Below are 115343 nucleotides of genomic sequence, written 5' to 3'. Positions count from 1 at the left end.
TCGAACCGGAACAGATCAGACCGCGGCTATTTCTTTGATTGATCCACTTGTATTCTTATTTGTTTGTGTCTTTACAGGTTTGAGTGATGCTTCGAGCGTGATGATTGGCAATCAGTTAGGTGGAAAAATGTACAAAAAAGCTTTGTTTTATGCCAAACAATTCATCCGATTGACCACTATTCTTTCTATTGTTATCAGCGGAATCATTCTTCTATTTTCACCTATGATCCTGCAATTTTACAATATCACTAATCACGTAGAAGAACTCGTAAACCAAGTATTGCTGGCTTATATTGTTCTGTTGCCTTTTAAAAATTTAAATTATGTCAATAATGTTGGGATCCTGCGTGTTGGTGGAGATACGACTTTCGTTATGTGGTTAGATACTCTATCCGTTTGGTTATGGGGAATCCCAATGGCTTTCCTTGCGGTATATCTTGGATGGCCGCTTTGGAGCATCTTTTTCGTGGCTAATTCACATGAAATTATTCGTGCTATTATCGGTGTACGGCGCACCTTACGTGAGGACTGGTTAAAAACCCTTATTGCTTGATAGAAAAATTGTTTCACATAAGGAGGAAAATAATGCAGACAAAAGAAGTTTTAAAAAATCAACTTTTAGCAAAAGTGTTGCCTTTCTGGTTATCCCAGCAAGATAATACGAATGGTGGATTTTACGGCAAATTATCCATTGATTTGGAGTCCGACCCGCTTGCTCCTAAAGGTGGGGTCATGATGTCCCGATTCTTATGGACGTTTTCTCATTCTTATAATGCATTAAAAGATCAAGAGTACAAACTCGCTGCAGATCATGCTTACCATTTTATAACAGAAGCCTTATGGGATAATGAATACGGCGGCATTTATTGGCTTGTTGATGCCGAAGGTAAGCCTCTTAACCCTATCAAACATGTCTATGCCCAATCCTTTGCGATCTACGGTCTGAGCGAGTATGCGAAAATTGATCCAACTTCTGATGCACTAGAATATGCGAAAAAACTATATAACCTTATTGAAGAGAATGCTTACAATCCAAGCACTCTTGGTTATGAAGAAGAGTTTGATCAAAAATGGAAGCAAAAATCGCTATCACAAGTTGCTTCTCAAAATCCTAAAGTGAAGTATACAACAAATACACATTTGCATTTACTGGAAGCTTATACAAACCTTTACACAATATGGCCAAATGAAGCATTACTGAAAAAAATCCAACATCTGTTAACGTTGTTCATTACACACATCTTTCATCCTGCTGGTTACTGCCAACAAGAATTTGATCAAAACTGGACTTCAATCATTTCTGGAGTTTCTTATGGGCATGATATCGAAACTGCTTGGTTATTGGATGAAACTTTAGACTGCTGTAAAGTAGATGAAGATTTAGATAAAACGGTACGCAAGATGACATCTGAACTTGCTGCTTATTGCTACGAAAAGGGTTTAGATGAAAATGGTTGGATGGTCAATCATGCCGATGGTCCTCGTCTCGATAAAACAAAAGTTTGGTGGGTAGAAGCAGAAGCTGTTATTGGTTTTTACCATGCCTTTCAACAATCCGGGAATAGCAACTACCGAAATACTGCATTAAATTTAGTTCAATTGATTCAGCAAAAATTTGTAGATCACCGTCCTGGAAGTGAATGGTATTCTCGTTTGGACGAAGACAATCAACTATTGTCGGTACTTCGTAAAAATGGAACTACAGAAGAAAACATATCCGATTCATGGAAAGGACCTTATCATACGGTTCGTTTTTATGTAGAAATGATCAAACGTCTGGAGGAAAAATAGAATGAAAATGAAAGATTTGGAAAACTATTCTGGCAGAGGCATCAAACCAGCTGATTTTGATGCTTTTTGGGAAGATGGATTACGTGAAATGGAATCTCTTCCACTTGATTACATACTAGATCCGGTAGATATCCCTTCGCAAGTTGCCAACTTTTATCATCTGACATTCAAAGGCGTTGGTGGAGCTACTATTCATTGTCAGCTCATTACGCCAAAAGAAACAGCCGGCAGAAACTTTAAAGGTCTACTTCAATTTCATGGCTACCACACAGATTCAGGTGATTTCCAAGATAAAATTGGATGGGCAGCTGAAGGTTTTGTTGTCTTAGCAATGGATGCTCGCGGACAAGGCGGACTGTCTGAAGACCGTACGCAAACAAGCGGAGGTGTTATGAAAGGACTGATCATTCGCGGCATGGAAGAAGGAAAAAATAATCTTTATTTTAGACAAGTTTTCTTAGATACAGCTCATGTAGCTCGAATCTTAAAATCAATGGATTTTGTAAATGAAAATCGTATCTATGCTCAAGGAGCTTCTCAAGGCGGCGGACTGACCATTGCTTGTGCAGGCCTTGTTCCTGATCTTTACCGTATCTATGTCTCTTATCCTTTTCTTTCTGATTACCGAAAAGCGTATTCTCTTGGTGCTCAAACATCTGCTTTTGAAGAAATTCCATATTGGTTCCAATTCCGCGATCCGCTTCATAAACGTGAAAAGGAAATCTTCGATACATTAGAATATATTGATATCCAGCATTTTGCTCCTCGTATAAAAGCAGAAGTGTGTTGGGCTGTTGGGATGCAAGACACCATCGTCCCACCGATTACTCAAATGGCAACTTACAACAACATTACAACTAAAAAGAACTTAATTATTTTGCCAGAATATGGTCATGAATATTTGCCAAAAGTCAGCGATGACATGCGCAGTTATTTTATCGATTAAATAGACGAGAGTGGGACAAAAAGTGTTTAGACCCGAATCACTGGAACGAATAAGCGCAGTATGGTCATCGACCATCGAATAGAAGCACTGTAGGCTAACGCCTAAGTGTATCATGTCTGTACATAGCTGAAGCTACTACAGCCATGACAAAGTGGACGTCGGGTCTGTTTTTTGGAGCACGTTTTAGAATAAACATTCGTAGGAAGAGGCTGGGATTTTTGTCCCAGCCTCCTTCCTACTACTTCTTTAACTTTAGTTTGTTTAGAGATATTGTCTGACTAGAAACGTTATAAAACAACTTGATTTCCGCCATTTTTTTGAGCTGCCACTAATTTTTGAGCTGTTCTTTGAATCAATTCACTGATTGTTTCATCTGGATGATAAGTAGAAACTCCTGCACTAACACTTATGTGTCTAGACACTTCGAATACAGTTTCTAGAACAGTTTGTTTGATTATTTCAGCCAATATGCCAGCTTCTTCTTTTTCTGTATTTTCTAGTACGATTACAAATACAGAATCTCTATATCTTCCAGCCACGTATCTATCTTGAATAGAAGATCTGATCACTTGTCCCGTTACTTTCAATACTTCCTCACTCAACATTATTCCAAAATCGTCTTCAATTTTAGCATAGTTGTCTACGCTTAAAACAATAATCGACATTGGCTGTTCTTGCTTTTTAGCTCGATTCGAGTGTTTTACCAACTCTACTATGATAGCTGATCGTGTATAAAGGGAAGTCAGTGCATCTCTCTTCATTTGAGTTGCTAAAGTCTTATTTTTCACCACTAATTGTTCTCTTTCAAGTTCCTCTTGTGTTATATCAAATACAATCCCGGTAAGAAATAACGGTCTTCCATTTTCATCTCTTTCCGTTACTTTTCCTCGGTCTTGATAAACTTTCCAAGAACCATCTTTAGCTTGGATACGGTACTTCACTTCCCACACAGGTATTTCCCCTTTTAAGTGATCCATCATCAATTGCATCACTCCATCTTTATCGTCAGGATGGACTTTGTCTGTGAAGAATTCATATGGAACTTTCTCAGGCAGATCCTCTTTCATATACCCTATTGCTTCTGCTTTTAAAGGATTGAACGTTACTTCGTTTGTAGTAAAATCCCAGAACCACTGCCCTAAGTTTCCTGTCCATCCAAATTCCAGGCGTTCTGATTTTTGAAAAGTCAGTAATAATTCTTTATTCAATCGATCTAATGATTGCACCTTTAAAAGTAGTTCTTCTTTTGTTAATTCTTCGTATTCTTTATGTTCTTTCATGATATCCCTCCTTTTACACTCTTTTTGAGTTTAAAACTATGTCAAATTAAGTGTACTTTATTTTTGAGAACGGTTCAATGCTTATAAAAATATATGAAAAATTAGAGACCTTGCATTACCTGCATGATGTCTAATCGTTGCCGTATCGGAAATTATTCACTTATTTTTTGCGAAAAAAAATAGTCACCTACTTTTCATCAATAGATTAATGGCTTGCTGGATACTTTCTTCTTCAGAAGTACCTTCTTTTATATTTTCTTGGACACATTCGACTAGGTTCTCCGCTACGATTAAACTGATTGCACGATCAAGACTAGAACGAACAGCTGATAACTGTGTCACGATAGCTGTACAATCTTTTTCTTCTTCGATCATCTTCAATACCCCATGCAGCTGTCCATCTGAGCGTTTTAAACGATTTACGATTTTTGCATTGTATTCCATTATACAGTATCTCCTCTCCACGCAGAAATGCCGCCCATTACGTTTGTTACGTTGTATCCCTCTTTTGCTAATAATTGACAAGCTCTGGCAGAACGTACTCCTGAATGACACATAACATAATAGTCTTGTTCTTTATCTAATGTTTTTTTCGCATATTCTAAATCGCTTAAAGGTACATGAATAGCACCGTCTACATGTTTTGTTTGCCATTCATCTTGTTCGCGTACATCCACTAAAGAAACTTTCTCTCTTTTCCATTTTTGTTCAAACTCTGGCATTGATATCGAATTATACATTATTTTTCCACCTTTTCTGGTCTGACTGTTGAATAAAGAGCAAATGCTCCATCCAAATTTTTAACCTTATATCCTTTTTGTTTCAAAATCCGTTCAGCAATGTAGCTGCGTAACCCACTGTGACAACTCACAATGATTGGTTGGTGTTTAGGCACTTCTGACAAACGTTCTCGTAACTGATCAAGAGGAATATTCATCGCTCCTTTTAAGCGACCATTATTAACTAGTTCATTTTCATTACGCACATCTAATAATAAATAACCTTCTTCTTGCCTTGCTTCTAATTCATGCCATTGAATCGAATCGCTTACTCCTTCAATAATGTTCAAAGCAGCATATCCAGCCATATTCACAGGATCTTTTGCTGATCCATACGGAGGAGCATAAGTGAATTCTAATTCTGGTAACTCGTGAACACTCATCCCTGCTTTGATAGCTGTTGCGATAATATCAATGCGTTTATCTACCCCATCTTCTCCAACAGCTTGTGCACCATAAATTTTCCCGTTTAAAGGATTAAACAGTAGTTTCAGTAAGATCGTACCGGCATTTGGATAATAACCTGCATGACTTTTCCCTTGGATATGGACGATTTCATACTTTTCATTTGCCTGTTTTAACTGTCTTTCATTTAATCCAGTTGAGGCTGCTGTTTGATTAAATACGCGAACAATTGCAGTACCGATACTACCTTTATTTTTTCGAGGCAACCCACTAATCACATCAGCAACTTGTCTTCCCTGACGATTAGCTGGAGAAGCTAGAGCGATCATTGTATCTTCTCCATTGATTTGTTGTTTTACTACAATAGCATCTCCGACAGCATAGATATCTTTTTGACTTGTTTCATACTGTTCGTTTACTAGTATACCACCACTCAAACCGGTTTCGATACCCGCAGTTAAGGCCAAGCTCGTTTCAGGTTTTACACCAACAGACATCAATGTGATATCACTTTCTAAGCGTTCGCCATTATCAAGCACAATCACTTTTCCTTCTTCTTCAAACGATTCAGCTGCTGCTCCTGTATGCAACTCAATGCCATTTGCATTTAATTCTTTCGTGATATAAACAGCCATTTCTTCATCTAAAGGCGGCAAAACTTGTGGTGCTTTCTCAATAATAGTAACATCCAATCCACGATGAACTAAACTTTCCGCCATTTCTAAACCAATAAACCCTGCTCCAATAATAACGGCTTTTTTAGGGTTCTCTTCTTCAATAAATGCTGTGATGGCATCTACATCTGGAACAGAACGCAACGTGAAAATATTTTTCGCTTCTTCTAGACCTTTAGCTGATGGAATAAACGGCTTAGCTCCAGGGGAAAGAATCAATTTGTCATAAGATAACTTATATTCTCCTTCTATTGTTCGAACTGCTACTTCTTTTTGTTTAGTGTCTATCGCTACTGCTTCACTATAAGGACGTATATCTAGTTCGAAACGTGCTTGTAGAGCTTCTGGTGTTTGTACCAACAAATCGTTTCTTTCTTCAATTTCTCCAGCCACATAATATGGCAGACCGCAGTTAGCAAATGAAACATATGGCCCTTTTTCCAATACAATAATTTCAGCCGACTCATTTAAACGCCTTAATCGAGTTGCCGCAGACATTCCACCTGCTACTCCTCCTACAATAACAACTTTCATTATATTCTTCCTCCTTTTCTAGCCCCAGACCAAGACATCATGCCTCCGCGAACATTCACCACGTCGTGTCCTTGTTTCTTTAAAAATTTCACGGCTTTTTTACTTCGCATACCAGATTGACAAATGACATAGACTTTACCCTTTGGGGTATAATCTGCGATTGTACCTAATGGTATATTTTTAGCTCCAGGTATATGTCCCTCTATAAATTCCTGTGTTTCTCGTACATCAATGATTTGTGGTTTTTTGGTTACTTTCTTTTCCAATTCATCGGTTGAAATGGATGGTACTGGTTTAAAAAACATGTTTTGCCTCCTAATTTAATATTTTTTTATACATCCTGTTCACTACACTCTATTGAACATACCCCTACGCGTATATTAATATACCCCATGCGGTATATTTTGTAAAACTATTTTTTTCGATAATGAACGGTTTTCTCTATAATTTGAAAAAAGTCAATCTTTCTCGCTCCCTACCTTTCCTATATACTATTAGAAGTTGTTACTACATTTATGTAACTGCAGATACACAAGTTTAAGTATCATTAATACGCTTAAAGGAGATTTTTACATGTTAGATAAATTAAAACAGTTGATAGAAAACGAAGATCCTAAAAAACCCTATACCGATAGTGAACTTTCTTCTCTATTACATACTTCAAGAGAAAATATAACAAAATACCGACTAGAAGAAAGAATCCCAGAGTCTAGAGAGCGCAGAAAAAAATTGTTAGATTTTGAGATCATTAATCTTTTAACAGATAATCCTAAAATATCTGAACGAAAGTTAACAGAGTCCTTAAATAAACTTGGTTTTGAGATAGCTCGCTCATCTGTCAGCAAGTATAAAAAAGAAATTGAAAGTACAATTAGCGTCCCTACACTATCTAAAAAAGAAGATGAAAATGACCCTTTCTGTGACCTGATTGGAGCAACGGGCAGTTTAAAAACTCAGATTAATCAAGCTAAAGCTTCAATCCTCTATCCTCCAAAAGGACTCCATACGCTCATCACTGGTCCGTCTGGTTCTGGAAAAAGTTTTATCGCAAAAAAAATGTATGAATATGCTATGACTACTACAAATTTCAGCAAAGATGTCCCATTTGAAATTTTCAACTGTGCCGACTATGCTGACAATCCACAATTCTTACTTTCACAACTTTTCGGATATGTAAAAGGTGCATTTACGGGAGCAACTGAAGATAAAAAAGGCTTAGTAGAAATCTGTGATGGTGGAATTTTATTCTTAGATGAGATTCACAGATTGCCTCCTGAAGGCCAAGAGATTCTCTTTTATTTATTAGACCAAAATCTGTATAGAAGGCTCGGAGAAACTGAACTAACAAGAACAAGTAAGCTATTGTTAGTTGGAGCAACAACTGAAGATCCTACAGAAACGCTACTATTAACTTTTAGAAGAAGAATTCCAATCGCTATTGAGATGCCCAGTTATCATGCACGATCAGTGAGTGAAAAATTTCAATTCATAAAAATATTTTTTGAAAATGAAAGTAAACGAGTAAACAAGCCATTTAAAATTAAACGGGATGTTATAAAATCTCTTTTGTCTTATTCATGTATGGGAAATATAGGTCAACTGAAAAGCGATATCCAAGGCGCATCAGCAAAAGGGTTTCTTAATTCTGCGATTGATGAAAAAGATACCGTTTTAATTACTTTTCAAGAGCTATCTAAGTCAATTATCAATGAAATCATTGAAAAGGAACATTTTAACGATGACGTTTTTTCATTTAGTATGGATGATTTATTTGTCGATGGGCGCAATAGTCAAAATACTGTTCCTCCTTCCGTATCTGTTTCAACAGATACCATCTATGATTATATCGAGTATACTTATCGATCAATGAAACAAGATGGTTTATCACAAGAACAGATCAGTGCCACATTAAGTGAACAAATTGATAATGAAATGAAACGTCTTTCAAAAGCTATTAATAATCGAAAAATGAATTATGAAATGTTAGAAAATATTATAGGTTTAAAAGCTTTGAGCGTAACTAAAAAAAGTTTTGAACTAGCTAATAAGCACTTAAAAAATTTAGATAGTAGTTTATTTTTCCCGCTTTCTATTCATTTAAATTCAGCTATTAATCGTTTCCTTTCAAATAAAGAAACCATTAACCCAAATCTTGACATTATTAAACAAGATTACAAAGATGAATTTGAAGTTGCTACTCTGATTAAAAACCTGATTGATTATGAATATGATGTAAACCTAGCTGAAGACGAAATTGGGTTTATTGCGTTATATCTAAAAAACTTTAGAGGCTTTATACAACAAGAGAGTACGAAAATTGGAGTCGTTGTTCTTTCTCATGGGCATGTTGCTAAAGGTATGGCTGAGGTTGCCAATAAATTATTAGGTGTTAATCATGCAATAGGATTAGAAATGGACCTGACTGATTCACCAAACCTTATGCTGGAAAAAACTATTCCTGTCGTAAAAAATGCCAATCAAGGAAAAGGTGTCCTGATTTTAGCAGATATGGGGTCTTTAATTTTATTTGGCGACATTATTACTGCACAAACCAATATACCGGTCAGAGTTATTGGCCGAGTGGATACCTTAATGGTTATTGAATCTATACGTCGCTCGTTATTACCAGAAGACACTTTAGACAATATTGCTGATGAAATTGATACTAAACAATTTTTGACCGGAAGCACTTTTATTTCTCCCATTAAAAAGAAAAAAGTTGTAGTGACGTTATGTTTAACTGGAGAAGGCGCAGCTAAAGTATTAAAAAACTATATCGAAACGTCTATTTATAATTTTCCAGAAAACATAGAAATTATTCCAATTGGTTTTTTCTCTAAAGAGAATACATCTAGCAAGCTAAATAAAATTGCTCACTCTAATGAAATAGTTGCAATTATAGGTACAGTAAATCCCAATTATAAAACCATTCCCTTTATATCTGCAGAAGAACTTTTTAATAATAGTAATCAGTTGCTTTCATTTCTAGAAAATAGCACGAGTATCCAAAAAGAAAATAACCTCAAACATTTTCTTGATAAAGATCTGATTACTATTGAACAAGATTTCATTATGAAGAATACCGTTCTTGATAATATGACTACTAAATTAATAGAAAGACAAAAAGTAACTAGTGAATATACATTGAGTGTTTATAAAAGAGAAACAATGGGAAATACATTTTTAGAGGGTGGGATAGCTATCCCACATGGTGAAAGTCAATACGTAACAAAACCAACCATTTCAATCACAAAATTGGCCAATCCAGTATTATGGGAAAATAATCAATATGTGGACTTGATTTTCCTTCTTGCTTTAACAGAAGACAATTCAAAAGAAATTGAAGATTTATATACTATTCTTTATAAGGAAAGCGTATTAGATTCACTAAAATCTGCTGATTCAGTAGAACAAATCTATACGATTTTAACTGACATAACATTATAATCCAAAAAGTTGGCACGCCACTTGCTATATAGTTAGTATAGAGGAGGTGAAAAAATGTCAAACTTAAATTTCCCAAAAATTACTGTTATTTTACGAGGTTATAACTACGAGCAAGTTAACGCTGTTATGAGTGTTCTAAATGACTCAGATAAAAAATATGCAGTTGAGATCACCTTAAATTCACCGGATGTTTTTACAACGATCACTAAGATTTCTAAAAGTTATGGAAATAAATTTTTAATTGGTGCAGGAACAGTACTGAATTTTGAAAGTGCACAACAAGCTATTGATGCTGGTGCTCAATTTATCCTATCTCCTATAAAACTAGAAAAAGAAGTTTTGGATTTTTGTAAGCAAAAGAATGTGTTAACTGTTCCTGCAGCAATGACACCTTCAGAAGTTTATGAACTACAATCTAATGGTGCAGATATTGTAAAAGTTTTCCCAGCAAAAACTGTGGGTTCTAAATTTTTCAATGACATTCAAGCTCCATTAGGAAAACTTTCTTTAATGGCCGTTGGAGGTGTTTCATCTACTAACGTAAATGAATTTTTAGATAACGGTGCTAGTTACGTTGGAATTGCATCTGGAATTTTTGAAAAACAAGACATAGAAAATCAAAATATCGATGGACTAAAAGAAGCATTAGCTTCCTTTGAAAACATTGTTTATTAAGACAAACAAAGGTAGGCGGGGTACTTATGGAATTGATTCTCAAAGAAAAATTAATTTTTACAGATTTGAAATTTGAAACAAAAGAAGAAGCACTTAATTTTTTATCAGAAAAGCTTTTAGAACAAGGTTACGTAATACCTGAATATCAACAAGCTATTCTTGATAGAGAGAAAATTTATCCCACAGGGATACCCGCTCTGGGAGTTAGTATTGCTATCCCACATGCTGACAATAACTTAGTGAACGAAACTACGATGGCTATTGGACTATTAAAAGATCCAGTTGTCTTCTATTCAATGGAAAATGTTGAAACTGAACTAGATGTTCAAATCATTATGATGCTAGCTATCAAAGAGCCTCATGGGCAAATTGAAATGCTGCAAAAAGTAGTATCGATTATTCAAGATGAAAATTTAACAAAACAGTTATTACAAGAAACGGATAAAAACGATGTTTTAACGATGTTAGAACCTTACTTACGTTAAAAATGATAAAAAAAATAGGAGGAATTTATTATGAAAAGAGTATTAGTAGCTTGTGGAAACGGAATTGCAACATCAACTGTAGTTGCTTCAAAAATTAGAGATTATGCAAAAAAAGAAGGCGTTAACATTACAACTGAACAATGTAAATTGATGGAAGTTCCTGGAAAAGGAGATAACTATGACTTAGTTGTCACAACAGGTCAATTTGGAGGACAAGTTAATACACCAGTAATTGGAGGTTTATCTTTACTAACGGGTATTGGTCAAGAAAATACTCTTAAAGAAATTATTGAGCACTTAAAATAATACTTTGGTTATGGAGGAAAAATTATGTGGGATACAATAATGTCTGGTTTTAATTGGTTAATTGCTGCTGGACCGACAGTTATGTTACCAGTTATTATCACAATCATCGGATTAGTATTTGGACTCAAATTTACAAAAGCCTTTAAATCAGGTTTGACTTTAGGTATTGGATTTGCAGGTATTAGATTAATTTTGGACTTTATGGCTTCAAACATTGGACCTGCTGCTCAAGCAATGGTTAAAAATATTGGTATTAATCTAGACGTATTGGACGTTGGTTGGGGTTCTATTGCTGCTATTACTTGGTCATCTCCAATCATTGTATTTTTAGTTTTTGCTATTTTCCTAGTAAATATCATTATGTTACTAACTAAAACTACAAATACATTAGATGTAGATATTTGGAATTACCATCATATGGCTATTGTAGGTATAATGGTTCATTTTGTAACCGGAAACATTTTCCTAGGTATAGGCGCAACTATTGTTATGGCTGTTACAACGTTCAAGATTGCTGACTGGTCTCAACCTTTAATTGAAAAATTCTTTGGTATTCCAGGTGTATCTTTACCAACTGTTTCAGCAACTTCTTCGCTACTGATAGCTTGGCCTTTAAATTGGCTGCTAGATAGAATTCCTGGTTTAAATAAAGTGAAAATCACACTAAAGGATGTTCAAAAGTATCTAGGTTTCTTTGGAGATCAAATGATTTTAGGTTTAATTTTAGGGATTGCAATTGGATTATTAGGTGGCTATGATGTTACTTCTGCGTTACAACTTGGTGTTAATATGTCTGCAGTACTTGTTATTATACCAAAAATGACTTCACTATTTGTTGAAGGTTTAATGCCTATTTCAGAAGCTGCTCAAACTTGGTCTCAAAAAAAATTCAAGAACAGACAATTATTTATTGGTTTAGATGCAGCTATTGTTGTTGGTAACCAAGAAGTCATTACTACTTCTTTAATCTTGATTCCTTTAACAATTATTTTAGCTCTTGTTTTACCTGGTAACAGAATGTTGCCTTTTGCAGATTTAGCCGTTATTCCGTTTAGAGTTGCTTTAGTTGTAGCTCTTACTCGTGGAAACTTCATTAAAAATATTATTATTGGATTAGCAACTACTTCTGTTATCCTATATGCTGGTTCACTTACAGGTCCTATGCTTACAGAACTAGCTTCATCTGTTGGAATTGAAGTTGCTGTTGCCGGTGCTGCATTATTCATCTCTTCTTTTGCAGCCACAAGTTTGACACATAGTTTCTTAGTATTCTTAGCATTTACTACTGGACCACTTTACATCACTCTACCAGCAGTTCTTATTGTTATCGCTGCTTCTTGGTACTACTTTGAAGTTATCAAACCACGTAAAGCAACTACTGAAACAGATATAACAGAAAATCAAACCACCTAACCCTTTTAGGATATGTGCGTATGATTTGCAACGACTAAAAACTATGGAGGATAAGTATGAAAATTACAGACATTAAAGTATACAAAATTAAACCACGTTGGATTTTTATAAAAATCAGTACCGATGAAGGTATTGATGGATGGGGAGAAATGATTTCAGGTACTAAAACAGAAACAGTTGTAGCAGGAGCCTATGAAATGGGCAAACGAATCATTGGACGTAATCCATTTGAAATCGAACGTATATGGCAAGAGTTACATCGTTCTTTCTTTAGAGGTGGCCCAATAAATGGTACTATTGTTTCAGGAATTGAAATGGCTTTATGGGATATTAAAGGTAAATATTTTGATGTTCCAGTTTATGAATTGTTAGGCGGCGCTGCTCGCGATAATATCAAAGTTTATTCATGGATTGGCGGAGATAGACCAGATGAAGTATTAACTGAAGCAATGGATAGATACGATCGAGGATTTAGAGCCGTAAAAATGAACGCAACTCAGGAACTCCACTATATTGATTCATTTAAGGAAGTACAAAAAGTCGTAGATAGAGTTGCATCTATTCGCGAAAAGTTAGGCTTTGACATGGAAATTGCTGTTGATTTTCATGGAAGAGTCCATAAGCCAATGGCTAAAGTTTTAGCTAAAGAGCTTGAACCTCTAAAACCTATGTTCTTAGAAGAAGTTGTTCTTCCAGAAAACGAAGAAGCTTTTTCTGAAATAGCTCAACATATTTCTACACCATTAGCAACCGGAGAAAGATTATATACAAGATGGGCTTTCAAAAATATTTTTAAACAAGGAAGCATAGATATTATTCAACCTGATGTTGCGTTAGTTGGTGGTATTCTAGAAACAAAAAAAATTGCAGCTATGGCTGAAGCGTACGATGTCGCTGTTGCCCCTCATGCTCCATATGGACCAATTGCTTTAGCAGCAACGCTGCAAGTTGACGCTTGTACCCCAAATGTCTTCATTCAAGAACAAAGCTTAGGTATTCATTATAATAAAGGATTTGATTTACTAGACTTTGTTCACAATAAAGATATTTTCCAATATAAAGATGGATTTGTAAACCTTCCTACTAAGCCAGGTTTAGGATTAGAGTTAAATGAAGAATTGATTGAAGATATTTCTCAAGAAGGCTTGATATGGACAAATCCTCAATGGAAAAATTATGATGGTACTATAGCAGAATGGTAAACATATCTTTCTAAATTAACAAAAGTTTTTTAATAATATAATGTCTCTTTTTAAATAAAGGAATAGGACCATTTTCTAGTTAGAAAATGGTCCTATTCCTTTATTTATTCTCATTTCGGTTCCGAAAACAACATAAAACAACAAAAAAATTGTTTTATGTTGTTTAAATATATTTTAATGTTACAATGAGTTATAAATATAACGTATTTATCCCCATTAAGGAGGTTACATGATTGAATCAAACAAAAAGGCAAGAACTCATTAATGATTTGTTAAAAGTAAATGGTGAAGTCAGTTCAAAAGAACTCGCTGATGAATTAAGTGTCTCTATGATGACGATTAATCGGGACTTAAAAGAACTGACTAAATGGGAAGATGACATACAGTTAGTTCATGGAGGAGCCATTTACAGAGGTGAAAATTCTTTTGAAAATCCTATCTCTATTAAAGAAGAAGTCAGTGTCCAAGAGAAAAAAATGATTGCTAAATTTTGCAGAACATTGGTTAAACCAGGCAGTTCTGTTTTTATTGAGACAGGTACAACTACATTAGCTGTAGCAAGAGAAATTTTTACTATTAAAAATTGTCAGTTTTATACCAATTCTTTATTGGTTATGAATGCTTTGTCAAAATATGAAGATATTCAGTTACATTGTGTCCCAGGAAAATATCGTGATCTTTCAAAAGGTTTCTTAGGATTAGAGACTGCTGAATTTGTCCAACATTTTAATTTTGACGTTGCTTTTATTGGAGCTGAAGGCATCAACCTTGAATCAGGCGTTTCTCTGCCAAATGAAGAAGATGCCTTTACTAAAAAAGCGATTCTAAAACAATCTAAAAAAACGATCCTTGTTGCTGATCATAAAAAATTTGATTTGTCTTATTTGTATAAAGTTGGGAACATCACTGACTTTGACATGATCGTCACTGATTTGCCAAGTGATGAAGAGACTTTTAAGAAATTAAGTACTGTGACTACTATAAAATCTGTTAGAAATGAGGATAAGAATGATGAAAATTAACTTAACAACTGTAGATTTGCCTACTATTCACCGCAACCCAGAATCTGTTGTATTGACTGATGAGACAATGGCTGCTAGAAAAGAGCGGTTTTTAGAACAACTGCAGATCCATTCTATCGATACAGCTATTATTTATGCCGACCGCGAACACGGCGCTAACTTTGAATATTTCACAGGCTTTATTCCACGATTTGAAGAAGCCTGTTTAGTGATCCACGCGACTGGTGAAAGTCATTTATTATTAGGAAATGAAAATGTGAAAATGGCTGCGCATTCTAGGATCAAAGCAAATCCAGTTCATGTTCCTTTCTTTTCTCTTCCAAATCAACCTATGGCCGGTGAAAAAACACTAGACCATTACTTTAAAGAAAGCAATATTTCTCCTGATGCAAAAATTGGTGTCATTGGTTGGAAACTCTTCACTTCAAGTCAGTACAACAATAGAGATTTATTCGATCTTCCGTTTTATGTCATTGATAGTTTGCTAAACTATGTTTCCAATAGAGATCAATTACAAAACTTCACGTTTTCTTTAATTTCTCCAAAAGTTGGATTACGTACAACCTATAACGCAAATGAGATTGCTCACTATGAATACGGCGCTTCATTAGCAGGAATTGCAATGTTTAATGCCCTTCAAGAAATTTCAGTTGGAAAAGGTGAAAAAGAAATTGGTGCTTTGCTGGCACAAGACGGTCAGCCAAACTCGGTTACAACCATCAGTGCTGCAGGACAAAGATTTACAAATGCGATTCTTTACCCAAGAGATAAAAATATCACTTTAAAAGATAATTACTCTTTAACTGTGGGTTACAAAGGCGGTTTGAGTAGCCGTGCTGGATTTGTCATCTCTTCTGAGGACCAATTACCAGAGAATCAAAAAGATTATTTAGAAAGAGTTGGAAAACCTTACTTCAACGCTTATTCGACTTGGTTAGAAACTCTTTCTATCGGCATTTCTGGAGACGAATTTTATGCGAAAATCCAAGAAGCCTTTCCTTCTGAGTTTTATGGCTGGACATTGAATCCAGGTCATTACACTGCAGATGAAGAATGGATGTCTTCTCCATTCTATGAAGGTTCAGAAGCCGTCATTCAAAGCGGACAATTGCTGCAAATCGATATGATTCCAAGTGTTCCTGGTTATACCGGTGCAAGTTGTGAAGAACCAATAGCAATTGCTGACGAAGCTTTAAGAAATGAACTAAGCCAACAATATCCTGAAGTTTGGGAACGCATTGAAGCTAGAAAAAATTACATCAAAGAGGTTATTGGAATCAAACTTTCAAATGATATTTTGCCATTAAGCGACACAGTGGCCTTTTACACTCCGTTTTTCTTAAATAAAACACTGGCTTATACAAAAGAAGGCTAATATTCCATTAGAAAGCCGTGTTTTCTTTGAATAATTGGCGTTACTTAGAATCTTTTTGCTATACTAGAATAAAAAGTGAGGTGTTTTACCATGGAAGCTGTGGAATTTGATTTTGTTGTAAAAGATAGTTTAAAGGCTCTCGCATTGTATGAAGAAATCTTTCCTGTCGTGCGTGTAGAAGTAACTGATTTTGATCCTGGCGTAAATGAAGTAGTATTTAGTATTTTTGAAACCCGTTTTCATATGCTGGATGAAAATCCTGAGTATTATCTAGTAGCTCCTAAAGAAGGTCATCCGCAATCTTTTTGGTTTAATATTGTTGTAAATGATATTGAAAAGACCTATCAATCCGCTATGGAAAATGGCTGTACTGAAATTCAAGGCATTACCAGAATGGATGACTTTGGTATTTCGAATGCCCAATTTTTAGATCCTTTTGGGTATGTATGGATGTTGCATGAGATTCATAAAGAAGTTAGTTTTGAAGAAAGAATGGATATCTTAAAAGAAGATTTTGACTAAATATTATTATTGGCCAAAAAAGGAGAACTGCAAGTGATGCAGTTCTCCTTTTTGCATTCTATTATCCTATTATTTTGAAAATAAGAAATGCTACCGCATATATCTTTACTTAATGCGATTCTTGGTTCCTTCATTCATTTTAAAAATACCTAATCTTCCTAACGCTAGTATGCTTATAGTTTACCATACTATTTTTTTTCGGTTTCATATTAAACTGTGCTAACGTTAATCTGCATCCAGATTAAGAATTGTATAGTTTCTACAATTCACCTCCAAAAAAAGATATAATCACTTGTTATTTTGGCAGAATCGCACTCTAATTGTAAAAAATAATTTAAATTATACGAGCTGTTTTTTTGATTCCCTTCACTAATAATCTCTTATCCTAGAAGGAAAATTTAATGCATATTTTTTCTATTCAATTAGTACTATTAAATAGTTGTTTTGATAATAGATAACTCGTACTATAGTGGTGTATTATACTATTTAGGAGGGATATTTTATGTGCACAGGTTTAGCTTACACGAATGACACATTCTATTTTGGAAGAAATCTCGATTTGGAATATTCTTTAAATAATAAAGTTGTCGTTACACCTAGAAACTTCCCCTTTAAACTACGCAAAGAAGAAGAGCTCTCTTCACACTATTCGATAATTGGCATGGCTATGGTAGTAGATAATTACCCTTTATACTTTGATGCAGTTAATGAAAAAGGCCTTGGAATGGGCGGATTAAACTTTGATGGTTTTGCAGTCTACCATGATGAGCAAAAAGGAAAAAAAAACATTACCCCTTTTGAATTTATCCCTTACTTATTAGGCAAATGTGCTACTGTCCAAGAAGCTAAAACGTTATTAAAAGATATTAATCTAATCAATATTTCTTTTAGCGAAAAATTACAGTTATCGCCATTGCATTGGTTAATATCAGATAAAGATAGCTCAATTGTTGTCGAATCAACTTCTGAAGGATTACAAGTATATGACAACCAATTTGGTGTATTAACCAATAATCCCTCTTTTCCATATCATAAATACAATATGAGCAATTACTTGAATCTTACAGCCAATATCCCAGAAAATCGTTTAAGTTCTAAGGTTGATTTAGCTGTTTACAGTCGAGGTATGGGGGCTATTGGTCTTCCTGGCGATCTTTCTTCTCCATCAAGATTTGTTCGTGCAGCATATGCTCGTTTAAATTCTGTGGCAGATAAAACGGAACAGGCGAATGTTTCTCAATTTTTCCACATTTTAGATTTTGTTGCACAACCAAGAGGTGGCGCTATGGCACCAGAAGGAATTCATGAAATCACTCAATATTCTTCTTGTGTAAGCGTTGAAGAACAGACTTATTATTATAAAACTTATGAAAATAGTCAAATATGTGCTGTATCTATGAAAAATCTGCCTTTAGATAGCACTGACTTATTTGTTTATGAATTAGAAAAAGAACAGGCGATCCATTACACTAACTAAAATTCCACTTAAAATAAAAGCATCAAAGGAACTGGAATAATTCACAGTTTCTTTGATGCTTTTTATTACTAAGCCTCTAATCGCAACACTTTTTTTGTTAGCGTTAAAACTACTAATACACCTATAAAAAAGAGGATACCAGAAATTGCTAAAATCACTTCAACTCCACCTACCGTAACTAAATTGCTTAGTATGCTACACAGAACTACAGCTGAAACAATGGCTAAAGCCAGTGAATTCCTCCACCAGCCAATTGCTAGAGCGATCAAGCTGATGCTAACAACTAACATGATAGAAACAATCATGAGCGGCAACTGATTTACAATAGTGGTAAAAGATAACGTATCCTTTACTAAAGAAAAAACAGATTCTGACACAAAGAATAAGCTATTGGTTAATAATAATCCAATAAAAACTCCGACACCACAAAACAATTCACAGAAAACGATCTTTGCCCAGAAGACTTTCTTTCTAGAAACAGGATAACTTAGCGTTAAAGGAATATAATTGTCGTTATAAGATTCCATAATGACTTTTCCTAACATAGCTGTATTCATACATGCAAATCCAGTTACATTTATAATGAAAGAAATGACATACAAAAATGCATAGGTTCCCATTTCTGGATCAGTTGCTAAAATATTTGGATCAATTTGAGGCGCATAGGCTAATAGATCGATCAAAGCTAAAGCGGCCAAAGGAATTAGGACGCTTGCAAGCAGATAAGGGGTTAATGCAATTTTTTTCATTTCCAATCCGATAAGTTTCATTTTAATATTCCCCTTCCATTTTGCTGATTAAGAAGTCTTCTAATCCATCTTGGTGTGTTGCAACCAAGTCAAGCTTTCGCTCATCTAAAACAAGTTCTCCATCAAAAATCACACCAATTCGAGTAGCGGCAGATTTCACTTCTGTTAAAATGTGGCTCGACATGATAATCGTTTTGCCAAGCAAAGAAAGTTCTTCAATCAGTTCACGAAATTGTTTGATGCCTCTAGGGTCAAGGCCATTTAGTGGTTCATCTATGATTATCAACTCAGGGTCATGAACGAGACACCTTGCCAAAACAAGTCTTTGGCGCATACCTAATGAGTATTCTTTGACAGGTCGATCATTATCTACTGCCAATCCGACAACTTTAAGCCACTCGGGGATATGTTCTTTAGAAGATCCCATATAGTCACAGTGAATTTTCAAATTTTCCACGGCACTTAAATGTTCATAAAAGACCGGCTCATTAATGTTCGATCCTATTTTAATTTTTACTTTTTCTAGATCCTTGTCTTCATTTAGAATAGTGATAGAGCCATTTGATGCTCTTGATAATCCTGTTAGAATTTTAAATAGTGTTGATTTTCCAGCACCATTTCTTCCAAGCAACACATAGACTTCTCCTTTTTGAATGGTCAAACTAAAATTCTTCAAAACTTCTTTTTTCCCATAATTCTTTTCCAAATGATGAACAGCAACAATAGTTGTCATTTTTATCTTCCTTTCATACTCCAATATAGTATATTCAAAAGATAGATACCACCGGTATGTATCTTTGTAAAAAAATAGCTTTTTTAATCGCTATTTTTTTTTTAAAACAGTAAACAATGTAAAAGCATCTTGAACAATTTCATCTGTTAATAAAGGAACTCCTAATCCATTAAACATTTGTTGAATGAACAAAATTTTCCGGCGCAATTCCTCTTCTGACAAAAGACTCAGTTGAAATCCGATCCATAAATTAATCGTTAGCATAAGCAATTCCGTAATCTCTTCTGGATAATCTGTTTGAATTGACCCATCCATGACTCCTTCATCAACTATTTTTTTCATTTCTGGAACCAGTTCTTGGAAGACTTGTAAATATTGTTCTCCTAATATTCTAGGACTCCTCAAAGCAACAGCAACAGCATAACCGATTGATTGTCTTCGATAAGATTTGAAAGAATCCTTTAAAATATTTTGTAGTTTTTCTAATCCATTTCTTCCCCTGAGTTGTTCGAGAACAGGTTGTTCATCAGCTTCATCCATTATCGTTTCTAAAATAGCAAATTTTGATTTAAAGTGGTGATAAATGACCCCTTTTGTCATATTTCCTAATCCATCAACGATATCTTGAATAGAAGTTCCATCATAACCCTTTTCTAAAAATAATTTTTCCGCCACATCCAATATTTTCTTTCTTGTTTCTTCAGGGTATTTATTTCTTGCCAACTATCTCACCTCACATAAATACCAGTGGTATGTATCTTGTATAATACATACCACTGGTATTTATGTCAAATGGTTTAGATTGTTAATTTACAATTTCTTACTTTTTAAGATATAAAAAGAATTGCAACAAGAATAAAACAATGATTTAATCGAAATAACCTTGTAAAAGACCATCAAACGCTATAGTATGGACTTTAAGACACGAAATAGAAAGAGGCAACAACATTATGACTATTACCCAAACAGAACCAGCTAATATTGAGGAATTAAAAACAAAAGCAAATACAAAAGACAATTGGAAAATCAGACTCGAAGCCGTTACTGAATTAGCAAACTATGACTGTCAAAAATCAAGATATATCTTAACAAAACTTGCATCAAATGACCGCGTTTTCGCAGTAAAAGAAGCTGCTTTCAACGCTGCACAAGCGATGGGAATCACAAAAAAAGGCTTGCCTTTAGAATTAAAACGAAAAGATATTAGATACAGCAGCAAAGACTTTGCTAAAGTTTTTAATCGCGTTAAACGTGATACACAAATGGCAGAATTTGATTTGGCTGTTTTCAAAAAACAATTCCAAATCGTCAGCCCTGAAATGTATGATGTTATGCAATACGAAGAACAAGAAAATTTCGATTTATGGATCACGTCTTCTTATGCAAATTTACGTTAGATCTTGTTGGTTAATAACAAAAAGATCTAATTGAACTCAGTAAAAAGTCATCTGCCTATGTTTAATGGCAGATGACTTTTTTTATTTTCAACATTAACCGATCCAACCTGCTATCAAAACCATTACAATGAACCTATTCAAAATACCTTTGATGAGACTGCAAATATAGATAAAAGAACTTATTACGAAAATGGTCTTGAATAGAATTTATATTGCATTACCATCTCATTATTTCATAAGAATTTGTAACCAGTTGTCATTAGTGAGATAATAAGGTACTATGTCCGGCTTTCTCGCACATAATAATCATTATAGGAGGTTAGGAAATATGATACACGAACCACTTAAAACTATTGGATTTGTCAACAGTCACAAAGTTGGTGAAAAACGAATTGCTTTACTTCCTAGAGACATTATAGGGATACAACATCGAGAAGCTTTATTTTTTGAAGAAGGTTATGGAAGCGATTTAAACATTTCTGATACTGAATATGCTGCTTTAGGTTGTCAGGTTGTTCCTAGAGACGTTGCTTTAGAGCAAGATATCATTTGTGATCCTAAAATTGGAGACTCTACTTTTATCAAAAACCTTCATCCAGGACAAACTTTATTTGGATGGGGTCATGCTGTCCAAAGCAAAGAAACCACTGATACACTGATTGCAAATCAACTTTCTGCTTATGCTTGGGAAGATATGTATGAAGACAATCGACATTCTTATTGGCGCAATAATGAATTAGCTGGAGAAGCTGCTGTCATGCATGCTTATCAACTAAACGGAGTTATGCCTTATGATACAAAAGTTGCTATTTTAGGACGCGGCAACACAGCACGCGGTGCCCAACGTATTTTAATCGGATTAGGTGCAGAAGTTAGAGTCTATAACCGCAATCAAGAGAAACTATTCCAAAAAGAAATGACTGAATTTGATGTGATCGTCAATGCGATCTTATGGGATACTTCCCGTACCGATCACCTGATCTACCAAACAGATTTAAAACGGTTTAAACCCGGTACACTGCTGATTGACGTTAGTTGTGATGAAAATGGTGCCATCGAAACGACTATTCCTACTACTTTAGAAGATCCAACCTATGAAATCAACGGCGTTATCCATTACGCAGTCGATCATACACCAACTATTTTTTACCGTTCGACTTCAAGTGCCATTTCTAGAGAAACCGTTAAATATATTGATGACTTAGTTGAAAGTCGCCCCAACGCTATTTTAGAAAACGCTTTAATTTTTGAGCACGGACAAGTTATAGATGAACGAATCAATCAATTTCAGCATAGGTCTACAGATGATTCGTCAATAGAAACTAACGAATCAGATCGGACTTCAATGACTTAAGCAACAAAAAGACTTTCATAAAGATTTTACCTTCTAAAACTTGAAAATTTTAAGATAAGCGATGAGTAAACTGAATTTATTTTCACTTACTCATCGTTTTATTTCTTTTAGAGATAATTCCCCAAAATCTATTCGTTTGACATACTTGCTGTAACTTTTTCATCGACACGCAGGAACGGTAAGTATATAAATACACTTGCTGCAATAATCAATACTTGTAATAGTGCTGCCCGCCAATCCCCACCAGTTGCTAAGAATCCAGAAATTACTGGTGGTGTAGTCCATGGAATTTGAACAACAACATGATTGATCCATCCGGCTGCTGTAGCAAAATAAGCAATAGTTAATGAGAAAATAGGAGCTAGTACAAATGGAATAATTAAACTGATATTAAAAACAATTGGAAGTCCAAAGATAATTGGCTCACTAATATTAAAAATTGCAGGCGCAACAGATAGTTTGGCAAAATCTTTATAGTCTTTACGACGGCTAAATATAAAGATTGCAATTAATAATGCAATAGTATTTCCTGACCCGCCCATAACGGCAAAAGTATCTTTGAACGCCATATTGATGATATGTGGAATTTCTTCTTTATTTGCATATGCAGCCATATTTTCTAGCATATTTTGAATCAAGAACGGATCAAGAAGAGGACCTGAGATAACTGCTTGATGAATACCAAAGCCAAAGAATAAATTTGCCACAGAAGTGATTAACAGGAACCCTGGTAATGCTGTAGTGATTTTACTCAATGGACCCGTGATAATCGTTGTAATTAAAGCATTTACATCCATATTAAATAACTGATTGATCGCAAAAGAAATAATTGCAAATGAGGTAACGGTTATAATAATTGGAATTAAAACATTAAACGACTTTAAAACTGCCGGAGGAATATTCCCTGATAGCTTAATTTGTAATTTTTCGTTATTTGCCTGAATAATTCATAGAATTTCTGAAACTCTATTAAAAGCCTATTAACGCGCGGTTCTTCTTTTCTTTTTCCGCACCCTTTGGGTGTACAAAAAGAACCCCAATCTGCTATGGTTAAAGTGACTAAACTAAACCATGAAAGGGGTTCTCTCAATGGCTACATTACAGGAAAAACACGTAAAATTCAACTCTAAAATGGTGGTGTCAAACACCGGTGGTAATCTTTCGTCGGATGCCGGTCTCATCTTGGTGAAGGAATTCATGGATTCGCTTGGATTTTATTCGTTCGCGAAGCAATTCCTCCACTTCAAAGAGGACCGTATTTATTGGACCCATGACAACATCTCCCTGCTCGAACAGCTGCTCTTCCAGTTGATTGCCGGATATTCCGCGGATTCGTCCGCCAATCTCTTGAAGGAAGATCCCATTTTTCGGTTGGTTTTGGATAAGGAAGCCATTGCCTCCCAGGCCTCGCTATCCCGCTTCTGGGACCGGATCAGCGAGGAGAACATTGCACAGTTCCAGGAACTGAACCAAGCTATGCTGGACAAGGTCCGCATAGAACGGAATAATACCCAAATGATCATCGATTTAGATTCCACACATTCGGATACGTTCGGGAACCAAGAAAAGACTGATTACAATGCCCATTATGGCACACAGGGCTATCATCCGTTGGTGGCCTTCGATGGCCTCACAGGAGACTTTCTGAAAGCAGAACTTCGTTCTGGCAATGTGTATACGTCAAAAGGTGTAAAAGATTTTCTGGCACCGATGCTCACACATTACCGTCAAGTCCTTCCCAGCACTGATATTTTGGTCCGGGGAGACAGCTGCTTTGCGACGCCCGAGGTCTATGAATTATTCAGGTGAAAGATTGTTTAATCTATTTTTTAAACACGTTTTTATTATTCTTATATCAAAAAAAGCCTCTCAACTTTGTTGGAGACCTTTTTGATAAATAATTTATTTTTATTCTTTAACAATTCCAAATTCGTGTACTTTTTCAACTGCGCGTTCTTCTCCTTCTACCAATTCCCCAAAAATTTGATAAATTTCTACGGTAAGTTCATTTCCATTCACGTTGTATACGGCAAAGTTTTGTACAGTGGAATCACGATTATTTGAATGAGAGTTGGCAAATACACCATCTTTTTGAGGCTGTCCACCGAAAGCAAAGAGATTGTTGTAATAATCTAAATCTTCTTGTGTCATCCAGCTCAGATCAGGCCTTACTTCATGAACGTGTTCCAATGACTTGCCGTAGAGATCATCATAGGCTTTCGTTCCACCTGTATTCGGCAAGACGAACACTGTTCCAGAAGGATTTTTGTAATATTCAACATTATCTTCGCCAAGGACTACTTCTGCTTGATCAATGGTTGCATTGGAGAAGTTTTCTTCCGTTGGCGTAAAGTTTAACGATTTTGTTCTAGAGATAACATGGTCATGACCTTGCAAAGCAAGATCTACATCCAGCTCATCAATCATCTGCATAAATTCTTCTCTCACTTTTTGAACATCTTCATCTTGAAGAGAATGATACGATTTCGAATACAAAGGTTTATGGTAGGTTAAAACGACCCATTGAGCGCCATTTTCACGAGCTTGTTTGATATCCTCTTCAATCCAAGCTAATTGTTCTGTCCCAATTGCTTTTCCTTCAAGATTGTCTTCAGATTCTTTATTATCATTTGTGTTCGCGACGACCACGTGTACTCCGTTGTAATCAAGTGAGTAGTACGATCCACCATCGACTTTCTCATCGGTCACTGGAACATTGATGTGTTCATTGAACTTCTCAGTTAATTGCGAATCACCATAATTCAAAGCATATTCATCGTGATTTCCAGGCGCAACCACTAAAGGTTGTTGCAACCATGATTCTTCTGATTGAGAAAAGATATCGACCCATTCATCTTCCACTTCAGCTGTTTCAACTACGTCACCAGTGTGTAGCACGAAATCAGCATCTGCGACTTCCAAAGCTTGTTTGATTGTATCTGCACCATATGCTGCTTCATTGAATACATGTTCATTCCAATACGCATTTTGAGTATCCGTGTATTGGACGAACGTAAACTCATCTCCAACTTCACCCGATGTGTTGAAGGTTCCAATCTCACTCTTTTCACCAGAATCACTGCCCACTTGGTAGTAATATGTAGTGTTGGGTTCTAAATCGGTGGCTAATGCTTTGTAGGAATATTCTGTTACATCAACTAAATCCAATGATCCAACTGCATCTCCGCTGGTCCATTCTGGTCCACTGACGTTTTCGTCCGTGTAGTAACCATTGATAATCGGTTCGCCATCTTCCCCTTCCACTGGATCACCTTCATCATCTTTTTCTAAATCTGCATAGATGTAATATCCATCTTCTGTTCTTTCCGCATACTGATTCGTAACTTCAGCTACTTCAGGATCAAAGATTAATGGATCGCTTAAATCTTCTGAAATACTTACCCATACTTTTGCATCGTCAAACTTATCAGTCGTATACCAATTGAATCCCATTTGTGTTTGGGTATCCCCATTCAATGTGGTGATGATTCGATTAGGTGCACTATTTGCTTCAACTTCAGCTACCTCTGGCTTACTTTCGACTATCTCTACCTCGTTGCTTGAAGAACTAACCATTGAAGAAGAATCAATCGTACTGGATGCGGCATTGGATTGGCAACCAGCTAATACAAACGGTGCTAATAATGCTACAGCAGCAATACTTGGAACAGAAAACCTTTTCATCTTTCTTTTTAAATACAAATCTTTTCCTCCCAAATAAAATAGATTTATAGGCTTCCATCAGTTAAAACCTATACTCCTACTCTATAGGATGAATATTTATTGTTGGTCAATATTAAGTAAAATTCTAGTAAAAAAAGTAAATTAAGAGTCTTATTATTTCTTTAATTTTTACTTCCATTCCTTTTAATTGATCTTTTAATGTTTTACCTTGAGCTAACTTCTTATCATCTGTAGTTTTAGTGATTTCATCATTAATCTATAATCCTGAAAAATCATGATTGATGATCTCAAGTAATTTAAAAGCTTCGTCCTTAAACTCAAATTTTAGAATGCAACAATTTCCTAAACGATCTTTTTGGTCCACTTCACTAGTATGTGCCCAATACCTCATAAACTGTCTGCAAGCTGCCCCATGAGATACAACTAATACTGTTTGTTTTTCTTCTTCTTCTATTATTTTGTACAGCGTCTTAGCAACTCTTTCTCTAAATTGCAACTCTCCTTCTCCACCATAAGGTACAAAAAAATCTCCATAAGGCAAAGGCGGATTTAAGTATTCATGTTCTGCTTCAAACACTCCAAAATTCCATTCCTTTAGCCCCTTAATTCTTTTATAATCCTTATTCGTTACAAGCTCCAATGTGTCACAAGCACGTTCAGAAGTTGAGGAATAGGCACTTTCAATGCTTATATTATTTTCAGTGAAGTATTGGCCTGCTATGATGGCTTGATTTTTCCCCTTATCTGTCAGCGGTGAATCGCACCAGCCTTGTATTTTCTTTTGTTGATTAAAAAAAGTTTCGCCATGTCTCATTAAATACACTGTTTTTGTCATCCTATTCCCTCCATTTTTCATGATTTATTTCAACTGATTTTAGACTACCACATTCACTAGAAGTATTGATTGATCTCTTATAAAATATCAGTGTTATTGCCCTCTATTCTGGCAATAACACCGATATCAAAAATAATAGCTTTTATTTTTGTTGCCTATCCAATAAAAAAGGAATTGCTCTTATAAAGGGCAATCCTTTTTTAGTATTAGGTTATTTTCTTAAGCCTTTAGTGTTTAAAGGAACTAAATATTGCGCAACTTTTCCCATTTTACCTACTAGGACTAGATTCTGAATTGAACATCTTTCTTAGTTGGTAATTAGCAAAAAAAGCACAATTGTCTAACGATTCAAAACCTTTTCAATTTCGGCTAATTCTGAAGGAGAAAAATCAAGGTTATCTAATGCTTTGACATTATCTTCGATTTGGCTTACCTTGCTGGCTCCAATCAATACACTTGTGACTTTTCCATCTCTTAAAATCCATGAAACAGCCATTTCAGCTAACGTTTGGCCTCGGCGTTTCGCGATTTCATTTAGTGTTCTTGATTGCTCTATGGTAGCATTTACTTTTTCTTCATTCAAGAATTGACTTGTTGTCCGACCAGCTCTCGAATCTTTTGGAATACCATTCAGGTAACGGTCTGTCAACATACCTTGCGCTAAGGGACTAAACGCAATAGTTCCTAATTGGTTTTCTTGTAAAACATCTTGTAGTCCATCTTCTATCCAACGGTTATACATACTGTAAGAAGGTTGATGAATAATGAAAGGCGTTTTTAATTCTTTAAATATTTTTGAAATTTCAGCTGTTTGTTCGGCAGAGTAATTAGAGATTCCAATATACAAAGCTTTACCTTGGCGAACCATTAAGTCCAATGCATGTGCTGTTTCTTCAAAAGGTGTATCCGGATCTGGACGATGAGAGTAAAAGATATCAACATAATCTAATCCAAGACGCTTCAAACTTTGGTCAATACTAGCAGTCAAATATTTTTTAGAACCAAATTCACCATATGGGCCTGGCCACATATCATAACCGGCCTTGCTTGAAATAATCAATTCATCACGGTAAGGAAGGAAATCTTTCTTTAAAATACGTCTAAAGTTTTCTTCGGCACTTCCCGCTGGAGGGCCGTAGTTATTGGCTAAGTCAAAATGGGTAATTCCTAAATCGAATGCACGATGAACCATTTTACGGCTGTTTTCAAATAGATCTACATCACCGAAATTATGCCACATTCCTAAAGACAATGCTGGCAATTTTAATCCACTGTTCCCCACACGATTGTAAATCATATTGTTGTAACGATCCTCTGCTGCTTGATACATTCAACCACTCCAGTTCTTTGGTATATTTCTTCCACTTCCCATTATAACGCTTTCAAACAAAGGGAACAATCTATTGTAAGAGTTTCCAATATAATTTGATTCAGGACCTTTATTTTTAAATTTCCACTTCTGTCAAGCTCTACATCGACATTAGATCAACTACAATATAGGAATCTACAAATCCTATCACTTTTTTTTAAGAGGGTGATAGGGTTTATCTTTTTTTTATAAAAAAACTTCCTTAATCACTACATATTGTGTTATCATATTTTCGTAAGCACAACATGTAGATTTCATGTATGTGAAATACAGAACAAAATTTAATAACCAGAAGGAGACTTTTAATGGCAAATAAAATAAACATTATTTACATCAGTTTAAACGGCAATACGAAATACTTTGTTGAGTGTTTAAGCGAATACATAGAAGCAACTAAGGACATAGTTGTAAAATCGCTGAATATTAAAGATCTAAAAGGAGAAACTTTTCCAGTGGATGAACCCTTTGTCAGTTTCTTGCCGACTTATTTAAATGGTGGAAATGGAATCCATACAGGAGATAAGGAAGTATTAACCACTAGACTAGGAGATTTTATAGCATCTAACGATAACTTTAAACTCTGTTACGGAATTATTGGAAGTGGAAATCGGAATTTCAATAATCAATTCTGCCTAAGTGCTAAACAATATACAGAAAGATTTGGGTTTCCATTAATCGATATCTTTGAATTACGTGGGACGCAGTCAGATGTAAAACGAATTGCCAACTTAATCATTAATCACCAAGAAGAGTTTCTTAACGAACTTTAGAAAAACTTAGGAGTGAATAACTTTGCCAAATCAAACAACTACTATCAAAAGTGCTAAAACTTACTTTTACCTTAATAACTTGGTTAATATTCCAGTCAATGGTGAAATTCCTTTACAAAAGGATCAGGAAGCATTAAAAGCTTACTTTAAAGAAGAAATCATTCCCAATACCTTAACATTTCCTTCATTAGAAGAAAAATTGGCATTCTTGGTGGATAACAATTACATTGACTTAGACGTCTTAAACCTTTATAAGCAGGGTGAAAGTAATGACTATGATTTTGCATTTATTAAAAAAATATTCAAACAAATTTATGCTGCTAACTTTAAGTTCAAAAGTTTTATGGGTGCTTATAAATTCTACTCACAGTATGCATTAAAAACAAATGATCATTCGAAATACTTAGAACAATTTGAAGATCGTATTGCTTTTAATGCTTTATACCTAGGCAATGGGGACAGAACATTAGCTGTCCAACTTGCTGAGGAACTTATCTCTCAACGCTATCAACCAGCTACTCCTACTTTTCTAAATGCCGGGAAAAAGAAACGCGGGGAAATGATTTCTTGTTTCTTAATTGATGTTGCTGATTCAATGCTTTCTATTGGCCGAGGAGTAAACTCTGCTTTGCAACTTTCTCGAATTGGTGGTGGAGTTGGAGTTAACCTATCAAATATCCGATCAGCTGGCGATCCAATTAAAGATATCGCCAATGCTTCTTCTGGTGTCCTTCCAGTAATGAAGCTGCTAGAAGATGCATTTAGTTATAGTAACCAACTTGGGCAACGTAATGGCGCAGGCGTAGTCTATTTGAATGTTTTCCATCCAGAAATCTTAGGCTTTTTGTCAACTAAGAAAGAAAATGCAGATGAGAAAATACGAGTTAAAACACTCTCTTTAGGGTTAGTCGTTCCTGATAAGTATTATGAATTAATAAAAACAAATAAACCGATGTATCTATTTAGCCCCTACAGTGTAGAAAAAGAATATGATATTCCGTTCTCATACATAGACTTGTCTGCTGAATATGACAATATGGTTGCGAATTTGAACATCAAAAAAACTCAAATCAATGCTCGTGAATTGGAGCAAGAGATTTCGCGTTTGCAACAAGAATCCGGCTATCCGTATATTTTAAATATTGATACAGCCAATAACACAAATCCTGTTGTCGGAAAAATTATTATGAGTAACTTATGTTCAGAGATTCTCCAACCGCAAGAACCTTCTACACTCAATGCTGACTTATCTTATGAACAAACAGGCACAGATATTAGTTGTAACTTGGGTTCGAGCAATATGATGAATATGCTGCAATCTCCTAATTTTGCTAAATCCGTTCATTTGGCAGTTCGTGCGTTAACAACTGTCACAGATTCAAGCAATGTGCTAGAAGTACCTACTGTTAGCAAAGGCAACTCTATGTACCACACAATTGGTTTAGGTGCTATGGGATTGCATACCGCTTTAGCCTTGCAACAGATTGAATATGGTTCAGAAGAATCGATTGAATTCACTGAAGCTTATTTCTTAGCTTTAAATTATCATTCTTTGGCAGCAAGTAACGAAATAGCTCAAGAACGAGGAGAAACTTTTTTCGGATTTGAGAAATCCAAATATGCTGATGGCACATACTTCAAACCCTACCTAGAAAGTGAATTCACAATAGCAAATGAAAAAGTAAAGGACATCTTTACTAACGTCCAATTGCCAACAGTTGCAGATTGGAAAGACCTAAAAGAAAAAATTTCTAAGCACGGTTTGTATCACCGTAACCGTTTAGCCGTTGCGCCCAATGGTTCTATTTCATATGTAAATGAAACGAGCGCCTCCCTACATCCGATTACTCAACTTATTGAGAATCGCCAAGAGAAAAAAGTAGGCTCGATTTTTTATCCAGCACCTTTCCTTTCAAATGAAACTCTTCCATATTACAAATCAGCTTATGACTATGATCAGCGTAAAATTATTGATATTTATGCCGCTGCTCAAAAACATATTGATCAAGGTATGAGCTTAACTTTATTTATGCGCTCAACTCTTCCTGAAGGTTTATACGAATGGAAAACAGGCGCTTCCTCAAAACTGACAACTAGAGACTTGAACCGTCTGAGAAACTACGCTTGGACGAAAGGAATAAAATCACTTTACTATATCAGAACTTATACCGAAGATGACGAATTTACAATGGCAAATACTTGTGAATCCTGCATGATTTAATAGGAGGGAAATTATGTCTTACTTACATTACAAAGCAATCAACTGGAATGAAATCGAAGATCATTTAGATCATTCAACTTGGGAGAAATTAACGTCATTATTTTGGTTAGATACTCGAATCCCTGTTACAAATGAAAAATCACAGTGGGAAGATCTTCCAGAAAATGAAAGAGAAGCATTCATGAAATCGTTGGCTGGGCTAGCTTCAGCAGCTACGTTCCAATCAGAGAAAGGTTACCTAGTAATTAATGAAGGAAAACACACTCAGCAGGAAGCCGCTATCTACAATAATATTCAATTTATTGAATCAGTTCATGCTAAAGCCTATAACACAATTCTTATAGGATTTAATGAATCAACAGAAGTTGATGGTGTCTTAACTTGGGCTGATAACAATGCAGAACTTCAATACAGATTAGATCGTATTCTTGAAGTTTATAAAACAGGAAGTATACTTCAAAAACGAGCAGCAAACTTAATCTTGGAAGGAGTCCTAACCTATAGTGGTCTCTTTACTCCATTGCTTTACTGGACACAGAAGAAATTCACTAACGTTGCTGAGATTATTAAGTTGGTCCTCACGAATGAATCTTTACATTGCTTCTATATTAGTCACAAATTTCAACTAGGTTTTTCTGAATTATCACAGGAAGAACAAGCAGAATTGAGAGATTGGACTTTTGATTTGTTTGTTGATCTAGTAAAAAATGAATTAACTTATATAGAACACATTTACTATGGAACTGATTGGCTTGAGGAAGTTAAAGTCTTTGTTCATCAACAGGCTAATAAAGCACTTATAAGTTTGGGATTCGACCCTTTGTACCCTGAAACAGGTGCAAGTAATTCCCATATTGATTCCATCAACGTTATTTTAACTAAAGTAACTCATCATGAAGTCGGTAGACAATCAGGTATCAGCTTCCAATTTGATAAAGAAGATACCATGAATGAAGAAGACTATGACTTTTAACAAATAAATCCGGAATTTCATTTTAAGGAGGAAAAAATTATGACTTCAAAACATAAAGTAATCAATTGGAATAAAATTGAAGATGAGTTAGACGATTATGTTTGGGATAAGGCAACCTCACAATTCTGGCTAGATACTCGTGTTCCTATTTCAAACGACTTAGCAGACTGGCGAGAACTTTCATCTATTGAACAAGAAGTTATTAAAAAGGTCGTTGGAGGTCTAGCATTGCTAGATACATTACAATCTGAAAAAGGTGTTAACGCTATGCGGGAGGACGTTCGGACCCATAAAGAAGCTGCTATTCTTAATAATTTTTTGTTTATGGAATCCATACATGCGAAGAGTTATGGAACAATTCTAACTTCTTTGAACAGTATCAAAAGTATCAATGAGATCTATGATTGGATGAATAATGACGAACGGATGCAATACAAAGCAAAACGGATTAATGATATCTATCAAACTGGTAATGGTTTGCAAAAGAAGATTGCAAGTATCTTTTTAGAAGGTATTTTATACTACAGTAACTTCTTTGCCCCATTATGGTACCGCGGCAGTAATAAACTTGCTAATCTAGCTGAGCTTATTAAATTGATTATCCGTGATGAATCAGTACATGGTACTTACTTAGGGTATAAATTCCAATTAACTTACAATGAATTGCCTGAAGAAGAACAAAAGAAATTGCTAGATTGGATGTACCCGTTGTTGGAAGATCTGATGGAAAATGAACTAGCTTACACTGAAGAAATCTATAGTCCAATAGGTATAGCCGAAGATGTTAAGACATTTGTCCGTTACAACGCTAATAAATCATTACAAAATATGGGTTTCCCAGCTTATTATGATCATGCTGATTTAGATGATGTTAACCCGATTGTGATGAATGGTATTTCAATTGAAACATCAAACCATGACTTCTTCTCACAAGTTGGAGCAGGATATCTTATGGGCGATGCTGAATCAATGGTAGATGAAGACTACGATTTTTAATACAAAAAGAAGAACCGTGCTTGTAATAGACGGTTCTTCTTTATTTTTGCTCTAACTAGTTGCATCCATATTAAATTGTCTTGGTCATGATCAAATCAGTTTGCTCATCATCACCCATGAAGAACGAATGTGAACTAATATGAATAAACCCCTTCTTTTTATAAAAGGAAAGAGCACTTAGATTTTCTTCCCAAACACCTAACCAAATCACTTCTTTATTCTTTTCTTTTGCAAATTGTTCAGCTTTTTCTATCAAAACCGTTCCATACCCTTTTCTTTTACGGTTACTTCGAATGTAGATTCTTTCGATTTCTACAGCATTTTCAGCGATGTCTTCTGTTTGTGCATCACCTATGTTTAATTTTAAGTAACCGGCTATTTCTTCGTTATCTAGTAGAAAGAAAAAAGCAGAATTTTTGTTTGTGAGTTCTTTTTTGAGTTGTGTACTGTTATAGGCTTTTTCCAAATAATTTTTTAAGTCTTCCTCAGTGTTTTGATCCTTAAAGGTATCCGTAAACAGTTCTATGCTGATTTTTTGAAGTAATTCTAAATCTTCTAAGGTGCATTTTTTCAATTCCATAGTAATGATCTCCTTTAGTAATTTCGTCTATTCTCATTCGCTTCCTTTTAACGTTCTTAACAACTCTTATTATATGTTATTTTATTGCATTTAAGATAAAACGTCACTTTAACTGACCAATTGTTTTGCTATCCAATATGACGATTCATCAGAATTGTAAAAAATTATTGTTAAAAAGAAATCAAACTCTACTCTCTATAGGCAGATTATTTCATAAAAATACAAATAAGTGGTATGGTGCTTCTTGGAACAAATACTTATTATTGGGGGCCATTTTTTTGAAAATTATTGTCGTAGGAACATCACATGCTGGCTACGAAGCCATTCAAACATTATTGAAGGAGCAGCCAGATGCTGAATTGCATTTGTATGAACGCGGAGACACCGCATCATTCTTATCTTGTGGAATTCAAAGTTACTTAGAAGGCATTGCCGAATCTTTAGATAGTTTACATTATGCAACAGAGGGTTCGTATATCGAACAAAATGTAAATGTTCATATGAATAGTGACGTTGTTGGGATTAACCCAAAAGCTAAAACCATTACTGTTAAAACAACTGATGGAGAAACTGAAGAAAGCTATGATAAATTGATTCTTTCTCCTGGTGCAGCGCCTGTCAGAATTCCAATTCCTGGTGCTGACTTAGATAATATCTTCTATGTACGTGGCCGTAATTGGGCTGAAAAAGTTAAAACACGTATGGGCCAATCGAAAAAAGCGGTTGTTGTCGGTGGAGGTTACATCGGTATTGAAGTTGCTGAAGCATTTGCTAAAGTTGGAATTGAGACAACAGTTATTGATTCTTTAGACCGCGTATTGAATACGTACCTAGATAAAGAGTTTGTTGATGTATTGAACGAAAATATGGATCAAAACGGATTGACTGTTCGCACAAGCGAAATGGTTAAAGAAGTTGTTGGCGAAAACGGAACCGTTAAAAAAGTTGTAACGGATAAAGGTGAATACGAAGCAGACACTGTAATTATGGCTGTTGGTGTTCGTCCAAATACGAAATGGCTTCAAGGAATCGTTGAATTGAACCCCGACGGAACGGTCGTTATTGACGACTACCTAGAAACTTCTGAAAAAGATATTTTTGCAATGGGAGATGCTACAAAAATTCCATTTGCACCAAATCATGGTAAAAAACTAATTGCTTTAGCGTCTAATGCTCGTCGTCAAGGAGTCATTGCAGCTAAAAATATTTTAGAGAAAAAAGTAAAAATGCCTGAAGTATCTGGGACATCTGGTTTAACACTATTCGACTACAAGTTAGCTTCTACAGGAGTCAAAGATATCGATCAAGATTCCATTGATGCTGAAGTTGCTAGCACATTCGTAGTAGAAAATATCCGTCCTACTTTTATTGATGACGAAAAAGTTATGATGAAAATTCATTTTGAAAAAGACAGTCACCGTATTGTTGGTGCTCAGTTGATGTCAACCTATGACGTTACCGCCTCTATCAATGTGCTATCGGTAGCTATCTCTTCAGGTTGGACGTTAGAAAAATTAGCCTTTGCTGATTTCTTCTTCCAACCAGGATTCAACCGTCCTTGGAACTACCTAAATGTCCTTGCTCAAAAAGCTTTAGATGATAACTTTGATAGTGAAAAATTTTAGTACTTTTTCATACAAACGATAAATAAAAAAGTTGCTAAATTTAAAAAACTAATACAATAAAAAACAGCTTCACAGTAGGGAAAATTCCTATTGTGAAGCTGTTTTTATGCTTCTAAAGCTGAAGTTTTATACACGCTTTTCAGCTAGATGATGTCCCAGCTTCTTCGTACAATTTTAAATTTTATCTATTATTTAGAGTTTTTGTCGATGAATGCTACGAATGCATCTGCAACAGTTTGTAAGAATTCAATTGATCCTGGAACTACTTGTCCGTCTTCACCAATTGTTTTAGATGCATCAATATAAAGTTCTGGTTGAGCCATAACTGGGCTGTCACCGAATACTAGTGATTGACGAATTTGGTGGTTAGCTAATGCACCAGAAATACCTGCTGGAGATACTGAACCAACGAGAACTGGTTTTCCTGGCCATACACTTTCGCCCCATGGACGAGAACCAACATCAATAGCATTTTTCAATGAAGCTGGCATACCACGGTTGTATTCTGGAGTTATGAATACATATGCATCTTGTTCTTTCATTTCTTTACGGAAACGAGTGTAACTTTCTGGAGCATTTTCTTCTAAATCTTCATTGTAAACTGGTAAGTCGCCAATTTCAATAAATGTTACAGTATCATCAGCTGGGAATAACTCAGCTAATTTTTTTGCTACAATTTTATTTAAAGAATCTTTACGTAAACTTCCTACTAAAATCCCAATATTTTTTGACATGAATAATTACCTCCAAATGATTTATTTTATTTTTCCTTATAAATACATCCTACACCCTACACTTACTTTTTACAAGTAAAAAACTAAAATACTTTTACTTCTATATGAATTTCACATTTTTTACCTTATAGTCCCGGAATCGGCTCTACTAATAATGCCTGATGATAAGCATCGTAATAAGTGACTTGCTTCGTTACTAAATCACTTGTCCAAACTGGCACGCCAGCTGCTCCAGCTAGTTCACAAAATTTTTCAAAATCAAACTCTCCTGATTGTGCTCTTTTAACAGCCGATTTGATAGCTTTAGAGTCACTTTGATCAGAAACTACTTTTGGGACCCCATTCAATTTTAAGTCGACAGAATTATCCTCATCAAAATATCGATACGTCCCTTCAGCAACCAAATAATCGTATCGCTTCACACCTAATTTCTGTAGTTCGTGCATTAACTGAGCGAATTCGCCAGCATTCTTTTCTGCATTTATTACTTTTTCAATCTCTTGGTAATTTAGACTCATTTAAATCAGCTCCTTTTTATATTCGTTAGTATGTTAATCTTCATTTGTTTCTTTCAACTTAAGTTTAACCTTTGCTTGATAATCTGTGCCCCAGTCTTTCATTGCATCTAAAATGGGCTTTAAACTATCTCCTAATTCTGTCAATGTATATTCAACGCGTGGCGGGACTTCTGCAAAAATTTCGCGGTCAACTAACCCATCTTCTTCCATAGAACGCAAATGTGACGTCAATACTTTTGGTGAAACAGTACCAATCGATTTTCTTAATTCTCCAAACCGTTTAGTCCCATCTAGTAGTTCTCTTAATATCAACACTTTCCAACGATCGTTTATCACCAAAAGTGTCGTCTCTACTGGGCAAGCCGATAATTTATCTCGCATTAAAAACCTCGTCCTCTCGCAATAGTTACTTTTTTGTTACTAAGTAACTTAAAAGTACTTACTTTACATTAGTTACTTAGACTCCTATCATAGTGTTAGAACTTGAAAAAAACAAGCTTTTATAAACTAAATCTCACGAATAGAAAGGTTGATACAAGATGAACTATTTGTTAACAGGAGCAACTGGAGAATTAGGAACTTATGCCTTACATTACTTGAAAGAACAAGTTGATTTAACTGATATTGTGGCTCTGGCTAGAACAGAAGAAAAAGCTGCTAAACTTCGTGAACAAGGGATTGAAGTACGGATTGCTGACTTTAGTGACTATACTAGTTTAGTTAAAGCTTTCAACGGTGTCGATCGCATGCTCTTTGTTTCCTCACAACCAGGTGGAGTGGTTTCACGCGATGAACAACACAAAAATGTCGTCAATGCTGCTATAGAAACCGGTGTCTCATTTATCGCTTATACCAGTTTTCCTAAAGGCGCTACCTCAAACAGCCCTTTAGCCCAAGATCATATCCTCACTGAAAAATTAATTTCTGAATCTCACATTTCTCACACTTTTTTACGCAACAATTGGTATTTGGAAAATGAAGCAGACACGCTCAATGCAGCAGTAGCAGGCCATGCATTTACGTACTCTGCTGAAAACGGAAAAACGGGTTGGGCATTAAAACGTGAATTTGCTGAGGCTGCTATCAATGTGTTAACGGAAAAAGCAGCTGCACCAGAAATACTTGAATTATCAGGTACTCCAATTACTTATGCAGAACTAGCTGAAGCTCTTAAAACTGCTAGTGGTAAAGAATTTGAAGTTGTTGCAATGAATGATGAAGATTATCAAGCTGCATTAATCAGCAACGGTGTTCCTGAGGCAGCAGTAGGTTTCATTTTAATGATTCAAAATGATATTCGTAACGGTGAATTAAATGTAACATCGGAGGATTTTGAAAAAGCATTAGGTAAATCCTTAACTCCACTTGTTGATGCTTTAAAAGAATTTTTAAAAAAATAAATAGAAGTAGAATTTAATCGTTTGTTATAAAGAAATATGCCCTAAAAGTTAGATTTAGTACTCTAACTTTTAGGGCATATTTCATTTTAAGGCAACTTTTTCTTTTACTATTTATTTCTTAAGCTAACTATATATCTTCTGCAACGGATTCACTCAATACCATTCTCTTCGTTTATTGGCGGCTTGACTAAAGATTGTTTTCAGCTCTTTATCATCATTCTCTTCTAGCGTGTATTTCAAAGCATCCAATTCAACTTCGAAGTGTTCAATCGATTTCAACAAGGCTGTTCGGTTATTTAAAAATAATTCACTCCATAAATCAGCATTTATATCAGCGATCCTTGTGAGCTCTTGAAAACTATTTCCAGCAAACATCAGTGTTTCTTCTGAAGCTTGTGTACTATTTACGACCGCTACAGATAAAACATGTATCAATTGACTGACATATGCGATTTGTTCATCATGTTTTTCGGGAGAAACCCGTGTTACTTGATCAAATCCTACTTCTTTATAGAGCTTTTCAATGAGTTTTAGAGAAGCTTCTTTATTTGTAGGAATCGTAGTGATTAAAGCATTGGCTCCTATAAAACGCGTATGATCCGCACCAATGATTCCCTTTTTCTCACTGCCGCGCATGGGATGGGCAAAAACAAAATCAACTGTTGAAGGAAGAACTTTAGACATTTGTTTTATAATCGCTGTTTTAACGCCTGTTACATCTGTTAGAATGGCACCTTCTTTTAGGACACTTTTGTGCTGCTCGACAAATGGCGCAATTTGATTTGGATAAAGAGAAATTATAATGATATCCATCTCCGGTAAAATATCGCCGGCTTCCACAAACCCCTTTTGGATCATTCCCTGTTCTACAGCAATTCTTACTGTTGATTCGTTGATATCTATCCCATAAATATTTTTGTATCCAGCTGCTTGAAGGCCCATGGCAAAAGATCCGCCAATAACACCTAATCCAACAATCGCAATGTTCATGTTTTGCTCCTTTATTTTATGACTTCTTTTAATGCATGGATAGCTAACAAGTATCCCGTTGGTCCAAATCCTGAAATTTGTCCAATACAAGCTGGCGCTATAACAGATTCTTTACGAAAAGACTCGCGGGTATGAATAGCACTTAAATGTACTTCAACAGTCGGTACATCAACTGCTTTCAACGCATCATGGATAGCATAACTGTAATGGGTATACGCTGCAGGGTTGAGGACAATACCGTCTACTTTATCCAGATGTGCTTGTTGGATACGATCAATCAATTCCCCTTCAGAATTACTTTGAAAAAAAGAACAGTTTATCTTTTGTATTTCAGCGTATTCTTCTATCTTAGTTTCAATCTCTTCCAGTGTTTGAGTTCCATATACATCCGGTTCTCGAATACCTAAAAAATTTAAATTTGGCCCATTGATAATGACAATATTCATTTTATCTTCTCCTTTTATGCGTAATGGTTTCTGGAAGATGGGTCTTAATGTCATTTAATACATCTTCCAAAGTAGATTGATTTTCCACACTAAAATCAGCTGATGATTGATACAAATCAAAACGCTCTTCGTACAATTGGTATAGCTTATTCTTGCCTTCTTTTAATAAAGGGCGATGTGCAATTTCGATATCTTTGATAATGTGTTCAACAGGCCGATCGATAAAAATAACCCAGCCTGTTTTTCTTAATGCCTCAATGTTTTCTGGATTGAGAACGACTCCGCCACCACACGAAATAACAGCATACGTTTCTTTTGCAGCTAGCTCTGCACAAGCCTCGGTCTCTATTGCTCGAAAATACGCTTCACTCACTTCAAACAATTCTGGAATAGACTGATTCGTTAGTTGTTCAATAAAAAGATCCATATCTCTAAATGGCAAGTCTAATTGTTGACTTAGTAGTTTTCCAACACTACTTTTCCCGCTTCCTGTCATCCCAATCAATACAATATTTGTTTTCATAAGCTTTCACCGTGTCGTTTCTTCCATTCAGAGATCAACTCTTTTGTAACTTGCTCGTCAATCGAACACTTTTCCCAAATTTCAACTGCTCGAACGGCTTGTCCTACTAACATATCTAATCCGTTAGCCGTTTGCTTGTTGTTTTCACGTCCCAATTTTAAAAAAGTGGTTTCACTAGGGTTATAGATTAGGTCGATCAAATAATCAAATCGCTGAATAGAGGTCTCACTTAATGGAGTTTCATTGACATTAGGGTACATCCCGACTGGTGAAGTATTAATCAGAAAATCTCCCTTTAAAGATTGTGCATCTTCATAATTGGTATACTTCTTATTTTTTGTATCTTTAAATCGATCAGGATTCCGAGACACAATATAAATCATTTGAATACCGTGATCCATTAAATACGCTTCAACTGTTTTGGATGCTCCTCCTGATCCTAAAATAACGGCTATCTTTCCGTTTACATCCCAGTTTCTACGGCTCAAAACCAAACCAAAACCACTATAATCCGTGTTATGACCGATTAACTTCCCATTTACATTTTCAATTGTGTTTACTGCTCCCAATTTTTTTGCAAATGGACCGATTTCGTCTAAATAAGGTATAACGGCTTCTTTATAAGGAATCGTAACGTTTACCCCTTTGATAGATAACGTCCGAACGCCATCCATAGCTTGTTTCAACTGTGTTGGCGGAAATGCAAAGAGCTTATAGGCAGCGTCTAATCCTATTTTTTGATAAATCAACTTATGGAGGCTTGGAGAATGACTATGTACAAGCGATTCTCCGAATAATCCGTAAAAGTTCATGTGGCACCTCTTCCAATCCTTTGATAATGTTTTGAAGTATAGACAAAAGAAACTTAAAGTTCAATAAAAAAATTAACGAACAATTATTTCAATTGGCTCTAATTCGTTTGGCACCAGTTGTTCAGACTACTTTTATTATTATTTTCAGAAATTAGTTTTTAGTTTTTTGTTGACAATGAATTTTTTAATTGCTAGTATTGGACTCACAGTTGGGAAACAGCTGATAATGATCAATTGAGGAGAGACCACCATGAACTTACAATCACAACTTCAAACTGCAATGGACTCACAATTGAATAATTATTACTTTAGCTTCTTTATGAGAAAATCTATAGAGGCTAAAGACTTTTAAGCTGCTAACAACAGTTGCCCTATAGATTTTGAAAGAAATCGAAGGGGCAACGAACTAATCCGATATCATATTATTAGTGAACTTACCTAACGCTACATTCGATAATCTTTCAATAGACTATCGGGTGTGGCGTTTTTTCGTTTTTCAATAACTTTAGTGGAGGAAAATAGATGATCATTCATACGTTAGGACCAAGCAGCACGGATAGTTACACAGTCGCAGAATCTTTATTACAATCAGAAGACGATGGTATTGTAGGCTATCCATCTTTTGACAGCTTATTACACAATATTCATCAGTTAACCGAACAATACGTATTGTTTCCTGTAGCTTTTAAAAGTGCCCGAAAAGATTATGGGTGGAAAGAATTTAATTATGATTACTGGGATAAAGTTGAACTGGTAGACGTCTTCCAGCGAAAAACCAAGCCTATGGTTCTCATTAAAAATAGCATTTATGCAGAAAACCGAGCGATGATTCATCCAGCCACCACTATTTTTTTGAAAAAATATTTAATCAAAAAAAACGAAGATACAGTAATTGAATTTTCAGACAGTAAATTTAAAGCTTGGTCAGCCTTTTGTAAAAAAAATCTGAAGTATACGATTATTAGCGAGGATGTGTTTGAAAAAGAAAAGATGCCGGGTTACACAATTGAAGAACGTTATGAACCAGTAATGGTGTGGTGTTTGTACAAAATAAATTAAACAATACAGAGGAGAATGACTATGATAATCGTCTTAAAGCAAGGAATTAAAGCAAATGAGGTTAAAGAATTAGCTACTAAATTAGAATCTCAAGGAGTTGCCGTGAGTCATTTCACCGATATCAAGCGCGATTTTCTAGGTCTGATTGGCGATACTAGTGGAATCGATGAACGCCAAATGCAAGCAATTCCGGAAGTAGAGCAAGTTATTCGAGTAGAAGATCCTTACAAAAGAGCGAATAGAAAATTTCATCCTGATAATTCTATCATCAGAATTGGTGACGAAACAATCGGTGGCACTAAATTAGGGATCATCGCGGGACCTTGTTCTGTTGAAAGTGAAGAACAAATTGTGACTATTGCAAAACAACTTAAACAAGCTGGCGCGAACTTCTTACGCGGAGGTGCATTCAAGCCAAGAACTTCTCCATACAGTTTTCAAGGACTTGAATTAGAAGGATTGAAAATGCTTCAAGTTGCTAAAGCTGAAACAGGTATGCCCATCGTGACTGAATTGATGTCGACAAAATGGGTCGATCAATTTGTTGATTCGGTAGACATCATTCAAATTGGTGCACGCAACATGCAAAACTTTGATTTACTCAAAGAAGTTGGACGAACGAATACACCCGTTCTTTTAAAACGTGGTTTATCTGCAACCTACAAAGAATGGTTGATGTCAGCTGAGTACATCATGGCTGGAGGAAATGAAAATGTTATTTTATGCGAACGTGGCATTCGGACATTTGAAACAGAAACCCGCAATACACTAGATATCCAAGCCGTTCCTGTCATTAAAGAGCTTTCTCACTTGCCAATCATCATCGATCCGAGCCATGCTGGAGGAATGTCTTACTTGGTTGAAGCAGGTGCTAAATCAGGTATCGTTGCCGGAGCAGATGGCTTAATGATTGAGGTTCACAATGATCCAGCTAACGCTTGGAGCGATGGCGAACAATGTTTGACACCAGATGAATTCGCTAGATTGATGGAAAAAGCTCGAAAGCTAGCGGATTTCGAAGGTCGTTCAATTAATGAAGCAGCTACTATTTTAACAAAATAAACTGAAGGAGGATAAAATCGATGTCTGTCTTAACCGTTAAACTTCCATCACATGAAGTGAGTTATGAATTAAAGATTGAAAAAGGATTACTTGATCGCGTCAGTAATGAAGTCTCAAAAGTCTTTACTGGAGCCAAAATTGCCATTGTCACCGATGAAACCGTCTATGACCTTTACGCTAAGTCTATTATAAAAGATTTGGAAGCAGCGGATTATGAAGTGCAGTGCATTGTTTTGCCTCCTGGAGAACAGACTAAAACATTTGACACGCTACCTAATCTCTACAGTGCATTCGCTGAGTTCGGCTTAACACGTAGCGACTTAATCATTGCTCTAGGTGGTGGTGTGATAGGTGACATCTCTGGTTTTTCCGCTTCGTCTTACTTGAGGGGTATCTCTTATATCCAAATTCCCACAACACTGCTAGCCCAAGTGGATAGTAGCGTTGGAGGAAAAGTTGGCGTCGATTTACCTGAGGGCAAAAACTTAGTAGGTGCTTTTTATCACCCCCTACTCGTCTTGATCGATCCATTGGTTCTAGAGACGTTAACGGATTCTGCCTTTGCTGATGGAATGGCGGAAGTAATCAAATATAGCTGTATAAAAGATCTTAATTTATTTCATCGTCTGATGGAACTATCTTCTCGAAAAGAAGTCATGCAGCACATCGATTGGATCATCGAAACCTGTTGCACGATCAAACAAGTGATTGTGCAGGCAGATGAAAAAGATTTAGGTGAACGAATGGTGTTGAACTTTGGGCATACGTTAGGCCACGCTATTGAAGCGTATTACCAGTATGAAAAATATACCCATGGTCAAGGTGTGGCCATTGGCATGGTTGCTATCTCAAGAATTGCAGAATCCAAACAGCTGACAACAGTTGGAACCACTGATCGATTGATTACTGTTTTAAAACAGCATCGTTTGCCTATTGAACTAGAGGATTTTGAAGATTACCCTAAACTATTGCCTTATATCAAAAAAGATAAAAAAAATATTGCAGGCAGTTTATCCGTGATTGTTTTAACTGACATCGGACGCGCTACCGTACATCAAACATCTCTATCCTTTTTCGATTCTTTAGACACTGGAGGAACAGCATGACTAATCTAACCCTTACTCCTAATGCGTTAAATGGAACTGTTATTGTCCCGCCATCTAAAAGTATGGCGCATCGTGCAGTGATTTGCGCCAGTTTAGCAGCAGGTCGTAGTACGATCAAGAATATTCAACTATCTGATGATATCCTTGCAACTATCGAAGGTATGCGTTCGTTTGGAGCGATTATTTCTTACGATGATCAGACATTGACAATCGATGGCATCCGTAATGGAGCTGCTAAGGAAAGCCGCACAATCAATTGCAATGAGTCCGGCTCTACCTTGCGTTTTCTGATTCCTTTAGCGACACTGTTTACAGGAGAAACGCACTTTATCGGTCAAGGACATTTAGGCAAACGCCCGCTTGAACCTTATCAAGAATTATTCGACGCTCAGTCACTCCACTATAATCAAGCCACAACTGAAAACCTACAGTTGAGTGTCGCTGGACCTTTAACATCAGGTATCTATGAAATGCGTGGCGATATCAGTTCCCAGTTTATCACCGGTATGTTACTGACCTTGCCTTTACTTGCCGAAGACTCTATCCTAAAAATTACGACTCATTTAGAATCGAAAGGCTACATTGATTTAACCCTGTCTGTCTTGCAATCCTTTGGCATTGTGATTGAACAAGATGAGGATGGGCAAGAATATCGCATCAAAGGCCAGCAAGCTTATACCGCCCGTGATTACACAGTCGAAGGTGACTACTCACAAGCAGCCTTCTGGTTGAGTGCAAATGCATTAGGGAATGAGCTTTTGGTAAATGGTTTGGATTCAGATTCTTTACAAGGTGATCAAGCTATCGTCTCGATCTTAGCGACAGTGAACGGCGGGTCTAATGATAGTGAACGAATTATAGATGGAGCTCAAGTTCCCGATATTATTCCAGTAGTAGCTCTAGTCGCTGCGTTAAGCAAAGGAAAAACAAAAATTATCAATCTGGAACGTCTACGGATCAAAGAAAGTGATCGCTTAGTTGCTACACAAAAAGAGTTGACTGCTTTAGGCGCACAGATTGAGATTGTAGGAGATTCGCTTTTGATTGAAGGGGTTTCTGAACTATCAGGCGGTCAAGAAGTTTGGAGTCACAAGGATCATCGCATGGCTATGATGTTGGCCATCGCTTCAACGGTGTGTCAAGAACCAATACACATCAAAGACACAGATTGTGTTAAGAAGTCTTATCCCAACTTTTGGGAGACATTCCAACAACTAGGAGGAAAAATACATGAGTGGAATATGGGGTAAAAATTTACAACTCTCACTATTTGGAGAGTCACATGGTGTGGCGATTGGTATTACCATCAATGGCCTGCCTCCAGGTTTGGAAATAGATATGGAACAGGTTTTAGTTGAAATGGCACGCAGAGCGCCAGGGAAAAATGAATTGACGACACCAAGAAAAGAAAAGGATCATCCAGAAATTTTAAGCGGCTTTTTAGATGGGAAAACAACTGGTGCACCACTGACTGCCATTATTTGGAACACAAATACGCGCTCCAAAGACTACAGTGTGCTGAAAGATGTTATGCGCCCAGGACAAGCTGATTACCCCGGACGAGTGCGTTACAGTGGCCACAATGACCATCGTGGCAGCGGCCATTTTTCCGGGAGGATCACTGCTCCTCTCGTATTTGCAGGTGCTATTTGTCAGCAATGGCTGAAACAAAAAGGTGTAACAGTAGGGTCTCATATTCAATCGATTGGAACGATCGAAGATGAAACTTTTGATGAACAGAAAATAGTCACATTGGAACAAATCGAACAGTTCAAAGAAGAACAGCTTCCTTTGTTTAATGCTGAAAAAAAAGTGGAAATGACCGACTTGATTTTGGAAGCCAAAGAAGATGGGGATTCTGTAGGCGGCGTCGTTGAAACATTTGTCTTAGGATTAGATGCCGGGTATGGGAATCCATTTTTTGACTCAGTTGAATCTCAACTGGCTCACCTCGTATTTGCCGTGCCAGCCATTAAGGGCATTGAATTTGGAACAGGATTCGATATTACCAAAATGCGCGGTTCAGAAGCGAATGATGAATACTACTATGATGAACAAGGGCGCATCAAAACACGCTCCAACAATAATGGTGGAATCATTGGCGGGATTACTTATGGCATGCCCATCGTCTTCAGAGCTGCCGTTAAACCACCTGCTTCCATCAAAAAGAAGCAACAGACAATCAATATCCAAGAAGGAACAGAGACTGAATTAGAAGTTGAAGGACGTCACGATCCTTGTATCGTTCCACGGGTACTGCCGGTCTTAGAGGCGGTTACCGCTATCGGATTAATGGATTTGATGCTTGGAGGACAATCGAATGAATGAATTGGAACAGTACCGAAAAGACATTGATGAGATTGATCAGGAACTTACTCGCTTGTTTGAGTTACGGCTAAACACAGTTTTAAAAGTCGGTCGCTACAAAAAGCAACGCAACTTACCTGTATTGGATGCCAGCCGCGAGCAAGCTGTTATCGAAAAAAATATTAGCCGCTTAACAGATAAAACATTTGAACCGCAAGTAACGAAGCTTTTTCAATCTATAATGGATATCACGAAAGAAACTCAAACGGCTCTCTTAAAATCAGAACCGTAATTTATCGATTTATTGCACAAAATCGGGTTATTCATGAACAGTTGCGTTCATTGAATAACCTATTTTTTTATAGCTGATGTTGGGCTTTTTTCCTCCCAAAGATAACTTAATCCATTAAATTTATTCCTTCTAAATTCTCATACAACTGGAGATACTCATGGCATTTCATATTTCTGGGCACGCATATTTATCTTCCGAAAGAAATCATGGATTGGTGTGCTCTTCCCCAGTATTTTGCTGGGATAATTTCTGTCACGCGTTCTTCAATTTGTTTGGGCGTGGCATTTTCTGCTATAGAGTTTCATAATTTCATAAACAACGTGTTGAGCAGCTTCTTTTGTTAGCATAGACATTCTTTTCCTTCTTTCAATTTCCTCTAAGTGTAACCTGGCTTCAGTTATAACATTTTTGATCTGACTGGCACAATTTTAGTATATCTTATAACGAGCAAAAAAATCCCAGAAATAATTCTTTTTCCTTCTGGGATTTACTATTTTTCGAATCCGCAAATTATGCGTGATAAGCGTGATCTGTTTCAGATAGCATGTTGTATACCCCTGCATAGGTTCCACACACATCTCCAGGAATAGTATAGTTGGATGTTATTTTACGTAATTTCACAAATTCTTCCTCTAAATGTGGCTTACCGGTGGTACCTGCTTCTGTTGTCTTTTCCTTCATTGTATTAAATAAACTTCGTACTTCAAACGCTTCAGGATGGTTCTTACCGTGTGCACGCGTGATTGCTAGTGTAAATATATCCAATTTTTCAAAATAGTGCTCTGCTACTTCATTAAATGTTGCCATTAGTGAATTCCTTCTTTCTTGTGTAGGTTATTTTGCTTTATAACAGCAGTATAGTCCATATGTCACAATGGAAAATTGACCCACATCAAGTTTTGAAATCTTGACAAAATCAAAAAAAGTCAAAGAAACAAACTATTGTAAAGCTTACATTTTATTTCTTTGGCTTTTTATGAAGTAACACCATCACACAGATTGTTAGGTAATTAAAGTAAAATCGACACAATCAAATCATCAAATTTTCTACTATCGATATCTTTTCCTAAGCCAATTTTGATATTGCCTGCTCTCGTCCATAATTCAACTTTCGCATTGATATCAAAATTTCCTGCATTTTCGGTGGACTACATGTTGATTGAACTATAAGGTAAAGAATAAATCTCGATTTTCTTCCCACGTAATCCTTGTGCATCACGAACAATCAATCGTTTGTTCGATTTTCTATTTTCGTTTCTAAATAGTTTTTCTAATTTAATACACCACGAGGTATTGTATGTAAAGCTTATTTTTTTTAAATATAATAAAAGCTAGTAGCTACATTCAAGTCATTAATACTTGTTTTTCAACTGATAATTTGCTATATTTAGATTGTAATTATTATAATTAAATAACTATTACGAAATGGAGTGATTAGGATAATGAGTATTGATTTTAAAGATCATGGCAAAAAACCTTATGTTGTAAATATTGAAGATGCTACAGTGCAAAATGATAACTACCGTACAACGATATGGACAGGCGCTAAATTACAAGTAACCGTCATGACTATTCAACCAAACGATGATATTGGCCTAGAAGTTCATCATGGAATTGATCAATTTATTCGCATCGAAGAAGGCCAAGGGCTATGCCAAATGGGACCTTCTGAAGATAACTTAAATTTTGAACAAGTTGTTTCTGAAGATGAAGCAGTATTGGTTCCAGCAGATATGTGGCACAATATTAAAAATACTAGTGACAAACCACTAAAATTATATACCATTTATGCTGGTCCTGATCATGTTGAAGGTACTATACACCCAACTCATGAAGACGCAGAAAACGATCCTAATGAACACTAAAAAAAGCCTCGCTTTATAAAAAAAGACTGTTTTGAGTCCAAATATTTGAGCAACAGCTCTAAATATTGGACTCTCATTTTTTGTAATTTATTAAATATAGACTAAGGAGGAGAATATATTATGGAGACACCACTATTAAACACAACCCAACTAGGCTACGAATTAGATGGAAAAGCTATTTTAAAAGGAATAACGCTGTCTGTTGAAGAGGGAGAATTCTTAACGATTACAGGACCCTCAGGAAGTGGAAAAAGTACCTTATTAAAAATTATTGCTTCACTCTTGTCTCCAACTGAAGGAACCGTTTCTTATCAAAGTAAACCAATTGATGACTACGAACCTACTGATTATCGCAAAGAAGTATCCTACTGTTTCCAAACAGCAACGCTTTTTGGAGAAACTGTAAAAGATAATCTAATGTTCCCATTCGTTATCAGAGATCAGCCTTTTAATGAAAAAAAAGCCTTAGATGCTTTAAAAAAAGTTGGTTTAGGAGCAGAGTATTTAACTAAATCAGTCAACGCATTGTCTGGTGGGGAAAAGCAAAGGGTAGCATTGATTCGTAATGTTTTATTTATGCCTAAAGTCCTCTTACTAGATGAAGTAACCAGCGCGTTAGATCATGAAAACCAAGAAATTATTCGTAATTTAATTCGTAATCTCAATCACGAACAGGGTGTTACAATCTTGTGGGTCACCCATAATGCAGTAGAGATTCAAGCTTCAAATCGTATTATTCAATTAGTTAATGGCGAAATGGAGGAACCGAAATGAACTTAGCTATTAATAATTCATCCTTATTCTTTGCAACTGCCTTAGTTGGTATAGCACTTATTGTTGTTTATAAAGAAAAGTTAGGCTTAGGTAAAGATATTTTAATCGGTGTTGTTCGAGCCGTTATTCAACTATTTGCTGTTGGTTATTTATTGGGCTATGTCTTTAAATTAAATAATATTATTGTGACATTAGCACTTGTTTTAGTTATTATTTTTAATGCCTCTTTTAATGCGGGGAAGAAAAGCAATGGTATATCAAATGCATTTAAAATATCTTTTATTGCAATCTTAACAGCTACTAGTTTAACTTTGATTGTTTTACTATTATCAGGAGCTATTTTATTCATCCCTTCTCAGGTTATTCCAATATCAGGAATGATTGCCAGTAACTCAATGATTGCGATTGGAATTTGTTACCGTAATTTGAACTCGAAATTTAAAGACCAACGTCAACAAGTATTAGAAAAATTGGCCCTAGGGGCAAATTTAAAACAAGCTTCTATCTCTATAGTACGTGATAGTATTCGTGCAGGAATGCTCCCAACAATAGAATCTGCAAAGACAATCGGAATTGTTAGTTTACCCGGTATGATGTCAGGATTAATGTTTGCTGGCGTAAACCCTACGCATGCGATAAAGTACCAAATCATGGTTACCTTTATGTTGCTATCCACTACAAGTATTGCATCTGTAATTGCTAGTTACCTGGCTTATAAAGAATTTTATACAGCAAGGAAACAACTAAAAGATTAAAACCAATAAAAAGTGTGTGAGCCTATCGGAAATTCCAATAGGCTCACACGCTTTTATATTTTTTTAACGCAACAAACGTAATCCATTCAAAATAACTAAAATCGTTGATCCTTCATGGAAGACAACTCCTACCGGCAAATCTAAATAACCTAAAAGGTTTAAAATCATCAGCATGATGATCACACTGACCGAAAAGAAAATATTTTGTTTAATAATTCCGTTCAATCTTTTGCTCAGGTGATAACTATAAAGCAATTTAGCTAAATCATTTTTTACAATCACCACATCAGCTGACTCTATCGCCACCGATGATCCACTCCCCATAGCAATGCCGATATCCGCATTCGCTAATGCGGGTGCATCATTGATTCCATCTCCAACCATGCCTACCACCTTTTTATTTCGCTGACTTTTTAGGATATGTTTAATCTTATCTTCTGGAAGACAATTTGCTACATAATCATTTACTTTGACTTCCTTAGCAACTTTCGAAGCAACCATTTCATTGTCTCCAGTCAAAAGTACAACTTGAATACCTTCTTTTTGAAAACCAGCTACTGCTTCGATTGCTTCATACCGAATTTCATCAGAAAGAGAAATGTACCCCACAATTTCATTACTTTTCGCTACAAAAATAGTCGTATTTTCTTCAACTACTTTATCAAGATAATAATTTTTATCAGGATACCCAATAAACGTACTTGGTTTTCCTATTTCAATTGCTCCTTTTCTAACCCCTTGTCCAGCTATTTCCTCCACAGGTTCTGAAGTATCAATGTCTTTAAAGTTTCTGTTTTCAAAAGCTGCCACAATAGCATTAGCTATTGGATGGTTAGATTGTTGTTCCATATAAACCACTTCATTCAGAATATCTTCTGGAATTTCATAATTTAATACTCTGAAATCACCAAATGTCAGTGTACCTGTTTTATCGCTATATAAAATATCCATCGTATTCAAAGACTCCATTGCTGCTCCTCCTTTAACTAACACCCCATTTTTTGCTCCATTACTGATAGCACTTAATGTTGCTGGTGTAGCAGAAGCGACCAAAGCACATGGACTAGCAACGGTTAATAAAACCATTCCTCTATAAAAAGCTTCCTCAAAGCTATACCTGTTAAAATAATAAAGACTCGCAATGAATAATGGGACCATAATTAAAACTACTAGTACGTATTTCGTTTCAAAACGATCAATAATTTTCGAAATTTTCGAAGGGCTTTTCTGCGCTTCTTCTACCATCCGTATAATATTTGAGAAAACGGTTTGATCACTCGTTTTATTCACTTCAAGATGAAAGGCATTCCCTTCATTGAAAGTTCCAGAAAATACTTCGGCTCCTTTTTCTTTTTCAACAGGCATTGATTCCCCAGTAAGGCTGGATTCATTAATTTGCGTTTTTCGGTCGGAATACCCATCAATAGGTATCTGTGCTCCTTTTGAAACGACTACAATGTCACCAACTTTTAACAATTCAGTAGGTACTTCACTCACTTCATCATTATCTTTTAGCAGTTGCGCTGTAGAAGGCACATGAGATAGCAACTCAGAAATAGCACTTTTTGATTTATTGGTTGCATAGGATTCTAGAGCTTCTGAGCCAGCAAAAATGAGCAGTAATACAGCTCCTTCTGATTCATAATGAATCAAACATGCACCTAATGCTGCTAAAACCATTAGCAAATCAACATTGGGAGCTTTAGAATGGATTGTTTCTGTCACCGCTTTTTTAGCTGAAAAGAACCCTAAAAAGAAAATTGCCCCATAAAAAGAAATTGAACTATAAAAACCTCCCATCGTATTTAAAATAAATCCAATAATCGTAAAAAAGACTCCAATGACTAAAAACTGTCCTGAACGCGTATTGCTTAAAAACTTCAACATTTCCCTCTTCCTTTCTGTAATTATTTTTAAGTTAGTGGTTAAATTACCCCTCCTTAATAAAAAGTAAAAATAAAAAAGGCACACCTATAGGACAGTAGTACTGTCCCACAGGTGTGCCTTTTTTGGCACTACTCTGCTATCACACATGTGTGATCCGGCCGCATGAACCTCTAAGAGTTCACCGCCTGTTCAGATTTAATTGGCTCTCATTCTTACATTAGCTATAAGAAAGAAGAGCAAGTTAAATTAGATTTATATACACTTATAATACCATTTACTAATTGAAGTATCAATTGTTACTCCACTTTTACTGAATTCAATCGAGTTTACTCTATCAATCCAAGATGGAGAAAGGCTTTTTCTAGTCCGTCATTATCAACACTGTCAGTTATGTGATCAGCCATAGCTGTTATTTCTTTACCGCCATTTCCCATTGCTACACCTATTTCACAATATTCAAGCATAGGAATATCTACTTTTGCATCGCCAAAAGCTATCGTGTTCTTTCGGTCAACTCCATGATGTTCTAACAGTTTTTTAATAGCTGTCTGTTTTGTAATGTTTGCTAAGGCAATATCTCCAAACAGAGCTTGTTCACCTATACCTCCCCACGTACCTACTTGAAAGTCAGAAAAAAAATCGGCTGCAGCTAGGTAATCTTCATACTCTTCTAAAATGAAACTGATTTTGTTCACGTCAGCTCGATACAATTGACCATCAAAAATCATTTCTGGAAATGCTTGTCGCACCGTCATTGTTTCTGTACCGGATTTTTCTTTATAAGCAGCATAGTCTTTAACCGTTTGCTCTCCACGTGTCTCAAACTGTTCACTTGCAAACAATCCATTGTTGGACTCCAAATAAAAAGCTAATCCACGGTTATTCATCCAGTCTACAATCATTTTTTCTTGTTCTGCTGTTATTAATTGATGCAAAATAACTTCATTATCACTTTCAACATAGTTGCCATTTCCACCAATATACCCATCAAAACCGATCTCTAATAGTTCATCATACATTTCAGCTTTGCTGCGTCCAGTCACCGGGTACACTTTATGACCGTTGGCTTGCGCAACTTTAATAGCTTTGACTGCAGAATTCGGTAATTCATTAGAATAATCTACTAATGTTCCATCCACATCTAAAAAAACATAGTTTGATTCCATAGTAACCTCCTTAAAAAGGCCATACTAATAAGTAAGCATGACCTTCAAACTAAATTATCCTTTTGTATAGTCTACCTTTTCACCATTAGAAGCAATCACTTGTTTATACCAGTCAAAAGACTTTTTCTTCGAACGCGCCATTGTTCCATTACCTTCATTGTCTCGGTCTACATAAATAAAGCCATATCTTTTTTTCATTTCCCCAGTTGACGCGGAAACCAAATCGATACATCCCCAAGACGTATACCCTAAAATTTCTACTCCATCTTTGTCCACAGCTTCTTTCATAGCTTCGATATGTTGTTTTAGATAATCGATACGGTAATCATCCACTATAGATCCATCTGCATTAGGCGTATCGACTGCTCCTAATCCATTTTCAACTACAAATAACGGTTTTTGATAACGGTCATATAACTCATTGATCGTGATACGGAAACCGATTGGATCGATTTGCCAGCCCCATTCGCTTGCTTCTAAATAAGGGTTTTTAATGGAATCAAATATATTTCCACCTACTTTTTCTTGTTCATCTTGAACGGCAGAAACCCGCGAAGAATAATAAGAAAATGATATATAATCAACCGTATGCTTCTTCAGTAGTTCCTTATCTCCTTCTACAAAAGGAATTTCTATCCCTTCATTAGCCAAGCGTTTCAATGCATAATTAGGGTATTCGCCACGAGACTGTACGTCAATAAAAAAATAGTTTTCTTGATTGTCTACTTGAGCTTGACGAACATCTGCAGGATTTGGTGTATTTGGATAATACTGTCCAGCTGCGATCATACAGCCGACTTTATTTTCCGGATCTACTTCATGAGCTATCTTGGTCGCTAACGCACTGGCTACTAATTCATGATGGGCTGCTGTATATTTTACTTGTTCTTCATTTTCTCCTTCTTCAAATACTAATCCAGCTCCCATAAACGGTGCATGCAATAGCATATTGATCTCATTGAAAGTGATCCAATACTTTACTTTTCCTTTATAACGATTAAATAATACAGTGACAAGATTTTCATAAAAATCGACTACTTTACGACTGCGCCAACCCCCATATTCTTTAATCAAATGGATTGGCATATCAAAATGTGTGATTGTAACAATAGGTTCGATGCCGTACTTAAGACATTCATCAATAAGGTTATCGTAAAATTGTAACCCTGCTTCATTTGGTTCAGCCTCATCACCTTTTGGAAAAATACGTGTCCAAGCTAGACTAAAGCGATAAGATTTAAATCCCATTTCTCCAAATAAAGCGATATCTTCCTTATAATGATGATACATATCAATGGCTTCTTTAGCTGGATAAAAATGCTCCTCATCGAAGTCCAGATGTTTCATTTTTCCTGTTATGATTGGGTAACGGTCTTCTCCAATTGGAACGACATCTACATTCGCTAAACCTCGGCCATACGCGTTATAACCACCTTCACTTTGATTAGCAGCAGTAGCCCCGCCCCAAAGAAAATCTTTATTAAATCCCATATTTTTTCCTCCTAGTAATTCAGTTTTATCTTACTCTCATCTTATCTAAACGGTTTCATTATTTCAATCGTCTAGATACAATTAGTAGGTTCCTACACATACTTTCTAAATTTTACGATTGCTCTTGTAAAACCCCTACACAAAAATATATACTATTTGTGTAGGGAAGGAGTCTTTTTATGCTACTCATTGAACGATTAAAACATACTTCATTTTCAGATGCTGAACAATCATTAGTAAATTATCTCATCGATCATCCTGAAGACTTACAAGATATTACAACTCAAAAAATTGCGAATTTAACTCATACTAATCCTACGAGCCTTATTCGTGTAGCGAAAAAAATGGGATTTACAGGATGGCTAGATTTGAAAGAAGCTTACCTTGAAGAATGGCAGTACCTCAATAGCCACTTTACAGCTATTGACGCCAACTTACCGTATGATCAAGCGGATCATTTGGTTTCTATTGCCCATAAAATAAGCACATTACAACAAAATACTATTCAGGATACTTTATCATTAATAGATTCTAAAGATTTGGAATACGCACAAAAACTCTTACTAAATGCTGACGAAATCAAAGTATTTGCGAGCCAAACTAATGCACTCATTGCTCAAGATTTCATAACTAAGATGCGTAGGATCAATAAAAAAATTACTATTTCTTCCACTTATGATTACAGTACGTATGAAGCTTTTAACAGTGGTAACCGAACTTGTGCCCTTATTATTTCATACACAGGTGAAGATGATTCCTTCATAAAATGCATGGACATTTTGAAAAAACAAGGAGCTTCCACTATTAGCTTAACAAGTATAGGAGATAATCCTATTGCAACACATAGCGATTGTTCATTAAAAATCACTACTCGAGAAAAACTCTATTCTAAAATCGGAAACTTTACCTCAACCACATCTGTCATTTATCTATTGAACCTTTTGTATTCTATCGTCTTTACTGCAGATTATGAAATGAACTTGAACCACCTCATTCAAATCGGTCGTTCAACAGATACCCGAAAAACAAACATCGACATCATTAAAGAACAGTCTTAATTGGATAAGTAAATTTAAGGAAGGAGAAGGGATATCTAAATACTTCTTCCTCATTTATAAACACAAAAAAACGGGAAGCTCATTGCCTCCCGCTAATTAAAATTAATTTATTTAATATTCGCAAAATGTTCTAACGTTCCTACCATATTAGCCACAAAACCGTACTCGTTATCATACCAAGCAACCGTTTTGACTAATTGTCCGTTCGTTCCCTCGATGACTTTTGTTTGAGTGGCATCAAAAATCGAACCTGCTGGTACCCCGATAACATCTGAAGATACGATTTCGTCTTCATTGTATAAGAATGCCTCAGATGCAGCTTCTTTCATTGCCGCGTTGACTTCTTCCACTGTTACTTCTTTATTCAAAACAGAATATAGTTCTGTCATTGAACCTGTAATGGTAGGAATTCTGATGGCTGTTCCGTCAATTTTCCCTTCCAATTCAGGAATAACTTTTCCTACCGCTTTGGCAGCACCTGTTGAAGATGGAATGGCGTTTTGTGCTCCTGCACGATTTTTGCGTCCACCTGGTGAATCTTGCAATGCTTGCGATGCTGTGTACGCATGGATTGTTGACATCAACGCACTATTGATTCCATATTTTTTGTTCAAAACGTTTGCCATTGGTGCTAAACAGTTCGTTGTACAAGATGCTGCAGAAATAATTTCATCATTTTCATCCAGCGAATCATGATTCACACCATAAACAATCGTTTTAGTGTTGTCTACTTCTGCACCTGAAGCTTTTACTGGCGCGGAAATCAGTACCCGCTTTGCACCTGCATCCAAATGAGCCTGGGATTTTTTCGCTGAGGTATAGAACCCCGTACATTCTAAAACAATATCGATTCCTAAATCGCCCCATGGCAATTGACTTGCATCTTTTTCTGCGTAAGCTTTAATCTCTTTTCCATCTACTACAATCGCGTCATTCCCAACTGCTACTTCATATGGAAAACGTCCTTGTGCGGTATCGTATTTTAGCAAATAAACTAAGTCGTCATTATCCGTCAAATCATTGATCGCGACAACCTCTAAATCTGTATCCTTTTCCAACATTCGACGCAGTGCTAAACGTCCAATCCGACCAAATCCATTAATCGCTACTTTTATCGACATGAATATTTCCTCCTTCTTTATTTGAATCTATTTTTATGGTACCGCTTTTACAATGAAATTTCCAATTGTTTGCATCACTAGTTTATCTCTTAAGCGCATACGATCAATTGGAATCTTCTAAAAACACTTAAAAGACAAAATATAAAATTAGTGCACGTAAAAAAGAGAACCGCATATAAGCGAGTCTCTTTTTACTTTTCAAAAAATACCCTTCGTGTAACTGTAAGTTTAAAATTGGTCTAAAACAAATTTTACTGCTTTTTGAGAATCACGAGTCAAGCCTATATACTCAGCACCTTTTGTAGCAACTAATTTAATATTTAGGCGGTCTGTATCTTCTTTAATATCATCATAGTAAGAGTTAACTTGTGGTGCTAAAATAATCATGTCAAAATTTTCCATTATATCATAATGAGAACCGTAAGCTCCTGCTAAAGCGCTAATTGGTGCATCATATTCTTCAGCGCCTTCTTTTAACGCATTGGCTAGCATTGCACTTGTACCAGCTCCAGCACATAGAACTAAAACATTTATTTCCCTTTGTTTGTTAGCGGAATCATTTTCGCTATTCATACTTACAACAACCTCTTTATCTTTTGGTACGGTAATAGAAATTGTTGTTTCAGCTTCTTTTTCTTCAATGATTTCGGCTTGTTTTGCTTCTTGTTCTACTAATACTGCATCGTAAGCTTTACAGAATGGCAAATATATCGCGAAATCTACTAAAATTAATACTGCTGCTAAGACAAAAGCTAAGATTCCCATCCCTGTTCCTAAAATCAACCCGATTGGTGCGGGTGTTGCCCATGGCAGTACATACATAAAGCTGTTCATACCTAATACATCAACGAAAAATTTAAATATCCATACATTGATGATTGGAGTAATTAAAAATGGAATAAAGAAATAAGGATTCAAAATAATTGGTGTAGCGAACAATAGTGGTTCATTTACTGCAAAGCTAACCGGAATAACAGAAGCTTTCCCTACTGCTTTTAATTGTTTTGATTTGGCAAATAATAGAAAGATAAATGGTACAACCAAAGTTGCTCCCGTACCACCCATTGTTCCAACAAAATTTCCTAGTCCAACTGTTAATACTTTCGATGCTTGCTCACCAGAGTTAAATAACTGTAAATTTGTTTCTACATTTGCATATATGATTGCAGCTATCGCCGGTTCCACAATAGAAGGACCGTGCACACCGACGAACCAGAATAATGCCATCGCTCCCCAGATAATTGCAATTCCTAAGTAGCCATCTGCAGCAGTAAATAGTGGTTGTAATAAAGTAATAATTGCTTCTGCAAAAGAGATACCAAATAAATTGCGAACGACTAAATCAATTAAAACTGCAGCAAAGACTGAGAAAGAGAAAGGAAAAATATCTCTAAAGGTTTGAGCAATTGTTCCTGGAACTTCTTTTGGCATTTTGATTGTAATATCTTTTAACACACAAAACTTATACACATTAACTGTTATAAATGCAGCTAAAAAAGAAGCTAATAAACCCTTTGTACCCATGTATTCAGTAGAAAATCCACCTTCAATTGGAGAGACACTTAATAACAAGAAACTAACTACAGAAGCCAGCATAACAGATGTTGTATTGATAACCTTATTTTTTGGCATATGGCGATTGATTGATTCTGCAAGGCAGCGGGCCGTAGTTGCTGATACAAGTATTCCTACAACTCCCATTGAATAGTTATATACCTTCCATAACCAAGTGGACACATCTTCAGGCCAATGGAAACCAAAGATCTCAGGAACAGCTGCAATCAAAATAAAAATACTAGAAAACAAAATAGCTGGCATAGCAGTTAAAAATCCATCCCGAACAGCACCTAAATAAATGTTTCGGGAGATTTTTTCAAAAAATGGTTTACCTTTTTCTATCTGTTTGATGATCCCATTCATACGAGTTCACTCCTATTAGTTATTTTTTTTATACAGTTCAATAAAATCTTGAATCAAATCTCTTAATAACAACGTAGTCATTAAATGATCTTGTCCATGGATAAAAATGAAGCCTAACTCCATATCTTTTCCTGAAGCTTCCTCTGCCAAAATTTTCGTTTGAGAGTTATGAGCCAATATTAAATTTTCATCGGCATCTTTCAATGCCACATCTACATTCTCAAAATTCCCATTTCTTACTTCTTTCAACAATTTCAATAAGGTGCTTCTCGCATCCCCTGAATAAGCGACAATTTCAAAACCTAGCATTTGTAATTCTTCTTTGTTCATTATTTATTCCTCCATCACTATTTATCATTTAAATAATTGATTTTGTTTCACTAACAAATTTATACCAATAAGCAGATTCTTTTGGATACCTCTTTTGTGTTTCAAAATCTACATAAAACAATCCATAACGTTTGTTATAACCATTGGACCAAGAGAATAAATCCATCAATGACCATAAAAAATATCCTTTAACATTCACTCCTGCTGAGATTGCTTTACTTATTGATTCTAAATAGACTTTTAAATATTTAATTCTTGGTTTATCCATAATAATGCCATCTTCAAAATTATCCTTATAACCCATTCCATTTTCAGTAATGTAAATTTTATTGTAATGAGGATAGTCTGCTTTAATTCTTAACAATAGATCATAAAGTCCTTCTGGATAAATTAGCCAATCCCAATCTGTTCGCGGAATTCCTTCTTTGTAAATTCTTTCACCAATTCCTTTAACCTTGTAGACTGAGGTTCCTTTTTCTCCCGTACCGTTATGATGAATGTTATTTTCACCATCATATGCTTTAACAAAATGGCATTGATAATGATTGATGCCTAAGTAGTCATTACGATGAGAAGCTTTTTTCATCTCTTCTAAATCTGATTCCAGAAAAGAGTATTCTGCATTATTGGCTGCACAAATTTCATCTAACGCAGTTAATGTTTCTTTTGAATAATAACCTAAATAAGTTGCATCCAATAAGAAACGAATGGATAGCGCATCATCTAAGTATGCAGCGTGTTGATCTTCTTTCGAATCAGTAGCTGGATATTTTGTTTCTAATGAGTGAACTACTCCAATTTCGCCTTCGTATTCTCGATCTTTAAATATATTGACAACTTTCGCATGAGCAAACATCATATTGTGAAGACATAAAATAATTTTCGTGAAATCATATGTGATTCCTGGTGGGAAAACACCTAACAAATATTGATTGGTCGCTACTGGGTAAATTTCATTGAATGTACTCCAATAACGAACTTCTTTAAATTCATCAAAACAAAATTTTGCATAATTTACAAACGCATCCACATTGTCTCGATTTAAAAAATCTCCATTATCAAATAAAACTTTCGGTGTGTCAAAATGATGCAATGTTACAAAAAGTTGAATATTACGCTTCTCACATTCCTTGAAGACATTATGATAATAATCAACACCTTCTTGGTTTACTTCTCCGATCCCATTAGGAAAAATCCGACTCCAAGCAATTGATAAACGCAAACCATTTATCCCAAATTTTTCACACAACTCAATATCTTTACTGTACTGATGATAAAAATCACTGGCTGGATCCGGACTAAATCTTCCTTGTTTTTCAAGGAACTCATCCCACGCAACTGCGCCTTTTCCTCCTTCTTTAGTTGCACCTTCTACTTGATAAGCTGCTGTCGCTCCTCCAAAAATAAAATCTTCAGGTAATTTAAGCATTTTATTCTCTCCTTACTTTTTTATAGCTAAATTTTGAATCCGCTATCACTATCTAAAAAGAATTGTAATCGCATTCAAAACAATTGTCAACATAAATAAACAAATTTAATCATTTCCATTCTTTTTTCGTCTCTTAATTCTCCTTTATAAAGACCTTGAAATAAATAATATCCGTTTTTGTTCGTATTTGTTTATTTCATTTGACTGAAAACGTTTTATGTGATAAATTGTGTTTAAATTAGAGGTGAGACGAATGCTAAAAAAAGAAAGATTATTAACAATAATCGACATGGTCAATAAAAAAGGCATCATTACAGTGAATGAGATTATTGATGGTTTAGCTGTTTCTGATATGACCGTCCGTCGAGACTTAGACGAACTTGAAAAATCTGGTAAACTTCTTCGTGTTCATGGAGGTGCCCAAAGTTTGACTTATACGTTAGACCAAGAACTTTCTCATACGGAAAAATTAACCGTCCAAATGGAAGAAAAAAAACAAATTGCTGAAAGTGCCGCAGCACAGATAGAAGATGATGAAACTATTTTCTTAGGTCCCGGAACCACGATTGAACTATTGGCAGCTTGTCTTATTAACAAAAAGATTAGAATCATTACAAATAACTATCCAGTATTTGATATTTTGGCTCAATCAGACGTCCCAGACATTTTATTAATTGGCGGTGATTTTCGTAAAAATACTGGTGCTTTTGTCGGGCCAATCGCTAATGACAATCTTAGAAAGCTAAAATTTACTAAAGCGTTTATTAGTTCTAATGGGGTTCATAACGAAGCTATTTCTACTTATAGTACTGAAGAAGGTGAAGCACAACAAATTGCACTTAACAATTCTCGTAAGAAATACTTATTGGTGGATAATAAAAAATTTAACCGTGATGATTTCTATGTTTTTTATAACCTTCACGATTTTGACTTATTGATTACTGACAATAAGACAACTAATGAAAACAAAGAACATTATTCTCAATATGTAGATATTCAAATTGCTGAATCAACAGAAAATTTATGATAGGAGTAGTTGTATGAAAGGAATTATTTTTGACTTTAATGGCACTATGTTTCAAGATTCTCACTTACATGAAGAAGCTTGGATTCATATGATTCACAAATATACTAAAGGCGAATTATCTGATGAAGATATTTTAAAAAATATCCACGGACGCACCAATAATGAAATCCTTAATTTTTTCATCTCTAAAACCTTAACTGATAAAGAAATTGCCTCACTTTCTTATGAAAAAGAGGCTTATTATCGAAATCTTTGTAAAGCGAATGAAACTGATCTTGTATTAACGGAGGGACTAGAAGAAACATTAGACATCATTATAAAACATAGAGTTCCTATAACTATTGCAACTGCAACTGTTAAAGAAAATGTAGATTTTTATTTTGAAGTGTTCCAATTGAATCGCTGGTTCGATATTGACAAAGTTATTTATGATAATGGAAGTTTTCCTGGAAAGCCACAACCTGATATTTTTCTGCATGCTGCGAAAATATTAGACTTACAGCCAAACGAATGCCTAGTTATAGAAGATGCTTATTCAGGTCTTTTAGCAGCTCAGCGCGCAGGCATAGCTACAATTGTTGCTATTGATCCCGAAAGAAAAAATCGGTCCATCTTTTTAGAAGCAAATCTTTGTCAAGATGGACTAATCACAAATTTCATTAATTTTTGGCCTTTATTTATAGAAAAAAATATAAATAAAGAAAAAGAAAATGGAAAAAAAAGCGTTTAGACCCCAATCATTGGAGCGAATAAGCGCAGTATGGTCATCGAGCATTATTCATGAAGTTGACATCGGGGCTGCTTTTTTGAGCACGTTTTAGCATAAACAGTCGTATATAGAAGAGGCTGGGATAAAATCCCAGCCTCTTCTTCTGAATTTTTCTATACTATATAAACATTAGCATCCTTTTCAGATTATCAAAAAAGTATCATTATCATCTTTCAGTTCCTATCTTATCATTTTTTTGTAACAATTAACTCGGTCCACCATCTAATTCAACCGAATCGGATATATAATACTGCCAGCCTCTTTTAGTCGCATAGTCATGGACATCTTTAGCCAGCTCTTTTTTTGTAGAGTATTCAAGCAAATAGATCTCTTTCCCAGCTTTATCAACTGTATCTAAATAATTTAAGTAGTAGGTTTGATTTTCTTTTGTTTGAGTACTCAGCTTATCTTCCTCAAAATCAATAGCTGAAAAGACGGTTTCTTGGTTTACACCAGTCAAAATATCATCTAGTTGCTGATTTTGCTGTAAATATGCACTAACAAATTCATTTCCTCCATTAATAAGGACCGGTTTGCCATAGCTCATGAGTGTCTTTAAGATTTTTTCCACTCCAATATACGTTTCTTTTGTTTGAAATTGCCAGTATACATCTACATTATCGATCCAAAAGCCATCAATTCCCTTATCAAGTAGTTCGTTAGCTAAAGTAACGGCACTAAATTTTTGCCAGTCTTCATTGGTTACATCGACCCAATATTCTTCTTCCCAATTTTCATAAGGCCTCAAAGTAAGATACTGAAATTCTTCATAGTAAGGCCTGTAAGTTTCCAATGATCCTACATTTAAATAACTATAAACTTTTTGTCCTCGATCTTGCATCTCAGTAATTTCTGCTTCGGAGAGATTTTGTGCATCAATAATGACCGTTTCGTAACCTTCACTAGCTTCGATTGCTTCACTTCCATCTAAACTCAAAAATACACCATACTCACCTGTATTTTCGAGTTTACTGTTGCTTTTCCCTTCTAAGTTTGCACAACCTGTTACTCCTAAAATAACCATTGCTCCTATCAAAAAGCGTATCGCAGTAGTTTTCATTTAATGGCTCCTTTATCTCTCTCGCTATCTATTTTAATCTAAACTAAAATCCAATTCCGGTCCTGCTGGAACGATGCCGGTCGGATTGATATTTTTATGACTGCGGTAGTAATGGTCTTTGATGTGCTTAAAGTTCACTGTTTCCGCTATTCCTGGCCAGTTGTATAATTCTCGTGTGTAGCGCCATAGGTTTTTGTACTCTGTAATGCGTTTGATATTGCATTTGAAATGACCGTGATAAACACTGTCAAAACGAATCAATGTAGTGAATAAACGCCAGTCTGCTTCCGTAATTTGCTCCCCTACTAAGTAACGATTCTCTTCTAGGCGTTCTTCAAGTTCATCTAGCGCAGCAAATAAATTCAACACTTCTTCTTGATAAACTTCTTGCTTCGACGCAAATCCAGCTTTGTACACTCCATTATTAACTGCATGATACACTTTCTCATTGATCTCATCAATTTCTGGACGCAATGCTTCAGGATAATAATCGCCTTCCTTTGCACCGACGTCATCAAATGCGGAGTTTAAGATACGCATGATTTCAGAAGACTCATTATTTACAATTTTATTTTGTTTCAAGTCATATAAAACAGGCACAGTCACTCGTCCACTATAACCTGATTCCACATGCGTATAGACTTCATAAAGATAATTTGCATCAATGACTGGATCTGGAATCACACCTTCTTCTGCATCAAATGTCCAGCCATTTTCGGCCATCAAAGGATTCACAATAGATACCGATATCATCTCTTCTAACCCTTTTAGGTTACGCATGATTAATGCACGGTTTGCCCAAGGACACGCCAACGCTACGTACAAATGATAACGTCCAGGTTCTGCTTTAAAGCCGGCTTCACCAGTTGGTCCAGCACTTCCATCCGGCGTGATCCAATTGCGGAATTGTGATTCCTGACGAATGAATCTCCCTCCATTGCCTTCTGTGTCGTACCATTGATCATGCCATTTACCATCTACTAATAATCCCATTGTTATTCCCCTTTCAACTACTGATCTTTATCGCTTACATTATTTGTCTTCTCTTTTATTATAGGTAGAGCTTAATTTATAATCCAGGAATCGGTTCAACTAACAAAGCTTTATGATTCGTGGCGTAATAAATCACTTGCTTCAACACTAAATCACTCGTCCAAAAAGGAACACCAGCTTTACCAGCTAACTCACAAAAAGTTTCAAAATCAAACTCCCCAGATTGTGCTCTTTGTACAGCTATTTTGATAGCTTCGGAATTACTTTTTTCAGCAACTTTTTTCGGTTTCCCATTCAAAGGCAAGTCGACGGAACTGTTTTCATCAAAATAACGGTACAGTCCTTCTGCAACTAAATAATCATAGCGTTTTATGCCTAACGTTTTGAATTCCTGCATTAATTGAGCAAATCCACCTGCATTTTTTTCAGCATAGACAGCTTTTTCAATCTCTTGGTTATTTAAACTCATATTTATTATCTCCTTTTAATGAATGACGCTTCGGTTACACTTTTGGCTGTTCAACTTCAACCGTAACCATTTCTTGATAATTTGTGCCCCAATCCTTCATCGCATCTAAAATTGGTTTTAAACTATTACCTAATTCCGTCAATGCATACTCCACACGTGGAGGGACTTCTGCAAAAATTTCACGGTCTACCAATCCATCTTCTTCCATAGACCGTAAATGTGACGTCAAAACTTTTGCTGAAACCGTTCCGATCGCTTTCCTTAGTTCGCCAAATCGTTTGGTCCCATCTAACAACTCTCTTAATATCATTACTTTCCAGCGATCATTTATCAACAATAATGTCGTCTCTACTGGACAAGCTACAACTTTGTTACGCATAGAAACCCTTTCCTTTCACATTAGTTACTTATTAGTCACTAAGTAACTCCAAAGTACTTACTTTACATAAGTTACTTAGAGTCCTATTATAATAGTAGAACTTGAAAGAAACAAGCTAAGAATCTAACTAGTAGGAAGGTTGATACCAAATGAAGTACTTATTAACAGGCGCAACAGGAGAACTAGGCACTCATGCCTTACATTATTTAAAAGAACAAGTTGAGTTAAATGAAATTGTGGTATTAGCACGAACAAAAGAAAAAGCTGCTATGCTGCGTGAACATGGAGTTGAGGTTCGTATTGGTGATTTTGGCGACTATGCAAGTTTGATTGAGGCATTCAACGGCATCGATCGTTTATTATTTGTTTCCTCACAACCTGGTGCAGTAGTTTCACGTGGTGAGCAGCACAAAAATGTTGTAAATGCTGCTAAAAAGACTGGCATTTCATTTATTGCTTATACAAGTTTCCCTAAAGGTGCTGAATCCAAAAGTCCTTTAGCTCAAGACCATATTTTAACGGAACAATTAATTTCTAAATCCAACATTCCCCACACTTTTTTACGCAACAACTGGTATATAGAAAACGAAAAGGACACACTAAATGCTGCAGCAGCAGGCCATCCTTTCACGTATTCTGCTGGAGAAGGCAAAACGGGTTGGGCGTTAAAACGTGAATATGCCGAAGCTGCCATCAATGTCTTAACTGGACAAGCAGCAACACCAGAAGTACTTGAATTATCAGGCAATCCTATTACTTATGTAGAATTAGCAGAGGCTCTTAAAATTGCTAGTGGCTCAGCATTTAAGGTCGTTAAAATGAATGATAGTGATTATCAAACTGCATTAACCAATAATGGCGTTCCTGAGGCAGTTGTCGGCTTCATCTTAATGATTCAGAATGATATTCGTAATGGAGAATTGGATGTTATGTCAGATGATATTGAACAAACGTTAGGCAAACCATTGACACCGCTAGTTGATGCTTTAAAAGAGTTCTTACAAAAATAACAGTTTATAAGTAGTTTTATTCTTCAATCATGTAGAGAACAAATAAGAAGAAACCTTATTAAAGGCTCCTTCTTATTTGTTTTGCTTTTGATAAAGTTCATCTATTTCTAAGCACTTTTTTGACATAAAGTTCTTTAAAGACATCAAAATCGCTATTCCCACTAATTTTTTCAGTCCCAGTAGCATTCAGCAGTTTTTTGCAACTTTAGCTGCTGAACTGCCAGCCGGAAGCTTTAAATCATCGAACGGGGCAAAATTAACTGGGTTCTTAATATCAATAATATGTTTATATTCTATGTTGCCCCACAAAGAGCTATCCTGATTCCGTTTAGATTATTTGAATCATCTAAAGATATCGTAAAAGTGAAGGAACTCACTCAAATAAACATTGACTCAAAAAGTACAAAATTTGAAGATTAGCACGAATGCATCACCCTATAAATTGAATGAATATAGAATAAAAAAAAGCGAGAGGTTGGCAGATGATTCAATCATCTGCCAACTTCTCTTATCATCATGACTTGTATTTGTTTACCTTAAATACGCTACTCCTTGTCCGTTTTCTAAAAGATAGTGGGTACCATTCCACCATCTGCTCGAATAACCGAACCGCTAAAACTACTTGCTAGAGGACTACAAACAAAGGTAACTAAGCGACCTAACTCTTCTGCTGGAATAAATCGTTGGATCAAAGAAGCGCTACGGTGTTCCGCCATGAAGCGACGTTCTTGTTCTTCAAAGCTTATGTTTTCCTTTCCGTAAAATCCTTCTAGCATCCCGCTAACCCCTTCAGTTAAGGTTGGCCCAGGTAAAACAGTGTTGACTGTAACCTGTGTTCCTTTGGTTTGGATAGCTAAAGTTTTAGCTAGAGAAAGCTGCATGGTTTTAGTCATACTATAGTGAGCCATTTCCCCAGAAGGCATCAACGCTTCTTCACTAGCAATAAAAACAATCCGTCCAAAATTAAGCTTAAGCATATGCGGTAAATACTGTTTCGCTAAGGTGTTGCTGATTAGGACATTCATTTTGAAAAAACGTAGCCACTCTTCATCATTAATCTCATAATAGTCCGTTGGTTTAAAAATACCTAAACTATTAATTAACAGATCTACTTGCGGAAATTTCTCCATCAATTGATTGATTTCTTTTTCCTGACTTAAATCGTAAACTGCGCTTTGAGGATTGGTAGTAGGAAATTTTGTTTGAATTTCAGCAATCACTGTATCAACATCTACCTTACCACGTCCGTTAATAATTACATTTACGCCTTCACTGGCTAACTCTAGAGCGATGGCTTTTCCAATCCCCTTAGTTGAGCCGGTTACAAGAGCGGTTAACCCAGTCATTTGCATTTTCATAGTCTGCTCTTCCTTTCTAAAATTCAAAATTGTCTGGATCTGGACCAATTCGACGGTTTTGATTTAATGCTGTAATACTTGCGACTTCTTCTTCAGTTAATGCAAAGTCAAAAACAGCTCTATTTTCAAGTAACCGATCTGCATTGGTTGATTTAGGAATTGTAATAACGCCATTTTGTAAATCCCAACGTAAAATAATTTGGGCAGCTGACTTCCCATATTTTTGACTTAACGCTAAAATTAAATCATTTTGCAAAATTTCTCCATTCATCAACGGAGACCAAGCTTCCATTTGAATATTTTTTTTTGTTAAATAATCCTTTAGTTCTCCTTGAGTTAACAAGGGATGGTATTCCACTTGATTAATAACCGGGGTTACAGTACTGTGTTTCGTCAATTCCTCTAAATGATGAATTTGAAAATTACTTACCCCGATACTCCGAACCTTTTTAGCGGCATAAAGTTTTTCCATTTCTTGCCAAGCAGCAACATAATGTTCTGCAACTGGCCAATGAATCAGATATAAATCCAAATAATCCACGCCTATTTTATCTAAACTTGTTTGATAAGCTTCTATTACTTTTTCACTACGCATATCTTCATTCCAAATTTTAGAAGTGATAAATAAATCTTCACGACTAATCCCCGCTGCAGCAATCCCTTGACGAATCCCTTCGCCTACTGCTTCTTCATTGCCATAAATACTTGCCGTATCAATGCTTCTGTAACCTGCAACAATAGCCGTTTTAATTGCCTCAACTAATTCTTTATAATCTTCCACCCGAAAAACGCCTAAGCCTAAAGTCGGCATCTCAACTCCATTATTCAAAGTAATAATTTCTTGCGATTTCATAAATATTCCTCCAATTTTATATTTACATTTGCCTAACATGTCGTTAGTATAGACCCTATACAACTTAATGGGAAGTAGGTACTTTTTTGTGCTATAGGAACTAAAAAGTACCTATAAAAAGGAGAGAAATAAAATAAAAATGAAACCAACAATTGTTTACGGTATTGGGGTTGAAGCTACCATTGAAGTAATTGGCGGAAAATGGAAGCCGATTATTCTGTGTCACTTAAAGCATGACACCAGACGGCCTTCTGAATTAAAACGTCTTATGCCCACAATTACTCAAAAAATGTTAACTCAACAATTACGTGAGTTAGAGGATTCCGGAGTGATTGATCGCACCGTTTATGAACAAGTACCACCTAAAGTCGAATATTCTTTAAGCACTTATGGCCACTCTTTAGAACCCGTTTTAGAATTGTTATGTACTTGGGGCGAAGAGCATATTGATCGCCGGAAAACACAATTTAATGAGAACATTATTTTAGAACATACTGAACTTTAAACGTTCAAATACGAAAAATAAAACATTAGATAATCATCCCGTCCTTAGATAGAAACATTATATAATCTATTTGTCTATGATTGCTATTACTCCAGCTAAGTAATACTCAACTACACGCTATTTAAATTCTTCCTCGTATTTAACTATAAAAAGACCTCTAAAGTTAATTTTTTAATTTAACTTTAGAGGTCGCTACATTAGGTCAGATGCTTTTTTCATACCTTCCGAACAGGATCACGAAGAATTGTACGTAGAGTATCTTGAGGAGTTTTTGCTGTAAATGAGTCTAGGTGAATCTCAAGATGAGAACCACTACGTCGTACACCATTTTGTTCAGCATACCTTTCTAAATCAGCAAGCGTTCTAAGTTCATCAGAAAAAGGTCCATGGTGCATAACCTGAATGACTGTTTGGGCTGGGATTGAAAAAGGTTCAAGAATATCAGAAGACTTTTTATTTGAACTAGAACTAGCAGTAATAATCTCTTCAATTTTTTCTTTTGTTAAAAGTTGAGACGTTTTCGTCATGATCCGGTATTCTAGCAACGACAAGGGGTTAGCAGTATAGAAATCCGCAATGTTAGCTGGTTTAGCACCTTTTGCATACCAATATTGAACTTCTATAACTGGCATATTTATTTGTTGATCCAATTTTTTTGATATATCTGCAACTAAAGCTTTCTTTCGATAAAACTCAGTGCTTCCTGGAGCCCCTTTTCCAAGAATCGATAAATAGTTAACAGCTTCTGTATGGACGATCTCTGGAATATTTGTTGCCGAATAGTGTTCAGTCAATTTAATCTCTGCCATTTAAAAGCCTCCTTTATTAATTTGATAAATTAGTTTTGGTTTCCGTTAGAAAAGTATCTAATGCTTGTTCAACATTGATGTTCGCTTGATTGGCAAGAATTGTAAGCCACCAAATATTTTCCCCAATTTTATGTGCTAATAATTTTTCGTTATTCTCCCCAGTCGGCCAGCTGCCTGTTTTGTCCATGATTAACCTACTTAATAAACCAGCGTCAGTCAAAAATGCTAATGTGTCCTGTTCTATCGTCCATTTTTCCCCTTGGGTTGCTTGCTCAATTCGGTGATACTGTTCTCTAATCTCATCTGAACGTTGCACTAATTCATTAATATCCATCCTATTTTTCTCCTCTTTATTCTATTTAAGATCGGCAATCAACTGCTCAATTTTTCCTGTCGGCGATAAACTAAATTCATAAAAGCCTGAAATCCCCTGCCCTCCATTAGGAAAACTCCCTTTAAAAATAACCTTTACAGTGACTACGTTGTCTTTGATCTGATATTCTTGAATTTTCGTGCTGGTCTTGTAGTCAATAAAATAATTTCTAAAGTATTGTTTGATTTCTTCCTCGCCTTCAAATTTTCTGCCGACTGATAGTTCATCGATAACACCATTGTCGATAAAGGTGTCTGCATATCCAGTTTCGTCAAAATCATTACTAGCTTCAATATATTTTGAAATAATCTCAGGTAATTGTTTTTCCATTTTGACACTTCCTTTCTTATATTTGAAGTATATAAAAAAAAACATGACAATAGTCTGTCACGTTTTAATAATAATCAAGCATACTTTTTAATTCTTTTTTTAATCGATTTTGAATTATAGTTGGCGCCAACACTTGTAAATATTTACCAAACGAAAGCAAGTAACTATCTAACCACTCGCCATCATTGGTTAAACAATTGACAAGATAATAGTTGTCATCAATTTTGCTGATTTGTTCTCGAGTAAATTCTTCAAATATACGATAACTCATTTTAGCGTTGATTTTCAAAGTTAAGGATATTGAATCAGTTATTTTTTTATCCTCCTGTTGTGCCATTATGGGAGCAGCAGTTCGTTGGGACTTGGATTCTGCAGAAACTATAGTAGTTTCATGCATTCTAGTTAACTTAAATAAGCGCCAATCTTTTCTTTCAATGGAGTACCCCTTCAAATACCAAGCCTTATCTTTAAATATAACTTGGTTGGGGCAGACTTTTCTTGATAGATATTCATTTTTAGCATTCAAATAGTTAAAAGTAAGCAGTTCAGATTGAAATATTGCTTGTTTTATCAATGCTAATGTCGATTTTTGTTCCTGACTGTTACTCCAATTTGAAGGGTCAATTTCAATCCAAGAGATTGGCTCTTTTTGGAAGACTGCGGATAGTTTGTCCAAAGTTTCTTGATCACTTTGACCAACTCCTACTAAACTTTGCAATGAAGATAATATATTCATCTGCTCATCTTCTGAAACCAAGGTACTATTCATTCTAAATTGAGGCAACAATGAAATCCCGCCATTTCTCCCCTGACTAGTATAAATCGGGATACCTGCTTCTGACAAATTATCAATATAGCGATAAACTGTTCTTACTGAAACTTCTAATCTATCGGCTAATAATTTTGCTGGCATTTTTTCATTACTCATTAACAAATAAACCATTTGAAATAAGCGGTTTGATTTCATATATTCACACTTTCATGTTGACTCTTAAAAAGTTGCTTAAATCTTCTTTTCTGGGTCTTAATACTGATTCCATTCTTACGTTCAATCATCTTATAAGTCTTTCCTGATCGTCTTAATCGATAGAAAAAAATATTTATGATTACTAATCTTAAAATTAGAAAACCCCTAAGAATTTTATGCATATCAACTACCTCCCCATATTTAAACAATTTAATTTCTATTTAATAGCATCCAAATTCCTTCTAAACCTTTATTTTATATTACTATTTTAATTCTTGAAGTTCACTATAAAAAATTTTATGAAGGCCATCTATGAACATAATGTTCAGGTTACCTCACTTTATTTGGAAGAAAAAAGAACATGAGAACCTTAATGGATGAGTAACAGCTTATTTCACTCGTTTTCATATATAATCTAATTATCAGATACTATAGGAGGTTTTTTAAATGTTAACAATGGCTTATATTGGTAACGGAAAAAGTACGAATCGCTATCATTTACCTTTTTCATTAAAAACAGAGAACGTTAAAGTGAAGACAATCTATTCTCGTCATGAAAATAGTTCATGGGATAAGGTTCCTGGAGTCCACTATACAACAAATTTAGAAGATATTTGGAATGATCCAGAAATTCAATTAGTGGCAATCTGCCTTCCAAGTTCATTACATTTTGAATTTGCAAAATTATCACTAGAAAACGGAAAAAATACACTAGTTGAAAAGCCATTTACCGAAACTGCTGAAGAAGCAAGAGAACTATTTGAGTTAGCAAAATCAAAAAATTTACTCGTTCAATGCTACCAAAACAGACGTTACGATTCAGATTTTCTGACAGCTCAAAAAATTATTGAAAGTGGCATGATAGGTGAATTACTAGAAGTTGAAATGCATTATGATTATTTTAGACCAGAAGTTCCAGAAAACAGCACAGAATTTTCAGCCTCTTCAAGTTATTTATATGGCCATGGGTGCCATACAATCGATCAAGTTCTTTCCTATTTTGGAGATCCAGATTCTATTCATTATGATGTAAGGCAATTATTGGGTCCTAATCGTATGAATGATTATTTTGACTTAGACTTTTACTATTCAAAAATAAAAGTTTCTGTTAAATCAAGTTATTTCAGAATAAAACCACGACCAAGTTTTGTTCTATATGGTAAAAAAGGTATGTTTATCAAGCAAGAAAAAGATAGGCAGGAAGAACATCTAAAATTATTCTATATGCCAACTAATCCTGATTTTGGTATAGATACCCCAGAACATTACGGTACTGTGACCTATATAGATGCTGATGGTTTATATCATGAAGAAAAAGTCGTTTCAGAAATTGGAGATTACAGTCATGTTTATGAAGGTTTATATGAGTCTATTATAAATGGAAAAGATAAAACAGTGAAAGATGAAGAAACGATTCGTCAACTAGAAATACTTGAAGAAGGGATTCAAAGTATTAAATACTAACTTATCAACTTGTCTAAAAAAAACAAGGATCACTCAACTAAGAAAGAAGGTTTATAATGAAACTTGCAATTATAGGTTCTGGAATGATAGTAAATGATTTTTTAACTATGGTCTGTGATGTTCCAGGGATTCAATTAGAGGCAATTGTGGGAACGGATAGAAGCATGGATAAAATGAAGCTTTTAAAAAATGAATATGGTATTCGTCAAGTCTCAACTAATTATTCTGATTGTTTAAACAATCAGAATATCGATACCGTTTATATTGCGTTGCCTAATCATTTGCATTTTTCTTTTGCTAAACAAGCCCTACTGAGTAAAAAAAATGTTATTTGTGAGAAACCCTTTACCTTAAACTTATCAGAAATGAAAGAGCTGAGAGAACTAGCTTTAGCAAACAAAGTCATGTTGTTAGAAGCTATAACCAATCAATATTTAACCAATTATAAAAAAATAAAAGAAGCCATCAATACTATTGGAGCTATTAAAATTATTGAATGTAATTATTCTCAATATTCATCAAGGTATGATGCCTTCAAAAAAGGAGATATATTACCAGCTTTCAATCCCAAAATGGGCGGGGGAGCTTTAATGGATATTAATATTTACAACATTCATTTTGTAACGGGTCTTTTTGGGGAGCCCCAAATAGTAAACTATTTGGCAAATGTTGAAAATGGAATTGATACTTCTGGCATCTTAAGTCTTGATTACGGGGATAAAAAAGTAGTCTGTATAGGTGCTAAAGATTCTACAGCTCCGATACGAACCATTATCCAAGGCGAAAAAGGAGCTATTATTATTGAAGGACCTACAAGCACCATCGACCGTTTTACTGTAATCGATCATCAAAATAAGAGCGAAATCGTTGATTCTAAAGTGCATACGCACCGGATGTACGAAGAATTCATTGAATTTGAAAGAATCATAAGAGAATCTGACGTTGAAACTATGATAAAACACCTTGATCACAGTGAAATAGTTATGTCCATTGTAGATAAAGGATTAGAAACTGCAGGTATAACATTAGGCTAAATTTTCAAAGCAAAAAACAGGTGCTTTTTCAATATATGGACAGGTCATAGCTCTTCTGACAAAATTCCATTTTGAATGAGTGACTGTTTTTCTTTTAATTTCTCCAAATTACTTCTATATTCTTTTGCATATAAAATAGAATATAATGTGTCTAATACATACTGAAAGGCAACTTGTGATGCAAAAGTTCCAACTTTTACAAAATCATATTCTTCCTGGACTACTACTATCGTGTTGGCAGCTAATTTAATCAAATCAGATTCTGTATTTCCTGTTATCAAAATGGTTGGAATATTTTTGTTAGAAAAATGTTGTAGCATACGCTTATATTGTGGACTAGTTCCACTATAAGATAGAAATAAAGCACAATCTTTTGGAGTAAGGTTAGAAGCATTCCATGCCTCATCTGCATATTCTTCAGAAATAATAGCAAATCTATTAATCTTTACTAATTTATTTTGAAAACTTCTCGCTCGTACTTGTGAATCACCACGAGAAAACAGAAAAATATGCTTAGAGTTGAAAAGAATTTCTGCCACTGATTGTAGTGAATCTTCATCTAATTGATTTAACGTTTTTTTTATCGTATCAATCGTTAAATTTGCCATATTCTTAGCTATATCCATGGTCAAATCTTCTTGTTTAAAAGGGAAGTTAGCATCCACTTCACTAGGTAAATGCAATTGGCTATAAACTACACCTGAAATAGCGTCCTTAAAACTTCTAAATCCATCATACCCAATTTTTTTACAGAGACGGATAATTGTTGAGTGAGAAGTGTATGTTAATTTTGCTAAATCCTCAATATATATCGTAGGAATCGTGGTGATATTTTGGATGATATAGTCAGCAATTCTCATTTCTGTATTTGTAAAGTTCGTTTGATCTTTCAACTTATTCAATACTTGCACCAAATTTAACAACTCCTTTATAAAATGATTCTATATCATTTAGTTATAGTTTACTATATAACCGTGAGTGTAAAATAATATCTTTTTATAAACAAACTATGAAACTGCGGTATAAATCTCCCCTTTCAAATTAAAAAGGCTGTAGATTTGCATGGAATATGCATATCTACAGTCTCTTTAATTTTTTATGTCAGTACTTTCCCAGTCTTTTCCTCGTAACCTTTACTCCTAGTTTTTCAATATCTTCATCGAATCGAATCAGTTACAATCTGTTTATTTCGCTTACGCAAGATATTATAATTTGCATAGTGAGCGGTATAAATACTATCTATTAGTTTTTGTGATTTTTTTAATAACGGCGGTTTTCTATTTACAAAAGATACCTAGAGTTCTAAACTAACTACTGTTACAAGTAGAATAAAATACGAATGGATATGAAGTAAAATGGACAAAAATGAAAAAAATAGGAATAAAGGCTGGATAAGAAAAATAGATTCTATCAGCTTGGAAGAAGTAAATAATTCAGTAAAAATCCCACCAGCAAATGCTTCTTTTCTAAGAAAGTTGCTTGCTTTTATGGGTCCAGGCGCATTAGTGGCTGTTGGGTATGTTGATCCGGGTAATTGGGCGACATCTATAGAGGGTGGATCTGAATTTGGCTATACCTTATTAAGTGTCATATTGATTGCTAGTTTAATTGCAACCTTAATGCAAGAAATGGCTGCGCGATTAGGAATCGCCACAAGTATGGACTTAGCTCAAGCAACTAGTGCTTCTGCCGGAAAAAAATTATCTTTTTTCTTATGGATTTTAACAGAAGTTGCCATTATCGCTACCGATATTGCTGAGGTTATTGGATCTGCTATCGCTCTAAAACTATTGTTCAACATTCCCATCCTTTTAGGTGTGACAATCACAACATTAGATGTGCTCTTGTTGCTTTTATTGCAGAAACGCAGTTTTCGTATTATTGAAAGTGTCGTTATTATCTTAATGTCTACGATTTTTATCATTTTTGCATATGAAATTTTATTATCCAATCCAAATGTCACAGACTTAGTTCAAGGTTATATTCCTAGTTCAGATATTGTTACAAACCCTTCGATCCTATTTGTAGGTTTAGGAATTTTAGGTGCCACAGTTATGCCGCATAATCTATATCTGCATTCTTCAATTATTCAAACGAGAAGCTATGAACGTACAGAAAAAGGAAAAAAAGAGGCGGTAAACTTTGCTCGAATCGATTCTATCTTTTCTTTAACCATTGCTTTTTTGATTAATTCGATGATTTTAATTTTAGGTGCGTCAGCTTTTTACGGCAACGGACAAGTTGTCAGTGGAATAGAAGATGCTTATGCTTTACTTGCACCAACTATTGGCGCATCTATAGCGAGTACCTTATTTGCAATTGCTCTACTAGCTTCTGGCCAAAACTCAACCATCACCGGAACATTAAGCGGTCAGATCGTTATGGAAGGCTTTATTCATTTAAGAGTTAAGCCATGGGTACGCCGAATCATCACAAGATTACTAGCTGTAATTCCAGTATTTATTGTGACCATTATTGCCGGAGAAAATGGAACTACCGATCTTTTAATATTCAGTCAGGTTATTTTAAGTATGCAACTCCCCTTTGCACTCGTTCCACTGGTTTTATTCACCAGTGATAAACATAAAATGGGAAGTTTTGTAAACTCAACTTGGGTTAAAATAGTGGCTTGGACAGCTACCGTTGTCATTATTTGTTTAAACGTTTATTTAGTAGTCTATACATTGATTGGCCTGTAACTATTTGTTTGATTCCTTTAATAATTTAAGAGAATTACTCTATCATTTAAACGATCTTAGCAACAAAAAGACGACGGCTAGTTTAATTAGCTGTCGTCTTTTTGGTCTTTCGACATCTTTAATGTACATGCTATTGTTGATAAATTATAAAATAGCATTAAGCCATCACAGAACGAGTAGATGTAAATATCAATTTCGTTTTCTAAACTCTCTACGCACTTTGGCAATTATAAATGTTGCAAAAAAAAGCATAAGGCCAACTTTGTTAAAAAGTAAAAATACATTTAGTACATCATCAAAAGAGCTCAACGGATAATAACCGCTTAGCAAAAGAATGGGGAATACCGTAAGCAACATTGTTATGTAGTGAACTATGATTTGTTTGGAGAAATTCCAGCGGTTGATTTCATAGATGACGCTCGCTATTCCCAAAAACATAATTATAAGCCCGTTTATTAAGAATGTCCTCGCATCACTAGATGAACCTTGAATAAGCTCCCACACTGACATGACCAACATAAAAATAAATGGAATTGCTCCTCTAATGAATCCTTTTAAAAATAGTTTCATTTGTCTATCCTTTCACATTTTTATATATTTAGCCAATACTGACTACCATCGCTGCTTCTTTTGAAAAAATTAAAGGTGATTAAATATCTTCTCTGTTCAACATACTCTCCTGTTGGATACACGTTAAGTAACTCCGTATTTATTTCTTTTTCCGTATATATTTTTCCTTGTTCGAATCTGGTGATGAATTCCGCTAATAAAATGTATTTCTTCTTTTCTTTCGCTGGCACCTTAGTCACTCTATTATTTTCCATAAAGTTCATGACTACATTTTCTTTTTCCTGTTCTGTGTAGTGATACCTCATAAGTCATTTCTCCCTCTTAATAGTTCTTTTTGATTTAAAAATGCATGAATCCCACCCTAATGGTATAGCTACTTTTATTACTAAAAAGAAAGACCTACTCAGCTATTACTCATAAGAAGGATATCATTAAAAATAGATGAGAGTCAATATCCTAAACAATTTTATTCAAACTTATAAAGTAACTTTCCACCTAAAATTTGCTTTTGCGAATGTCTAATTTGTGAGATACTGATAAGCGTGACTGAAAACGGAGGGAACAAGATGATTTATATAAAAGAAGCCATTTTACACATTTTTGATTTGAACAGTAACGAACCTATCTTCTCTTTTGCCGGCTTAGATCTTACAGAGAAATTCACATTTGATTATCTCCATGCCATGATTGAAAAAGTAGAAGACTCAGACAACATGAAAACCGGGATATTAACCGAAAATAATCCTTTAAATCAAACTTTTTCTACGATTCCAACTGATTTTATTGAGACAACCAAAACGTTGACCGAAAAATTCTTTTCCATTACAAAACTTAATCCAGAAATACCGCCAGCTGACTTATTATTTGTCTACTTTACTTTGGACGAAGTACCGCAGTTAGGTCTGTTCAAATTAAATTATTCTGACAGCATCACTCACTATGTCTCTTATGAAGAAGAAACGCTAACGAATCAGTTGATCATTAACCGTTCTATCTTACCGAGTGCACGCCAAGCGATTCAAGAAGGAATGGTGCTAAATTTGAATACCATGGAATACCATGTGATTGAGAAAAAGCACCTAATTGATGAATTAGCAGAGAAAATTTATTATTTCACAGAACTATTTTTAGAAGATAAACCTCAACCTAGTCTTAAAGAGAACATTTCGATTATTAAAAAAGCCGTTCAAAAAACAAGCAAGGCATTTGATGATGAAGAATTCCAAGTACTGGCTGATACGAAAGATGCACTTGTCCATAGTATGACGGAAGAAAACGTCATTGATAATCAAGTGATTGCTGAGACTCTATATGGGGATAATCATGCGAAAAAAGAAAAGTTTTTTGAAGAAATCAAAGAGTTAGGTTACGTAGATCGTGCTCCTGCTGAAGTGACAGTAGCTGGACCAAAATATTCCAAACAAAAATTCCGTTTAGATAACGGAATCGAGATCAGCATTCCTATAGAACTTTACAGAGACCCAGATGTTGTCGAGTTTATTAATAATCCAGACGGGACGACTTCTGTAATGATCAAAAATATCGAAAAAATCAAAAACTTATTCTAAAAAATCTTCCTTTGTATGAGCCTTTCAATGCTCAGTACAGAGGAAGATTTTTCTTTTATGACAGCGATTGTTTAACCATTGCTGAATAGTATGTACTTTTGTAGGCCCATTATCAATACAAATGAAAGCATCAATAATGAAAAATGTTAAATCCTTTTAGCGTCACAGATTGATTAGATTTTTTTTGATTTCTGACTAAATAAACATAGTTAAATTTAGACAGCATCAATTGAGTCAGTTGGATCTACTTCTGCTAAATTCTCATACAGCTGTGGATAATCATGACACTTCATACTTCTAGATGTACATATTTCTTTTCCAAATGAGATCATAGATTGGTGTGCTCTTCCCCAGTATTTAGCTGGGATAATTTCTGTCACGCGTTTTTCAATTTGTTTGGGTGTGGCATTTTCTTCTACTATTTTGTGATGCTTGCAGATTCGTGCGACATGTGTGTCCACTGCAAAAGCCTCTTGGTTAAAGGCGACATTCAATAATATATTAGCTGATTTAGGTCCAATTCCAGTTAATGATTGAAGTTCCTTACGTGTACTTGGAACTTTTCCATCAAACTTTTCAAGTAATTGACAACTGCTTTTATAAATATACTTTGCTTTATTCCGGTAGAGTCCGACTGTTTTTATGTATGATTCAATTTCTTCAGGTGAAGATTCAATAACAGCTTGAGGATTTGGATAGCGTTTAAATAATTGGTCTGTCACTTTAGCGACTGAAATATCTGTTGCCTGAGCACTTAATATAACGACCATCAACAATTGAAATGGATTTTGATAACGCATCATTGGGACAGCATCAGGATAAAGTTTCATAATTTCATAGATAACGTGTTGAGCGGCTTCTTTTGTCAGCATAAGCTTTCCTTTCTTTTATTTAGTTTTTTTTAATATAACATACTTTCAATAACACTAAAATCAAGTTTATTAGTATCTTAATTTCTATAAAGCCAGAATCATAAGGATAGCTTTACTTAGAGACATGCCATTCTGACTTTTCATGTTCAAAATAACGTTTCAACAGTTCTTTAGCACTGCTGGCTGATGTATAATAAATTAAAGATTTATTCCTCAAAAACAAGCCTAAGGAGGGTCCTCTATATGAGACAGAATGACGAAGAAACGCTCAATGATTTATATAATCTGATCCTCAATCCCGCGACTCGTGAATGGGAACGGTCAGCACTATCTTCGACCAAAAATGCCTTAGAAGAGGGTGCAACTATTGACGACCAGCTTTCAAAGCTTGAAGCTAAATTACGCCCGCTAGCATTAAGAAACAACTTAACGCCTGACGTGACAGATTTTTATAACAGCATAACTGGAAATGCTAGTGCCGACGCTCAATTTGATTTTACAAAACACTCCATTGATGATCTGACTTACCAAGATTCTGCGGTATTTGCAGGGGGCTGTTTCTGGTGTATGGTAGAACCTTTTGAAACCAAAAATGGAATCATTTCTGTCTTATCGGGTTACACTGGAGGGCATATGGATCATCCCACTTACGACCAAGTGAGCGGCCAGTACACAGGGCATGTCGAAGCAGTTGAGATTATTTTTGATACGCGGATCATACACTATGAAGAACTGGTAGAACTTTATTGGCAGCTGACAGATCCAACAGACGCGTTTGGTCAATTTCAAGACCGCGGCAGTCAATACCGTCCGATTATTTTTGTTCGAAATGAAGAACAACGAAAGATTACTGAAAAGTCAAAACAACGATTAATAGAATCCGGAAAATACAAGCGTCCAATCGTTACATTAATTGAGCCAACGTCTGTATTTTGGCCGGCAGAAAACTTCCATCAGCAATTTTATAAGAAAAATCGAAAGAGATACAAAAGGATTGAGCGGTCCCGTCAACAATTTTTAGCCTTCCAACATTTGCAAGGTAAAATCCGGACAGAGCTTAATCATTTCACACGAAAACCTTAATGAACTGTGCCATGATAGCTACTCTTCTCTAACATATTGAATAGCTATTTTTATTTTTCTTCATTCCTTGTTTTAAAATGAAGAATGACCAAAACGTCATTTATATTTTCACTGAATTGATTTTGTTTAAAAATTCACAAAAATAGTTTACCATAAAGAGAAACCTTTATATTTTTATAAGAGAAAGAGGAAAATACTGTGTTGGAAACAATTTTAAGTTTATACGTTACATTAATGTCAGTTATTTTTGCGGGTGTTGCCAATATGGCTTTTTGTAAATACCCTACCTATCAACGTTTAAATATCCCTATGGATGCCGGTAGGATATTAGCAGACGGCAAGCGATTATTTGGTCAAAATAAAACTTGGAAAGGTTTTATTGGCATGATTCTTTTTGGCGGACTCTCCCAAGTGGTTTGGGGACTCATTCTAAAAAATAGCCCCTCTCTTGAATCGCTGAATCTCTTCTATGACGTCTATGCAAATTCTATCCTAAACAATCTTTGGATTGGTTTTTTATTAGGGTTAGCTTACGTCGTTTTTGAATTGCCCAATAGTTTTATGAAGCGACGGCTAGAAATCAAACCTGGTAAACCAGCAACCAATCAATGGAAATGGTTCTTTATTTTTATTGACCAAGCAGATTCATTGTTAGGTTGTGCTCTAGTTGTCGCAGTTCTGGTTCCAATAAGTTTAGTTCAATTTTTCGGATTTATCCTTTTGGGAGCCGGTACTCATGTCGTAGTCAATCAATTATTGTATTGGTTTAATTTAAGAAAAAATCCATTCTAATTATGTTAGATGTACAAGGAGGTGTATAGACAATCTATTGGACTTTAATAGAAACTGCAGAAACAAATCCGCGGTATGGCGGTAAAATAAACGCGTTGATCAATTTGTCTCAGTTAGGCCTTCAGGTACCTAAAGGCTATTTCATTTCAGAAGATAAACTCACTTCACTATGGACTGAAGTAATCCCAGAACTAGCAGGATTAGAAACAACTGTTTACCTTAACCTGCCAACTTATGAAACAATTGTTCACCGTTTGGATCAGCTGGTTTTCCCAGTGGAATTACATAAAGAAACAAATGATCTGATATCTCCTAATAAAACCTATATTGTGCGAAGCAGTGGCTTGATGGAGGACCAAGCATCTACTTCTTTTGCTGGACAGTATGACACGATTGCAAATTGTACAACAATTGATGACATTATTGCTGCATTAAAACAGTGTATCGCCTCTCTTTTTAAGCCCGCTAGTTTAAATTATTGGCAGACACAACAATTGGATATTCAAAATCTAAGAATGTCTGTCATTATTCAAGAACAAATTTCAGCAGTTTCCAGTGGTATTGCGTTTACACTCAATCCTTTGACAAATAATGATCGTCAATTAACCCTTGAAATAGTGGAAGGCGCAGGTGAACAGCTTGTTAGCGGGTTAGTTACTCCTGAACAATTGACGATCGACTGGTTTTCAACGATTGGACCAACAAGTGGTTCACAAATCTTATCTTCAGGTCAGTTGAATCAGCTTCAAGAACAGTTGCTTTTGATTGCGACCTTTTATGGCTATCCTGTCGATGTAGAATTTTGTTTCAGCAAAGATTCCTTGTTTTTCTTGCAAGCTCGCCCGATTACAACCATCCATCGAAAAATTAATGAAGGCAATTGGACCACTACGAATTTTCGTGATGGCGGTGTCGCTGCTCAACCTTGTCCAGGATTGATGTGGAGTTTATACCGTGAATCATGGCAGACAACGTTAGAGAAATTTCTGATTGAAAATAAGTTATACGATTCAACAAACATCAAGCAGCTTTCTATCAATCATTTTGCAAGACCTTATTGGAATATTGGTGTTGTCAAAGAAGCCATGTCACGAATACCTGGCTATATTGAACGCGAATTTGACGATGAGCTTGGCGTTTATAAAAATTATCAAGGAGACGGCTACAAAAGCAAACTGACAGTTAAGACGATCAGCCATTTACTAACTGTGGCGACTCGCATCACCAAAACGACTCAGCAACAGCGTCAAACGGCAGCACAGCAACACAAACAATTATTAGTAACGTATCAATCAATCGATAAAAAAATCCAATCGCTATCTTCCGCAACAGATCAGAATAAAATTGAAGCATTATGGGAAACTATCATTAACGATGCTTATTTGCAAAGTGAACAAACTTATTTTTGGCAAGTCTATGTCAATACGGTACAGCTTTCCATGAAAAAAACAGCCTTATTGAAAAAATTGCCCTTAGATACTTTTTTTCAGCTTATCTCAAAACTAGGAGAAGTTTCACACATCCAACCGCTACGTGATTTGTATGAAATCGTTGAAATCATCGTTACAAACGATAAATATAAGCAGGAATGGATGACGAACAGTCCATTAGAAATCAATACGTTATTAAACGAACAACCCAATCGACTAGATGCAAAACGGATCCAAGCTTTTCAAGAAACATTTGGCTATCATTCAAACCGTGAACTGAATCTATTGGTGCCGAGTTACAGCGAAAACCAACAGCCAGTGGTTGATTTACTGAAAGAATATGTGGATCATCCAGAGAAACTCACGACAGTTGTTCAACACGCCTTCTCCCAAACGTTGACAGATAAACAAATGGAAAAACTGATAGAGCCCTATGTCTCTAAATGGCAACGAACTAAAGTAATGAAAGATATCAAGATGCTGCGCGAATTATTGTGGTGGCGTGAGGAGTTTAAAGATGTATCGACTCGTTTTTATCATTTGATTCGTCAAATTACTTTGAAATTAGGAGAACGGTATTCCAAACTAGGGTATATTGAGCAAACGGAAGATCTCTTCTATCTTGAGAAAGAAATGATACACTCTTTTATCTCTAACCAACTGTCTCAAGAAAGTCTTCAAAAATCTGTGCAGGACAATCGCATCTATTGTCAGGCTTATCGCCATTTTGTTCCTCCAGGAGATTTAATGGAGACAAGTGTTTCCGCAGAGGTAGAGAATCTTTTGGCAAATAAACCATCCAGTTTAGCTGGAATCGGTGCGAATGACGGGATTGTTTCTGGAAAAATAAGAATTCTGCTAGATCCTAAAGACATCAACCAGTTGGAGGCTGGCGAAATCTTGGTGACTCGCTTTACGGATACAGGATGGAGTCACGCTTTTGGTTCCATTAAGGGGCTGATTACAGAAACTGGCGGTGTTTTATGCCATGCCTCAATTGTTGCCAGAGAATTTGGTATTCCAACAATCGTTTGTGCAACACAAGCTACAGAGAAGTTAAAAACAGGTATGAATGTTACAATGAATGGAACAACGGGTGAAATTACAATTCAAAAAAGTGGGTGCTAAAGATGTTTATTGGAGAATATGGAAAGTTTGTCTATTTAACCTATTTTGGGACCGCCCTGTCGTTAGTAGCAATGCATTTCATTATTCAAGGCGAGATGATTTGGGCGATGAGCTGCTTTATTGTGAGCGGGCTCTGCGATTTATTTGATGGCATGGTTGCGCGTTCCTTTGATAGAACAAAAGCGCAAGAACAATTTGGTGTAGAGATCGATACTTTATGCGATATGATCAGTTTTGCGGCGTTACCTGCAGTTTTATTGATTTTACAAGGTCGCTTCCCTTTAGTGAACATTTTTTTAGCCATTATTTATGTCATCGCTGCTGTTACAAGACTGGCTTATTTCAATCGTGAAACGAAGGACAATCTGGCAGAAAGAGCGACTTATTTTCGGGGAGTTCCGGTTACCTATGGTGCACTTGTTTTTCCGGTCGGTTATTTGGTAAGTGAATGGTTTTCAAGTGGAAGTTTTCAATATGTTCTTCTACTGCTTGCTCCTATATTGGCTTTTCTATTCATCTGGGATATTAAGATTCCTAAACCCAATCGAGTGATGTATCTCTTTTTCTTAGGACTGGCGCTCGTGACTTTATTCGGATTATGGAGATTATAGTATGGTAAAGGTCTATCAGCGTGAAACGAAATCAATCATTGAACCTAAGGAATATCAAGCAGCATGGCTAAAACGGTTGTATCAAACAAAGTGGGGAAACGTTTTGCTTTCCATGGTTACTTCTCCATTATTTTCAATCGTGTGGACAGCTATTGACCACACACGACTTTCTAAAAATAAAATCGCTCCGTTTGTCAAAGAATATGACATCAACTTAAGCGATTACGAATCAAAAAACTACCAGTCTTTTGCAAAATTCTTTATCCGAAAATTAAAAGCGGCTAACATTCACGTAAGTCCGTCTAATCGCGTTTGCGCTGTTGCGCAAGCGAAACTATTAACTGTTCCCATTCATAGTGATCAGACCTTTACCGTCAAAGGACAGAACTATCGTTTAGAAGATATCCTTCAAGACCGTTCTTCAGCTGATTATTACGAGGGTGGCACACTATTTATTTACCGATTAGCAGTCGATGATTACCATCGTTATCTGGCTAGTGAAACAGGCTCGGTTATTCATCGTCGCAAAATCTACGGAAAATTACATACAGTCAGAGAAATCGCCCAACAACACTTTCAATTATTCAAAGAAAATAAAAGAGAATATTGTCTACTTGAAACAAAGAATTTAGGGATGATCATGCAGATGGAAGTTGGAGCGCTTTTGGTTGGAAAGATTTATAATCAACCATTCGATAGTTATCAGCGAGGTAAAGAAAAAGGCTGGTTTAGCCTAGGTGGGTCCACTATACTGGTGGCTTATCCAAAGGGAACCGTAACCGTTGATCAAGATATTGATTATTATTCTAATCTAAATATAGAAACTCAAGTCAACATAGGGGAAGGAATTGGTCTGAAAACATGCTAAAGAGATTATTAACTTACTATAAAGAAATGTACCCACTGATTCCGCGATTCCTATTAGCGATCATCTACTTTTTTGAAATCTACTTTATCTTACTCCTCAACGTAGGAAAGTCAGATTTTTCAATAGGAATACAAGAATGGACCGGAGTTTGGACAATATTTACATTTTTGATGGCGCTTAGGATCGCAGATGATTTTAAAGACTACGAACACGATCAACGACTATTTCCTGATCGAGCACTGCCTTCTGGTAGAGTTAAGAAACGTGATTTAGCTATTGCTTTAGCTGTCATGGTCACGATCACTGTTGTGCTCAATGTCATCTTTATGAATAATATAGGCTGGTTTCTCTTTTTATTCATCTATGGAACCTTGATGTCGCTGTGGTTTTTCAGCAAAGCTAAAATTCAAAAATCATTGCCTTTAGCACTTGTTACCCATAATCCTGTGATGATGGTCATGAATATCTATATCATCACATTCGTTTGTTACAAATATCAATTGCCATTGCTATCCCTACCTACTGTTTTGCTGGCATTTACGATGTATTTCCCAAGCTTGATATGGGAAATCAGCCGTAAAATAAGAGCACCCAAAGACGAGACAGAATATGTGACATATTCCCAACTCTTCACTTATCAAAAAGCCACACGTTTCGTTCAAGTGCTGACGATTATTGATATTTTAACGAATTTTATTTTATTATGGAATATTTCAAAAATCGGCGTCGTTGTTCTATTGGCAAATGTCATCTGGATGACGATTCAATTTCAACAATTCATTCATGATCCGACACGTTTCAATATCAAAAATCGAGTGGAACGTTATACCTACATTACGGAAACCACGATGGTTCTTTCGGTTGCAGCACATCTATTTATACAGGGGTTTGTCCGATGAAACAACTCACTAACTTTCACCGTCGATCAGTAGGTTCAAAAGCAGCTAATTTGCATCTCATGAAAGAGCAGGGCCTCGTCGTTCCTCCTTTTTCCGTTTTTTCATTTGATCTTTTTGATCAAACAGATGTACTTACCTTCTTGCAAGAACAGCAAAAAGCATACCATACAGGAAACGATACATTGAATGCATTAAGTCAACGATTGCAACAGGAATTTAAGGCGAAATTTTTGCAGGAAGATTTTACAGCTATCCATGATTTTAGCAGACACGCATCTGGCAAACATACCTACTCTGTGCGATCTTCAGCAAATGTTGAAGATGATGCCTCTGCCTCATTTGCTGGACAATTTTCTACGCGTTTGTTTGTTGAAGTAGATGATTTAGTTGAGGCTGTAGAGGAAACTCTTTTGTCGTTGTACCAGCCCTCTGCATTGAGTTACTACTTTGAAAATGGCATCTCGTTAGAAGCTGTTAAATTATACGTCATTCTTCAAGACATGATTTCAGGAGATTTATCTGGGGTCTATTTTACCGCGAATCCTCAAGGGTTATTGAACGAACAGTTAATTGTTGTCGGCGTTGGCGTTGGTAGCGGGATCGTTGAAGATAAAGTAGATACAACCATGGTTACGATCCATTCTGATGATCAATTGTCTTACTTTGAAACTTCTGGTACTTCTCCAATCTTAACAGAAAAACAACAAGTCGAGTTAGAAGATATGGCGGAGAAAGTAACGGACATCTTTGGTCCGCGAATGGATATTGAATTTACTTTTTTGAATGACCAACTGTACGTTTTACAGGCACGTCCTATTACAAAATTGCCTGCAGAACCGGTCACCATTTTAGATAATAGCAATATCGTGGAAAGTTATCCCGGAACAACGACTCCTTTGACATTCAGTTTCATTCAAGAAGCTTATGGGAGTATTTTTAGAGGTTTGGCCAAGCGTATGCTGAAAAATGATACACAGACACTTCAATCATTTGAGCCTACTTTTCAAAATATGATTGCTCAAGTAAACAGCCGTGTATACTATCAAATCAATAATTGGTACAAATTACTTCATCTTCTGCCCTTTTCTAAGCAGATCATCCCTATTTGGCAAGATATGTTAGGTGTTCAACCCACCGATATCTCTGCAATTACAGTAAAAATCAGTCGCTCAACTCGACTGAAAATCATGGGACGCATCATTAAGAGTTTCATCCAAGCGCCTCGTTCAATGAAACAACTCGATTCGGATTTTGAAGCGATTTCTGAACATTTCAATCAAACGTATACGCGAGAGGCTTCATTTGAAGAACTTCATCAATTATTTGAGCAGATCAAACGACAAGTATTGGAACAATGGGATGTCACTTTGATCAATGATCTCTATGCGTTTGTTTATACTGGGCTGTTAAAAAAAGTCTGTCCGCCTGAAGAAGTTCAAGAGGAAATAGCCGGGATCGAACAAATTGAAAGTATGAAGCCAGTGTTTGAACTGAATAAAATCATTTATACCATTCAGGAAGAACAACATAGCGACTATCGAAAAATAATTGAAAGCATTTCTTCGGAACTTGCAGCTGATTTTATTGAGACAGATTTGCATCCAATCACACAAGATATCCGACGTTTCATTCAACAATTTGGAGATCGAGCTCCAGAAGAATTAAAATTAGAGACGGCAACCTTTCGTAGTCATCCTTTTTCATTAATTCAACTGATCCAACAGCAATTGGAATTGCCGCAAACAGCGATGCGTACCGAATCTAAAGCAACGGCAACAAACAAATCACGGAATCCATTGGTGAATGGGCTGAAGAAACGCGCTATGACAGGGATCAAATACAGAGAAAGTTCTCGCTTGAATCGTACGCGAATTTACGGAATGATGCGACTCATCTTTATCACTATGGGCGAGCAGTTGGTAAAAGAAAACCGTCTTGAGCAATCAGAGGATGTGTTTTATTTAACGATGACTGAACTTTTCGATTTGACTAGCCATAGAGATCTTTCAAATATGCAAACAGAGATACAAAAACGGAAGCATAAACGATTAGTAGATCAGCAATTACCTGCATTCAGCCGGTTGATCTATGCTGGAAGTATTTTCGAAAAATATCCACAAACGATCAATCAGCAGCAGACAGTCTCGACCAACCAGCAGGACTTCCAAGGAATCGGTTGTTCAAAAGGCATAGTTCGAGGGCAAGTTTTAGTTGTCGAAGATATTCAAGCCGTTAATGTTCAGCAATCCTATAATAAAATTATCGTCACAAAAATGACGGATCCAGGATGGGTGTATTTACTGACCCAAGCAAAAGGGATCATTGCGGAAAAAGGCTCGTTATTATCTCATACAGCAATCATCTCTCGCGAATTAGGTATTCCTTCTGTCGTCAATGTCCAACAAGCCACACAACAACTAACGACTGGAGAATGGATTGAAATAAACGGACAGACCGGCCTGATCAAACGTTTGGAGGATGAAAATGATTACTCATAATTCTTTAAAAATCATTCCAGTGTTTTCAGGTGAAAAATCAGAAACCGATTTCCTGCAATTCCCACAACGAATTTATAAAAAAGAGGAATTGATGCAATCCGTCTCAGAGGAACAAGCACAGATCAGTGGACAGCATCCGTTGAGTCCAACCTATACTTTCCAAGCATTCAATGGTTACCAAGAGGGTCAAATGGTAATTCGCGGGGCTCTAATAAAACCGCATCACTTGGAAGACTATTACTTAGGGTATTTTGAAGCAGTAGATGATGTAACCGTCATGATTCAGTTTATCCAAACACTGAGTGAAAAAGTACGAGACAAAAATGTGCAGCGCATCATTGGTCCTGTTCAAGGAAGTTTCTGGCTAGGCTATCGAATGAAAGTTAAAGGATTTGAACGAGCGCCATTTACGAGTGAACCGCACAATCCATCGTATTATCCGAAGTTATGGCAAGCGGCCGGTTTTAAAGAGGTCGAACACTACACGTCAAATTTTTATCGTTCGATTCCACCTCAATATGAATCAAAAAAACTAGCCAAACGTTATCAATTATTTGTGGAAAAAGGTTATCGTTTTGTTTCTCCTAAACCAGAAGATTGGCCAACCGTTTCGCTTGAAGTCTTTGAACTTTTAAGAGTACTCTACAAAGACTTTCCATTGTATCAAGAGGTTACAGCTGAACAGTTTAGTCAAATTTTTGCCGATTTAAAACAAGTGATCGATTTTTCTATGGTGAAGTTGGCCTACAAAGATCAGCAGCTTGTTGGCTTTTTGATTACTTTGCCGGATTATGGCAATTTGATTTATCAAAAAATGAATCTGCTAAATCTAGCGAAAATTATTTATAAAAAATGGCGTGCTAAACGTTATATCATTCTGTATTTAGGTGTAGACTCTAAGCATCTGGGTTTGGGATTGGCGATGTCCTATCCGGTTTTCAAACAGGTAAAACAACGCAAAGCAGAAGTAGTTGCTGCATTGATCCATGAAAATACGGTAACAAACCGATATGTGACAGAGATGCAGGAAGATTCTCATGCTTACAGCTTATGGATGCTGGAATTGGAGTAAACAAAGCTGGGGCGAAATTTAGAAAAATCAAACGATCTCACCAATCATATGATGTGCTTTACTGCATAAAAAGACCCCAAAAGCTAAGCTTTTGGGGTCTTTGGCTTAATTATTTTAAATTACGGACAGCTTCTTCAACAGCTGTATTACCAGATAGAACTTCAAATTCTTGTTTGATCGTGTTGTCATTATGAAGTACCGAAATCAACGTTTTAGCTATATCTTGGCGTGGAACTTCATTAATGTCTTGTCCCATACCAACTTTTATTTGATTAGTACCAGGTTCATCAACTAGTATACCAGGATGCACAATCGTCCAATCTAGATCTGTACGATTTTTTAACCATTCATCCGCATAGTTTTTTGCGATGGTGTAAATTTGTAAATCCTGTTCTTGAGACATGGCTTCACGTCCAGTACGGAATGTGCTGACCATAACAAAACGTTTAACGCCAGCTTGTTCTGCAGCCGTCATTGCTTTAATGGCTCCATCTAAGTCAATCAAAATGGTTTTGTCCAAACCACTTCCACCAGCTCCAGCACTGAAGATAACTGCATCGACATTTTTCATATCGTCTGCCAATTCATCTACTGAATTTTTAACAAGATCTAAGAGAACCGTTTCAATTCCTCGTTCTTCGAAGAAACTAACTTGTTCAGCCTTACGGATCATTGCGATTTCTTCAATAGCAGAATCCTCTTTTGTAAAATCTGCAAAATGACGAGCTACTTTTCCATTGGCACCTACAACTAGTACTTTCATTTAAAAACTCCTTTCAATAAATAATTCAGCTTACATTTAGTATAACGCATATCACTTACTTTTTGTTGTATTGTGAACTAAACACAGGCATGACCTGATCGTCACCATAAGTTTCGATAAGCGGCAACTCATTTAACGTATTAATATCCTCTTCAGAGATTGTAAAGTCGATATCGGCATTCGATTTCATATGATCCTTACTAGTCGTTTTAGGTAAAGCAACTGTGCCTAATTGTAAGACATAGCGAATACTTAATTGAGCAGGTGAAGCCTTATACTTTTCAGCCATCTCTTTAACAACTGGATGATCAAGAATAGCTCCGTGAGCAATTGGTGAGTAAGCTTCGACAATGATGTCTTGGCTTTGACAATACTTAATGACGTCGGTTGGAACATTCGTAATGTGTGCAAGAACTTGGTTTACCATTGGTTTGACTTTTCCGTTATTGATCAAGTTTTCCAAGTCTGCTTGCTCAAAATTAGACACACCGATTGCGCGTAATTTGCCTGCTTCATACGCTTCTTCTAAAGCACGCCATGCTTCCAAATTCCCTTCGAAGTAATGGTTGCCATCACGGAAATTTGCCCAAGGCTGCGGACTATGAATAATCATTAAGTCGATATAATCCACATTTAAAAGTTCAAGTGATTTCTCAATTGCTTTAACCGCTTCCTCATAATTTTTGATATCGCCTTCGAGTTTCGTAGTGACAAAAATATCTTCACGGTTAACACCTGACTCTTTAAGACCATGACCTACACCTTCTTCATTTAGGTAAGCTTCAGCTGTGTCAATATGACGGTAACCTGAATCAAGGGCATCTTTTACAACTTGAACAACTGCTGCATTATCTATCATCCAAGTTCCTAAACCTAATTTAGGAATTTCAACTCCATTTGCTAATGTATACGTTTCGTTTACTACCATTTTCAGTTCCTTCTTTCTATCTCTTTTTATTTTTCAACAGATTAATGAAAGACGATTTCTTTAGTGATTTTCGCAGGTGTACCCGCAACAATCACATTGTCTGGTACATCTTTAGTGACTGTAGCATCTGCTGCAACAATAACATTTTTACCAATTGTTACGCCAGGCAGAACGGTTACGTTTGCTCCGATCCAAGCATTCTTTTTGATTCGAATCGAATCCACGATGATTCCTCTTCTTTTTGCTGGATCCACTAAATGGTTCACTGTGAGCAAACGCGCGCCAGGTCCAATCAAGACATCATCTTCAAGATAAATACCGCCTAAATCAACAAATGTGACGTTTTGATTGATAAAAATATTTTTCCCAAATGAAATGTGTTTTCCAAAGTCTGTGTAAAAAGGCAACGATACAGTAACCGAAGAATCAATCGATTCCCCCGTAATTTTTTCAAGGGATGTGCGCACCTCTGTGGGGGGATGGTAACCGGTATTCAATTCCATGACTAACCTTTCGTTTCCTGCCTTCTGCTCATGTATTTCTTCAAAATAAGAGGATCCTTTCACTATTTCTTTCCTAATAATTCGGCTTAATAAGTCTTTCATAGCTCTTCACCACCTATATCGTTATTTCTTGTTAAACCCATCATACTAAGATAAACTGAATCTGACTAATACTTATATAGCATACGCAGCTATGCTTTTTAACTATACATAGGAGGGATACATATTGGATTTTCGTGTATTAAATTATTTTTTGACGGTGGCTCAAGAAAAAACAATTAGTAAAGCAGCAGAATCCTTACATCTGTCTCAACCGACCTTATCTAAGCAACTAAAAGAACTAGAAGAAGAATTAGGCGTTCAATTGTTTACTCGCGGAAACCGCGAAATCACCTTAACTGAAGATGGGCACTATTTGGTGAACCGTGGTAAAGAGATCCTTTCATTAGTCGATACCACAATGACAAACTTATCGAGTAACGAAACGATCAGTGGGGAAATCGTCATTGGCGGTGGCGAAACCAAAGCCATGCAATTTATAGCTGAAAGTGTACGTGTCTTAACTGAAAAATATCCTGATGTAAAGATCCATTTATATAGTGGAAATGCAGACGATGTTTCTGAGAAATTGGACAAGGGGATCTTGGATTTTGGGATCGTCATCGATCCAGTAGAAAAGAAAAAATACGATTACTTAAGACTGCCTAGAACTGATCAATGGGGCATTTTATTCCACAAAGACCATCCTTATGCAAAAAAGAAAGCTATCTTACCTGAAGATCTAAAGTCTCTTTCGCTCTTTGTTTCAAGCCAATCTTTAGTTGATGATCAAATCGGTGAATGGCTAGGGAAAAATCTCGACAGTCAACAAATCATCGGCACCTATAACCTTTTGTATAATGCCTCGATCATGATAAAAGAAGGTATAGGTTGCGCACTATGTATTGATGGGATCATAAACACTCAAGGAACAGATTTAACATTTGTTCCACTAAAACCCAATTTAGAGGCTAGCTTAAATATAATATGGAAAAAGAATGCTATTCTTTCAAAAGCAGCAGCTGTATTCATAAAAACGGTTCAAACTTCTATCCATTTGTAGCAGCCTTTCAATACTATCGTCATTCTATTACCCATTCCTAATTAGAAAGGATCTACTCAAAAATGGAAATCGAAAATGCGCTTACTATTACGAACAGACAAGACTTAAGAAATTGGCTTGCGGTACACTCATCTACAGAAAGCTTTTGTTGGGTAGTTATCAATAAGACTGAAACCTCAGAAGTTGTTCAGTATCTAGACATCGTTGAAGAAGCTTTATGTTTTGGTTGGATCGATGGCATCAAGAAAAAAATCTCGGAGACTGAATCTGCTCAACGGATTTCTCCAAGAAGGAAAAAAAGCAACTGGACAGAATTAAATAAAGAGCGTGTAAGAAGATTAGAAAAACTGGGTTTAATGACAGAAGCAGGCTTGAAAGTTCTTCCGGATATGTGTCCTGAATCATTTATCATCGATCAAGTGATTGAAACTCGTTTAAAAGAAGATGACCAAGTTTATCAGAATTTTCTTAGCTTCCCTGAACTCTACAGAAGAATCAGAATTGATAACATACAAGCTTATAAAAATGATCCAGAACTTTTTAATAGACGATTGGATAAATTTATTGAAAGTACCAGAGCAAATAAACTTTATGGTCAGTGGCATGACAATGGTCGGCTGCTCAATTATTGATAAAATAAAAAAACGCAGACAATAAAATCATCTGCGTTTTTTAGATAATTGCCATTTTTATGTTCAACGAACAGATAAACAGCATTAATTTGGTTTGGATAATATACGTACTCGTTTGACAGAAGGAATATCCTGAATTTTTTTTGCAACAGGTTCTATTCGGTCAAAGCTTTCTTCTAAATCAATCAGCATATAGTCGTACCCATCTTTTCCATTACTGGTCATATTTCCAATTTTTAGATTTTCTTGGTCTAAATAGTTCATGATTTTGGACCATGTCTTCCCAGTTTTTTGATAAAAAATGGTAAGACGGTATGGTGACTGAAACACAAGACGAGTAGCCGGAAAGTTGACTGATTCTCTAACCGTTCCAAATAACAAAAAATTACGCAATGCTCTTACGGCGAGCCGATCTCCACCCTTCAAAGCTTCCTGAGTAGTTCCACCAATATGGGGAAGCATTAAGATATTCGGGTGTCCAATATATTCTTCTTGAGGAAAATCAGTAATGTATCCGGCTATGATTTCATCCTGCAGGACTTTCAATATTCCTGTACTGTTCACGATCGGGTCACGTCCAAAATTGAGCAAATAGGCTCCTTTTTTCATTTGACCCAGTTTTTCTTCCGTTAGTAAATCTTTGGTTTCATTAGTCAACGGCAGAACAACGACGACAAAATCTGAAAGATGAAGCAATTCATCTAAATCGACTTGATTTACATAATCAATATCATGATCCCGTCTAGCGTAGCCCAATACTTCCATTCCTAGGTCATAACAGCTTCTAGCAATTTGGGTGCCGATAGCCCCCATTCCCAACAAGCCAATTGTTTTCCCTTGAAGTTCTTGCCCAACATATTCTGAGCGTTTGGATTCTGCTTGTCCAAGTATATCTGGGCCCTTAAGTGTGCGAACCATTTCCGCTGCTGTCGCAACAGGACGTACCGTTAAAAATAGACAAGCCAAAACCAATTCTTTAACTGCGTTTGCATTAACTCCTGGCGTGTTCAAAACAGCTGTTCCATTTTCAGTAGCGGCTTCTAGATTGATTGTGTTGACACCGACACCTGATCGAGAAATAACCAATAATTCTTCTGAGATCGATTCATCAGGAACGTTGGAACTTCGAACTAGGATTCCTTCAGTTTCTCTCTCTTGGCTAATTTCAAAGTTTGGTTTTTGCAATCTAGCGATGAGTCCATCAGAAATTGGATCAATCAGTCGTAACTTATACATATAGTTCTGCCTCGTTTCTTCTACTGTCTCGTTCTCGTAGTCATGCAATGAATCATATTTTGAATTGTTGCTTTTTATTTTATCATTCGATACACTAAAAGAAAAGATGGAGAGGTTTGAGGCTATGCATATTGAACCAACAAAACTATACGCAGATCGTCCTGTCATTGGAAACGATAGTCAGGTCAAAGATACCACATTCGGTGAATACACTGAAATTGGCAAACAAAATGCGATTGATCACTCAGAATTCGGGAGTTATACGTATACTGGAGATTATTGTTTCATCCAAAATTCAAAATTAGGCCGGTTTAACAGTATTGCCGATATGGTTCGAATTGGTCCTACAAATCATCCTTATGAACGTCCTTCTCAACATATATTTACTTACAATGGTAGTGGCTATGGTTTCCCTAAAAAAGATACAGATTTCTTAGAGAAAAGACGGGAGAACTACACAACTATTGGCAATGATGTCTGGATTGGCCATGGCGTGATCATTCAGTCTGGTGTCACTGTGGGAGATGGAGTCGTTATAGGAAGCGGCGCTGTTGTGACTAAAGATATACCACCCTATACCATTGTGGCGGGCGTGCCAGCAAAACACATAAAAGATCGCTTTCCAGAAGCTATCAAAGAAAAACTTGCTCAAATTGCATGGTGGAATTGGACCCGTCAAGAATTAGAAGACCGTTATGAAGATTTAAAAATGCCCATTGAACTATTTGTTGAAAAATGGTCAAAAGAATAAAAATAACCTTTTAATTAGTTGATACAAAATAAGTTAATGTCTTATTTAAGATGAAGAAGATCACTCAAACCTATTTTTATAAAAAAAAGCGTGAGCCAGCTGCTCACGCTTTTTAAATTTACTGAAATTTTTGACTCCTCCTATTTTATACATAGTATTCGACAAGGAGTTTTTTTAATTGCTATTTGTTAAAATGCTTCTTTTAATGGTTGGCAAACTTCGCACTTGCGTTGATTTTTATTTTTAAATTTTGTAAAGGATTTCTCGAATGTATTGCCGCATGCACATTCAAATTGTAGTTTTTGAGAAAAACCACGGTATTCTGTTGTTAGCAACTTGCTATCCGAATTTTTTTCAACAAAATCCTTGATTGAATCGATTGTCCATTGTTTATTCATTTTCTTACACCTCCATAGTTTATTGATAGGCGGAGGCTTTCTTTGCATCCGTTCTAAGTAAACCTTAAGCTATTCATTATAACACGAATAGATACAATTAAATAGATAGAAGGTATCTCTTTAAGTTAGCTCGAAGCACATCCAACTGCAGAAAGATTCTGTCAGGTAATCATCAATCTGACTGAAACCTCAGAAGTTGCTAAATATTTAAGTCTCGTTGCGGAAAAATCTTGTTATAGTTAGATCAGAGAAAATCTATATATATAATTGTATCAACATCTCTAAACTTTCTTTCATAATATGTTTAATTGATAAAATGCGAAAAGCGTCCTGTAACAGAATTTGCAGCAGAATAATAATGATTAGTAAGAAATTTGCGAATTTGAATCTTTTTTGTTTACTTACTAAATATAAGTGTTATACTCAACTTGTACTTCAAAAAAGACATTATAGGGGGAAAATAAACATGGCAAACATTACAATTTTTGGTAAAGGAAATATGGGTTCAGCAATTGGCGGTAACTTCGAAACAGCAGGAAACGTTGTGTCTTACATCGGTAGCGGTGAATCATCAGATCAATTAGGCGATATCGTAGTATTGGCTGTTCCTTATTCAGCACTTTCTTCTATTGTGGAAGAAAATTCAGAAAAATTAGCTGGAAAAGTTGTTATTGATATTACAAACCCGCTTGATTTTGCTACATTTGATTCTTTGGTTGTTCCTTCTGACAGTTCAGCAGCAGCTGAAGTTCAAAAAGCACTTCCAAACTCTAAAGTATTGAAAGCTTTCAACACAACATTTGCTGGAACTTTGACAAGCAAAACTATTGGTGATTCACATCCAACAACTGTTTTAGTTGCAGGTGACGACACTGATGCTAAGAATCAAGTTTTCGATGCTTTAGATGGCAGTGGTTTAGCGACTCTTGATGCTGGTTCTTTGAAGAGAGCACGCGAATTGGAAGCTTTAGGATTCCTACAATTGACTCTAGCTGGTTCTGAAAAAATTAGCTGGAATGGTGGATTTGGACTTTTCAATTAATTATAAATAATTGAACTGTGCTCCATTTACGTTCCTTAAATATACTAGTAAAAATTAAATAGTTAGTATTAAATAAGATCTTGAAAACTCTATTAAAGAGTGCTCAAGGTCTTATTTGAAGGTTATCCTGACTTAGATTGTTTGTATTATTGAGTATATTTTATAGTTTAAAAACAGCTAACTGACAAGTATAAATCCGGTAGTAAACCAGACTCCTAATTGTCAATTAGCTGTTAAAGAGAACTATTTAAATGCTAACAATTCTTTACAATAATTGAAGTATCAACAAAAATAGTGTTAACTTATTATTTGATTTTTTTTAAAAGAGAATCCTTATACTTGTAACGTACCCTTTAGTTCCGCAGCTTTAGTAGCAATTAAATCCATTAACTCAGGAGACAAGGTATCGTAAGTCGGTAGTCCCAGATTATTTAATTCTTTACGAACATCCGCCATTTTAGAAGCTGGTGTACCTGTTTCGATTACAGATGAAACAAAGGCTGCGAATTTTGGTGCAGACCATCCTTTTTCTTCTGATAATTCTGTATGAATAAAGTCTAATCCGTAAAATGCATGATTTTTATTTTCTATACGACCATACATATGTGCACCACAATCTCTACAATAATGTCTTTGGATTGCCGCTGTTTCATCAACTACTTCTAACTTATCTTCATTGTTAATGACTTCAACTGTTTCACGAGAAACTACAGCTACTAAAGAAAACCTAGCGTCTTCTGGTTTCCAACACTGAGAACAGCCACATGCGTGGTTGTGTAGCGTTTGTGAGCTTACTTTGACCTCTACTTTATTCGATTCACAAAGACACGTTAATGTGCCCCCACCGAATCCTTCTACTTCAGGGTAATCTTGGATTCCGTTATCTAATCTTGGGTGTAATTTAATGTTTGTCATATACTTCACTCCTTGGATTTATTGTTTTTGATTCAGCGATATGAAACTCTAACTGTTCTTTTATAAATGATGAAATCATCTAATAGTTCTAAACATGTCCACTTGATATCCAAACAATCAAAAGATGATTCTTTTATTTCACGACTGCAGTTAGCTTAATCGTCTCCAATTCCTTTTTTTAGAATGGATTTGCATCGCTGATTGTTTTTCTAAAAAATTATTTGCGAAAAAAACAATTCTTAATAAGACAGGATAGTGCGGATTGATTCACCTTTGTGTAATAAGTCGAATGCTTCATTGATATCTTTAAATTCTAAGTTGTGAGTAATAAATGAATCTAAATCAATTTCACCATTCATGAAATCCAGAACCATTCCTGGTAATTCAGTTCTTCCTTTTACTCCACCAAATGCTGATCCGCGCCATACGCGTCCGGTAACTAATTGGAATGGACGTGTTTGAATTTCTTTTCCAGCACCTGCTACACCAAGGATAATACTTTCACCCCATCCTTTATGGCAAGATTCAAGTGCAGATCTCATTACATCAACGTTACCAATACATTCAAAGCTATAATCTACACCACCATTTGTCATTTCTACAATAACTTCTTGGATTGGGCGATCATATTCTTTTGAATTAACAAAATCAGTTGCGCCCATTTTTTTAGCTAATTCCCATTTGCTAGGATTAATATCAATTGCAATGATGCGTTTGGCGTTTGCTTTCTTTAATCCTTGAATAGCGGCTAAACCAATTGCACCAAGACCGAATACAGCTGCTACAGCGCCTTCTTCAACTTTTGCAGTGTTTTTAACTGCTCCCAGACCTGTAGTAACTCCACAACCAAGTAAAGCAATTTTGTCCAAAGGAGCATTTTCGTCAACTTTTACTAAGTTGATATCATTTACAACTGTGTACTCACTAAAAGTGCTGGTTCCCATATAATGATAAATTGGCTCTCCTTTATATGAAAAACGAGTTGTTCCATCAGGCATTAACCCTTTACCTTGCGTCTCACGGACTGCACTACATAAATTTGTTTTGCCAGAAAGACAAAATTCACACTTTCCACATTCTGCTGTATAAAGTGGTATAACATGATCTCCTGGTTTTACGGAAGTGACATTTTTACCTATAGATTCAACCACACCTCCACCTTCATGACCTAAGACAGCTGGAAAAACTCCTTCTGGATCATCTCCAGACAACGTAAATGCATCCGTATGACAAACAGATGTATACAATATTTTAACTAATACCTCATTTTCTTTTGGTTCTTCTACATCGATCTCAACAATTTTAAGTGGTTCATTTGGACCAAATGCTACTGCTGCTCTACTCTTCATATTTTTCCTTCTTTCTTAGATGTCGATCATTTGTAACAAATTCAGTGTAATTCATAATGTAATAAAAGTTAATACTGATATATTTGTCACTATAGATTTAATTAAGTAGTTTAGTTGACGGAGCAACAAAGCGAACTAGCTTATATCCACATATCTAATGTGACATAGAAAGAAGATAATCTCGATTCATTAGCGAGATCATCTTCTTTCTGTTTTATAGATTATAAATTAAAGTTTAACTTTAGCAAGGTTGATATCGTAACGCCCGCCTACTTTTTGTAATTCTTTTAACGCTTTTTTCAGTAGCGTTGCTGCTTCGACTTTCTGACTGATGCCCTTATCGATTTCGACAGTATAAGCTTTTTTTTCAATTTCATATTTCAGTGCATCAATGGTATTCACGTCTTTGTCAAAGTCATTGTACAATACACCATATTGGAGATACTGATGTGTATCACTTCCCGCTAAAACCGGCTTATTGTATTTAGCAGCTATGGCTTCAATATTTTTTCTGTTACTTAATCCCATCAATCCAGTATCTTTTCCATTCAAGTCAAAGAAGTCATAACAGTCGATCAAATCCTCCGATAATGCTAGATTGTTGCATCCACTTCGGTAAACATGTGCAGCCCCGAAAAGCACATTGTATTCTTTGATGATAGAAAACAAGTCTTCTGCGGGTAGAAATGCTTCATTTAGTTCTGGTAAAACGCGACGACGGATTTCCAAAATATCTTCAAATCGTCCGATAACTAAATTGTGGCCTCCTTCTTGAATATCTACTTCTAATCCAGGGAATACACGTACACCTTCTACTAGATAAGTGTCTCCATCTTTTGGATAGTTCTCTGTAATGTAGCCATAAATTTTTTCGAATTCCTGAGTGTTGAAATGTTCCGTCAGACAGAGAGCATCTAAGCCTCTTGCTTTTGCCTCTTTAAATAACTGCACAGTATATTCTTCTGAAAATGGTAAGTTTTTTGCTAATTTACCATGCGTGTGAAAATCTATTTTCAAAATAAGTTCCTCCGTTTAAAATAATTTGGGTGCGATGAGCGCTGCAGTAACAACTAAAGCAAAATATAAAACTGAACTTGCTAAAAATGTAAGATCTTTTGAAGTGAATTTTAATGTTTTCAATTTCATTTTTTTCACCCTTGGATCTGTCATTGAATTACGATAGCCTTTTATTTCTAGTGCTTCTACTGTTGTTCGACTTCGTTTAGCCATATTCAACATCAAGGGATAGAATGAACGCATGATGATTTTTAATTGATAAATAATGAAACGGATCTTACCTATAAAGCCATTTGAATCGGGTTGTACACCTCTCAATCTATAAGAAAGATTGACACTCTGGAATTCTTCCATAATGATCGGTAAGATTCGGTAACCATAAGAAATACTGAATGCGAACTGATCAGGCAAACCAATTGATAGAAGTCCGTTAGATAATTTATCAGGATCCATCCCAGCAAATGTCGTAATCGAAGCTAGTGAGACGACACCGATTTTCAATGTCAACTGGAGCACAGGAATCAATGCAGACCAATCACCGCCGAATAATAAGATGAATAGAAACAAAAAACCTGTTTCTGACAAAAGGCCGATACAAAAGACGAATAAGATCAACGGTACTGTTCGTGCTAACTTAGTCGTAATGGCTACAAAAATAAACAAACCAGCTAATACCCAATAATTCGTAAGGAACCAAGGAATAATCCCAAAGAGCACATACCAAATGAATAATGTACGAGGATCTAGTGAAGCAACAAAAGTTTCATCATTCCCGTAAGCATTTTTCAACACCTGATTTTTCAAGGTCGTGATCGTAAATTTATCTAAGAAATTTTCATTCACTTTCATCATGACAAGACCCCTTCTTTCTTCTGTAACTGATCAACAAATTGATCAACTGTATAGATAGAAGCATCCGAATTCATCGATTTTGCCAATTTAAAGATTTCTGGCGGATCGATTCCAGCTAACTGAAGTAATGTTTCATCATGAAAAATCTCTTCTCTTGTACCGTTTCCAATAACTTTCCCTTCATGAAGAACAACAATTCGATTCGCCCACTCTGCTACCAACTGCATATCGTGTGTGGCAATAATAGTCGTTTCCAAGCTATCTTTTAAATCATCAAGCGTTTTCGTAATACTTTTTCTCGTTGCAATATCCAGATTGGCTGTTGGTTCATCCAGTAGCATGATTTGCGGATTCAACGCTACCCCGATTGCTAGAGAAGCTCTGCGCATCTGTCCTCCACTAAGTAGCCGTCCATCTCTTTCAGCTAGCTCTACTAAATCAAACTGGCGTAACAGAGCCTCTGTTCGTTCTTTGTGCCCTTTTATATTTCTTGCTTTCATTGAAAAAGCAATATCGCGTTTAATGCTGTCATCGATAAACATATTTTCAGGATTCTGATAAACATAACTGATTGTATCTGAGATCTGCTCCGGTTTTAACCGGATAATGTCTTTACCATCCAACTCTATTTCTCCGCTGTCTGGTTTGATTAGTCCTGTCAGTAACTTAAGCAGCGTTGATTTACCTGCACCGTTATTTCCAATCAGTGCTACTCTCTCTCCCTTGTTGATTGTAAGATTCAATGAATCAAAGATAGGTTTTTTATCTCCTTTGATCATATCGTAGCTGAGCGAAACGTCTTTTAAATAAATCATGACATCATCCTGTTTTGAACGAACACTAGGCATGGTTTTTTCAACAGTCTGTAGTGCATACTCTTTGAAATACTCTTTCCCTTGATCGTGATTGATTGGCAAGGTTACCGCATTCCTTCCAGAAAGCTGAGCTAACTGATGCGCTGCTTGAGTAATTTGTGGCGGGAAAATCGAGCCTTCCATCAATTCTTCTACTCTAACGAGTGCTTCATTTACAGGTAATTTCCACTGGATCCGATTGTCTTTCATAAAAATAACCGAATCGCAATATTTACCAATAAAGTCTGTATGGTGTTCGATCACAACAATCGTTTTGCCTAATTCTTTATTAAATCGCTTCAGTACATCATACGTTTTGAGTGCATGATAAGGATCCAGTTGCGCTATCGGTTCATCCAAAATCAAGATATCTGGTCTTAAAGCTGTCATTCCTGCTAACGCCAGTAAATGCTTCTGACCACCAGATAGCTGCCAGATATACTCATCTGATTGTTCTTCTAACCCCGTTAATTCTAAGGATTCCATCCCACGTTCAACATAGTCTTCCAAACCATTGTTCAGACATGAAAAGGCAGCATCATCCAACACTTTTGGACGAATCAACTGGTTTTCAAAATCCTGATAGACATAGCCAATCGTATGTGCCAAGTCTGAAACGGTTGAATCCACAGTTTCCACTCCATTTATTTTAAGGGATCCGCTCACATCGCCATCGATAAAATGTGGAATCACTCCATTCAACAATTTGCATAGAGTTGATTTACCCGTTCCATTGTTTCCAACGATAGCTACGAACTCTCCATCTTCAATCGTTAAATTGATCTCTTCCAGTTGATAGTTTTCCTGACTTGGATAATTAAAGTAGAGATTTTTGATCTCAATCAAATTACTCACCTACACCAATCGTTTTATTTTTTCTGATAACAAGTATAATGCCTACGATCAAAACTAACGTAATGACAATGCCTGCAAAGACTGCTTCAGGACTTTCAGCCCAGCTTGCTTCCCAGTCAATAAAGTTGATTCCCGTTTCTGCCATAAATTCAGTTGTGACGGCGATTAGGAAGAAACCGATTGCCATCAAGATGATTTTGACATTTAATACTGCTCCAAATGAGGGTCTATTTTCAGGTGTTCTTGGACGCATACCCAATAAAGGTTCAATTTTTTTATATAGTCTTGGGACTAAGAATAACGTTGGGAGCACACAGAATAAGATTCCAGAGAATAGCAAATCATTTAAAATTGCAAATCCTTCAGTGAAAAATACTGATTCAGGTAACCCTTGAACAGCTTCAAAGTCTTCAACCGCAAACACCACTTTTGAAATGTCGACTAATCCCCCTAAAAATTGGTGAATGAAGATGCCCGTAAACGAAGCGATGGCAACTTGGACTTTATTAAGAGGATCATTGACCATCATTCCAGCGATATAGATGCCTAAAGAGAAAAGAACAAATTTTTCAACTTCTCCGACACCACCAAATTGGCCTAACATAATTTCACTAAAAATCACTTCTCCAGTAGCTGCACCTAATGCAGCTGATAGTGGATCAAATAAAATTGCTAACGTTAAGGGAATAAAAGCAAAATACTCAACTGATAATTCAACGATACCCAACTGAACAGATGGAATCAATTCTGTGAACAATGTAGCCAGACCGTATAAAGACATAGATAAGACGAAAACCATCATCTTTTGTGCTTGCGTAAGTTCCGTTCGTTTTCCTTTTAAATGCAAAGTAATTCCTCCAATAGTTTATGTTTTATTTAGTACATGGTTATCTTACCGAACGAATGTAAATTACCCGCAAATTTAAAGTAAAAATGTAGTATTTTTTTCATTAAAATAAGAAAAAGAAAATTATTTTTCATTAACGAACTCATTAAACCAGAAAAATTATGCTACAATAAATGATAAGTAACCCTTAAAGGAGGAAAACATGGCTACACATACTTTTACCATTCCTAAGGATTCCCTGACCAAAAGTCAGCTTGTAATATTGGAATATATCTATTCAAATATTGAAATGATTCCTTTTTTAACCATAACAGAGATCTCTAATGAACTAGGAATCAGCGATGCAACCATTACTCGTTTTTCAAAAAAAGTTGGTTATCCGTCATTTAAAGAAATGAAAATGGCCATTTTGTCTGATATACAAGTCTCGCCTGCTAAAAAACTCCAAAATAGTTTTGAAGAAGGTGACTTGAATGCTAAAGACAATTTACTCATTTTCAAAGAAATTCAGCATTTGATAGAAACCGTCTCTCATCTGGATATGCAAACATTGAATCAGGCGATTCACTTACTGTTAAAAGCTAAAAAAATCTATGTTTTTGCCAAAGGTGCTGCTAAAAGTCCTGCTGACTTACTCGTTTTCCGTTTGAATCGCTTTGACTTGGATATCCAGCTCGTTACTGCAAGTGGTTCAGAACTTTTTGAGAAATTAAATAACCTTTCACAAGAAGATGCCATTGTCCTTTTTAGGTTCGGTTCTGTCCCTAGAGAAATCAAACTGGTAGAAGACTATGGAAAAAAAATCAAAGTTCCTATTCTGTCTTTTGCAGATAGGCATTATAACTCTACTTCTGAAGAAGGCATTACAACCTTTTTTGTAGCACGAGGCCTACCCGATGACTACCATTCCATGACGTCGGTCGTAGCCCTGATCGATACGTTGATCGTTGAAATGGCGAAACAAATGCCTGAAGAAATAAAACAACATCTTGAAAATTTATTTTCACTTAAAGAGTCCTACAAGCATAATGTTCCAAGATAACTTAACATTATCGGTATCAATGGAATCATCTTCTAGTTGCTTAATCTATTTTTATACCAGAGCAAAACTCGTGGTCAAAGTAAAATAATAAACTTTTTATATCGATTTCCAAAAAAAGCCACCTTGTTCTGTCATCTTTACATGACAGAACAAGGTGGCTTTTTTTAATTTTAATTATTTTTCTTCTTCTGTTAATTCTTCTTCAGAATCATAGCCTAAATCATCTAATGTTTCAGCCAATTTATCAGCTGGAATAGTTTGATCTTCAGTTGGTTCCGCCGGCGTACCATGAATATTTCCATGAGCTGACTCTGTTTTATCGGAAGAGCCAGTCTTATGTTCTATATCCGTTTTTTCCATGTGGTTCTCTTTCATGTCTTGAGCTTTTTCTACGCCCTTTTCTTTCCATTCTTTCCCTTTTTCCATGCCAGTATCTTTTGCATCAGCGAACTTATCTTTTATATCTGTTCGTAAGGCTTTCCCGGATTTAGGTGCAAACAATAATCCAACTAACGCTCCTGCTAGAGGTAAAATAATTAATTTTGCTAATCCCATTCGTTTTACTTTTTTGGGCATTACCTTAGTGACTCCCTTAGCAAGCATCTTATCTGTCTTCATCTTCGATTTAGCTAACTGATGTGTCGAAGGAAGATAATCTTTGGCCATATCAAATGCGTCATGTGCATGATCCTTACCCATATTGATTAATTTTGATGTTTTCATTTTATTCGTGCTCCTTTCAATTTTTGTTTCTCTACTGTGCCATCTACCTGTTGTATAGATATCTCTATAGACATCATATAACACAAAAGGCATTGTCCAAAACAAAAGGCATTAAAAATAAAAGAAAATCACAATAAAACTATTCCTTCCAACTACTTCAGAAACTGCATCTTTTCCCCCTCAGTACTCTTATTTTGTAAACTGGATGGCTTTTTCTCCGATATCAAAACGATAGAACGTATGCGCTATCGGATTATTCGTTAAGTAGTGGTAAGCCTTGTCTTGGGCTTCTTGTAACGTTGAACCTTGTGCTGCAACAAATAAAATACGCCCTCCATCAGAAATAAGACTGCTTTTCTCTTTCTTCATACCCGCAGTATAAATGGTACAACCTAAATCTGCGGTAGTCATCTGTGGTAACGGAATATCTTTTATCGTATTTTCTGGGTAACCTTCAGCTGCAACAACAACACCTAGTGTATAGCGGTCCGTGTGCATTTTAATAACTGGATCTTTTTCATTTAAGATATCATCAATCACTTGTGCCAAATCAGAATCTAGCTGGTTCAAAATAACTTGGGTTTCGGGATCACCAAAACGAGCATTAAATTCGATGACCCTCAGACCATTTTTTGTCATCATCAATCCAGCGTAAATGACCCCTTTGAAAGGACGTGATTCAGCAACCATTGCATTCACAGTTGGTTTTATGACCGTCTCCAAAACTTCTTGAATCACCGCTTCAGAAACTTGCGGTACTGGAGAATAAGCGCCCATACCACCCGTATTCGGTCCTTTATCCCCATCATAGGCCCGTTTATGATCTTGAGCAACACCGGCATAATAATAGTTCGTTCCATTTACAAGAGCAAACAAAGAAAATTCTTCACCTTCGAGGTATTCTTCAATAACCACCTTGGGTTTGCCCGCTGCGTACTTCCCTTTCACTAACATCTCACTTAACGCAGTCGCAGCTTCCCTTAGAGTCATCGCAACGACTACCCCTTTTCCAGCTGCTAAACCATCTGCTTTGATGACAATTGGTACGCCATGGTTTTCCACGTATGCTAAAGCGGCATCATGATCTTCAAATATTTCATACGTTGCGGTTGGAATTGCATATTTTTCCATCAATTCTTTTGCAAATTGTTTTGAACATTCTAAGTCTGCTGCTTTTTTGCTTGGTCCAAAAACCTTTAATCCAGCACTATCGAAAGCATCTACTAATCCTTCAAATAGAGCTATTTCCGGTCCAATAAACGTCCAAGTAATTTTTTCTGATTTCGCAAAATGAATCAACGCTTGATGATCATTTACTGCAATATCAACCAATTGGATGCCATCATTTTCCATCCCAATATTCCCTTTAGCACAATAAACAGTTTCAACTAATGAGCTTTCTGTGAATTTTTTTGCGATGGCATGCTCACGTCCACCATTGCCGATAACAAGAAGTTTCATCTACGAAATCCTCCAATTTTTTTTATTGAATTAGGATGTGTTTGAAAGCTAATAACTATTCTGATTTTTGGGCTAGCTGAGAAAGGTAGGGTAACTACAGTGAATATCGACTTTCAGTTAATCGAACTAGCGCTCGTTGTAGCTACTCGCTGCTTAATAAGATAGTTTTAAAACACTCCCTAGTTAGTTTTTGCTGTATTTTGGATTTGTTCAGTACTGTGTTGCATTCTAGTCTATTTCTTAATGTCTAAAATGACGTACGCCAGTTTTTAGCATGGTCATTCCGTATTTATTTGCCATTTCAATAGACTCTTTATCTTTGATGCTTCCACCTGGTTGAATGATTGCCTTGATGCCATGTTTTGCGGCGTATTCAACACTATCATTCATAGGAAAGAAAGCATCACTAGCCAGTACAGCACCTTCTATAGTATTGCTCGTTTCAGCTTGCTCGATTGCGATCTTAACGGCTCCGATTCGGTTCATTTGACCGGCCCCAATTCCAACGGTCTGTTTGCTGTTTGCCAGCACGATAGCATTGCTCTTTACGTGCTTAACTATTTTCCATGCAAAGTCCATAGCTTTCATTTCCTCTTCGGTTGGTTTACGGTCCGTCAGTACTTCCCAGTTAGCTGCTGTATCCTCTGTGCTAATATCTTGTGTTTGTTCCAATATCCCGCCCAACACAGAAACAACTTCTTTGCCGCCTACTTTTGCTGTTGAGAAATCCAAGGTCATGATCCGAATATTTTTTTTCTTCGATAAAATAGCTAATGCTTCTTTTGTATAACTTGGCGCGAGAACGATTTCTAAGAACATACTGTTCAGCTTTTCTGCTGTCACAGTATCCAATTGGCGGTTAGCAACTACGATTCCTCCAAATATTGAGACTGGATCAGCTGCGTAACAGCGATCAAAAGCCTCTTCAATCGTTTCAGCAATACCCACTCCACACGGGTTCATATGTTTGACAGCAACTACTGCCGGTTCATCAAATTCACGTATGATACGAATAGCCGCGTCCGCATCTTTAATGTTATTGTATGACAATTCTTTTCCATGTAATTGAATCGCATTTGCAATCGAGAAGGGTACAATCATTGAATCTTGGTAAAAATTAGCGACTTGATGTCCATTTTCACCATAGCGTAGTTTTTGTTTCAAATCATAGGTCAACGTTAATTTTCCAGGTTCTTCTTCGCCAACATTAGTGGTCAAATATTGCGCAATCAAGGCATCATAACTTGCGGTGTGACGGAAGACTTTTGCAGCTAAAGCTTGACGGGTTTTGATCGTTGTTGCTCCTGTTTCTTCCAATTCACTGATGACATTATTATAATCAGCTGGATCCGTCAAAACAGTCACACTTGCATAGTTTTTAGCTGCACTGCGCAACATACTCGGGCCGCCAATATCAATATTTTCAATGGCTTCTTCTAAAGCAACATCCTTTTTGCTGATTGTTTCTTTGAATGGATAAAGATTTACCACCACAAAATCAATCGGTATGATGTTATGTTTTTCCATTGCCGACATGTGTTCAGGTAGATCACGTCTCCCTAATAAACCCCCATGGATAAGTGGATGCAAGGTTTTGACACGACCATCCATCATTTCTGGAAATCCAGTCACGTCTTCAACAGAAACGGTTGGGACACCTGCATCTTCTAATACCTTCTTGGTTCCACCAGTTGAAATAATTTCGATACCTTTTACCACTAATGCTTGTGCGAATGGTACAATACCTGCTTTATCTGAAACGCTGATCAATGCTCTTGTCACTCTACGCCACTCCTCAATTTTTATTCACTCTTTTTAAAGGTTTTATTTTCAATCACTTTTTGAATGACCTGCGGAAAAAGACGGTGCTCTACTTGATGTATTCTGTCCTCCAGAGAGTCTACTGTATCTTCAGGTAAAATAGCCACCTTCTCTTGTGCGATAATTGGTCCAGTGTCTACCCCTGCATCAACAACGTGCACCGTCACACCAGTTTCCTTTTCGTTTGCTTCAAATGCGTCTTGAATGCTGCTTTTACCAGGATAATATGGCAATAAAGAAGGATGGATATTCAAGATACGATTTGCATACGCCGTTAGCAATGTCGGCCCAATAATTCTCATGTATCCTGCCAATACAATTAAATCCACCGCGTTTAGTTCAAGCTGCTTCAATAGTTCTGACTCATAGGCTGCTCGATTCTCATAGTTTTTCGGACTGAAGACTGTAAAAGGGATACCCATTTTTTTTGCACGCTCTATGACAGAGGCTTTCGGATTGTCGCAAAACAGGAAGCAAAGGATTGCATCGACTTGTTTGGAGGCGATTGCCTCTGCTATCGCTTGGAAATTAGAACCATTTCCTGAAGCAAATACAGCTATTCTCATAGTTGCTTCTCTTTCAAAATGACCTTTTCCTCTGATTCCTTTGAAATTACCGAACCAATCACATAGCCTTTTTCGTTGTTCTCTAAAAGAACGGCCAATACTTCAGGTACTTTTTCAGGAGCAACAGAAAGAACCATGCCGATTCCCATGTTGAATATTTCATACATGTCACCTTCTGGTATTTTACCGATTGTTTGCATCGTTTGAAAAATTGGCAACACTGGCCAGCTCCCTAACTGAATGTGAGCTTGTACGTTTTCAGGAAGCATCCGTGGAATATTTTCAACAAATCCGCCCCCTGTGATATGTGCAGCACTATGAAGCAACTGTTTTTTTATCAGTGGCAGTAAAGCATTAACGTAAATTTTTGTTGGCGTCAATAAAACATCGCCCAACTCTTGATCACCTAATTCTGGTATTTTATCCATTAATGTATACGCATGATCTTTAAAGAAAATTTTTCGTACTAACGAATAACCATTTGAATGGATTCCCGTTGAAGGTAACCCAATCAACATGTCCCCTTCTTTGACTAACGTAGCAGACAATAAAGCATCTTTTTCAGCAATACCAACCGTAAATCCAGCCAAATCAAAATCTTCCGGATCATACATATCCGGCATTTCAGCTGTTTCACCGCCAATTAAAGCCGCTCCTGATTGGACACACCCTTCTGCCACACCAGCTACAATTTGCTCGATTTTTTCAGGATGGTTTTTCCCGACCGCAATGTAATCTAAGAAATAAAGGGGTTCTGCTCCTTGTGCCACAACATCATTGACACACATCGCGACACAATCGATTCCAATTGTGTCCCATTTTCCAGATTCAATGGCCAACAGTAGTTTTGTACCAACGCCATCTGTCCCAGATATAAGAATGGGCTTTTTATAGTTGAGTTCACCAAGATCAAAATGACCGCCGAATCCACCGATTTCACCAAAAACACCCGGCCGTTTGGTACGTTTGACATGTTTTTTGATGCGTTCGACTGCTTCATAACCCGCTGTGACATCGACACCAGCATTCGCATAAGCATTTCCCATTATTACCCTCCCCTAAGATTTTCTTTTTGAATTTCGGTCATATTTTTTAGATAGTCTTCTTCGTAGTCGTACAGTCCTGCTGGATAATCCCCATTGAAACTATCCATGCATAAACCTGAGTAAGGACTATCAAATTTCAATCCAATTGAATCAATTAGGCCTTCTTGGCTGAGAAATGACAAACTGTCTGCTCCGATAGACTCACACATTTCAAAAACTGTCATTCTTGCAGCAATCAGTTCAGCAGATTTGCTAATGTCGATTCCGTAAAAACTTGGATACATCAAGGGAGGAGAAGCGATGCGAACATGGACCTCTTTCGCTCCGGCTTCTTTCAATAATGTGACAATTCGTTTACTTGTTGTACCTCGGACGATCGAGTCATCTACCATGACAACAATTTTCCCTTGCACGACTCCTTTAACAGCCGATAACTTCATTTTCGCACCCAATTCGCGCAGTTCTTGTGTCGGTTGGATAAATGTGCGCCCTACATATTGATTCTTAATCAGACCCATTTCATAGGGGATTCCACTCTCTTCAGCAAAACCGCTAGCTGCGGATAATGACGAGTTAGGAACACCAATAACGATATCCGCATTCACCATAGGGGATTCTAGTGCCAACCGTTTTCCCATTCTTTTGCGAGCCGTATGTACATTCACACCGGCTATGTTTGAATCTGGTCGAGCAAAATAGATATATTCCATTGCCGCAATGGAAATACTGGTATCCTCTGTGTATTTTTCAATCGTTAGGCCATTGCGATCAATAATGGCCAACTCTCCGGCATTAACATTACGGACAAACTCTGCACCAATGGTATCTATCGCACATGTTTCACTTGCCATCACATAGGCACCATTTGGCAATCGTCCAATCACGAGTGGGCGTAAAGAGTTCGCATCAACAGCACCGAACATTTTTTCCTCCGTCATAAGAACATAAGTAAACCCACCTTTAACAAGGTTCAGACTTTCCTTTATTTTATTGATCAACGTGTCTTTCTGACTACGTCTAATGAGATGGATTAACACTTCCGTATCTGATGTCGAATGAAAGATCGCTCCATCTTCTTCCAGATTACGTCGCAAGCTCTTGGCATTCACCAAGTTTCCATTGTGACAGATAGCGATATCTAAATCGTAGAAATGGTACAAGAAAGGCTGTACGTTTTCGATGCTATTCTGTCCAGATGTGGAATAGCGTACGTGTCCGATAGCACGATCTCCTGACAATCGTTTAAGATCGTCTCCATTTTTGAAGACTTCACTAATCAACCCCAGATTGCGATGAACCAATAGTTTCCCATTATCACAAGAAACGATTCCAGCACCTTCTTGTCCGCGATGCTGCAAACTATGCAATCCAAAATAAGTCAGTTGGCTAGCACTTGGATCACCCCAAATGCCAAACACCCCACACTCTTCATTTAAGCTTTTTGTTTCAGCAAACATGGGATAGCCTCCTGCCATTTCATTTCTACTTCTTTTATGGATAAAGCAATTGTTTCGTTTTCAGTAGCTATTTTTGCGAATCCATTATTTTCCACTGTCCCAATCTCTGTTGCAGTCGACTTGACTAGCGCTTTGAATGCAAGGACATTTTCAGGTTTCACTGTTAAAATAAATCGCGATTGCGTTTCACTAAATAACCATGTTTTATCCATCGCAACTGTTACATCGAATCCCAATGCCGTATCGAATACGCTCTCCATCAAACCGACAGCCAATCCACCTTCTGATAAATCGTGTGCACTTTCAATCAGTCCAGCTTGGATGGCTTTCAAAACAATGTCTTGGTTCTCTTTTTCGGTCGTCAAGTCGAAGTCCATTAGTTTCCCTTCGATTTTTCCCAATTCTAATTTTTGTAATTCGGAACCATTAAAATCCGCTTTTGTGTCGCCAATGATGAAAATTCGATCATTGGCATTTTTGAATGCTTGGGTTGTGATGTGTTTGCTATCTTCGATCAGACCGACCATGCCAATCAACGGTGTCGGATAAATAGCTTCGCCATCCATTTCATTGTAGAGCGATACATTACCCGAGATCACTGGGGTATTCAATAAACGACAGGCTTCTGATATGCCATCTGCAGAAGTGCTCAATTCCCAGAAAATTTCAGGTTTGTCAGGATTTCCGTAGTTCAGACAATCTGTGATCGCCAATGGTCTTCCTCCACTAGCCACAATATTACGAGCAGCCTCTGATACTGCCATCTGTCCACCAATCTCAGGATTTAAATAGATGTAACGACTATTACAATCCGTCGTCATCGCGATTGCTTTTTCAGTTCCACGTATGCGAATAACGGCGGCATCACTTCCTGGTCCCACAACTGTGCTCGTACGGACCATCGAATCATAGGTTTGGTAAATGTTTTTCTTTGAAGCAAGCGTTGGTTGTTGCAACAACTTAACCAGTGTTTCTGCAGCAGACGTAAAGGTTGGCTGATAGTCAGCCATTGCAGCAAATAGCGCGATGCGCTCAGGCTCTTGCATCGGTTTAAGGTATTCTGGTGCATCCTCTGCTAAAGCATCAACTGGTACATTAGCAACTTCTTTTCCATCATGAAATAGACGATACAACCCATCATCTGTGACTTTCCCGATAGTAACAGCCTCTAATTCATATTTTTCAAATAACTCAATAATCCGTTGTTCTTCACCTTTCTTGATACACAACAACATCCGCTCTTGCGATTCAGAAAGCATGATTTCATAAGGGGTCATATGTGTTTCGCGTTGTGGGACATCATCCAAATTTAAAATCAATCCACTACCCGCTTTTGAAGCCATTTCAGCACTTGATGAAACAAGCCCTGCCGCTCCCATATCCTGGATTCCAATCAATGCATCAGAATAATCATAAATACATTCTAGACAAGCTTCCATCAATAGTTTTTCCATAAACGGATCTCCTACTTGGACAGCAGAACGTTGCGCTTCTTCTTCCTCTTTGAATTCAACAGAAGCAAACGTCGCTCCATGAATACCATCACGCCCCGTTTTTGCGCCTACATACATGATTGTGTTCCCTGTCCCTTTAGCTTGCCCTTTTTGAATATCTTTTTGGTCGATCAAGCCGACACACATGACATTCACCAAAGGATTGCCTTTGTAACAAGGATCAAAAACAGTTTCCCCACCAACCGTTGGAATACCGATACAATTACCGTAACCACTAACTCCAGCTACAACTTCTTCGAAAATATATTTTGTGCGTTCGTTGTCTAGCTCACCGAAACGCAAAGAGTCAAGAATCGCGATTGGACGAGCTCCCATACTAAAAATATCGCGAATAATACCTCCAACACCAGTCGCTGCTCCTTCGTATGGCTCAACCGCAGATGGGTGATTATGGCTTTCCACCTTAAAAACCACCGCTTGACCATCACCAATGTCAACAATACCCGCACCTTCACCAGGTCCTTGCAACACTTGTGTCCCTGAAGTAGGAAATTTCCGCAGAATCGATTTTGAGTTTTTATAAGAGCAATGTTCACTCCACATAACAGAGAACAGACCCGTCTCGGTGTAGTTTGGTAAACGGTGCAAGATATCTTCACTGATGATTGCGTACTCTTCGTCAGTCAACCCCCATTCACGATAGACTTCCAACTCTTTTAATTGTTCGGGTGTTGGTTCCAAAAAAACCATCATTGGCACAGCTCCTTCTGATAATTTTTATACATAGACTGGAATAATTTTAATCCATCATCTGAACCCAGTAATGCTTCAACAGCTCGTTCAGGATGAGGCATCATACCCAATACATTTCCTTGCTTATTGATAATGCCCGCTATATTTTCGATGCTTCCGTTTGGATTATCATTCGCATACGTAAAAACAATTTGATTGTTGTCCTTCAATTGCTGTAACGTTTCTTTATCACAATAGTAATTCCCCTCACCGTGTGCGACAGGTACAGTAATGATTTCTCCATGTCCGTAGCCTGATGTAAATGATGTATGTACGTTTTCTACTTTTAGATTTTGCTGCTTAGAGATGAATTTCAGTGATTCATTGCGCCGTAATGCTCCCGGTAATAAACCCGCTTCTGTCAAAATTTGAAATCCATTACACGCTCCAAAAACAGGTTTTCCCTCTTCAGCAAATCGAATCACTTCAGCCATAATAGTGGAAAATCGGGCAATAGACCCCGTACGTAAGTAATCGCCGTAAGAGAATCCTCCTGGGAGTAATACTGCATCGAACCCTTGCAAGCTGTTTTCATAGTGCTGAACATATTCCGCGTCTTCCCCAAGACTATCTTTTACAGCTGTATACATGTCTAAGTCGCAATTGGATCCAGGAAAAACAATGATGGCAAATTTCATTACATTCCAACCTCCTGAATATCATACCGGTATGTTTCCATTACTACATTTGCTAAAAGTTTGTCACAGATTTCTTCAATTACGTGCTCGATATCCTTTTCATCTTTAGAAACTTGGATTTCAAAATATTTTCCAATACGAATAT

113 protein-coding genes, 4 pseudogenes and 1 riboswitch (2 of these 118 cut by a window edge) are annotated in these 115343 nt (G+C 36.2%); of the genes and pseudogenes, 53 read left to right on the top strand and 64 right to left on the bottom strand.

Going from position 1 to position 115343, the window contains the following annotated elements:
* The 3 genes in view from NST49_RS04025 to NST49_RS04015 are tightly spaced (at most 32 nt apart) and all read left to right on the top strand, a layout consistent with a single transcriptional unit that may run on beyond the window.
* On the top strand, window positions 1-553 hold the final stretch of the coding sequence (locus NST49_RS04025; protein ID WP_251165813.1) for an MATE family efflux transporter. It extends 785 nt beyond the left edge of the window; only the last 553 of its 1338 coding nucleotides appear in the window; its start codon lies off the left edge, out of view; its stop codon occupies window positions 551-553.
* A gap of 32 nt (window positions 554-585) precedes the next feature.
* Window positions 586-1791, top strand: coding sequence for an AGE family epimerase/isomerase (locus NST49_RS04020; protein ID WP_251165814.1), 1206 nt, complete (start codon window positions 586-588; stop codon window positions 1789-1791).
* Between the two features lies 1 nt (window position 1792).
* Window positions 1793-2737, top strand: coding sequence for an acetylxylan esterase (locus NST49_RS04015; protein WP_251165815.1), 945 nt, complete (start codon window positions 1793-1795; stop codon window positions 2735-2737).
* 287 nt (window positions 2738-3024) lie between these two features.
* On the opposite strand, the gene NST49_RS04010 is transcribed toward NST49_RS04015, so the two are convergent.
* From NST49_RS04010 to NST49_RS03990, 5 genes are all read right to left on the bottom strand, one after another.
* The gene (locus NST49_RS04010; protein ID WP_251165816.1) at window positions 3025-4017 is read right to left on the bottom strand and encodes a sensor domain-containing diguanylate cyclase; all 993 of its coding nucleotides are present in this window, start codon (window positions 4015-4017) and stop codon (window positions 3025-3027) included.
* Window positions 4018-4200: 183 nt separating this feature from the next.
* Window positions 4201-4461 (bottom strand): metal-sensitive transcriptional regulator, encoded by a 261-nt coding sequence (locus tag NST49_RS04005; protein WP_023179336.1) that lies wholly within the window; start codon window positions 4459-4461, stop codon window positions 4201-4203.
* Complete coding sequence (locus NST49_RS04000; protein WP_251165817.1) at window positions 4461-4757, bottom strand: rhodanese-like domain-containing protein; 297 nt, start codon at window positions 4755-4757, stop codon at window positions 4461-4463. Before NST49_RS04000 ends, NST49_RS04005 begins: the two co-directional genes overlap by 1 nt.
* Window positions 4757-6409 carry an FAD-dependent oxidoreductase gene (locus tag NST49_RS03995; protein ID WP_023179340.1) on the bottom strand — a complete coding sequence of 551 codons (1653 nt, stop codon included), beginning with the start codon at window positions 6407-6409 and terminating at the stop codon, window positions 4757-4759. The genes NST49_RS04000 and NST49_RS03995 overlap by 1 nt, the downstream gene beginning before the upstream one ends.
* Window positions 6409-6714, bottom strand: a complete 306-nt coding sequence (locus NST49_RS03990; RefSeq protein ID WP_251165819.1) for a rhodanese-like domain-containing protein — start codon at window positions 6712-6714, stop codon at window positions 6409-6411. The genes NST49_RS03995 and NST49_RS03990 overlap by 1 nt, the downstream gene beginning before the upstream one ends.
* 268 nt (window positions 6715-6982) lie before the next feature.
* On the opposite strand from NST49_RS03990, the gene NST49_RS03985 reads away from it, so the two are divergent.
* The 10 genes from NST49_RS03985 to bsh all read left to right on the top strand — a co-directional run bounded on the left by NST49_RS03985 (window position 6983) and on the right by bsh (window position 18333).
* Window positions 6983-9856 carry a sigma 54-interacting transcriptional regulator gene (locus tag NST49_RS03985; RefSeq protein ID WP_341047178.1) on the top strand — a complete coding sequence of 958 codons (2874 nt, stop codon included), beginning with the start codon at window positions 6983-6985 and terminating at the stop codon, window positions 9854-9856.
* A gap of 54 nt (window positions 9857-9910) precedes the next feature.
* Entirely contained in the window at window positions 9911-10531 is a 621-nt protein-coding gene (locus tag NST49_RS03980) for a bifunctional 4-hydroxy-2-oxoglutarate aldolase/2-dehydro-3-deoxy-phosphogluconate aldolase (protein ID WP_251165821.1), read from the top strand.
* 26 nt (window positions 10532-10557) lie between these two features.
* The gene (locus tag NST49_RS03975; RefSeq protein WP_285836183.1) at window positions 10558-11016 is read left to right on the top strand and encodes a PTS sugar transporter subunit IIA; all 459 of its coding nucleotides are present in this window, start codon (window positions 10558-10560) and stop codon (window positions 11014-11016) included.
* A gap of 30 nt (window positions 11017-11046) precedes the next feature.
* Entirely contained in the window at window positions 11047-11322 is a 276-nt protein-coding gene (locus NST49_RS03970) for a PTS sugar transporter subunit IIB (RefSeq protein ID WP_251165822.1), read from the top strand.
* A 39-nt stretch (window positions 11323-11361) separates the two neighbouring features.
* Window positions 11362-12735, top strand: a complete 1374-nt coding sequence (locus tag NST49_RS03965; RefSeq protein ID WP_251165948.1) for a PTS galactitol transporter subunit IIC — start codon at window positions 11362-11364, stop codon at window positions 12733-12735.
* Between the two features lie 56 nt (window positions 12736-12791).
* Entirely contained in the window at window positions 12792-13937 is a 1146-nt protein-coding gene (dgoD, locus tag NST49_RS03960; protein WP_341047173.1) for a galactonate dehydratase, read from the top strand.
* A gap of 233 nt (window positions 13938-14170) precedes the next feature.
* Complete coding sequence (locus NST49_RS03955) at window positions 14171-14959, top strand: DeoR/GlpR family DNA-binding transcription regulator (protein ID WP_023179343.1); 789 nt, start codon at window positions 14171-14173, stop codon at window positions 14957-14959.
* Complete coding sequence (locus tag NST49_RS03950) at window positions 14949-16334, top strand: M24 family metallopeptidase (protein WP_341048662.1); 1386 nt, start codon at window positions 14949-14951, stop codon at window positions 16332-16334. Before NST49_RS03955 ends, NST49_RS03950 begins: the two co-directional genes overlap by 11 nt.
* Before the next feature lie 90 nt (window positions 16335-16424).
* Window positions 16425-16856, top strand: coding sequence for a VOC family protein (locus NST49_RS03945; RefSeq protein ID WP_341047169.1), 432 nt, complete (start codon window positions 16425-16427; stop codon window positions 16854-16856).
* 502 nt (window positions 16857-17358) lie between these two features.
* Complete coding sequence (gene bsh / locus NST49_RS03940) at window positions 17359-18333, top strand: choloylglycine hydrolase (RefSeq protein ID WP_023179348.1); 975 nt, start codon at window positions 17359-17361, stop codon at window positions 18331-18333.
* A gap of 68 nt (window positions 18334-18401) precedes the next feature.
* Here bsh and NST49_RS03935 read toward each other — a convergent pair whose 3' ends face one another.
* The 3 genes from NST49_RS03935 to NST49_RS03925 form a co-directional block, all read right to left on the bottom strand.
* Window positions 18402-19103 (bottom strand): hypothetical protein, encoded by a 702-nt coding sequence (locus tag NST49_RS03935; protein WP_023179350.1) that lies wholly within the window; start codon window positions 19101-19103, stop codon window positions 18402-18404.
* 1 nt (window position 19104) lies between these two features.
* Entirely contained in the window at window positions 19105-19815 is a 711-nt protein-coding gene (locus tag NST49_RS03930) for an ABC transporter ATP-binding protein (protein ID WP_301426210.1), read from the bottom strand.
* 90 nt (window positions 19816-19905) lie between these two features.
* Window positions 19906-20538 (bottom strand): TetR/AcrR family transcriptional regulator, encoded by a 633-nt coding sequence (locus tag NST49_RS03925; RefSeq protein ID WP_023179353.1) that lies wholly within the window; start codon window positions 20536-20538, stop codon window positions 19906-19908.
* A 227-nt stretch (window positions 20539-20765) separates the two neighbouring features.
* On the opposite strand from NST49_RS03925, the gene NST49_RS03920 reads away from it, so the two are divergent.
* Both NST49_RS03920 and NST49_RS03915 read left to right on the top strand, forming a co-directional pair.
* Window positions 20766-21212 carry a HEAT repeat domain-containing protein gene (locus tag NST49_RS03920; protein ID WP_301426212.1) on the top strand — a complete coding sequence of 149 codons (447 nt, stop codon included), beginning with the start codon at window positions 20766-20768 and terminating at the stop codon, window positions 21210-21212.
* A gap of 328 nt (window positions 21213-21540) precedes the next feature.
* Window positions 21541-22566, top strand: a complete 1026-nt coding sequence (locus NST49_RS03915) for a N(5)-(carboxyethyl)ornithine synthase (protein ID WP_341047163.1) — start codon at window positions 21541-21543, stop codon at window positions 22564-22566.
* A gap of 128 nt (window positions 22567-22694) precedes the next feature.
* On the opposite strand, the pseudogene NST49_RS03910 reads toward NST49_RS03915, so the two are convergent.
* Window positions 22695-23504: pseudogene (locus NST49_RS03910) on the bottom strand (PTS sugar transporter subunit IIC); the annotation flags it as partial.
* 151 nt (window positions 23505-23655) lie between these two features.
* On the opposite strand from NST49_RS03910, the pseudogene NST49_RS03905 reads away from it, so the two are divergent.
* Window positions 23656-24363, top strand: a pseudogene (locus tag NST49_RS03905) (IS1380 family transposase); the annotation flags it as partial.
* Window positions 24364-24474: 111 nt separating this feature from the next.
* Here the strand turns inward: NST49_RS03905 and NST49_RS03900 are convergent.
* From NST49_RS03900 to mgrA, 3 genes are all read right to left on the bottom strand, one after another.
* Window positions 24475-26268: a metallophosphoesterase family protein gene (locus tag NST49_RS03900; protein ID WP_341047161.1), complete on the bottom strand. Its 1794-nt coding sequence runs from the start codon at window positions 26266-26268 to the stop codon at window positions 24475-24477.
* A 238-nt stretch (window positions 26269-26506) separates the two neighbouring features.
* Entirely contained in the window at window positions 26507-27085 is a 579-nt protein-coding gene (locus tag NST49_RS03895) for a histidine phosphatase family protein (RefSeq protein ID WP_034537775.1), read from the bottom strand.
* A 340-nt stretch (window positions 27086-27425) separates the two neighbouring features.
* Complete coding sequence (gene mgrA, locus NST49_RS03890; protein WP_341047158.1) at window positions 27426-28415, bottom strand: L-glyceraldehyde 3-phosphate reductase; 990 nt, start codon at window positions 28413-28415, stop codon at window positions 27426-27428.
* Between the two features lie 344 nt (window positions 28416-28759).
* Between mgrA and nrdI the strand changes: the two genes are divergently transcribed.
* The 4 genes from nrdI to nrdF are packed head-to-tail and all read left to right on the top strand — an operon-like array spanning window position 28760 to window position 33414.
* The gene (nrdI, locus tag NST49_RS03885) at window positions 28760-29224 is read left to right on the top strand and encodes a class Ib ribonucleoside-diphosphate reductase assembly flavoprotein NrdI (RefSeq protein ID WP_341047156.1); all 465 of its coding nucleotides are present in this window, start codon (window positions 28760-28762) and stop codon (window positions 29222-29224) included.
* Window positions 29225-29246: 22 nt separating this feature from the next.
* Window positions 29247-31445 carry a class 1b ribonucleoside-diphosphate reductase subunit alpha gene (gene nrdE, locus NST49_RS03880; protein WP_341047155.1) on the top strand — a complete coding sequence of 733 codons (2199 nt, stop codon included), beginning with the start codon at window positions 29247-29249 and terminating at the stop codon, window positions 31443-31445.
* A gap of 13 nt (window positions 31446-31458) precedes the next feature.
* The gene (locus tag NST49_RS03875; protein ID WP_301426219.1) at window positions 31459-32418 is read left to right on the top strand and encodes a ribonucleotide-diphosphate reductase subunit beta; all 960 of its coding nucleotides are present in this window, start codon (window positions 31459-31461) and stop codon (window positions 32416-32418) included.
* Window positions 32419-32457: 39 nt separating this feature from the next.
* Window positions 32458-33414, top strand: a complete 957-nt coding sequence (gene nrdF, locus NST49_RS03870; protein ID WP_301426220.1) for a class 1b ribonucleoside-diphosphate reductase subunit beta — start codon at window positions 32458-32460, stop codon at window positions 33412-33414.
* Between the two features lie 70 nt (window positions 33415-33484).
* Here nrdF and NST49_RS03865 read toward each other — a convergent pair whose 3' ends face one another.
* Entirely contained in the window at window positions 33485-33994 is a 510-nt protein-coding gene (locus NST49_RS03865) for a GNAT family N-acetyltransferase (protein ID WP_081901370.1), read from the bottom strand.
* Window positions 33995-34272: 278 nt separating this feature from the next.
* Here NST49_RS03865 and NST49_RS03860 point away from each other — a divergent pair, with 278 nt between their 5' ends.
* Window positions 34273-35619, top strand: a complete 1347-nt coding sequence (locus NST49_RS03860; RefSeq protein WP_341047153.1) for an FAD-dependent oxidoreductase — start codon at window positions 34273-34275, stop codon at window positions 35617-35619.
* Window positions 35620-35807: 188 nt separating this feature from the next.
* On the opposite strand, the gene NST49_RS03855 is transcribed toward NST49_RS03860, so the two are convergent.
* From NST49_RS03855 to NST49_RS03845, 3 genes are all read right to left on the bottom strand, one after another.
* Window positions 35808-36353 carry an NADPH-dependent FMN reductase gene (locus NST49_RS03855; protein WP_023179369.1) on the bottom strand — a complete coding sequence of 182 codons (546 nt, stop codon included), beginning with the start codon at window positions 36351-36353 and terminating at the stop codon, window positions 35808-35810.
* Window positions 36354-36478: 125 nt separating this feature from the next.
* A complete protein-coding gene (locus NST49_RS03850; protein ID WP_023179371.1) occupies window positions 36479-36871 on the bottom strand; it encodes a DUF1398 family protein in 393 nt (130 codons plus the stop codon).
* A 33-nt stretch (window positions 36872-36904) separates the two neighbouring features.
* Window positions 36905-37252 (bottom strand): winged helix-turn-helix transcriptional regulator, encoded by a 348-nt coding sequence (locus tag NST49_RS03845; protein WP_023179373.1) that lies wholly within the window; start codon window positions 37250-37252, stop codon window positions 36905-36907.
* 158 nt (window positions 37253-37410) lie between these two features.
* On the opposite strand from NST49_RS03845, the gene NST49_RS03840 reads away from it, so the two are divergent.
* Entirely contained in the window at window positions 37411-38271 is an 861-nt protein-coding gene (locus tag NST49_RS03840; RefSeq protein ID WP_341047147.1) for an SDR family oxidoreductase, read from the top strand.
* A 153-nt stretch (window positions 38272-38424) separates the two neighbouring features.
* Here NST49_RS03840 and NST49_RS03835 read toward each other — a convergent pair whose 3' ends face one another.
* The 4 genes from NST49_RS03835 to aroE are packed head-to-tail and all read right to left on the bottom strand — an operon-like array spanning window position 38425 to window position 41042.
* Entirely contained in the window at window positions 38425-39261 is an 837-nt protein-coding gene (locus NST49_RS03835; protein ID WP_341047145.1) for a prephenate dehydrogenase, read from the bottom strand.
* A gap of 11 nt (window positions 39262-39272) precedes the next feature.
* Window positions 39273-39707 carry a type II 3-dehydroquinate dehydratase gene (gene aroQ / locus NST49_RS03830; RefSeq protein ID WP_341047143.1) on the bottom strand — a complete coding sequence of 145 codons (435 nt, stop codon included), beginning with the start codon at window positions 39705-39707 and terminating at the stop codon, window positions 39273-39275.
* Window position 39708: 1 nt separating this feature from the next.
* A complete protein-coding gene (locus tag NST49_RS03825) occupies window positions 39709-40230 on the bottom strand; it encodes a shikimate kinase (RefSeq protein ID WP_341047141.1) in 522 nt (173 codons plus the stop codon).
* Window positions 40227-41042, bottom strand: coding sequence for a shikimate dehydrogenase (gene aroE / locus NST49_RS03820; RefSeq protein WP_341047139.1), 816 nt, complete (start codon window positions 41040-41042; stop codon window positions 40227-40229). The genes NST49_RS03825 and aroE overlap by 4 nt, the downstream gene beginning before the upstream one ends.
* A 522-nt stretch (window positions 41043-41564) precedes the next feature.
* Between aroE and NST49_RS03815 the strand changes: the two genes are divergently transcribed.
* The 6 genes from NST49_RS03815 to NST49_RS03790 are packed head-to-tail and all read left to right on the top strand — an operon-like array spanning window position 41565 to window position 46868.
* Window positions 41565-42101, top strand: coding sequence for a hypothetical protein (locus tag NST49_RS03815; protein ID WP_023179385.1), 537 nt, complete (start codon window positions 41565-41567; stop codon window positions 42099-42101).
* Window positions 42102-42122: 21 nt separating this feature from the next.
* Window positions 42123-43163 (top strand): 3-deoxy-7-phosphoheptulonate synthase, encoded by a 1041-nt coding sequence (gene aroF, locus NST49_RS03810; protein ID WP_034537792.1) that lies wholly within the window; start codon window positions 42123-42125, stop codon window positions 43161-43163.
* A gap of 20 nt (window positions 43164-43183) precedes the next feature.
* Window positions 43184-44269, top strand: coding sequence for a 3-dehydroquinate synthase (aroB, locus tag NST49_RS03805; RefSeq protein ID WP_341047133.1), 1086 nt, complete (start codon window positions 43184-43186; stop codon window positions 44267-44269).
* Window positions 44266-45519: a 3-phosphoshikimate 1-carboxyvinyltransferase gene (gene aroA, locus NST49_RS03800; RefSeq protein WP_341047132.1), complete on the top strand. Its 1254-nt coding sequence runs from the start codon at window positions 44266-44268 to the stop codon at window positions 45517-45519. Before aroB ends, aroA begins: the two co-directional genes overlap by 4 nt.
* Window positions 45500-46597, top strand: a complete 1098-nt coding sequence (gene aroC, locus NST49_RS03795) for a chorismate synthase (RefSeq protein WP_341047131.1) — start codon at window positions 45500-45502, stop codon at window positions 46595-46597. The genes aroA and aroC overlap by 20 nt, the downstream gene beginning before the upstream one ends.
* The gene (locus tag NST49_RS03790) at window positions 46590-46868 is read left to right on the top strand and encodes a chorismate mutase (protein ID WP_341047128.1); all 279 of its coding nucleotides are present in this window, start codon (window positions 46590-46592) and stop codon (window positions 46866-46868) included. The genes aroC and NST49_RS03790 overlap by 8 nt, the downstream gene beginning before the upstream one ends.
* Before the next feature lie 510 nt (window positions 46869-47378).
* Here NST49_RS03790 and NST49_RS03785 read toward each other — a convergent pair.
* Both NST49_RS03785 and NST49_RS03780 read right to left on the bottom strand, forming a co-directional pair.
* Window positions 47379-47675, bottom strand: coding sequence for an iron-sulfur cluster repair di-iron protein, ric (locus tag NST49_RS03785; RefSeq protein WP_251165847.1), 297 nt, complete (start codon window positions 47673-47675; stop codon window positions 47379-47381).
* 203 nt (window positions 47676-47878) lie between these two features.
* Window positions 47879-48148, bottom strand: a pseudogene (locus NST49_RS03780) (PH domain-containing protein).
* Window positions 48149-48310: 162 nt separating this feature from the next.
* Between NST49_RS03780 and NST49_RS03775 the strand changes: the two are divergent.
* The 3 genes from NST49_RS03775 to NST49_RS03765 all read left to right on the top strand — a co-directional run bounded on the left by NST49_RS03775 (window position 48311) and on the right by NST49_RS03765 (window position 50262).
* Complete coding sequence (locus NST49_RS03775) at window positions 48311-48733, top strand: cupin domain-containing protein (RefSeq protein ID WP_023179409.1); 423 nt, start codon at window positions 48311-48313, stop codon at window positions 48731-48733.
* A gap of 120 nt (window positions 48734-48853) precedes the next feature.
* Window positions 48854-49507 (top strand): ABC transporter ATP-binding protein, encoded by a 654-nt coding sequence (locus NST49_RS03770; protein WP_023179411.1) that lies wholly within the window; start codon window positions 48854-48856, stop codon window positions 49505-49507.
* Window positions 49504-50262 carry an ABC transporter permease gene (locus tag NST49_RS03765; protein ID WP_023179412.1) on the top strand — a complete coding sequence of 253 codons (759 nt, stop codon included), beginning with the start codon at window positions 49504-49506 and terminating at the stop codon, window positions 50260-50262. Before NST49_RS03770 ends, NST49_RS03765 begins: the two co-directional genes overlap by 4 nt.
* A 63-nt stretch (window positions 50263-50325) precedes the next feature.
* On the opposite strand, the gene NST49_RS03760 is transcribed toward NST49_RS03765, so the two are convergent.
* The 3 genes from NST49_RS03760 to NST49_RS03750 all read right to left on the bottom strand — a co-directional run bounded on the left by NST49_RS03760 (window position 50326) and on the right by NST49_RS03750 (window position 54806).
* Entirely contained in the window at window positions 50326-52149 is a 1824-nt protein-coding gene (locus NST49_RS03760; protein WP_341047119.1) for a heavy metal translocating P-type ATPase, read from the bottom strand.
* Between the two features lie 98 nt (window positions 52150-52247).
* Window positions 52248-52352: riboswitch (NiCo riboswitch) on the bottom strand.
* Window positions 52353-52475: 123 nt separating this feature from the next.
* Window positions 52476-53315 (bottom strand): Cof-type HAD-IIB family hydrolase, encoded by an 840-nt coding sequence (locus NST49_RS03755; RefSeq protein ID WP_341047117.1) that lies wholly within the window; start codon window positions 53313-53315, stop codon window positions 52476-52478.
* 54 nt (window positions 53316-53369) lie between these two features.
* Complete coding sequence (locus NST49_RS03750; protein ID WP_341047114.1) at window positions 53370-54806, bottom strand: 6-phospho-beta-glucosidase; 1437 nt, start codon at window positions 54804-54806, stop codon at window positions 53370-53372.
* Window positions 54807-54985: 179 nt separating this feature from the next.
* Between NST49_RS03750 and NST49_RS03745 the strand changes: the two genes are divergently transcribed.
* Complete coding sequence (locus NST49_RS03745; RefSeq protein ID WP_341047113.1) at window positions 54986-55864, top strand: MurR/RpiR family transcriptional regulator; 879 nt, start codon at window positions 54986-54988, stop codon at window positions 55862-55864.
* A 107-nt stretch (window positions 55865-55971) separates the two neighbouring features.
* On the opposite strand, the gene gap is transcribed toward NST49_RS03745, so the two are convergent.
* From gap to lacG, 5 genes and pseudogenes are all read right to left on the bottom strand, one after another.
* Entirely contained in the window at window positions 55972-56985 is a 1014-nt protein-coding gene (gap, locus tag NST49_RS03740; RefSeq protein ID WP_341047110.1) for a type I glyceraldehyde-3-phosphate dehydrogenase, read from the bottom strand.
* Between the two features lie 228 nt (window positions 56986-57213).
* Window positions 57214-57594, bottom strand: coding sequence for a lactose/cellobiose PTS transporter subunit IIB (locus NST49_RS12665; protein ID WP_445662727.1), 381 nt, complete (start codon window positions 57592-57594; stop codon window positions 57214-57216).
* A gap of 26 nt (window positions 57595-57620) precedes the next feature.
* Window positions 57621-58905: pseudogene (locus tag NST49_RS03735) on the bottom strand (PTS transporter subunit EIIC); the annotation flags it as partial.
* Window positions 58906-58920: 15 nt separating this feature from the next.
* A complete protein-coding gene (locus NST49_RS03730; protein ID WP_251165853.1) occupies window positions 58921-59235 on the bottom strand; it encodes a PTS lactose/cellobiose transporter subunit IIA in 315 nt (104 codons plus the stop codon).
* Between the two features lie 28 nt (window positions 59236-59263).
* Window positions 59264-60664 carry a 6-phospho-beta-galactosidase gene (lacG, locus tag NST49_RS03725; protein WP_341047106.1) on the bottom strand — a complete coding sequence of 467 codons (1401 nt, stop codon included), beginning with the start codon at window positions 60662-60664 and terminating at the stop codon, window positions 59264-59266.
* Between the two features lie 253 nt (window positions 60665-60917).
* On the opposite strand from lacG, the gene NST49_RS03720 reads away from it, so the two are divergent.
* Together NST49_RS03720 and NST49_RS03715 are read left to right on the top strand one after the other, a co-directional pair.
* A complete protein-coding gene (locus NST49_RS03720; protein WP_251165855.1) occupies window positions 60918-61691 on the top strand; it encodes a DeoR/GlpR family DNA-binding transcription regulator in 774 nt (257 codons plus the stop codon).
* A gap of 13 nt (window positions 61692-61704) precedes the next feature.
* A complete protein-coding gene (locus NST49_RS03715) occupies window positions 61705-62421 on the top strand; it encodes an HAD family hydrolase (RefSeq protein ID WP_341047104.1) in 717 nt (238 codons plus the stop codon).
* 244 nt (window positions 62422-62665) lie between these two features.
* Here the strand turns inward: NST49_RS03715 and NST49_RS03710 are convergent, their stop codons facing one another.
* The 4 genes from NST49_RS03710 to NST49_RS03695 form a co-directional block, all read right to left on the bottom strand.
* Window positions 62666-63520 carry an endo alpha-1,4 polygalactosaminidase gene (locus NST49_RS03710; RefSeq protein WP_251165857.1) on the bottom strand — a complete coding sequence of 285 codons (855 nt, stop codon included), beginning with the start codon at window positions 63518-63520 and terminating at the stop codon, window positions 62666-62668.
* Window positions 63521-63553: 33 nt separating this feature from the next.
* A complete protein-coding gene (locus tag NST49_RS03705) occupies window positions 63554-64513 on the bottom strand; it encodes a glutathione S-transferase family protein (protein ID WP_341047100.1) in 960 nt (319 codons plus the stop codon).
* Window positions 64514-64589: 76 nt separating this feature from the next.
* Window positions 64590-64982: a DUF1398 family protein gene (locus NST49_RS03700; protein WP_341047097.1), complete on the bottom strand. Its 393-nt coding sequence runs from the start codon at window positions 64980-64982 to the stop codon at window positions 64590-64592.
* A 34-nt stretch (window positions 64983-65016) separates the two neighbouring features.
* Window positions 65017-65361, bottom strand: a complete 345-nt coding sequence (locus tag NST49_RS03695) for a winged helix-turn-helix transcriptional regulator (RefSeq protein WP_341047093.1) — start codon at window positions 65359-65361, stop codon at window positions 65017-65019.
* A gap of 149 nt (window positions 65362-65510) precedes the next feature.
* Here NST49_RS03695 and NST49_RS03690 point away from each other — a divergent pair, with 149 nt between their 5' ends.
* Window positions 65511-66371 carry an SDR family oxidoreductase gene (locus NST49_RS03690; RefSeq protein WP_341047091.1) on the top strand — a complete coding sequence of 287 codons (861 nt, stop codon included), beginning with the start codon at window positions 65511-65513 and terminating at the stop codon, window positions 66369-66371.
* Window positions 66372-66934: 563 nt separating this feature from the next.
* Here the strand turns inward: NST49_RS03690 and NST49_RS03685 are convergent.
* Together NST49_RS03685 and NST49_RS03680 are read right to left on the bottom strand one after the other, a co-directional pair.
* Window positions 66935-67729, bottom strand: a complete 795-nt coding sequence (locus tag NST49_RS03685; RefSeq protein ID WP_089976999.1) for an SDR family NAD(P)-dependent oxidoreductase — start codon at window positions 67727-67729, stop codon at window positions 66935-66937.
* Between the two features lie 16 nt (window positions 67730-67745).
* The gene (locus NST49_RS03680; protein ID WP_341047086.1) at window positions 67746-68582 is read right to left on the bottom strand and encodes an aldo/keto reductase; all 837 of its coding nucleotides are present in this window, start codon (window positions 68580-68582) and stop codon (window positions 67746-67748) included.
* Window positions 68583-68721: 139 nt separating this feature from the next.
* Here NST49_RS03680 and NST49_RS03675 point away from each other — a divergent pair, with 139 nt between their 5' ends.
* Window positions 68722-69087: a winged helix-turn-helix transcriptional regulator gene (locus NST49_RS03675; RefSeq protein ID WP_301426722.1), complete on the top strand. Its 366-nt coding sequence runs from the start codon at window positions 68722-68724 to the stop codon at window positions 69085-69087.
* 215 nt (window positions 69088-69302) lie between these two features.
* Here the strand turns inward: NST49_RS03675 and NST49_RS03670 are convergent, their stop codons facing one another.
* The 4 genes from NST49_RS03670 to NST49_RS03655 form a co-directional block, all read right to left on the bottom strand.
* Window positions 69303-69896, bottom strand: a complete 594-nt coding sequence (locus NST49_RS03670) for a GyrI-like domain-containing protein (protein ID WP_341047082.1) — start codon at window positions 69894-69896, stop codon at window positions 69303-69305.
* A gap of 16 nt (window positions 69897-69912) precedes the next feature.
* On the bottom strand, window positions 69913-70230 hold the full coding sequence (locus NST49_RS03665) for a MazG-like protein (protein ID WP_089977014.1): 318 nt from the start codon (window positions 70228-70230) through the stop codon (window positions 69913-69915).
* 21 nt (window positions 70231-70251) lie between these two features.
* Window positions 70252-70599 (bottom strand): hypothetical protein, encoded by a 348-nt coding sequence (locus NST49_RS03660; RefSeq protein WP_089977018.1) that lies wholly within the window; start codon window positions 70597-70599, stop codon window positions 70252-70254.
* Between the two features lie 64 nt (window positions 70600-70663).
* A complete protein-coding gene (locus NST49_RS03655) occupies window positions 70664-71566 on the bottom strand; it encodes a helix-turn-helix transcriptional regulator (RefSeq protein WP_251165861.1) in 903 nt (300 codons plus the stop codon).
* Window positions 71567-72013: 447 nt separating this feature from the next.
* Between NST49_RS03655 and NST49_RS03645 the strand changes: the two genes are divergently transcribed.
* Together NST49_RS03645 and NST49_RS03640 are read left to right on the top strand one after the other, a co-directional pair.
* Window positions 72014-73030 (top strand): Gfo/Idh/MocA family oxidoreductase, encoded by a 1017-nt coding sequence (locus NST49_RS03645; protein WP_035020638.1) that lies wholly within the window; start codon window positions 72014-72016, stop codon window positions 73028-73030.
* 56 nt (window positions 73031-73086) lie between these two features.
* Entirely contained in the window at window positions 73087-74064 is a 978-nt protein-coding gene (locus NST49_RS03640) for a Gfo/Idh/MocA family protein (protein WP_089977030.1), read from the top strand.
* Window positions 74065-74108: 44 nt separating this feature from the next.
* Here the strand turns inward: NST49_RS03640 and NST49_RS03635 are convergent, their stop codons facing one another.
* Window positions 74109-74975: a MurR/RpiR family transcriptional regulator gene (locus NST49_RS03635; protein ID WP_043945813.1), complete on the bottom strand. Its 867-nt coding sequence runs from the start codon at window positions 74973-74975 to the stop codon at window positions 74109-74111.
* A gap of 444 nt (window positions 74976-75419) precedes the next feature.
* Between NST49_RS03635 and NST49_RS03630 the strand changes: the two genes are divergently transcribed.
* Window positions 75420-76763: an Nramp family divalent metal transporter gene (locus NST49_RS03630; protein ID WP_043945481.1), complete on the top strand. Its 1344-nt coding sequence runs from the start codon at window positions 75420-75422 to the stop codon at window positions 76761-76763.
* A 189-nt stretch (window positions 76764-76952) separates the two neighbouring features.
* Here NST49_RS03630 and NST49_RS03625 read toward each other — a convergent pair whose 3' ends face one another.
* Together NST49_RS03625 and NST49_RS03620 are read right to left on the bottom strand one after the other, a co-directional pair.
* The gene (locus NST49_RS03625) at window positions 76953-77333 is read right to left on the bottom strand and encodes a DUF6608 family protein (RefSeq protein ID WP_034538718.1); all 381 of its coding nucleotides are present in this window, start codon (window positions 77331-77333) and stop codon (window positions 76953-76955) included.
* Window positions 77334-77353: 20 nt separating this feature from the next.
* Window positions 77354-77638, bottom strand: coding sequence for a DUF2087 domain-containing protein (locus tag NST49_RS03620; protein WP_341047065.1), 285 nt, complete (start codon window positions 77636-77638; stop codon window positions 77354-77356).
* Between the two features lie 261 nt (window positions 77639-77899).
* Here NST49_RS03620 and NST49_RS03615 point away from each other — a divergent pair, with 261 nt between their 5' ends.
* On the top strand, window positions 77900-78901 hold the full coding sequence (locus NST49_RS03615) for a nucleoid-associated protein (protein ID WP_341047064.1): 1002 nt from the start codon (window positions 77900-77902) through the stop codon (window positions 78899-78901).
* A 215-nt stretch (window positions 78902-79116) separates the two neighbouring features.
* Here the strand turns inward: NST49_RS03615 and nth are convergent, their stop codons facing one another.
* Entirely contained in the window at window positions 79117-79773 is a 657-nt protein-coding gene (gene nth / locus NST49_RS03610) for an endonuclease III (RefSeq protein ID WP_251165865.1), read from the bottom strand.
* Between the two features lie 243 nt (window positions 79774-80016).
* On the opposite strand from nth, the gene msrA reads away from it, so the two are divergent.
* The 8 genes from msrA to NST49_RS03570 all read left to right on the top strand — a co-directional run bounded on the left by msrA (window position 80017) and on the right by NST49_RS03570 (window position 90154).
* Window positions 80017-80856: a peptide-methionine (S)-S-oxide reductase MsrA gene (gene msrA, locus NST49_RS03605; RefSeq protein ID WP_341047062.1), complete on the top strand. Its 840-nt coding sequence runs from the start codon at window positions 80017-80019 to the stop codon at window positions 80854-80856.
* Between the two features lie 201 nt (window positions 80857-81057).
* The gene (locus tag NST49_RS03600; RefSeq protein ID WP_341048660.1) at window positions 81058-81648 is read left to right on the top strand and encodes a CDP-archaeol synthase; all 591 of its coding nucleotides are present in this window, start codon (window positions 81058-81060) and stop codon (window positions 81646-81648) included.
* Window positions 81649-81680: 32 nt separating this feature from the next.
* Window positions 81681-84206, top strand: coding sequence for a PEP/pyruvate-binding domain-containing protein (locus NST49_RS03595; RefSeq protein WP_341048658.1), 2526 nt, complete (start codon window positions 81681-81683; stop codon window positions 84204-84206).
* 2 nt (window positions 84207-84208) lie between these two features.
* Window positions 84209-84817, top strand: a complete 609-nt coding sequence (locus tag NST49_RS03590) for a CDP-alcohol phosphatidyltransferase family protein (RefSeq protein WP_341047060.1) — start codon at window positions 84209-84211, stop codon at window positions 84815-84817.
* Window position 84818: 1 nt separating this feature from the next.
* Complete coding sequence (locus NST49_RS03585) at window positions 84819-85685, top strand: phosphatidylserine decarboxylase (RefSeq protein ID WP_341047058.1); 867 nt, start codon at window positions 84819-84821, stop codon at window positions 85683-85685.
* The gene (locus NST49_RS03580) at window positions 85679-86584 is read left to right on the top strand and encodes a prenyltransferase (protein WP_251165868.1); all 906 of its coding nucleotides are present in this window, start codon (window positions 85679-85681) and stop codon (window positions 86582-86584) included. Before NST49_RS03585 ends, NST49_RS03580 begins: the two co-directional genes overlap by 7 nt.
* Window positions 86581-89082, top strand: coding sequence for a phosphoenolpyruvate synthase (locus NST49_RS03575; protein ID WP_341047057.1), 2502 nt, complete (start codon window positions 86581-86583; stop codon window positions 89080-89082). Before NST49_RS03580 ends, NST49_RS03575 begins: the two co-directional genes overlap by 4 nt.
* Window positions 89069-90154, top strand: coding sequence for a hypothetical protein (locus NST49_RS03570; protein WP_023179445.1), 1086 nt, complete (start codon window positions 89069-89071; stop codon window positions 90152-90154). The genes NST49_RS03575 and NST49_RS03570 overlap by 14 nt, the downstream gene beginning before the upstream one ends.
* A 109-nt stretch (window positions 90155-90263) precedes the next feature.
* Here NST49_RS03570 and NST49_RS03565 read toward each other — a convergent pair whose 3' ends face one another.
* The 3 genes from NST49_RS03565 to NST49_RS03555 are packed head-to-tail and all read right to left on the bottom strand — an operon-like array spanning window position 90264 to window position 92450.
* Window positions 90264-90917, bottom strand: coding sequence for an SDR family oxidoreductase (locus NST49_RS03565; protein WP_341047055.1), 654 nt, complete (start codon window positions 90915-90917; stop codon window positions 90264-90266).
* 55 nt (window positions 90918-90972) lie between these two features.
* The gene (locus NST49_RS03560; protein ID WP_341047053.1) at window positions 90973-91845 is read right to left on the bottom strand and encodes an aldo/keto reductase; all 873 of its coding nucleotides are present in this window, start codon (window positions 91843-91845) and stop codon (window positions 90973-90975) included.
* A gap of 41 nt (window positions 91846-91886) precedes the next feature.
* Window positions 91887-92450, bottom strand: a complete 564-nt coding sequence (locus NST49_RS03555; RefSeq protein WP_341047050.1) for a DapH/DapD/GlmU-related protein — start codon at window positions 92448-92450, stop codon at window positions 91887-91889.
* Window positions 92451-92574: 124 nt separating this feature from the next.
* On the opposite strand from NST49_RS03555, the gene NST49_RS03550 reads away from it, so the two are divergent.
* Together NST49_RS03550 and NST49_RS03545 are read left to right on the top strand one after the other, a co-directional pair.
* Window positions 92575-93450, top strand: a complete 876-nt coding sequence (locus tag NST49_RS03550) for a LysR family transcriptional regulator (protein WP_251165871.1) — start codon at window positions 92575-92577, stop codon at window positions 93448-93450.
* Window positions 93451-93512: 62 nt separating this feature from the next.
* Window positions 93513-94082 carry a YdeI/OmpD-associated family protein gene (locus tag NST49_RS03545; RefSeq protein WP_251165872.1) on the top strand — a complete coding sequence of 190 codons (570 nt, stop codon included), beginning with the start codon at window positions 93513-93515 and terminating at the stop codon, window positions 94080-94082.
* An 84-nt stretch (window positions 94083-94166) separates the two neighbouring features.
* Here NST49_RS03545 and NST49_RS03540 read toward each other — a convergent pair whose 3' ends face one another.
* Window positions 94167-95318, bottom strand: a complete 1152-nt coding sequence (locus tag NST49_RS03540) for an NAD(P)-dependent oxidoreductase (protein ID WP_341047046.1) — start codon at window positions 95316-95318, stop codon at window positions 94167-94169.
* 124 nt (window positions 95319-95442) lie between these two features.
* On the opposite strand from NST49_RS03540, the gene NST49_RS03535 reads away from it, so the two are divergent.
* A complete protein-coding gene (locus tag NST49_RS03535) occupies window positions 95443-96069 on the top strand; it encodes a DapH/DapD/GlmU-related protein (RefSeq protein WP_341047044.1) in 627 nt (208 codons plus the stop codon).
* 188 nt (window positions 96070-96257) lie between these two features.
* Here the strand turns inward: NST49_RS03535 and NST49_RS03530 are convergent, their stop codons facing one another.
* Window positions 96258-96467 (bottom strand): hypothetical protein, encoded by a 210-nt coding sequence (locus NST49_RS03530; protein WP_341047042.1) that lies wholly within the window; start codon window positions 96465-96467, stop codon window positions 96258-96260.
* Window positions 96468-96933: 466 nt separating this feature from the next.
* Here NST49_RS03530 and NST49_RS03525 point away from each other — a divergent pair, with 466 nt between their 5' ends.
* Window positions 96934-97509, top strand: a complete 576-nt coding sequence (locus NST49_RS03525) for an NADPH-dependent F420 reductase (RefSeq protein WP_023179458.1) — start codon at window positions 96934-96936, stop codon at window positions 97507-97509.
* Window positions 97510-97842: 333 nt separating this feature from the next.
* Here the strand turns inward: NST49_RS03525 and gfa are convergent, their stop codons facing one another.
* The 6 genes from gfa to NST49_RS03495 all read right to left on the bottom strand — a co-directional run bounded on the left by gfa (window position 97843) and on the right by NST49_RS03495 (window position 104198).
* Window positions 97843-98424 (bottom strand): S-(hydroxymethyl)glutathione synthase, encoded by a 582-nt coding sequence (gfa, locus tag NST49_RS03520; protein ID WP_023179460.1) that lies wholly within the window; start codon window positions 98422-98424, stop codon window positions 97843-97845.
* 239 nt (window positions 98425-98663) lie between these two features.
* The gene (locus tag NST49_RS03515) at window positions 98664-99773 is read right to left on the bottom strand and encodes an S-(hydroxymethyl)glutathione dehydrogenase/class III alcohol dehydrogenase (RefSeq protein ID WP_023179462.1); all 1110 of its coding nucleotides are present in this window, start codon (window positions 99771-99773) and stop codon (window positions 98664-98666) included.
* 228 nt (window positions 99774-100001) lie between these two features.
* Window positions 100002-100790 (bottom strand): PHP-associated domain-containing protein, encoded by a 789-nt coding sequence (locus NST49_RS03510; protein ID WP_341047039.1) that lies wholly within the window; start codon window positions 100788-100790, stop codon window positions 100002-100004.
* A 15-nt stretch (window positions 100791-100805) separates the two neighbouring features.
* Window positions 100806-101642, bottom strand: coding sequence for an energy-coupling factor transporter transmembrane component T family protein (locus tag NST49_RS03505; protein WP_023179465.1), 837 nt, complete (start codon window positions 101640-101642; stop codon window positions 100806-100808).
* Window positions 101639-103342, bottom strand: a complete 1704-nt coding sequence (locus NST49_RS03500; RefSeq protein ID WP_034537854.1) for an ABC transporter ATP-binding protein — start codon at window positions 103340-103342, stop codon at window positions 101639-101641. Before NST49_RS03500 ends, NST49_RS03505 begins: the two co-directional genes overlap by 4 nt.
* Before the next feature lies 1 nt (window position 103343).
* On the bottom strand, window positions 103344-104198 hold the full coding sequence (locus tag NST49_RS03495; protein WP_341047032.1) for a hypothetical protein: 855 nt from the start codon (window positions 104196-104198) through the stop codon (window positions 103344-103346).
* A gap of 202 nt (window positions 104199-104400) precedes the next feature.
* Here NST49_RS03495 and NST49_RS03490 point away from each other — a divergent pair, with 202 nt between their 5' ends.
* Complete coding sequence (locus NST49_RS03490) at window positions 104401-105240, top strand: MurR/RpiR family transcriptional regulator (protein ID WP_341047030.1); 840 nt, start codon at window positions 104401-104403, stop codon at window positions 105238-105240.
* Window positions 105241-105414: 174 nt separating this feature from the next.
* Here the strand turns inward: NST49_RS03490 and NST49_RS03485 are convergent, their stop codons facing one another.
* From NST49_RS03485 to purS, 9 genes are all read right to left on the bottom strand, one after another.
* Window positions 105415-105963, bottom strand: a complete 549-nt coding sequence (locus NST49_RS03485) for a YtxH domain-containing protein (RefSeq protein WP_341047029.1) — start codon at window positions 105961-105963, stop codon at window positions 105415-105417.
* 189 nt (window positions 105964-106152) lie between these two features.
* Window positions 106153-107424 (bottom strand): phosphoribosylamine--glycine ligase, encoded by a 1272-nt coding sequence (purD, locus tag NST49_RS03480; protein WP_341047026.1) that lies wholly within the window; start codon window positions 107422-107424, stop codon window positions 106153-106155.
* Between the two features lie 240 nt (window positions 107425-107664).
* The gene (gene purH, locus NST49_RS03475; protein WP_251165881.1) at window positions 107665-109206 is read right to left on the bottom strand and encodes a bifunctional phosphoribosylaminoimidazolecarboxamide formyltransferase/IMP cyclohydrolase; all 1542 of its coding nucleotides are present in this window, start codon (window positions 109204-109206) and stop codon (window positions 107665-107667) included.
* Window positions 109207-109226: 20 nt separating this feature from the next.
* The gene (purN, locus tag NST49_RS03470; protein ID WP_341047021.1) at window positions 109227-109811 is read right to left on the bottom strand and encodes a phosphoribosylglycinamide formyltransferase; all 585 of its coding nucleotides are present in this window, start codon (window positions 109809-109811) and stop codon (window positions 109227-109229) included.
* Window positions 109808-110857 carry a phosphoribosylformylglycinamidine cyclo-ligase gene (gene purM, locus NST49_RS03465; RefSeq protein ID WP_034537868.1) on the bottom strand — a complete coding sequence of 350 codons (1050 nt, stop codon included), beginning with the start codon at window positions 110855-110857 and terminating at the stop codon, window positions 109808-109810. The genes purN and purM overlap by 4 nt, the downstream gene beginning before the upstream one ends.
* Before the next feature lie 2 nt (window positions 110858-110859).
* Window positions 110860-112314 (bottom strand): amidophosphoribosyltransferase, encoded by a 1455-nt coding sequence (gene purF / locus NST49_RS03460; RefSeq protein ID WP_034537870.1) that lies wholly within the window; start codon window positions 112312-112314, stop codon window positions 110860-110862.
* Window positions 112290-114521: a phosphoribosylformylglycinamidine synthase subunit PurL gene (purL, locus tag NST49_RS03455; protein ID WP_034537871.1), complete on the bottom strand. Its 2232-nt coding sequence runs from the start codon at window positions 114519-114521 to the stop codon at window positions 112290-112292. Before purL ends, purF begins: the two co-directional genes overlap by 25 nt.
* On the bottom strand, window positions 114518-115198 hold the full coding sequence (gene purQ, locus NST49_RS03450) for a phosphoribosylformylglycinamidine synthase subunit PurQ (RefSeq protein WP_023179482.1): 681 nt from the start codon (window positions 115196-115198) through the stop codon (window positions 114518-114520). Before purQ ends, purL begins: the two co-directional genes overlap by 4 nt.
* A protein-coding gene (purS, locus tag NST49_RS03445; protein ID WP_034537873.1) for a phosphoribosylformylglycinamidine synthase subunit PurS crosses the window boundary here: on the bottom strand, window positions 115198-115343 show its 3' portion. It continues 106 nt past the right edge of the window; 146 of the gene's 252 nt are visible here — the last part of the coding sequence; the start codon falls outside the window, past its right edge — the gene reads right to left on this strand; the stop codon is at window positions 115198-115200. Before purS ends, purQ begins: the two co-directional genes overlap by 1 nt.

The sequence above is a fragment of the Carnobacterium sp. FSL W8-0810 genome, assembly GCF_038007125.1.
GTDB lineage: Bacteria > Bacillota > Bacilli > Lactobacillales > Carnobacteriaceae > Carnobacterium_B > Carnobacterium_B inhibens.
The sequence above is the reverse complement of the archived record's forward strand: the minus strand, read 5'-3'. Positions and strand labels throughout refer to the sequence as shown.

Coding starts and splice junctions, on each gene's coding strand:
- NST49_RS03825 (WP_341047141.1), bottom strand. CDS start 40,230: ATGAAAACAAATATTGTATTGATTGGGATGACAGGAAGCGGGAAAAGT.
- nrdF (WP_301426220.1), top strand. CDS start 32,458: ATGACTTCAAAACATAAAGTAATCAATTGGAATAAAATTGAAGATGAG.
- mgrA (WP_341047158.1), bottom strand. CDS start 28,415: ATGTATCAAGCAGCAGAGGATCGTTACAACAATATGATTTACAATCGT.
- NST49_RS03545 (WP_251165872.1), top strand. CDS start 93,513: ATGGAAATCGAAAATGCGCTTACTATTACGAACAGACAAGACTTAAGA.
- NST49_RS03685 (WP_089976999.1), bottom strand. CDS start 67,729: ATGAAAATGCAAATGACTGGGTTAACCGCTCTTGTAACCGGCTCAACT.
- NST49_RS03875 (WP_301426219.1), top strand. CDS start 31,459: ATGTCTTACTTACATTACAAAGCAATCAACTGGAATGAAATCGAAGAT.
- NST49_RS03590 (WP_341047060.1), top strand. CDS start 84,209: ATGTTTATTGGAGAATATGGAAAGTTTGTCTATTTAACCTATTTTGGG.
- NST49_RS03565 (WP_341047055.1), bottom strand. CDS start 90,917: ATGAAAGTACTAGTTGTAGGTGCCAATGGAAAAGTAGCTCGTCATTTT.
- NST49_RS03665 (WP_089977014.1), bottom strand. CDS start 70,230: ATGGATATTAATGAATTAGTGCAACGTTCAGATGAGATTAGAGAACAG.
- purQ (WP_023179482.1), bottom strand. CDS start 115,198: ATGAAATTTGCCATCATTGTTTTTCCTGGATCCAATTGCGACTTAGAC.
- NST49_RS03765 (WP_023179412.1), top strand. CDS start 49,504: ATGAACTTAGCTATTAATAATTCATCCTTATTCTTTGCAACTGCCTTA.
- NST49_RS03975 (WP_285836183.1), top strand. CDS start 10,558: ATGGAATTGATTCTCAAAGAAAAATTAATTTTTACAGATTTGAAATTT.
- bsh (WP_023179348.1), top strand. CDS start 17,359: ATGTGCACAGGTTTAGCTTACACGAATGACACATTCTATTTTGGAAGA.
- NST49_RS04020 (WP_251165814.1), top strand. CDS start 586: ATGCAGACAAAAGAAGTTTTAAAAAATCAACTTTTAGCAAAAGTGTTG.
- NST49_RS03675 (WP_301426722.1), top strand. CDS start 68,722: ATGAAACCAACAATTGTTTACGGTATTGGGGTTGAAGCTACCATTGAA.
- NST49_RS03695 (WP_341047093.1), bottom strand. CDS start 65,361: ATGCGTAACAAAGTTGTAGCTTGTCCAGTAGAGACGACATTATTGTTG.
- purM (WP_034537868.1), bottom strand. CDS start 110,857: ATGGGAAATGCTTATGCGAATGCTGGTGTCGATGTCACAGCGGGTTAT.
- NST49_RS03945 (WP_341047169.1), top strand. CDS start 16,425: ATGGAAGCTGTGGAATTTGATTTTGTTGTAAAAGATAGTTTAAAGGCT.
- NST49_RS03585 (WP_341047058.1), top strand. CDS start 84,819: ATGGTAAAGGTCTATCAGCGTGAAACGAAATCAATCATTGAACCTAAG.
- NST49_RS03690 (WP_341047091.1), top strand. CDS start 65,511: ATGAAGTACTTATTAACAGGCGCAACAGGAGAACTAGGCACTCATGCC.
- NST49_RS03670 (WP_341047082.1), bottom strand. CDS start 69,896: ATGGCAGAGATTAAATTGACTGAACACTATTCGGCAACAAATATTCCA.
- NST49_RS03715 (WP_341047104.1), top strand. CDS start 61,705: ATGAAAGGAATTATTTTTGACTTTAATGGCACTATGTTTCAAGATTCT.
- NST49_RS03680 (WP_341047086.1), bottom strand. CDS start 68,582: ATGAAATCGCAAGAAATTATTACTTTGAATAATGGAGTTGAGATGCCG.
- NST49_RS03745 (WP_341047113.1), top strand. CDS start 54,986: ATGCTACTCATTGAACGATTAAAACATACTTCATTTTCAGATGCTGAA.
- NST49_RS03855 (WP_023179369.1), bottom strand. CDS start 36,353: ATGTCAAAAAATATTGGGATTTTAGTAGGAAGTTTACGTAAAGATTCT.
- aroC (WP_341047131.1), top strand. CDS start 45,500: ATGAGTGGAATATGGGGTAAAAATTTACAACTCTCACTATTTGGAGAG.
- NST49_RS03505 (WP_023179465.1), bottom strand. CDS start 101,642: ATGATGAAAGTGAATGAAAATTTCTTAGATAAATTTACGATCACGACC.
- NST49_RS03540 (WP_341047046.1), bottom strand. CDS start 95,318: ATGTATAAGTTACGACTGATTGATCCAATTTCTGATGGACTCATCGCT.
- msrA (WP_341047062.1), top strand. CDS start 80,017: ATGAGACAGAATGACGAAGAAACGCTCAATGATTTATATAATCTGATC.
- NST49_RS04000 (WP_251165817.1), bottom strand. CDS start 4,757: ATGTATAATTCGATATCAATGCCAGAGTTTGAACAAAAATGGAAAAGA.
- NST49_RS03570 (WP_023179445.1), top strand. CDS start 89,069: ATGATTACTCATAATTCTTTAAAAATCATTCCAGTGTTTTCAGGTGAA.
- NST49_RS03815 (WP_023179385.1), top strand. CDS start 41,565: ATGATCATTCATACGTTAGGACCAAGCAGCACGGATAGTTACACAGTC.
- NST49_RS03935 (WP_023179350.1), bottom strand. CDS start 19,103: ATGAAACTTATCGGATTGGAAATGAAAAAAATTGCATTAACCCCTTAT.
- NST49_RS03865 (WP_081901370.1), bottom strand. CDS start 33,994: ATGGAATTGAAAAAATGCACCTTAGAAGATTTAGAATTACTTCAAAAA.
- NST49_RS03555 (WP_341047050.1), bottom strand. CDS start 92,450: ATGAAAGACTTATTAAGCCGAATTATTAGGAAAGAAATAGTGAAAGGA.
- NST49_RS03835 (WP_341047145.1), bottom strand. CDS start 39,261: ATGAACATTGCGATTGTTGGATTAGGTGTTATTGGCGGATCTTTTGCC.
- NST49_RS03990 (WP_251165819.1), bottom strand. CDS start 6,714: ATGTTTTTTAAACCAGTACCATCCATTTCAACCGATGAATTGGAAAAG.
- lacG (WP_341047106.1), bottom strand. CDS start 60,664: ATGCTTAAATTACCTGAAGATTTTATTTTTGGAGGAGCGACAGCAGCT.
- NST49_RS03980 (WP_251165821.1), top strand. CDS start 9,911: ATGTCAAACTTAAATTTCCCAAAAATTACTGTTATTTTACGAGGTTAT.
- NST49_RS04005 (WP_023179336.1), bottom strand. CDS start 4,461: ATGGAATACAATGCAAAAATCGTAAATCGTTTAAAACGCTCAGATGGA.
- NST49_RS03760 (WP_341047119.1), bottom strand. CDS start 52,149: ATGTTGAAGTTTTTAAGCAATACGCGTTCAGGACAGTTTTTAGTCATT.
- NST49_RS03705 (WP_341047100.1), bottom strand. CDS start 64,513: ATGGGATTATTAGTAGATGGTAAATGGCATGATCAATGGTACGACACA.
- NST49_RS03630 (WP_043945481.1), top strand. CDS start 75,420: ATGGACAAAAATGAAAAAAATAGGAATAAAGGCTGGATAAGAAAAATA.
- NST49_RS03770 (WP_023179411.1), top strand. CDS start 48,854: ATGGAGACACCACTATTAAACACAACCCAACTAGGCTACGAATTAGAT.
- NST49_RS03645 (WP_035020638.1), top strand. CDS start 72,014: ATGTTAACAATGGCTTATATTGGTAACGGAAAAAGTACGAATCGCTAT.
- nrdI (WP_341047156.1), top strand. CDS start 28,760: ATGGCAAATAAAATAAACATTATTTACATCAGTTTAAACGGCAATACG.
- NST49_RS03615 (WP_341047064.1), top strand. CDS start 77,900: ATGATTTATATAAAAGAAGCCATTTTACACATTTTTGATTTGAACAGT.
- purL (WP_034537871.1), bottom strand. CDS start 114,521: ATGATGGTTTTTTTGGAACCAACACCCGAACAATTAAAAGAGTTGGAA.
- NST49_RS04015 (WP_251165815.1), top strand. CDS start 1,793: ATGAAAATGAAAGATTTGGAAAACTATTCTGGCAGAGGCATCAAACCA.
- NST49_RS03730 (WP_251165853.1), bottom strand. CDS start 59,235: ATGAACAAAGAAGAATTACAAATGCTAGGTTTTGAAATTGTCGCTTAT.
- aroB (WP_341047133.1), top strand. CDS start 43,184: ATGTCTGTCTTAACCGTTAAACTTCCATCACATGAAGTGAGTTATGAA.
- NST49_RS03920 (WP_301426212.1), top strand. CDS start 20,766: ATGACTATTACCCAAACAGAACCAGCTAATATTGAGGAATTAAAAACA.
- NST49_RS03720 (WP_251165855.1), top strand. CDS start 60,918: ATGCTAAAAAAAGAAAGATTATTAACAATAATCGACATGGTCAATAAA.
- NST49_RS03915 (WP_341047163.1), top strand. CDS start 21,541: ATGATACACGAACCACTTAAAACTATTGGATTTGTCAACAGTCACAAA.
- NST49_RS03620 (WP_341047065.1), bottom strand. CDS start 77,638: ATGAGGTATCACTACACAGAACAGGAAAAAGAAAATGTAGTCATGAAC.
- NST49_RS03845 (WP_023179373.1), bottom strand. CDS start 37,252: ATGCGAGATAAATTATCGGCTTGCCCAGTAGAGACGACACTTTTGGTG.
- nth (WP_251165865.1), bottom strand. CDS start 79,773: ATGCTGACAAAAGAAGCCGCTCAACACGTTATCTATGAAATTATGAAA.
- NST49_RS03755 (WP_341047117.1), bottom strand. CDS start 53,315: ATGGAATCAAACTATGTTTTTTTAGATGTGGATGGAACATTAGTAGAT.
- NST49_RS03515 (WP_023179462.1), bottom strand. CDS start 99,773: ATGAAGAGTAGAGCAGCAGTAGCATTTGGTCCAAATGAACCACTTAAA.
- aroQ (WP_341047143.1), bottom strand. CDS start 39,707: ATGAATATTGTCATTATCAATGGGCCAAATTTAAATTTTTTAGGTATT.
- aroE (WP_341047139.1), bottom strand. CDS start 41,042: ATGAACTTTTACGGATTATTCGGAGAATCGCTTGTACATAGTCATTCT.
- gap (WP_341047110.1), bottom strand. CDS start 56,985: ATGTCGATAAAAGTAGCGATTAATGGATTTGGTCGGATTGGACGTTTA.
- NST49_RS03965 (WP_251165948.1), top strand. CDS start 11,362: ATGTCTGGTTTTAATTGGTTAATTGCTGCTGGACCGACAGTTATGTTA.
- NST49_RS03710 (WP_251165857.1), bottom strand. CDS start 63,520: ATGAAAACTACTGCGATACGCTTTTTGATAGGAGCAATGGTTATTTTA.
- NST49_RS03775 (WP_023179409.1), top strand. CDS start 48,311: ATGAGTATTGATTTTAAAGATCATGGCAAAAAACCTTATGTTGTAAAT.
- NST49_RS03840 (WP_341047147.1), top strand. CDS start 37,411: ATGAACTATTTGTTAACAGGAGCAACTGGAGAATTAGGAACTTATGCC.
- NST49_RS03575 (WP_341047057.1), top strand. CDS start 86,581: ATGAAACAACTCACTAACTTTCACCGTCGATCAGTAGGTTCAAAAGCA.
- dgoD (WP_341047173.1), top strand. CDS start 12,792: ATGAAAATTACAGACATTAAAGTATACAAAATTAAACCACGTTGGATT.
- NST49_RS04010 (WP_251165816.1), bottom strand. CDS start 4,017: ATGAAAGAACATAAAGAATACGAAGAATTAACAAAAGAAGAACTACTT.
- aroA (WP_341047132.1), top strand. CDS start 44,266: ATGACTAATCTAACCCTTACTCCTAATGCGTTAAATGGAACTGTTATT.
- NST49_RS03750 (WP_341047114.1), bottom strand. CDS start 54,806: ATGGGATTTAATAAAGATTTTCTTTGGGGCGGGGCTACTGCTGCTAAT.
- NST49_RS03895 (WP_034537775.1), bottom strand. CDS start 27,085: ATGACAAAAACAGTGTATTTAATGAGACATGGCGAAACTTTTTTTAAT.
- gfa (WP_023179460.1), bottom strand. CDS start 98,424: ATGACAAACATTAAATTACACCCAAGATTAGATAACGGAATCCAAGAT.
- NST49_RS03490 (WP_341047030.1), top strand. CDS start 104,401: ATGGCTACACATACTTTTACCATTCCTAAGGATTCCCTGACCAAAAGT.
- NST49_RS03535 (WP_341047044.1), top strand. CDS start 95,443: ATGCATATTGAACCAACAAAACTATACGCAGATCGTCCTGTCATTGGA.
- NST49_RS03660 (WP_089977018.1), bottom strand. CDS start 70,599: ATGGAAAAACAATTACCTGAGATTATTTCAAAATATATTGAAGCTAGT.
- NST49_RS03850 (WP_023179371.1), bottom strand. CDS start 36,871: ATGAGTCTAAATTACCAAGAGATTGAAAAAGTAATAAATGCAGAAAAG.
- purF (WP_034537870.1), bottom strand. CDS start 112,314: ATGTTTGCTGAAACAAAAAGCTTAAATGAAGAGTGTGGGGTGTTTGGC.
- NST49_RS03525 (WP_023179458.1), top strand. CDS start 96,934: ATGGCAAACATTACAATTTTTGGTAAAGGAAATATGGGTTCAGCAATT.
- NST49_RS03485 (WP_341047029.1), bottom strand. CDS start 105,963: ATGAAAACATCAAAATTAATCAATATGGGTAAGGATCATGCACATGAC.
- NST49_RS03790 (WP_341047128.1), top strand. CDS start 46,590: ATGAATGAATTGGAACAGTACCGAAAAGACATTGATGAGATTGATCAG.
- NST49_RS03995 (WP_023179340.1), bottom strand. CDS start 6,409: ATGAAAGTTGTTATTGTAGGAGGAGTAGCAGGTGGAATGTCTGCGGCA.
- NST49_RS03560 (WP_341047053.1), bottom strand. CDS start 91,845: ATGGTAGTAAACGAAACGTATACATTAGCAAATGGAGTTGAAATTCCT.
- NST49_RS03580 (WP_251165868.1), top strand. CDS start 85,679: ATGCTAAAGAGATTATTAACTTACTATAAAGAAATGTACCCACTGATT.
- aroF (WP_034537792.1), top strand. CDS start 42,123: ATGATAATCGTCTTAAAGCAAGGAATTAAAGCAAATGAGGTTAAAGAA.
- NST49_RS03530 (WP_341047042.1), bottom strand. CDS start 96,467: ATGAATAAACAATGGACAATCGATTCAATCAAGGATTTTGTTGAAAAA.
- NST49_RS03785 (WP_251165847.1), bottom strand. CDS start 47,675: ATGGCAACATTTAATGAAGTAGCAGAGCACTATTTTGAAAAATTGGAT.
- NST49_RS03930 (WP_301426210.1), bottom strand. CDS start 19,815: ATGACAACTATTGTTGCTGTTCATCATTTGGAAAAGAATTATGGGAAA.
- purD (WP_341047026.1), bottom strand. CDS start 107,424: ATGAAACTTCTTGTTATCGGCAATGGTGGACGTGAGCATGCCATCGCA.
- purN (WP_341047021.1), bottom strand. CDS start 109,811: ATGAGAATAGCTGTATTTGCTTCAGGAAATGGTTCTAATTTCCAAGCG.
- NST49_RS03700 (WP_341047097.1), bottom strand. CDS start 64,982: ATGAGTTTAAATAACCAAGAGATTGAAAAAGCTGTCTATGCTGAAAAA.
- NST49_RS03970 (WP_251165822.1), top strand. CDS start 11,047: ATGAAAAGAGTATTAGTAGCTTGTGGAAACGGAATTGCAACATCAACT.
- NST49_RS03985 (WP_341047178.1), top strand. CDS start 6,983: ATGTTAGATAAATTAAAACAGTTGATAGAAAACGAAGATCCTAAAAAA.
- NST49_RS03950 (WP_341048662.1), top strand. CDS start 14,949: ATGAAAATTAACTTAACAACTGTAGATTTGCCTACTATTCACCGCAAC.
- NST49_RS03625 (WP_034538718.1), bottom strand. CDS start 77,333: ATGAAACTATTTTTAAAAGGATTCATTAGAGGAGCAATTCCATTTATT.
- NST49_RS03655 (WP_251165861.1), bottom strand. CDS start 71,566: ATGAAATCAAACCGCTTATTTCAAATGGTTTATTTGTTAATGAGTAAT.
- NST49_RS03640 (WP_089977030.1), top strand. CDS start 73,087: ATGAAACTTGCAATTATAGGTTCTGGAATGATAGTAAATGATTTTTTA.